Genomic DNA, 115343 nt, shown 5'->3' on the forward strand with positions numbered 1-115343 from the left:
TCGCCATGTGTAGGCCGTTTGAAGTATGGCGGAACGGGAGGATTTAAGAAGAAGGATACGTCATTACATGACACACCCCATTTTTATGGTTGGTGCCAGAGGCTGCGGTAAAACAACCGTCGGGCATCAGCTGGCGCAGGCGTTGGGATATGACTTTGTCGATACCGACCTGTTTATGCAGCAGACCACCAACATGACGGTGGCTGAGGTCGTCGCTCAGGAAGGCTGGCACGGTTTCCGCCAGCGCGAAAGCCTTGCTCTTCAGCAGGTAACGTCTAATCGTTGCATTATTGCGACCGGCGGCGGAATGGTGCTGGCGGAAGCCAACCGGCGGTTTATGCATGATAAAGGCATTGTCATTTATCTCCATGCCGATGCGGAACTGTTGGCCCAGCGTCTGGAAAAAAATCCGGAGGATAGCCAGCGGCCGACGTTGACAGGGCGCCCGATCGCCGAAGAGATGGCCGATGTGTTGGCCGCGCGTGAAGCCCTTTATCGCGGTCTGGCCCACCATGTTATAGACGCCGCCCAGAGACCGGAAGAAATTGTGGCAAGCGTGTTGAAGGCGCTACGCTCATCGGCCGCGTAGCAAGGTCAGCGGGGCGCTGACAAAATAATCCCCTGTCATTGTTACTGAGCGCTAACTTTCAATGAATAGATCGTGACAGCGGCGCGACTCTCCTTTTAAGATGAATTTACTGAATTTTTCGACGATAGGTGCCGCGCTATGCTGAATGTGAATGAGTATTTTGCAGGGAAGGTCAAATCAATCGGTTTTGAAGGTGACAGCATTGGCCGCGCCAGCGTCGGTGTGATGGACGTGGGGGAATACACGTTTGGAACCGGGCAGCCGGAAGAAATGACGGTGATTACCGGGGCGTTGAAAGTATTGCTGCCGGGTTCGCCGGACTGGCAGGTGTTTGTTCCGGGAGAGAGTTTTTTCGTTCCGGGAAAAAGCGAATTCAATTTGCAGGTCGTCGAACCGACATCTTATTTATGTAAGTATTTATAATTAGTCGATTTTCCCATGATAAAGTGGTTTTTCCTGTTAGTGGAAAACCACTTTTTTCTTTCCCGCTAACGCCGCAGTCGACGCGGCAATCACCGGCTGAAGATCTGAACGCGGTGGTCGGGCATTGCCGAATCTGGCGGATTCAGTGACAAGCTCTTGATTGTCCGCCATCAGAACGATGGCGGACAACGACAGAGAAACGGCAGTTAACGCTGGGCTTCTCCGCCCAGCGCTTCAATCAGGTTTGCAATCAGTGCCGCCAGCTCGCTGGTCATCAAAATAAAGTCGGCATCAAAGCGCTGAGCAAAATCGTCCCGATCGATATCGTCATTCTGTTCCCGCAGCGTATCTGAGAATTTCAGCCGTTTTAGCGAGCCATCGTCAGATAAAACCAGTTGAATGCGCTCCTGCCAGTCCAACGCCAATTTGGTGACGAGCTTGCCTGCTTCGATATGTACGGCGATTTCATCGCAGACCAAATCCTGTTTTTTACAGCGAATAACGCCGCCGTCTTCCAGAATGGCTTTTAGCTCGGCTTCATCCTGTAGGGCAAAGCCGGGGGCAGGTTCGCCGGAGCGTACCCACTCGGTCAGCGTCAGTTCGATTGGGTTTTCCATCGTCAGCGGTACCACGGGCAACGATCCCAGCGTCTTTCGCAGCAGTGCCAGCGTGTCTTCCGCTTTTTTGGCGCTGGCGGCATCGACCATAATCAGGCCATTAACGGTATCGACCCACAGCCAAACCTGACTGAAGCGGCTGAAGGCTCGCGGCAACAGGCTATGCAGCACTTCATCCTTCAACGCGTCTTTTTCGGTTTTTTTCAGCTTGCGATGCTGCTCGGCCTCCAGACGTTCGATCTTGGCCTGAAGCGTCTGTTTGATGACGGGAGACGGTAGGATTTTCTCTTCTTTACGCGCACAAATGGCAATTTGCCCGTTAACGACGTGGGTCAGCGCATCGCTATGTGAGCCCATCGGCGGCACCCAACCCGTTTTCATCATATCCTGACTGCCACACGGGGTGAAGGCAAAAGCACTGAGCCGTTTTTCCATTTCATCTGCCGATAACACATTATCTTTGGACAGCGCGCTGTCCCGGCTTAAGCGGTAAATCATTAAATTTTTAAACCACAGCATGGAGTTATCCCTGACTGGGCGCGCAGGTTTGCACGCGAGGTTGCAATGTTGCGCGCATGATAACGAATTCGACGCCGCAATGTGGAATAAAATAGCGAAATTCAGCGCGCTGATCGTCCGGCTTCGTGTTATAACGAATTGGTTTATTTGACTATTTCTGTATTAGAACATTTTCCGGCAAGTCCGGAATTATTTATAACGCGTGGGGGCATCATGAGAATCGGCATCGACCTGGGTGGAACAAAAACAGAAGTCATTGCGCTCGATGATGGGGGAAAAGAGCGCTTTAGACAGCGTATGCCGACGCCAAGGAATGATTACCGGGAAACATTGCGTACGATTAGCTCGCTGGTTGCGCTGGCGGAAAAGGCGACCGGTTGTCGCGGCAGCGTCGGCGTGGGGATCCCGGGCACACTGTCGCCGTTTACCGGCAAGGTAAAAAACGCTAACTCCATCTGGCTAAACGGTCAGCCGCTGGATCGCGATCTCGCCGCATTGCTGAATCGCCCTGTTCGGATAGCTAATGACGCAAACTGTTTTGCCGTTTCGGAAGCGGTTGACGGCGCCGGAGCCGGGAAGCAGACCGTTTTTGCTGTGATCCTTGGAACCGGCTGCGGGGCAGGAATTGCGCTAAACGGGCAGGTTCAAGTGGGCGGCAATGGCATTGCCGGCGAATGGGGACATAACCCGCTGCCCTGGATGGATGAAGATGAACTGAACTATCGGCAGACGGTTCCCTGCTACTGTGGCAAATCGGGGTGTATTGAAACCTTTATCTCCGGCACCGGGTTTGCCGTGGATTATCAGCGTCTGAGCGGGCAGGCACGCAAAGGGGAGGCGATTATCGCTTTAGCGGAGCAGGGCGATCCCATCGCGGAGCGGGCTTTGCAGCGTTATGAACATCGTCTGGCGAAATCGCTGGCGCATGTGATTAATTTGCTCGACCCGGATGTGGTGGTGCTGGGCGGCGGAATGAGTAATGTTTCCCGTCTTTATCAGACCGTGCCGGCAAACATCCCGCGGTGGATTTTCGGCGGCGAGTGCGCAACGCCCGTCCTTCAGGCCATACACGGTGATTCCAGCGGCGTGCGCGGCGCCGCCTGGCTATGGCCGAAGACGGAATAGCGGTTAAACCGCGTAGTGTGGCGCCAGCCGACTGATACCCAGTCCGTTGATCTTCTGCACTTTAATTTGTACCGGAATGCGGTCTTTCATCGCTTCGACGTGGCTGATGACGCCGATGGTTTTGCCGGTGGCGTTCAGGTTATCAAGCGCGTCCAGTGCTATATCCAGCGTTTCGGTATCCAGCGTTCCGAAGCCTTCATCCAGAAACAGGGAATCAATGCTGGTTTTGTTACTGACCAAATCGGACAGCGCCAGCGCCAGCGCCAGACTAACCAGAAAGCTCTCCCCGCCAGAAAGCGTCTTGGTGTCGCGTTCGGCTTCAGCCTGCCAGGTGTCTATCACCAGTAATTCCAGTTTCTCTCCCAGCTTCCGTTTCAACTGGTAGCGTCCGTGCAAGCGAGAAAGCTGTAAATTAGCAAGGTGAACCAGATGGTCCAGCGTGAGTCCCTGCGCAAATGTGCGGAATTTGTGCCCGCTTTGTGAACCAATAAGCCGGTTGAGTTCGCTCCAGTCATCATAAGTTTGCTGGCTTTGGGCGATCTCGGCGAGCAAATCCTGCTGGTTCTGGCGCTGCTGTCGGTCGTCAGCCAACTGGCGTTGTATTTCCCCCTGCTGGCGCAGGTTGGCTTTCAGCGCTTCATCCTGCGCTGTCAACTGCTGCTGTAGCGATTCCCGCGTCACGTCTTCCGTCAGTGAGGCGGGCTGATTGCGTTGATGCGCGAACAGTGCCTGTTCAGCCTGCCGGAGAAGCGCCACCGCTTGCTGTAAGTCTTGGTTCAGTTTTTCTTTCAGTGCCTGTAACGCCAGACGTTCCTGCTCATCGATCAACGCATTGAGGAAAGCCGTTTCATCAGCAAAGTCGCTGTGTTGCAACGCCTGATGAAAGCGCGCTATCGCCTGCTGATGCAGACTCACGCTCTGTTCATACTGTTGCTGCGTGCGTGCTCGTTCTCCCGTCAGGCGGCTCAACGCGGTTTCGCTTTTCTGACGAGCTGACTGGGCCAGCCGGAACGTATCGTCATACTGCTGGCTGGTTTGCTGCCACTGTTCGCGAACGTCTGCGATCCTTTTCTCCCCGAAAAGCGCCCTCCGTTCCTGACGGCTTGCCTCAAGTTGCGCGATGTGTCGATCCCGTTGCTGTTGTTGCGCCTGGCACTGTTGCATCGCTTCGTTCAGGTTGTGATTCAGGTGCTGAAGGTCGCTTTCCAGCGTTGCCAACTGCGGGATTAACCGCGACAGTTCCTGTTCTTTGGCTTTCCAATCTTGCCATTCGCTATCTCGCTGAGCCAGCCAGTCATTCTGTCTATCGGCATCCGGCAGCGTCAGCCCTAACGCGGTGAGCGTCTGCGTCATATCCTGATGGTATTGCGTTAAGCGCTGTTGTATCCCCTGTCGTGACCGTGCCATTTCCGTCAGCGCATTATTGAGCGTGTTTTGCTGCTCGGCATTCAGCAAGATTTTCTGGTCAAGCTCCCGCAGCGATGCCTCTGCAACCGTCAGTGAATCCTTACTTTCCTGCCATTGCTTTTGCTGCTGTTCACGTGCTGATATTTGCTGTCGGATGTCCTGCTCATCTGTTTCACAGCGCGCAAGCCATGACTCGACCTCATCCGCTTGTTCCGGCGAATAGTTAACTTGTAAGTGTTCACTGACATCTCGCCACGATTGCAGACAAGTTTGATACTCACTGTCATGCTGATCGATGTCGCGCTGTAGCTGCGCCGACTGCTGTTGGAACAAGGTCAACTGTGTGGTGATGTTGGCCAGTGCGGTTGCTAACCGGTTGACCTCCTGCCGTTTGGCGAGCAGGCGCTGTTCGGTTTGCGAAGATTGCAACGCCTGATAGCGTTTGACAGCCGGATGTTCGGTCGAACCGCACAGCGGACAAGGGGCGCCAGCCTGTAGTCTTTGTCTTTCGGCTTCCAGCCTGATGATCTGCTCTTCCTGCCGGTACAGCGTTTCCAGATCGGCCAAATGCTGGTTGTGTTGCTCATACTCAGACTGTCGCTGTTTCTGCTCACTTTCCGCTTGCTCAATCTGTGCTCGCACCTCTGTTTGTCTGGTTATGAGCTGATGCTTGCGGACACGTAGACGCTGAAACTGATCGCTGGCAATGGCCAGCTTTTGGCGAGCATTTCGCCGATCGGTCAGTTGATTAAACTGCTGGTGCAGTGTGGAAAGCGGCTGAGTCGCTTCCAGATCTTGTCGCGTTTCTTCAAGCCGTGTGAATTGCCGACGGGTCGCATCGACCTCGACGTTTTGTTCATGCCGTTGTGCTGCCAGCGTTTCGGCCTCGCGCTGTAGCGTTGCCAATTGCTCCGTGTATTGCCTCTGCTTCTGGCTTAGTTGCTGCTGTTCGTCCTGGAGCGGGGTCAGCTGCTGAAACTGCGCGCGCCACAGAGGAAGCTGTTCTCCCCACTGTTGATGCGTCGCGTGCCGCTGACGGTAAGCGTGGATCTGCGCAAGTCGCTGCTCAACCTGTTGTTGCTCCGTCGCTGTCTGCGACTGCCTGCGCGTGTCGGCCTCCAGACGTGCCTGCGTTTTCGCCAGTTCATCTTGCAGTTGGGTTTTCTGCTGCTCCAGCGTAGCAATGCGGTGATCGAGCGGCACCACGCGTTCGTTTATCAACCGTTCCTGTTGCAGGCGCGCCTGTTTGTGTGCGTTGACATCCCGCTCCGCCTTTTCTTCCTGCTGGCGCAGCGTCGCTAACGTCGCTTGCTCGGCCGTCTGTTTCCCGCTCAGTTGTTCAATATACTGAGAGAGCTGGCGAGATTCCTGTTGCTGGCGCTCGCGCTCTTCATACAGTGGTCGAAGCTTTTCTGCCGGTTCGCTGGCGGCTAATCTGTCGAGCTGTGGCCTCGCCTGTTGAATGGCGGACTCCGCATTGGCGTGTCGGGCCTGCGCATGGGTCAACTGTGTTTGTTGCTGCGCCAACTGCTCGAACCAGCGCAGCGTAGTCAGCGCTTGCTCACGTTCGACGTTGCACCGTTGCTCCTGCTGGATTAGCCCGGCAAGCTGTATTTCTATCTGTTGACGCTGCTCGCCGGTTAAAAGTTGAATGCCTGATACGCGCGCTCGCTGCATGTCGAGTACCGCGCTTGCCTGTTTATGATTTTCAAAAACGCGCAGGGAGATCAGACCGTAGATATCCGTACCGGTTAACTCTTCCAATAGCGCCGCACGATCATCGGCTTTCGCGTTGAGGAAAGCGGCAAATTGCCCCTGTGACAACATCATGGAACGCGTAAAGCGGCCAAAATCCAGTCCGGTAATCTGTGCCACTTTTTCTTTCTTGTCGTTAAGCTTTTCGCACAGGATCTTACCGCCCTCAATCAGGGCAAGTTCAGCCTTGGGCGCTTGCAGGTTGCCGTCCGGTGCGTTTCTTGCCCGGCGCTGGCTCCAGAAGGCGCGGTATCCGATACCCTTAACTTCAAATTCTACCTCGGCAAGGCACTCCGCCGTGTTGCGGGTCATCAGGTCATTGCTGCCGGTGGAAAGCGGGCCTAACCGCGGCGTTTCGTGATACAGCGCCAGACAGATCGCATCCAGCAGCGTGGTTTTTCCCGCGCCGGTTGGGCCGGTTATTGCAAATAAGCCGCTACTGGAAAATGGCGCCTGTGTGAAATCGATCTTCCATTCCCCTTTCAGCGCATTGAGGTTTTTTAAGCGCAGGCTGAGAATCTTCATTTGGCTGACTCGCTATTTTCCAGTTCATCAATCACCTGATTAAACAGCGATCGCACGCGCTGTTGGCGGCCGTCTTCCATTTCTGTCTCCATCGCCAGACGACGTTCAAAAACGTCATGGACACTCAATTCATTCAGGGTTTCCTTATCCTGCCGGATTAGCGCCTGCAAGCGCTGTTCGCGCGTGCGCCGCAGTAAAAGGACTTCTACAGGCAGGTTTTCGGTCATCGCCTGAACGCGTTGTTGCAGCTCGTTCAGGTAGTCCTGCGTACTGATTTCGATATCCAGCCAGACCGGTTTGTCGCCCTGATAATGCTGAAAAGCGGTCAACTGTCGCTCAATGTCGCTCAGGGTGCCTTTAATGAGCTGCATCGGTTGGGTTACCGGAACGGGGAGCAGGTCGATTTGTGGCGGCGCTCCCGGCGTAAAACTGACCAGACAAACGGACTTCTCGCTGCCAAGCTCATCAAAACTGAGTGGAATGGGCGAGCCGCTGTAGCGGATATGGTCACTTTTTGTCACTCTCTGCGGGCGGTGGATGTGGCCGAGGGCGATGTAATCCGCGGGAGGAAATGCCTGAGCGGGGAACGCATCCAGCGTGCCGATGTAGATATCGCGCACGGATTCAGACGCCGTTGCGCCTATCGTCGTCAGGTGGCCGGTGGCAATAATCGGTAGCGGCAGACCAAGCTCGTCACGCTTTTTACAGGCCAACTGATAGCATTGCTGGTAGTGCGCGGTAATGGCTTCCTGTAGCGCCAGCTGTTTTTCATCACCGGATTGCCCGGCTTTGCTGGTCAGTACATCGCGCGGGCGCAAATACGGGATAGCGCAGAGCAGGGCGCCGGGCTGTCGCCGGCGGTTTTCCAGCACGATCACCTGTTCGGAGGGGGCGTCGCTGGCGCAGGCGATGACTCGCGTGTTCAGACAGGCCAGCACGTCTCGGGATTCATTTAACATCGCGACGGAATCGTGGTTGCCGCCAAGCACGATGAGCTGGCAACCTGTGTGCTGTAGCGCGACCACGAAGCGATAGTACATTTCCCGCGCATAGCTAGGGGGCGAGCCGTTATCAAAAATATCGCCCGCCACGATAATGGCATCGACCTGATGCTCCTCCACCTGAGCGATCAGCCAGTGTAGAAAAGCCCGATGTTCAGCGGCGCGGCTTTGGGTATAAAAATACTGTCCTAAGTGCCAATCGGCGGTGTGGATGATACGCATCGCGTTCTCTCAATTTTCGTGTTGCTGGCGCTGGCATCGAGTGAGGTTGCCTTGTGTTTCGTCGTCGCCATCGCGCCCGTAATCGCAATGCCGTGATTATATACGTTAAAGAGAGAGTGGCGGCCTTTACTGCGTCAACAAGTTTAGAAAGCCGCTCGAAAAATGGCGTGTATGTGCTGTAATAAAGGGCGCGTGCGGGAGTGCGTGTTTTTCATAAATCTGTCATAAAACTGACGCATAATGCCTATCGCCTGCTAACAGCGACGATGATTAACGACAGGATTAACAATGGCAAAACGCATATTAGTCGTGGAAGATGAAGCGCCAATTCGTGAGATGGTCTGCTTTGTACTGGAGCAAAATGGTTATCAGCCAGTTGAAGCCGAAGATTATGACAGCGCGGTGATTCAGCTGTCAGAGCCGTTCCCGGAACTGGTGTTATTGGACTGGATGCTGCCGGGTGGGTCAGGTCTGCAATTCATCAAACACATGAAACGCGAGGCGCTGACGCGTGATATCCCCGTGATGATGTTGACTGCGCGTGGCGAAGAAGAAGACCGCGTGCGCGGGCTTGAAGTTGGCGCCGATGACTATATTACCAAGCCGTTTTCGCCCAAAGAGCTGGTGGCGCGTATCAAAGCCGTTATGCGTCGTATTTCGCCGATGGCCGTCGAAGAGGTGATTGAAATGCGCGGCCTGAGTCTCGATCCTTCCTCCCACCGTGTAACGACGGAAGAACATGCGCTGGATATGGGGCCGACGGAGTTTAAGTTGTTACATTTCTTTATGACCCATCCTGAACGTGTTTATAGCCGGGAGCAGTTGCTGAATCACGTGTGGGGCACTAATGTTTATGTGGAGGACAGAACCGTCGACGTCCATATTCGACGCCTGCGTAAGGCGCTGGAAACCAGCGGGCACGATAAAATGGTGCAAACAGTGCGGGGAACGGGGTACCGTTTTTCAACGCGTTACTGAGGCGATAGTTTCGGAGAAATATTAACGTGCTAGAACGTTTATCCTGGAAAAGGCTGGCATTGGAGCTGGCTTTTTTTTGTCTTCCCGCCGCGCTGCTGGGGCTGATCTTTGGTCATTTGCCTTGGTTTCTGTTGGCTGCGGTCGTCGTATTACTTTGTTGGAATTTTTATAACCAGTTAAAACTCTCTTACTGGCTGTGGGTTGATCGCAGTATGACGCCCCCTCCCGGACGTTGGAGCTGGGAGCCGCTGTTTTACGGGCTGTATCAGATGCAGTTACGTAACCGCCGTCGCCGCCGTGAGTTGGCGCTCTTAATCAAGCGGTTTCGTAGCGGGGCCGAATCCTTGCCGGATGCCGTAGTGATGACAACGGAGGAAGGAACGATCTTCTGGTGTAATCATTTGGCGCAGCACCTGTTGAATTTTCGCTGGCCGGAAGATAATGGCCAGAATATCCTTAACTTATTGCGCTACCCTGAATTCAGCGATTACATGAAAAATCAGGATTTTAGCCGTCCTCTCACCTTGCAGTTGAATAATGCCCACCATGTTGAATTTCGCGTGATGCCGTATTCCGAAGGGCAATTGCTGATGGTGGCGCGCGATATTACACAAATGCACCAGCTTGAAGGCGCAAGACGTAACTTTTTTGCCAATGTGAGCCACGAGCTGCGTACCCCGCTGACGGTATTACAAGGGTATTTGGAAATGATGCAGGAAGAAACGCTGGATAGCGCATTGCGTGGGAAAGCGTTGAATACCATGCAGGAGCAGACCCGACGCATGGATGGGCTGGTGAAACAACTGCTGACATTGTCACGGATTGAAGGCGCGACGGCGATCGATCTGAACGAGAAAGTGGATATCCCCTTGATGTTACGCGTACTGCAACGTGAAGCACAGGCGCTCAGTCAGGGCCGTCATGAGATCATCTTTCGCGTGAATGAGACCCTTCGTGTATTTGGTAATGAAGAACAACTGCGCAGCGCCGTGTCAAATCTGGTGTATAACGCGATTAACCACACGCCAACGGGAACGCGTATCGAAGTCTGCTGGCAAAAGATCCCTCAGGGGGCTCAGTTTCAGGTCAGCGATAACGGGCCGGGAATTGAGGCAGAGCATTTGCCACGCCTGACCGAGCGTTTTTATCGGGTGGATAAGGCGCGCTCGCGGCAGACGGGCGGCAGTGGTTTAGGGCTGGCTATCGTTAAGCATGCGCTCAACCATCATGAATCACGTCTGGAAATCATCAGCGAGGAGGGACAGGGCTCGCGTTTTGTCTTTACCTTGCCTAACCGGTTGATTGTCCCCTTCTCTCTGGCTGAAAATACGGTGAAACCTTCAGCCTGACGGAAACGCTATTCATGAGAACCGCCACCTATATTGCAGGCGTCTTTTTATTGCTGTTCAGTGCGTTTGGCGCTGCCCAGCCTCGCCAGATGCTGGCGGGCAACCTCTCCAGCGCGGGGTCGGATACGCTGGCGAATCTGATGGCCTTTTGGGCTGCGGATTTCAGCCAGCATTACCCTAATGTGAATTTACAGATTCAGGCGGCGGGATCCTCGTCTGCGCCGACGTCTCTGGCATCCGGCGCGGTGCAGCTTGGCCCGATGAGTAGGGCAATGAAGGCCAGCGAAATTGAGGCATTCGTTCAGCATTATGGCTATCCCCCGCTGGCCGTGCCGGTCGCGATGGACGCGCTGGTGGTGTTGGTTAATCAGGACAACCCGCTGTCCGGGCTGAATGTGTCGCAGTTAGACGCCATCTTTTCGATTACTCAGCGTTGCGGCAGCCCTCGTCCGATAAAACGATGGGGGGAGTTGGGGCTGCGCGGCCACTGGGAAAAACGTGCCTTACTGCGCTATGGACGAAATTCGGCATCCGGAACCTATGGGTTTTTTAAACAAAAAGCGCTCTGCCACGGCGATTTTCTGCCACAGGTCAATGAGCTGCCCGGTTCGGCGTCGGTGGTGCAGGCGGTTGCGGCGTCAACTGACGCTATCGGTTATGCCAGCGTGGGGTTTCGTACCAGCGGTGTGAAGATGGTGCCGTTAGCCGCACAGGGTGTTAACTATATTTATCCCTCGACCGAAAATATTCGCAGCGGCCTGTATCCCTATACGCGCTATCTCTACATCTATGTGAATAAGCCTCCGGGACAACCGCTGGAAGCCCTGACGGCGGCATTCTTAGGCCGGGTGTTGTCTGAGAGCGGGCAAGCGCTGGTGAATAAGGATGGTTATTTACCGCTGCCGGAAGAGACACGCCGGCTCGCGCGTCGGCAGCTTGGTCTGGCGGAATAATCCGCGTTTCCCCACACAAATTTGCAAAATTTTCACGTTACTTGAAATTTATTCATGTAACGTGAAAATTCTTCCATTGCCCTGCTCAGAGTAGCATGACAGGATAGCTCCAATTTGGACGTCCAGATGGCTAGGTGTGCATTTTCGTAACTATCTCTTTGGGCAAATATTTCCTAGCGAAACTATCAGCCAGCCTGTTTACCCCATTGGAGATTGTGCTGGCGAGCTGTCAGGAGTGACATATGGCAAACACATTTCCCCCTTTCCGTGCTGATATCGTCGGCAGTTTCTTGCGCCCAACCGCGATTAAGCAGGCGCGCCTTCAGCATCAGGCAGGCGAGATTGATGATGTGGCACTGCGTAATATTGAAGATCGCGAGATTCTGCGCATAGTAGAAAAACAGCGTGAAGCGGGTTTACGGGTGGTGACGGATGGTGAACTGCGTCGTGCCTGGTGGCATTTCGATTTTTTCGCCGATCTGCACGGGGTAGAGCGCTATGAAGCTGATCAGGGTATCCAGTTTAACGGTGTTCAGACGAAATCCCATTCCATCCGGGTGGTTGATAAAGTCAGCTTCAATCCTCAGCACCCGATGCTTGATCATTTCCGGTATCTGAAAAGTATTTGCGGTGATGCGGTGCCTAAAATGACGATCCCCAGCCCCAGCGTGATGCATTTCCGCGGCGGACGCAAAGCGATTGATGCAACGGTTTATCCTGATCTGGCGAATTATTTCGACGATCTGGCACGAACCTGGCGGGATGCTATTCACGCGTTTTATGATGCGGGGTGCCGCTTTCTGCAACTGGATGATACCGTCTGGGCTTATTTGTGCTCTGATGATCAAAAACGTCAAATTCGCGAGCGTGGTGAGGATCCAGACCAACTGGCGCGGATTTATGCCGATGTTCTGAACAAAGCGCTGGCGGATAAACCCGCCGATCTGGTGGTGGGGTTGCACGTGTGCCGCGGTAACTTCCGTTCGACCTGGATTTCCGAAGGCGGCTATGAACCCGTTGCGGAAATTTTGTTTGGCGAAGTCAACGTTGATGAGTTCTTCCTGGAATACGATACTGAGAGAGCCGGTGGATTTGAACCGCTGCGTTTTGTGAAGCCGGGTCATCAGCAGGTTGTGCTGGGATTGATCACGACGAAAAACGGTGAGCTGGAAGATGCTGACGTCGTACAGGCACGTATCGAAGAAGCCGCCAGATATGTGGATATTAATCAGATTTGCCTGAGCCCGCAGTGCGGCTTTGCGTCAACGGAAGAAGGCAATAGCCTGACGGAAGAGCAGCAGTGGAACAAGTTAAAGCTGGTGGCGGATATCGCTCATCGCGTGTGGTGACGACGCGAAAACGCTGAATTGACAGCATCGGTAATGAGAAGGCCGGATCGTGCGATCCGGCTTTTTTTATGGGTGCGCTTGCCCATTCAGCCAGTGCCGGCTAAGGCGCGCTTATATACGATATGCGTTTTTTATGACCGAAAAGCGCATTTTATCCCTTTTTATTTCAGTCTTTTTGCAATGAAGTATCAATAAATGCACAAATCATGTGTTATGTAAAACATGATAAACCAATTTATATTCTGATTTTTGTCGCCGATTAGGTAATATACTCTGGTTTTTCGATCTCCACTTGTCTTTTTACGCTATAAACGTTTTACTTAGCCCCCAATGTAGCTGTGCGAAAATTAACTCCCATATAAAGCCCGCCATCTTTCGAATCGCCGGGGTGTTGGCGTCATTCTTCTCCCTCTTTGTGAACGATTGCTGGTGGTGATAATGGCACAGTTTTCTTTTTATCGATTTATACAGGCAACACGACATCACTATGAGTCATCGTTTAGCGTCCAAGGACATTGTGGCATTAGGTTTTATGACCTTTGCCTTATTCGTTGGGGCGGGGAATATTATCTTCCCGCCTATGGTGGGTTTGCAGTCGGGAGAGCACGTGTGGACTGCGGCGACCGGTTTTCTATTGACGGCGGTTGGGCTGCCGGTACTGACGGTGATCGCGCTTGCCCGTGTCGGCGGCGGTGTTGATGCGCTAAGCTCGCCGATAGGTAAAAAGGCGGGCGTTGTTCTGGCAACCGTGTGTTATCTGGCCGTTGGGCCGCTGTTTGCGACGCCGCGTACCGCCACCGTCTCGTTTGAAGTCGGTCTTGCGCCTCTGTTTGGCAATGGCGCGTCCCCGCTGCTGATTTACAGCCTGATCTACTTTGCTATTGTCATCGCGATTTCTCTGTACCCAGGCAAGTTGCTGGATACGGTCGGCCATGTATTGGCGCCGCTGAAGATCATTGCGCTGGGGGTGCTGGGCATTGCCGCGGTGATATGGCCAGCCGGTACGCCGATTCCGGCGACAGAAGCGTATGAGCATCTGCCGTTCTCTAATGGTTTTGTAAACGGCTATCTGACGATGGATACGCTGGGCGCGATGGTCTTTGGTATTGTGATCGTTAACGCGGCCCGTTCGCGCGGCGTGGCAAGCCCTGCGCTGCTCACGCGTTATACCGTGTGGGCAGGGCTCATTGCGGGCGTTGGTCTGACATTGGTTTATTTGAGCCTGTTCCAGCTTGGCTCTGTCAGTAGTTCACTGGTGCCGCAGGCGCAAAACGGAGCCGAGATCCTTCATGCCTATGTGCAATATACGTTTGGCAATATGGGAAGCAATTTCCTGGCGTTGCTCATCTTTATTGCGTGTCTGGTAACGGCCGTCGGCCTGACCTGCGCCTGTGCTGAATTCTTTGCTCAGTATTTACCCTTGTCCTACCGGACGCTGGTGTTTGTGCTCGGTGTGTTTTCCATGGTGGTGTCCAATCTTGGGCTGAGCCATCTGATTCAACTTTCTATTCCCGTACTGACGGCAATCTATCCACCCTGTATCGTTCTGGTTTTATTGAGTTTTACACTGCGTTGGTGGAATAATCGTTCGCGCATTGTGGCACCGGTCATGTTAATCAGTCTATTGTTCGGCGTGATAGATGGTATAAAATCATCGGCTTTCGCATCGATGTTGCCAGAATGGAGTCTCCGCCTGCCGCTCAATGAGCAAGGGCTGGCGTGGCTGCCGCCGTCGCTGCTGGTTTTACTGGCGGCAGTGATTTACGACAGATTTTGTGGCGGTCAGGAAGTGACGGTACATCAATAATCGTATGTAATGTCCACTATGCAGGGGCGCTTTGCCCCTGAAAATATGTTGGATGTTGATACCACAGGCCTTGCCTGTGGTTTTTCTTTTGTAAAATTCTCTTTATAAGACAGGGTTGCTTACCAATGGAACAACCATCTTCCAAGCTCAAGCGTGGATTAAGTACGCGGCACATTCGTTTTATTGCCTTGGGTTCGGCGATAGGAACCGGCCTTTTTTATGGTTCCGCCAGCGCAATTCAGATGGCAGGCCCCAGCGTGCTGTTGGCTTATCTGATTGGCGGCGTCGTCGCTTACATTATCATGCGCGCGCTGGGCGAAATGTCTGTACACAATCCGCAATCCAGCTCTTTTTCTCGCTATGCACAGGATTATCTCGGTCCGCTGGCGGGGTATATCACCGGCTGGACCTACTGTTTTGAGATGCTGATTGTTGCCATTGCCGATGTGACCGCGTTCGGTATCTACATGGGCGTTTGGTTCCCGGCGGTGCCGCACTGGGTTTGGGTTTTGAGCGTGGTACTCATTATCGGCGCTATCAACCTCATGAATGTGAAGGCGTTCGGCGAGCTGGAATTCTGGCTCTCCTTTTTTAAAGTTGCCACGATTATCATCATGATCGTCGCCGGGATCGGCATTATCATTTGGGGGATTGGCAACGGCGGTGAACCTACCGGCATTCATAATCTGTGGACCAATGGCGGATTCTTCAGTAACGGGGTGATGGGGATGATCCTATCGCTGCAACTGGTGATGTTTGCGTATGGCGGCGTTGAGATTATCGGGATTACTGCGGGTGAGGCCAAAGATCCGCATAAATCCATTCCCCGCGCCATTAACTCTGTTCCCTGGCGTATTCTGGTGTTTTATGTGGGCACGCTGTTCGTCATTATGTCGATTTACCCGTGGAATCAGGTCGGCACCAATGGGAGCCCGTTTGTACTGACGTTCCAGCATATGGGCATTACCGCTGCGGCGGGTATCCTCAATTTTGTCGTGATTACCGCGTCACTGTCGGCGATTAATAGCGATGTATTTGGCGTAGGCCGTATGCTGCACGGGATGGCGGAGCAGGGGCATGCGCCGAAAATGTTCACCCGCATTTCCCATCGCGGTATTCCGTGGGTAACGGTTGTTGTCATGATGATGGCGCTGCTGGTGGCGGTGTACCTGAACTACATCATGCCCGGCAAGGTTTTCCTGGTGATTGCGTCGCTGGCGACTTTCGCCACGGTGTGGGTATGGATCATGATTCTGTTTTCCCAGATCGCGTTCCGCCGCCGCTTGAGCCGGGATGAAGTGAAGGCGCTGGCGTTCCCGCTGCGCGGTGGTATTGCCACGTCCATATTCGGTATTCTCTTCCTGTTCTTCATTATCGGTTTGATCGGCTACTTCCCGGATACCCGCGTGTCGCTGTATGTCGGCGTCATCTGGATCGCGCTGCTCTTACTGGGCTATGTCTGGAAGAAGAAGCGTCAGAACGCGGTGGCTGCACAGCATTAAACTATCAGAAGGAGCGCTCCCGTCAGAGCGCTCCCATCAGCGCGTTTTTTTGAGCTGATATTACGCTTTCGGAGCAGTCATTTGCTGCGCCATTATCCGCATATCGTGGCCGGTCGGCGTTTGATGAACGCGGAGATCGAACTCCGGTAAAATCGCAAAGATATGGTCAAAGATATCAGACTGAATGCTTTCGTAATCGACCCAGGCGGTGGTGTTGGTAAAGGCGTAAATCTCCAGTGGTACGCCTTCAGACGTTGGTGAAAGCTGTCTCACCATCAGCGTCATCCCTTTATGAATGCCCGGATGCGCGCGCAGATAAACCTGAAGATAAGCGCGGAACGTCCCTAAATTCGTCAGACGTCTGCCGTTAAGCGGCGAGGTCAGGTCGGAATTGGATTGCGCATTGTGTTGCTCCAGTTCGCTCTGTTTGTTCTGAATGTAAGACGACAGCAAGGTGCTGCGCAGCAAGCGCGCCTGCTCGTCTTCCGTCATGAAATGTACGCTGGTGGTATCGATATTGATACTGCGCTTGATCCGCCTGCCGCCGGATTCCGACATCGAACGCCAGTTTTTGAAAGAGTCGGAAACCAGCGAGTAGGTCGGGATGGTGGTGACGGTGTTATCCCAGTTTTTCACTTTGACCGTCGTCAGCCCGATATCGATAACGGCGCCGTCAGCGCCGTATTTCGGCATTTCCAGCCAGTCTCCCAGCGTCAGCATATCGTTGGCGGAGAGCTGGATACCGGCGACCAGCCCCATGATCGGATCCTTGAATACCAACATCAGTACGGCGGCCATGGCACCTAAGCCACTGATGAGAATCAGCGGCGATTTACCGATGAGTAATGAGACCACCATGATACTGATGACGACAGTGGCGATCAGTTTCAGGCTCTGGAAGATACCGCGTAGCGGCAGCTGCGCGGCGACTTTGGTTCGGGCGGAGACGTTGAGGAGAACGTCGAGTAGCGAGAACAGGGACAGCAGCGCAAAAATCATGATCCACACCTGGGAGCAGATAATCAGCGCTTCACGGGTTTCACTCTGTGCGGGAAGCCACACAAAGACCTGAATATTGAGGATCACCCCTTGTAGCAAGAAGGCCAGACGGTTAAACAAGTTGTGCTGCGTCAGCGCCTGTTTCCACCCGTGCCCCTCGGTTTTACCGGGTTTATTGAGTGAACGCAGCACCATTCTTTTCAGCACAACCTGATGCAAAATCAGGTGAATGACGGCAGAAATGAGCAATATCAGCCCGAGAACAATCAGTAACGCAATGATGCCAGCGTGTTGTATCTGTGCCTGTTCCAGCCAGCGCGCGAGATTTTGTTGCATGCGTTCTCCTTTAGTTCAATGAATCTGTCGTGCATGAACACGATGTATTAAGGCTAAGGATTTAGCGGCCCCAGTCAACCTTTTGTATTGGCTGGGATCTCGACGGGAAGGACGAGGCAGGGAAGGCGATGTGCGAAAATCGCGGGCAAAGAAAAAGCCAGTTACCGGGGTAACTGGCCTGGTCATTATCCTGCTGTCAGGCAGAATAGGGATTACAGCTTATCCGCGTTTTCAGACAGGTATTTAGCCACGCCGTCTGGTGACGCGCCCATCCCGGACTTTCCTTTTTCCCACTGTGCCGGGCACACTTCGCCGTGCTCTTCGTGGAATTGCAGGGCATCAACGGTACGCAGCATTTCATCAATGTTACGGCCCAGCGGCAGATCGTTAACGACCTGATGGCGAACGATACCGTTTTTGTCGATCAGGAAAGAACCACGCAGCGCAACACCGGCTTCTGGGTGTTCGATGCCGTAGGCTTTTTGAATTTCACGCTTAACGTCCGCAACCATCGCGTATTGCACTTCCCCGATACCGCCTTTATCGACCGGGGTTTTACGCCATGCGTTGTGAACAAATTCGGAGTCGAAAGAAACCCCAACCACTTCTACGCCACGTTTCTGGAATTCGGCATAGCGGTGATCGAAGGCAATCAACTCAGAAGGACAAACAAAGGTGAAGTCCATCGGCCAGAAGAAGATCACGGCGGCTTTGCCATTAATGTGCTTCTTAAGGTTGAAATTTTCGACGATTTCGCCACTGCCTAAAACGGCAGCTGCGGTGAAGTCTGGAGCTTGACGAGTTACCAGGACCATAATTACTCCTGTAGATAACGGTTAATGGTTGGAGGATATAAAAAACAGCAATTAGTATAGGGATTCTGCCCGCACGAATACAGGCAAAGAGACCAATCAGTGAGATAGTTTCTACCTATTGATGTAATCGCTGTTTCCTTTCAGGGATTTACGCTGACGCTTCTGATATCAAGCGTGAAATACCAGACAAACGTGGCGATCTCAGAGCTGATGAGCTTTCGCTAACTGCATCATGCGCGGATAAAATTGCCAGAAGAGCGTTTCGAATTGGTGATAATGCTGCTCGATATCCTGAAAAGAGCCGGCCAGCGCGACCAGTTTCGGACGACGTACCGACATTCTCCGCAGCACATCGGCGATAAACGGCAGTTCCGCATAGCGGGTCAGCCAGCGTTCTGGCCACAGATAGCGATTGAGATGCTGAAAGCCATCGGGCGTGAGTGCCAGATACGGCTCAATTTGTGATTGCGCGCCGTCAATAAACGTCTGTAACGGCGTATCCGGCACCAGATGCTGCCAGTGGCGCGCGAGATAATGATCCCACAGAACATCCAGCGTGATCGGCGCAACGCGGCGATGGGCTTCGCTGAAATACTGACGCGCCTGTTTGACTTCCGGCAGGCTGTCGGTGAGCACATCGACGCGGCGATGCAGGCGTATGCCTGCGACGATCTCGTTGGGGTAACCGTTCTGCGGGTTACCGCGCACAAAGTCCGCCATCAGGTTGCCTAACAGGGAACTGTCGGCCAGCGCGGCGAGATGGAGGTGAGCAAGAAAATTCATCGCGATAGTATATACCTTTCATCACCGCCTGCGCACATCCCATTGTTCGCAAGGGACGATTGCGCGCAGGGAATGACGTTGCGAGGAGAGTGTCGCGTTGGTACGTGCTTATTTCTTGCAGCCATGCGCTTGCGGCTCTAGACTAGGCCGCCCATTTTCCATGTATTAACAGCTAAGTGAATTGCCATGCGCGTTGCCGATTTTTCATTTGAACTCCCTGACTCATTGATTGCCCACTATCCACAGACGGAACGCAGCGGATGCCGCCTGCTGACGCTGGAGGGGTCGACGGGGAACCTGACGCACGGTGTATTTACTGATTTACTGGAGAAACTGAACCCGGGCGACCTGCTGGTGTTCAACAATACGCGCGTCATTCCGGCGCGTTTGTTTGGCCGTAAGGCAAGCGGCGGCAAGCTGGAAGTACTGGTTGAGCGCGTATTGGATGAACATCGGGTGCTGGCGCATGTTCGAGCGTCAAAAGCGCCGAAGCCCGGAACGGAACTGCTGCTGGGGGATGACGAAAGCGTCAAAGCCACGATGGCGGCTCGCCACGATGCGCTGTTTGAACTGCATTTCGACGATTCCCGCGATGTCCTGTCGATCCTGAATGATATCGGCCACATGCCGTTGCCGCCGTATATCGACAGGCCTGATGAAGATGCCGATCGCGAACTTTATCAGACCGTGTACAGTCGACGTCCGGGGGCCGTGGCCGCGCCGACGGCAGGGCTGCACTTTGATGAACCGATGCTGGCCGCGCTGCGCGAGAAAGGCATTGAAATGGCATTTGTCACGCTGCATGTCGGGGCGGGAACATTCCAGCCTGTGCGTGTGGAAACCATTGAAGACCATATCATGCATGCCGAATACGCCGAAGTACCGCAGGATGTCGTCGACTCCGTGCTCGCGTGCAAAGCGCGGGGAAACCGCGTAATAGCCGTTGGCACGACCTCGGTACGCTCACTGGAAAGTGCCGCGCAAGCCAGTCAGGACGCGTTGATTGCGCCCTTTTTTGGCGATACCCGAATTTTTATCTATCCTGGCTACCACTACCGTATTATTGATGCGCTGGTGACGAATTTCCATTTGCCGGAATCCACCTTAATCATGTTGGTATCGGCCTTTGCCGGCTATCGGAACACCATGTCCGCCTACCGTGAGGCGGTGGCGCAACAATACCGTTTTTTCAGCTACGGCGATGCCATGTTTATTACGCGCAACCCGGCAGCCGAACAGGAAAACGTGGGATAAACCCGCTTTTCATACAAATAGGGACGCCACAGACCAGGCTCTGTCAGGCGTAAATATGATGACCATCAGACTGTTTTCTGGTGTTGGAGGCTAAGTGAAGTACGAATTACACACAACGGACGGTCGTGCGCGACGCGGCAGATTGATTTTTGAACGCGGCGTGGTGGAAACACCGGCTTTTATGCCCGTAGGGACCTATGGCACGGTGAAAGGGATGACGCCGGAAGAAGTGAAAGAGACCGGCGCGCAGATCCTGCTCGGCAACACGTTCCATTTGTGGCTGCGCCCCGGTCAGGAAATTATGAAGTTGCACGGCGATCTGCACGATTTCATGCAATGGCATGGTCCGATTCTGACGGACTCCGGTGGTTTTCAGGTGTTCAGTCTTGGCGATATCCGCAAAATTACCGAACAAGGCGTACATTTCCGTAACCCGATCAACGGAGACGCGATTTTCCTTAGCCCGGAAAAATCAATGGAGATTCAGTACGATCTCGGTTCCGATATCGTCATGATCTTCGATGAGTGTACGCCGTATCCTGCCGATTGGGATTATGCCAAACGTTCGATGGAGATGTCGCTGCGCTGGGCGAAACGCAGCCGTCAGCGTTTTGATGAGCTGAATAATAAGAATGCGCTGTTCGGGATTATTCAAGGCGGCGTTTACGAAGATTTACGTGATGTATCCGTAAAAGGTCTGGTAGATATTGGCTTTGATGGGTACGCTGTGGGCGGTTTGGCCGTGGGTGAACCGAAAGAGGATATGCATCGCATTCTGGAGCATGTCTGTCCGCAGATCCCGGAAGATAAACCGCGTTATCTGATGGGCGTTGGTAAACCGGAAGATCTGGTGGAAGGCGTGCGCCGCGGGATCGACATGTTTGACTGTGTGATGCCGACGCGCAACGCCCGTAACGGACATCTGTTTGTCACTGACGGCGTGGTGAAAATCCGTAACGCGAAGTATAAAGATGACGTCAGCCCGCTGGATGAACATTGTGATTGCTACACGTGTCGCAATTATAGCCGGGCCTACTTGCATCACCTTGACCGTTGTAACGAAATACTCGGCGCGCGACTCAATACCATCCATAACTTGCGTTATTATCAGCGTTTAATGGCGGGTTTACGTCAGGCCATTGAAGAGGGTAAATTAGAGCGCTTTGTGGTGGACTTTTACCAGCGGTTAGGTAAACCCATTCCGCCGCTTGCTGAAGAAAACGTTGCCGCAGGCAACTGACACTACGCGCTGTTATGAATTGCATTTTGCTGTGAAGCGTTTTTACGATTGTAAGGTTGATAACTTATCTTTTTGATAGCTTATCTTTTGACAAAAAAGAGGATATTTAAATGAGTCTTTTCATCTCCGATGCCGTGGCTGCGACCGGTGCTCCGGCTCAGGGAAGCCCGTACTCTCTGGTTATTATGCTGGCCGTTTTTGGTCTGATTTTCTACTTTATGATCCTGCGTCCTCAGCAAAAACGCGCGAAGGAGCACAAAAAGCTCATGGACTCCATCAGCAAAGGTGATGAAGTGTTAACGACCGGTGGTCTGGTCGGGCGCGTGACGAAAGTGTCTGAAACGGGCTATATTGCCATCGCGTTGAATGAGACCAATGAAGTGGTCATCAAACGTGATTTCGTGGCTGCCGTGCTGCCGAAAGGCACGATTAAGGCCCTGTAATTTCCGATTTTCCCGAAGGGAACTGCCGTGTTAAACCGTTATCCTTTGTGGAAGTACCTGATGCTGGCCGTGGTGTTGATCATCGGCCTGCTCTATGCGCTTCCTAACCTTTATGGTGAGGATCCGGCGGTACAAGTTACTGGCGCGCGGGGAACCGCCGCCAGCGAAACGACGCTGATCCAAGTCCAGAATGTCTTAAAAGAACAGAATATCACCAGTAAGTCGATTGCATTGGAAAACGGTGCGATTTTGGCTCGCTTCTCTAACCCCGATGTACAGCTGCGCGCGCGCGAAGCGCTCGTTAATGCGCTGGGCGAAAAATTTGTCGTTGCACTCAATCTGGCTCCGGCAACGCCAACCTGGCTACGCGTGTTGGGCGCTGAGCCGATGAAGCTGGGGCTTGACCTGCGTGGCGGCGTTCACTTCCTGATGGAGGTGGATATGGATACCGCGCTGGGGAAACTGCAAGAGCAAACGATGGACTCGCTGCGCAGCGATCTGCGTGAAAAGAACATCCCTTATGCCGCCGTACGTAAGATTGATAATTACGGCGTTGAAATCCGCTTTCGTGACGGCCAAACCCGTGATAGCGGCCTCAGCTACCTGACCTCTCGCCATCGCGATCTGGTTCTCAGCGGCAGCGGCAGCAACCTGCTGCGTGCGGTCATGTCGGATGAACGCCTGCGTGAAGCGCGTGAATACGCGGTACAGCAGAACATCAATATCCTGCGTAACCGTGTGAACCAACTGGGGGTAGCAGAGCCGCTGGTACAACGTCAGGGCGCAGACCGTATTGTTGTTGAGCTGCCGGGTATTCAGGATACCGCGCGCGCGAAAGAAATTCTTGGCGCGACCGCCACTTTGGAATTCCGTTTGGTTAATAGTGACGCCGATGTGACCGCCGCAGCAAACGGTCGTGTGCCGGGCGATTCCGAAGTGAAGAATATGCGTGACGGCTCGCCGGTGGTGCTGTTTAAGCGTGTGATTCTGACGGGCGACCACATTACCGATTCAACATCAAGTACGGATGAGTACAATCAGCCGCAGGTGAATATTTCACTGGACGGCGCGGGTGGCAATACCATGTCCAACTTTACCAAGGACAGTATTGGCAAACTGATGGCGACGCTGTTTGTCGAGTATAAAGACAGCGGCAAGAAAGACGCCAATGGTCGTGCGCTGCTGGAGAAACACGAAGAAGTCATTAACGTGGCGACGATCCAATCGCGTCTGGGCAATAGCTTCCGCATTACGGGGATCAATAACCCGAATGAGGCGCGTCAGCTCTCTCTGCTGCTGCGTGCAGGGGCATTGATTGCGCCGATTCAGATTGTGGAAGAGCGCACCATTGGGCCAACGCTGGGGATGCAGAATATCACCCAGGGGCTGGAAGCCTGTTTGTGGGGGCTTGTGGCTTCTATCGTCTTTATGGTGGTGTACTACCGTAAGTTTGGCATGATTGCGACCACCGCGCTGGTTGCGAACCTGGTGTTGATCGTTGGCATCATGTCGCTGCTGCCGGGAGCCACGCTGACCATGCCGGGGATTGCCGGTATCGTGTTGACGCTGGCGGTCGCGGTGGATGCCAACGTATTGATTAATGAGCGTATAAAAGAAGAGCTGAAGAATGGACGTTCAGTCCAGCAGGCGATTCACGAAGGGTATAAGGGCGCGTTTTCCAGTATTGTGGATGCGAACCTGACGACGCTCATTACCGCCGTTATTCTTTATGCGGTGGGAACCGGTTCGATTAAAGGCTTTGCTATCACGACGGCAATTGGGGTTGCGACCTCCATGTTCACGGCGATAGTCGGTACTCGTGCCATCGTTAACCTGCTTTACGGCGGCAAACGCATTAACAAGCTGTCTATCTGAGGAGTGCGTTGTGGCACAGGATTATACCGTTGAACAACTGAACTACGGACGCCGTGTTTATGATTTCATGCGTTGGGATAACGTCGCCTTTCTGATTTCAGGAACGCTGCTTATTCTTTCTCTGATAGTGATAGGCGCGCGCGGTTTTAACTGGGGATTGGATTTCACCGGCGGTACGGTGATCGAAATCAATCTCGAAAAACCCGCCGATCTGGATCAGATCCGGGACTCTCTGGAAAAGGCGGGGTTCCACGATCCGTTGATCCAGAATTTTGGCAGCAGCCGTGATGTGATGGTGCGTATGCCGCCGAGCGTCGGGACTTCCGGTCAGGCGTTGGGGAACCGAGTGCTGGAGGTTATCAACGAGGGGACGCAACAACACGCGACGGTGAAACGTATCGAGTTTGTTGGCCCCAGCGTCGGGAGCGATCTGGCACAGGCAGGCGGTATGGCGCTACTGAGTGCGCTGATCTGTATTTTGATCTACGTGGGGTTCCGCTTTGAGTGGCGCCTGGCATTGGGGGCAGTGATCGCATTGGCGCATGACGTCATCATCACGATGGGGGTGCTGTCGCTGTTTCGGATTGAAATCGATTTGACCATTGTCGCTTCTCTGATGTCGGTTATTGGTTACTCGCTGAACGACAGTATCGTGGTGTCTGACCGTATTCGTGAAAACTTCCGTAAGATCCGTCGCGGGACGCCTTATGAGATCATGAATATCTCGCTGACGCAGACGCTGAGCCGCACCATTATGACTTCTGCAACGACTCTGGTTGTCGTGCTGATGCTCTACATCTTTGGCGGCGCAATGCTTGAAGGCTTCTCACTGGCGATGCTGATTGGTGTGTCTATCGGTACGGTGTCTTCCATTTATGTTGCTTCTGCTCTGGCGTTGAAACTGGGGATGAAGCGTGAACACCTGCTGATTCAGAAAGTGGAAAAAGAGGGAGCGGATCAACCGTCTATCCTGCCTTAATCCGCCTTATTGATATGAAAAACCCCGTTTTACGGGGTTTGAGTTTGCTGACAAAGTCCGATATGCGGTGATAATGGATGGATCGTAAAGACGCTGCAAGTACGTCCCTGTAAGCTCGAACCGCGCAGATATGAATCTCATCCCTGAGATTCACCCTTTCAGGGCCGTAGCTTGCGACGTTCAAAAGCGTTCCTGACGCTTTTGTCCCTGGCGCGGACGCTTTACTCTTCCATTCCATTCTCACCGTTCGATAAAAAGTGATGGGTTTGTCAACGGTTTGAAACCCCGTTTTACGGGGTTTTTTGCATTCCGGCTTTTGATCGAGCAGGAACTATGGGGATTCGATAGCGGCAACGGGCGGCGGCGTTTGTATTTCCTGAACCTGATACAGACGCACAAAACCCAGATCTTCTGGCGATAAATTACTCAGGCGTAACTCAATGACGGCCTCGGCTTTGGGCAGAAGTGACGGCGAAACGACAAAGGACTGCGTTTGCGTATCGCCGGCTAACGGTTTCCCGCTTACGGGATCGAGTCGTCCCCAATCTAGCCGGGCGCTAAAGGCCGGGAGTCCTTTCTCATCCAGCGTGCGAATGTGCAGCAATGCACTGGTGCCATTTGCTTCCGTCTCTATATTGCGTAATGACGCACTCAGTCTGCCGATACGGCTTTCCAGCTCGGCGCTGGTTTGTGCGGCAGGCAGCAGATAAACGCCGGATGTAGACTGGGCATTAAGCGCATTTTGTTGTTCCAACGCCGTCGCCTGAACGGTCAGCGTTTGTAATTGCTGATTTAACTGACCTATCTGATTCTGCAATTTTGGCATCTGGCGTTGTTCGGCGCACCCTGCAAGCAAAAGCAGCGCTGGCAGGAAGGTGAGTACGCGATAGCGGGCTTTCATCTCTATGGTTCCCCTTTCACTGTCTTATCCATTGATCCGTTTCTCCCTGTTGCTGAGTTTAGCCTCGATTATGCGCAAGTCATAGTTGAGACAGCTTTTTTCATCCGCTTAATGAAAGAGATGCGAAACTCTTCGCAATGTGGATCAGGAGTTTTGGTTAGTCCATTAATTCAGGGTAAACTGTCTTTACGTTATGGATTACCGATCAGGACGCATCATGCATTGCCCGTTTTGTTCCGCTGTTGATACCAAAGTCATTGATTCCCGTCTGGTGGGCGAAGGCTCACAGGTGCGCCGCCGTCGGCAGTGTCTGGTTTGTCATGAACGTTTCACCACATTTGAAGTGGCTGAACTGGTGATGCCGCGCGTCATCAAAAGTAATGAAGTACGCGAGCCTTTTAATGAAGATAAGTTGCGTAGCGGCATGTTGAAGGCGCTGGAAAAAAGGCCGGTCAGTTCTGATGATGTAGAAATGGCGATTACCCAGATTAAATCCGATCTGCGAGCGACCGGGGAACGTGAAGTCACGACCAAAATGGTCGGGAATCTGGTGATGGAAGCCCTGAGAAAACTGGATAAAGTCGCCTATATCCGGTTTGCCTCGGTGTATCGCAGTTTTGAGGATATCCGCGAATTCGGCGAAGAAATTGCGCGTTTGCAGGATTAAACCGTGGCGAACCGGCAGAGAGAAATAGGGGCAAAATGAGCGTTTTTGAGAACGGCGATAATCAGAGCAACGGTCAATCGCCGCAGGATGAATTCTACATGGCGCGAGCGCTGGAACTGGCGCGGCGTGGTCACTTTACGACGGCCCCCAATCCGAATGTCGGTTGTGTGATCGTGCGGGATGCGGAAATTGTGGGGGAAGGCTATCATTTCCGCGCTGGCGAACCGCATGCGGAAGTTCATGCATTGAGAATGGCGGGCGAGCGGGCGCGCGGCGCAACGGCCTACGTCACGTTGGAACCATGCAGCCATCAGGGGCGAACCCCTCCGTGCGCTGATGCTCTGATTGCTGCTGGTGTTTCCCGTGTGGTGGCCGCGATGCAGGATCCTAATCCGCAGGTCGCTGGTCGTGGCTTGCATCGTTTACAGCAAGCCGGCATAGCGGTTAGCCATGGTCTGATGATGGCTGAGGCCGAGAAAGTGAACCGGGGCTTTCTGAAACGTATGCGGACGGGGTTCCCCTTTGTTCAGCTTAAAATGGCGGCATCGTTGGATGGGCGGACGGCGATGGCATCGGGAGAAAGCCAGTGGATTACCTCGTCACAGGCGCGACAGGATGTGCAGCGTTTTCGTGCGCAGAGTGCGGCGATCCTCAGTAGCAGCGCGACGGTGTTAGCTGACGACCCCTCGCTCACGGTGCGCTGGTCTGAACTGGATACCGATACGCAACAGCGCTATGCAGAGGTGGATGTCAGGCAGCCCGTGCGGGTGATCGTGGATAGCCAGCAACGAGTGACGCCACAGCATCGGGTTGTCCATCAACCAGGAGAGACCTGGCTGGCGCGCGTGCAGGCGGATGAGCAAGCATGGCCCCAGGGGGTCGAACAATTGATGCTGCCACGGCATCGTGCAGGGGTTGATTTGGTTGCGCTGATGATGGTGTTGGGGAAGCGACAGATTAACTCCGTCTGGGTTGAAGCGGGGGCAAGTTTAGCGGGAGCGCTGCTGAATGCGGGCGTGGTTGATGAGCTTATCGTTTATCTTGCGCCTAAGTTGCTGGGGGAAAATGCCCGCCCCTTGTGTTTCCTGCCCGGTTTGAATCAGCTGTCTCAGGCGCCGGAATTTGACATCGCAGACGTTTGTCAGGTAGGCCCGGATTTGCGCCTGCGTCTTAGCCCCAAATACTGATGTTCAGGTAAATACGTGGCGCTGGTCCGACAAAACCGGATATGCGCCAACAAAAATTATGATAGAATCCGCCCCCCTGCGGGCGATAAAAACCGGATAAAAAGACCAGATAGAAGGAAAGCTATGAACGTTATCGAAGGTGTTGTTGCGACTCCTGATGCTCGTGTGGCGATTGCGATTGCGCGTTTTAACCATTTTATTAACGACAGCCTGCTGGAAGGTGCGGTGGATGCATTGAAACGCATCGGGCAGGTGAAAGACGAAAACATCACCGTTGTCTGGGTGCCGGGGGCTTACGAGCTGCCGTTGACCGTTCGTGCGCTGACGAAAAGTACGCAAGATGGCGGGTACGATGCCGTGATTGCTCTGGGAACGGTTATCCGTGGTGGAACGGCGCATTTTGAATTTGTGGCCGGAGAATGCAGCTCTGGGCTGTCCTCTGTTGCGATGAGCAGCGAAATTCCTGTGGCTTTCGGCGTGTTGACGACGGAAAGCATTGAACAGGCAATTGAGCGTGCCGGCACAAAAGCGGGGAATAAAGGCGCAGAAGCCGCCCTAACCGCGCTAGAAATGATTAATGTATTGAAAGCGATTAAGTAAGCCTGATTAAGTAAGGGGAATTCTGTGAAACCTGCTGCTCGTCGCCGCGCTCGTGAATGTGCGGTTCAAGCGCTTTATTCTTGGCAGTTATCTAAAAATGATATTGCCGATGTTGAACTACAATTCCTGAGCGAGCAGGATGTTAAAGATGTCGACATTACCTATTTCCGTGAATTGCTGGCGGGCGTTGCCACTCAGGCTGAAAAGCTGGACCAATTGATGGCGCCGTTCTTGTCCCGTCAGCTTGAGGAACTGGGACAGGTTGAAAGAGCGATTCTGCGTTTGGCGATGTTTGAACTAAGCAAGCGTGAAGACGTTCCTTACAAAGTGGCGATAAACGAAGCTATCGAACTGGCGAAAGTCTTTGGCGCGGAAGATAGCCATAAGTTTGTGAATGGCGTGCTGGATAAAGCCGCTCCTAGCGTGCGAAAAGGCAAGAAGTAAATGAATTGAATCAGGGCCGGTTATCCGGCCCTGATCGCTTTTAATGATAGTCTGGCTGGAAAGGTTATGGTTGAGGGTGAGTTTGACCTTATTGCCCGCTATTTTAATCGGGTTCGAAGTTCGCGTCGCGATGTTGAATTAGGCATTGGGGACGACTGTGCGTTACTGACGGTTGCGGATAAACAGGTGCTGGCAGTCAGTGCCGATACGCTGGTCTCTGGCGTGCATTTTTTGCCGGATATCGATCCTGCGGATTTAGGCTACAAATCTCTGGCGGTCAATCTAAGCGATCTGGCCGCGATGGGGGCCGATCCAGCCTGGCTCTCTCTGGCTATGACCTTGCCGGACAACAATAGCCAGTGGTTGTCCGCGTACAGCGACAGCTTGTTTGAATTACTCGATTACTATGGAATGCAGCTGGTGGGGGGGGATACCACGCGTGGTCCGCTGAGCCTGACGCTGACTATCCACGGGTTGGTGCCTGCTGGCCGGGCGCTGACTCGCCGCGGCGCCAGAATCGGCGACTGGGTGTACGTTACCGGATCATTGGGCGATAGCGCCGCCGGTTTGGCGATCCTCCAGAACCGGCTACATCCAGATGATGACGTCGTTCGTCAGGCATTGATTAAGCGCCACCTTCGTCCACAGCCCAGAATTTTGCAGGGGCAGGCGCTGCGCGATCTGGCCAGCTCTGCCATTGATCTTTCCGACGGTCTCATCTCTGACCTGCAACACATACTCAACGCCAGCGAGTGTGGGGCGCGCATTAATCTGGATGCGATTCCTCAATCTCAATGGCTGCGGGACTGCACGGACAAAGAACAGGCGCTGCGCTGGGCGCTCTCCGGCGGCGAAGATTACGAACTGTGCTTTACCGTGCCGGAAATTAACCGTGGCGCGCTGGATCTTGCCTTGGGGCATCTCGGCGCAGATTATACCTGTATCGGGCAGATTGGCCCCGCTTCTGAAGGCCTGCGTTTTTTCCGGGATGATAAAGCCACTGAACTCAACTGGAAGGGATATGACCATTTTAGCGGGCAAAACTGATTCCGCGAACACGTCGAAAGGCTCAGAAGTGGCAAAGCGTCGCCTGCGGTTGCGTAATCCCTGGCATTTGCTGGCGAGCGGGTTTGGTAGCGGTCTGTCGCCCTGGATGCCGGGCACGGTAGGATCGCTGGCGGCGATCCCTCTGTGGTATCTCATGTCGTTCCTGCCGCTCGAACTGTATTCTCTGTTAGTAATGTTGAGTATCTGCATCGGCGTTTATCTGTGTCATCAGACAGCAAAAGATATGGGTGTTCACGATCACGGCAGTATCGTCTGGGACGAATTTGTCGGTATGTGGATTACCCTGATGGCGATCCCGGTGGATGACTGGCAATGGGTGGCTGCGGGATTTGTCGTCTTTCGCTGTCTGGATATCTGGAAGCCTTGGCCGATTCGCTGGTTCGATCGCAACGTGCATGGAGGCATGGGCATCATGATCGATGATATCGTCGCGGGGGTGATTTCGGCGGGGATTATCTATTTTATCGGCCATCACTGGCCGATGTTCTGACTTTCAGTATGTGTAGCCGGGCATCGCACCGGCTATCGCTACGCGTTTATTCCATCCACTCTACGATCCTGCGCTCAATACCTGCGGCATCCAGCCCCAGATCGGCGCGAATTTCCTCCTGCGAGCCTTGCGGAATGAAGATGTCCGGGAGTCCGAGGTTCAATACCGAAACGGCGAAGCGTTTCGCGAGCAGGAATTCATTTACACCGCTGCCTGCACCTCCCATGATGGCGTTTTCTTCCAGCGTCACCAGCGTGTCATGGGACTGAGCCAACTCTTCCAGCAGTGTTTCGTCCAGCGGTTTTACAAAACGCATATCGACGAGCGTCGCGTTCAACTTTTCTGCCGTAATTTTCGCTTCCGCCAGTAGCGTACCGAAGTTCAGAATGGCGATTTTCTCGCCCTGACGACAGACCACGCCTTTACCTATAGGGAGTTCTTCGAGCGCGCCCAGCTCTGTTCCTGTGCCAGCGCCGCGCGGATAACGTACCGCAGCCGGGCCTTTCTGATAGTGATATCCGGTGTGCAGCATCAGGCGGCACTCATTCTCATCGCTGGGCGTCATGATCACCATGTTTGGGATGCAGCGCAAAAAAGAGAGATCGAACGCGCCCTGGTGAGTTTGCCCGTCTGCGCCGACGATACCGCCCCGGTCAATCGCGAACAGAACCGGTAAATTCTGAATCGCCACGTCGTGAATAACCTGATCATAGGCGCGTTGCAGAAACGTGGAATAAATAGCCACGACGGGATGATAACCACCGACAGCCAGACCGGCGGCAAACGTTACCGCGTGCTGTTCGGCAATCGCTACGTCGAAATATTGCTGTGGATAGTCGCGAGAGAACTGCACCATGCCGGAACCTTCACGCATCGCGGGCGTAATGGCCATCAGTTTGCTGTCTTTAGCAGCGGTTTCCTGAAGCCATTGCCCGAAGATCCTGGAGTAAGTCGGCAATGCGCCGTCTTTACTTTTCGGCAGCGTGCCGCTGGCCGGATCGAATTTTGGTACGGCGTGCCAACTGATCGGATCCTGCTCGGCTGGCGCGTAGCCTTTGCCTTTTTTCGTCATGATATGCAGGAGCTGTGGGCCTTTCAGGTTACGCATGTTTTTCAGCGTATGGACCAACGCCTGAACGTCATGACCGTCAACCGGGCCGATATAGTTGAAACCCAGTTCTTCAAAGAGCGTCCCCGGCACGACCATGCCTTTAAGGTGTTCTTCGGTGCGTTTTACCAATTCTTTGATTGGAGGCAGACCGGATAATACTTTTTTACCGCCTTCACGCAGGCTGGCGTAAAGTTTGCCGGACAAGAGCTGTGCTAAATGGTTATTCAATGCCCCGACGTTTTCCGAAATCGACATTTCATTGTCGTTCAGCACAACCAGAAAATCGGATTTGATGTCGCCCGCGTGGTTCATCGCTTCAAAAGCCATACCTGCGGTAATCGCACCGTCGCCGATGACGCAAACGGTACGGCGGCCTTTACCTTCCCGTTCGGCGGCAACGGCCATACCCAGACTGGCGCTGATAGACGTGGATGAATGCCCGACGCTTAACACGTCGTATTCACTCTCATCTCGCCATGGAAATGGATGCAAACCGCCTTTTTGACGGATCGTGGAAATACGATCGCGACGGCCCGTCAGGATCTTGTGCGGGTAGGCCTGATGACCGACGTCCCAGACCAGATGATCGAAAGGCGTGTTATAGACGTAATGCAGTGCGACTGTCAGCTCAACCGTCCCTAATCCTGAGGCAAAATGGCCGCTTGAACGGCTGACGCTGTCCAACAGATATTGGCGTAATTCATCGCACAGCTTCGGCAGGCTCTCTTTCGGCAGCAGTCGAAGCTCATCCGGTGTTTCCACTAACGCTAGTGTCGGGTACTTTACGGTATCAAAACTCATTAGAGACTCATTAAATAATTACTTATCGCGTTCAACGATGAAATTCGCCAGCGCTTGTAGTGGAGCAATATTCAGAGAGATCGAACTGGATGCGGCGAGATCGTCCAGCGAAGCCAGTGATTCCTGATAGAGTTCCTGTGCTTTTTGTCGTGCATTGTTAAGCCCCAGTAAACCAGGGTAAGTGCTTTTGCCGAGTTGCTGGTCTGCACCCTGACGCTTGCCTGTTGTCGCGCTATCGCCGACAACATCTAAAATATCGTCTTGAACCTGAAAAGCGAGACCAATGGCGTTAGCGTAGCGATCCAGATAAGGCAACGCGGCACGCCCCGGTTCTCCGGCCGCCAGTGCGCCGAGCCGAACGGCGGCGCGGATCAACGCGCCGGTTTTATGGCGGTGGATTTTCTCTAATGTCGTTAAATCCACCTGATGGCCTTCCGCCTCCAGATCGAAAGCCTGACCGCCGCACATTCCCGCTACGCCGCTGGCCTGAGCCAGCTCAGAGAGCATCGCCAGCCGATCGCGCTCGGCTACCTGAGGCATCGGGGCGTCGGCTAAAATGGAAAATGCCAGTGTTTGCAGCGCATCGCCCGCCAGAATGGCATTCGCTTCGCCAAATTTAATATGACAAGTTGGTTGCCCGCGGCGCAAATCGTCGTCGTCCATGGCAGGCAGATCGTCATGAATCAGCGAGTAGGCATGAATACATTCTACCGCGGCTGCGGGGGCATCCAGACTGTCCAGCGGCATGCCAAACAGTTCTCCGGTAGTATAAACCAGAAACGGACGCAGGCGTTTGCCTCCTAAGAGTGAGCCATACTCCATCGCATTGACCAGTGGACTACTCTGAAAGGGGAGGCTGGCGATAAAATCGCCCAGTACACGGTTGGTGCGTTGGTAATGCGCATTCAATTGCGCGCTGAAATCTGTCATAGCGCGTCGTTGTCCGGCGTGAACGGTGACAGCGGGGCATCGGGATCGTCGCTGAGCAGGATTTGTACACGCTGTTCGGCCTGTTGCAATTTTTGCTGCCCCTGACGGGCGAGCTGAATGCCGTGCTCAAACTCATTTAGCGCATCGTCCAGCGGCAGTTCGCCTGATTCAAGGCGGGTAACGATTTTTTCCAGTTCGTTCAGCGAGCTCTCAAAGCTGACTGGCTGCTCGGTCTTCTTGGGCATAGTGGTTTCAGAATCCTGATTTTATACGCTGTTGGCTTAAGGCGGCAAAGCGCGGTGTTGCGTTCGGGCATCCGATGATGGTGCGACAATTATACGGTTAAAGCGCACAGTATAGCCTCATATAATGATATACTCCGCGCCCTGGATGCTATTGGTAAAATCATCACTGTCCGCGCTGGTTTTACCGATAACGTGATTTTAGCGCTCAGGGTAAATTTATTTACGCCTTTCTGACCAAGTAACGACAGCCACCATGAAGTTTATCATTAAATTGTTCCCGGAAATCACCATCAAGAGCCAATCTGTGCGGTTGCGCTTTATTAAGATTCTGACCGGTAACATTCGCAACGTACTCAAACACTATGATGAAACGCTGGCGGTTGTCCGTCATTGGGATCATATCGAAGTTCGAGCCAAAGACGAAAGTCAGCGTGGTGCGATTCGTGATGCACTGACGAGAATTCCCGGTATCCACCATATTCTGGACGTTGAAGATCGCCCGTATACCGATATGCACGACATTTTCGAGCAGACACTGGCGCTGTATCGCGAACAGCTGGAAGGCAAAACCTTTTGCGTGCGGGTAAAACGCCGCGGTAAGCATGAATTCAGCTCGCAGGATGTTGAGCGTTATGTCGGCGGCGGTTTGAACCAGCATATTGAGAGCGCGCGCGTGAATCTCACCACGCCGCAGATGACGGTGCATCTGGAAATCGAGCAGGATCGGTTGCTGTTGATTAAAGCGCGCGTTGAGGGCATCGGCGGTTACCCGATTGGTTCGCAGGAAGATGTGTTATCACTGATTTCAGGTGGGTTCGATTCTGGCGTATCCAGCTATATGCTGATGCGTCGCGGGTGTCGCGTGCATTACTGTTTCTTTAATCTGGGCGGCGCGGCGCATGAGATTGGCGTGAAGCAGGTCGCACACTATCTTTGGAACCGTTTCGGCAGCTCGCACCGGGTGCGTTTTGTCGCTATTGATTTCGAGCCGGTGGTGGGTGAAATCCTGGAAAAAATCGATGATGGTCAGATGGGGGTTGTGCTAAAGCGTATGATGGTGCGTGCGGCCTCCAAAGTCGCTGAGCGTTATGGTGTTCAGGCATTGGTGACCGGCGAAGCGTTAGGGCAGGTGTCCAGCCAGACCCTGACTAACCTGCGCCTGATCGATAATGCGTCCGATACGCTCATTTTGCGTCCGCTGATTTCTCATGATAAAGAGCATATCATCAGGCAGGCGCGTGAGATTGGTACGGAAGATTTCGCCAAGACGATGCCGGAGTACTGTGGGGTGATCTCCAAAAGCCCTACCGTGAAGGCGGTGAAAGCAAAGATTGAAGCTGAAGAAGCGCATTTTGATTTCGCTATTCTGGATCGCGTGGTGAGCGAAGCCCGTAATATCGACATCCGTGAGATTGCAGAACAGACGAAGCAAGAGGTGGTTGAAGTCGAGACGGTAGTGGCGTTTGCGCCCACCGATGTGCTGCTGGATATTCGTGCGCCAGATGAGCAAGAAGATAAGCCGCTTAAGCTGGAACAGGTGGAAATTAAAGCCTTACCGTTCTACAAGTTGGGTACGCAGTTTGGCGATCTGGATCAGAGCAAAACCTACCTGCTTTACTGTGAACGCGGTGTGATGAGCCGTTTACAGGCGCTCTATCTGCGCGAACAGGGATTCAGCAATGTGAAGGTATATCGGCCTTAACAACTAAAGGCGCGTATGCGCCTTTTTCCGCAAGGTTAGTCACGATAGTTATAAATGCCCGGCGGCAGGATAAGCTGGGCTGCGACTTCGGCCGCTTTTTCTTTACCCATCAGTAATTCAATAATCTTTAACGCAAAATCCATGCTGGTTCCGGGACCTTGCGTGGTTAACAGATTCACGCGTGGGTCGTAGACGACGCGTTTCTCCATCCATTTCTCTGGCGCAATGCTCTCTTTGAAAGTTGGATACCCTGTCATGTTTCCTACCGGAAAAAGTTGATGATATTCAAGCACCAGTGCCGGTGTCGCGCACATCGCGGCGACAATTTTCCCTTCCTGATGCGCTTGCCGGATGCACTCCACCAGTATCGGGCTATCGCGGAAACATTCCGCCCCTTGTCGTCCTCCGGGCAACACCAGCACATCAAAAGGTCGATCGGCGACGGTGGCCAACGGCGCATCGGCCAGAAGCCTGACGCCGCGTGAGCAGACGATTTCGAGGTTGCCGTCGCTGGCGACACTGGCGAGCGTCACCTTAATCCCGGCCCGGACGAGCAGGTCGATGGTGGTGACGGCTTCGGTCTCTTCACTACCAGGGGCCAGACACACCAGTGCCAATGCGGTCATAATCCTTTTCCTTTTGCTTAATATAGTCAAACAGACGGGCATTTTCCGGCAGCGTCAGGCCATGGAGGCGCGCACGGCGCAGTAAATACCCGGTAATGTAGTCGATTTCGGTATGGCGCTGAGCGATGACATCCTGCAACATGGATGAGGTGTTGGCGGCCGTATTCTGAATAATCTGGTTAACGTAGCTCAGCAGGCTGTCCCGTGACGTATGGAAGCCTTCCCGTTCCATGACTTCAGCCACTTCCCGACAAAGTCGCATAATCTTCTCCGGGTACAGGGCAAGCTCGCCGTTTGTGCAGCGATATTTCACCGTGAGTGGATTGATGATGCAGTTAGCGGCCAGTTTCAGCCAACAGACCGCGCTGATATTGGTATGCCAGGCAACGTCAGGCAAGGCCTGATGTAACCCCTCGGCCAGATGGCTTTGGCTGTCATCTCCGTTAAACGTGCCGATATGCGTTGTGCCAGCGGCCACATGCACGACATTCATGGCGTCACGCCGCGCGGCATGTGTGGTAATACCATGAATCAGCGGCTGTTTCAGCGTCGGCAGTTCTTCCCGTATTCCCATTCCGTTATGTAACAACAAAATTGCGCAGTGAGGATTCAACTGTGGCAGCAGCGTGGTAACGGCATTGGAAACCTGCCAGGCTTTTAGTGTGACCAGCAGCAATTCACTCTGGGCAAGGTGGTCAGGATCGTTTGTCGTCAGGTTGAGATGACAGTGTTGGCCGTCCAGCATGGTGACATTAACCGAACAATACGGTTGGGGAATGCGTAGCCATCCCTGTACATCATGCCCTTGCTGATGTAACGCCGCGAGCCATAGTTGACCCAGTGCGCCACAGCCAAGAACGGTGATCTTCATGTGCGTCTCCCTTGTTGATGCCTGTCTTGTTGTCCCCGTGCAGAGGCTGTTATCCATGGCGCGATCTTGCGTGTTGGGGTCGCACGGTGGAAACGTTGGCATCGTGTCTGGTAACTTGCTTATCGCACGAGAGTGGTTATCATGCTCGCCAGACAAATTGTCAGGAGAGGGAATTATGCCATCTTTCGATATTGTTTCGGAAATTGATATGCAGGAAGTCCGTAATGCGGTGGATAACGCCACGCGTGAACTGAGCACCCGCTGGGATTTTCGCAATGTACCGGCCAGCTTTGAACTGAATGAGAAATCGCAAAGTGTTAAAGTCACCAGCGAGTCTGATTTTCAGGTGCAGCAATTGATTGATATCCTGCGTGAAAAGCTGCTCAAGCGCGGGATTGAAGGCGGTGCGTTAGAGGTCCCGGAAGAAATAGAACACAGCGGTAAGACGTATAGCGTAGAGGCGAAACTAAAGCAGGGAATTGAAACCTCGCTAGCGAAGAAAATCGTCAAACTGATTAAAGACAGTAAACTGAAAGTGCAAGCGCAGATTCAGGGCGAACAGGTTCGCGTCACCGGGAAATCACGCGATGATTTACAAGGCGTGATGGCGCTGATCCGGGGCGGCAATCTGGGACAACCGTTCCAGTTTACTAACTTCCGTGATTGATTGGCGCGCGCCTCCGATTAACGCTCAGGCCAGCGAATACTGGCCTGAGGTCGCTGGCGCAGGCCGTGACTCCCGTTTTCATTCGATAAATCGGTTGTTATTGCCCTGAGACCCGTGGCACCGGTTGTTAGGCCAATCCCGCCAACTGTTCTACCTGCTGTCGGTTCGTTTTCTTGTTATCGATCTTTACATAAGCGCTGTATTCATCTGGCACGATCACGACGTCTACGACGCCCGGTTGGGTACGTATTTTATGTTCCAGATCAGTATCGCGTAGTGCAAAATCAGACAGTGCGATCCTCAGGCTACTGAGATAAGGCGGTTCCTGCATCGTAAGGCTGATTAATAGCCAAACGGCGGCAATGGCCGCACCGGCCATAAACACGACAGCGGCGCCGTAAAGCTCAAATAATCCCCCGCCGAGGCTCCCGCCAATCGCCACGCCGATAAATTGCGTCGTGGAGTAAACGCCCATGGCGGTACCTTTGTATCCCGCCGGCGATTCTTTGCTAATCAGCGACGGTAACAGCGCTTCCATCACGTTGAAAGCTAAAAAGAAAAACTGTACGCCGAGGATAATCTGCCAGAGATGACCGCCTGCTGACCACAAGATCACCTCTGCGGCAATCAATACCGTGATGCAGCCGATGAAGACCCGTTTCATCCGCCGTTTCACTTCAGCATAAATAATGAAGGGAACGACGCCGGCAAAGGAGATCAACATGGTGACCAGATAGACTTTCCAATGCTCCTGCGGCGCTAATCCGGCGGATTCCATGACACGGGGCAGGGCGACGAAGCTCGACATCAGTAAGATATGCAGGCACATGATACCGATATTCAGCTTCAGCAGGCGGCTATTGCCGAGCACTTTGCGAAAACTGCCGCGCACCATCGCGGATTCCCGGTTCAGGATATGCACCGGAGCGGCGGGGATCAGGAACAGCGTGATCGCAATACCGGTGAGGGACAAAACGGTAATGCCCCAGAAGAGCGCCTGTAATCCGAAAGCATGGGTAACGATAGGGCCAATGACCATGGCGATAGCGAAAGTGATGCCGAAACTAACGCCAATAAATGCCATCGCCTTGGTGCGATTTTGCTCGCGGGTCAGGTCGGAAAGCAGCGCCATGACGGCGGCGGATATGGCGCCGGCCCCCTGCAATGCCCGGCCGAGAATAATGCCCCAGATGGTATCGCTCAATGCCGCGATAATGCTACCGAGCGCAAAAATCAGCAATCCTCCAACGATGAGCGGTTTCCTGCCAACGCGATCGGAAATTAGTCCGAAGGGAATTTGAAAGATTGCCTGCATCAGGCCGTAAATGCCGATCGCGATACCGATCAGCGTTTCACTTGCGCCTTGTAAGGCCATGCCATAGGTCGTCAGAACGGGCAGCACCATAAACATGCCAAGCATACGCAGTGAAAAAACGGTCCCCAGCCCCCATGTGGCGCGTAACTCGCCCGGGGTCATTTTGTTATCGTTCATTCGTACCTCTGAAAATAAATTGACGCTATTTTAGAGCGTTCTTTTGCAGTCCGTAAACGACAGGTTTGTTACGTTGTGGCGCAGGGGGAGGAAAGGATAAAAAAAACAGGTGGACAAGCCACCTGTTTTCGCAAAGGGCAGTGCTTGCGATCAACGCACGTAAGTCAGCAGGACGTCGTGCGCAGGCGCGATGGAATCAACGGACATCATGACGCTTAGCGAGGTAATCGCGACGATGGAGAATACAAACAGTTTTCTCGCCCATATACGGTCATCAATCGCATTTTTATAACCTGACAGCGCCATTCCCAGCCACCACACGCTTACCGCGGCGGCGACGACCAGATACTTGTAGCCCGCATAACCGCCGAGAGAGAGCATCAGCGTCGCTACCGCAAAGGCTATGATATATAGCGTGATGTGGTTTTTCGCAACGGAGATCCCCTTCACGACAGGCAATACCGGAATGTTGGCCGCCTGGTAGTCTTTGAAACGGAAAATGGCAATCGCATAAGAGTGAGGCATCTGCCACAGGCTAAAAATCAGCAGCAGAATCAACGCGCCGGCGTCGAACTGGTTGCTGACGGCGCAGTAGCCGATAACCGGTGGCGCCGCGCCGGACAGGCTGCCAATCAGCGTGCCATAAACAGAATGGCGCTTCATGTACAGACTATACACACCGACATAGACGACGAAGCCCATCACCGCCAGCCACATGGCCAGCGGGTTAGCCGCGATGTACAGCAGAGCAAAGCCCGCAATACCTAGTAGCGATGCGTAAACCAGCGTTACCTTCACCGAAATCAGTCCCTTTACCAGAACCCGATTTTTCGTTCTCTCCATTTTCTTGTCGATGTCGCGGTCAATGACATTGTTAAATACGCAGCCAGAGGCAACGACCAACGACACACCCATGAGGGTGGCGAGAAACAAGGGATAATCGATGCTGCCTTGGGCAGCAAGGAGAAATCCACCGATAACAGAAATTAGATTACCGAAAATAATTCCTGGTTTCGTCACTTGCAGGTATTGCTTAATCATCTTTTACAGCTCAGTTACTGGATCATCATGTTGTGGTGCGCGCTCATCATAATCCAGATGGAGCCCACGACGACAATGGCGATAATCAGGATGGCAAACACAAGAGCCACCACGTTCCAGCGCTCTTCCGAGGACGTATTCAGATGCAGGAAATACACCAGATGCACCAAAATTTGCACCACAGCACATCCCACCACCGTGAAAAGAATGGCGTTATGTGAGGCGGAACCGTCCATGACCATACCGAAAGGAATGACCGTCAGAATGACAGACAGGACAAAACCAATCACATATGACTTAACGCTACCGTGGCTGGCGCCTGCATGATCGGTTGTTGAATGACTCATTACATCGCCCCCAGCAGATAAACAACGGTGAAGACACAAATCCAGACGACATCGAGGAAGTGCCAGAACAGGCTCAGGCACATCAGACGCGTTTTGTTGACCGCCGTCAGGCCGCGGGATGACACCTGAATCATCATGATAACCAGCCAGATCAGACCGCCCGTTACGTGGATTCCGTGGGTGCCGACCAGAGCAAAGAAGGCGGAGAGGAACGCACTGCGATCCGGGCCGTAGCCTTCCACTATCAGGTGATGGAATTCATAGATTTCCATCACGATGAACACCAGACCGAGCAGGAACGTCAGTGCAAGCCAGGCGTTCACCTGAGACTTATTGCCCTTGTTCATGGCGATCATCGCCATACCGTAAGTAATACTACTGAACAGTAACGCGAAGGTTTCAACCAGCACGAAGGACAAATCGAAGATGTCCTTCCCGCTTGGACCGCCAGCGGTACCGTTAACCAGTACCGCAAAGGTTGCGAACAGCGAGCCGAAAATGATGAGGTCGCTCATCAGGTAGACCCAGAAGCCGAATACCTTGGTGGCTCCTGCGTCGTGGTGCCCATGCTCGGCATGGGCAATATTGTGGTTAGTCAGAGTTTCAGTTGACATGTTTCACGCCTGCCTTACTGAGTTGATCAAAATTCTGATTCTCAATTTGCTCAATTTCCTTAACCGGTACGTAGTAATCCACGTCCTGATTAAAGCTGTGCACAATCCAGGTCACAATCATGCCGGCGAAACCGATGATTGCCATCCACCAGATGTGCCAGATCATGGCAAAACCAAACACCAAACTGAATGCGGAGATAACCACACCGGCGCCGGTATTTTTCGGCATGTGGATCTCTTCGTAGCTGGCAGGGCGCTTGTAAGCTTCGCCTTTCTCTTTTGCTTCCCAGAAGGCGTCACGTTCGTTGACGTGCGGCACGGTGGCAAAATTGTAGAACGGCGCAGGGGAAGACGTAGACCACTCCAGCGTACGCGCATCCCACGGGTCACCTGTCAGATCGCGATTCTGATGGCGGTCACGGATACTGACGTAGAACTGGACCACCTGACACAGAACACCAATACCGATCAGTACCGCACCGATAGAGGCCACAACCAATAGCGGGTGGAATTCCGGGTTGATCTGCTGGCTCAGGCGACGCGTCATCCCCATGAAGCCCAGTACGTAGAGCGGCATGAAGGCAACGAAGAAGCCGATGATCCAGAACCAGAATGCGCGTTTACCCCAGGTTTCGTTCAGCGTGAAGCCAAAGGCTTTCGGGAACCAATAGGTAATCCCCGCGAAACAACCGAATACCACGCCGCCGATAATCACGTTATGGAAGTGGGCAATCAGGAACAGGCTGTTGTGCAGAACAAAGTTGGCGCCCGGCACGGCCAGCAGCACCCCGGTCATCCCCCCGATACTAAAGGTGATGATGAAACCGGTCGTCCACAGCATGGCGGAGTGAGACTGGATTCGGCCCTGATACATGGTAAACAGCCAGTTGAAAATTTTAACCCCGGTCGGGATTGAAATAATCATGGTGGCGATACCAAAGAAGGCGTTGACGTTCGCGCCGGACCCCATGGTAAAGAAGTGGTGCAGCCATACGATGAACGACAGAACCGTAATCGCAATGGTCGCCCACACCAACGAGGTGTAACCAAACAGGCGTTTTTTACAGAAGGTCGCAACCACTTCGGAATAAATACCGAATACCGGCAGCACCAAAATGTAAACCTCAGGATGACCCCATGCCCAGATCAGGTTGATGTACATCATCATGTTGCCGCCCATATCGTTGGTAAAGAAATGGGTACCGAGGTAACGGTCGAGCGTCAGCAACGCAATGGTCACGGTCAGGATCGGGAATGCGGCAATAATCAGGACGTTGGTGCACAGCGCGGTCCAGGTAAAAACCGGCATTTTCATCAGCGTCATGCCAGGAGCACGCATCTTCAGAATGGTCGCGAAGAAGTTAACCCCCGTCAGCGTGGTGCCCAGACCGGATATCTGTAAGCTCCATATCCAGTAATCGACCCCGACGCCGGGACTGTACTCCTTACCGGAAAGCGGCGGATAGGCAACCCATCCGGTCTGTGCGAATTCACCGACCCCAAGGGAGATGTTAATCAGAATGACGCCGACCACGAACAACCAGAAACTGAGGGAGTTCAGGAAAGGGAAGGCAACGTCACGCGCGCCGATCTGTAACGGAACGGCAAGGTTCATCAACCCAACGACAAACGGTGTCGCCACAAAAAAGATCATGATCACGCCGTGCGCGGTGAAAATCTGATCGTAGTGGTGAGCGTTGAGGAACCCTTCATGCCCGGCAGAGGCGAGCACCTGTTGGCCACGCATCATGATGGCATCGGCAAAACCGCGTAGCATCATCACCAGACCGACGATGATGTACATGATACCGATTTTCTTGTGGTCGACGGAGGTGAACCACTCGGCCCACAGCCATTTCCATTTACCGAAATAGGTTATTGCCGCCAGCAGTGCCAGGCCGCCAACGATGATCCCCGCCACGGTGACCATAATGATGGGTTCGTGGTACGGAACCGCATCAAGTGTAAGTTTTCCGAACATCGTATTATCCCTCGGCTCCTTTGTGCGAACTGTGCTCGCCCATGTTCATACCCTCACCGTGCTGCATGTTTTCATCGTGCTTCATGCCTTCACCATGATGTTGCATGTTCATGTCGTTGCCTATGAATTTGCGAATAATGTTATTAAACAAATCCGGCTGGACACTGGAGAAGTATTCGACAGGGTGGAATTCACTCGGTTTAGCCAGCGCATTGAATTCATCCGTGGTGTTGAGTGTCTTGGAAGACGCACGGACTTTGGCAACCCATTGGTCAAATTCCTGCTGAGTTGGCGTGGCGATCGCGGTGAACTTCATGCCCGAGAAGCCTTTACCACTGTAACCGCCGGAAATACCGTCATATTTACCCGGTTCATTAGCGATCAGGTGGAGCTTCGTCTGCATTCCGGCCATGGCATAAATTTGTCCGCCAAGACGAGGAATGAAGAAGGAGTTCATCACGGAGTCGGATGTGATCTTGAACGCTACTGGCACATTCGCCGGAAACGCGAGTTCGTTAACGGTGGCAATACCCAGATCCGGATAGACAAACAGCCATTTCCAGTCAAGCGAAACCACTTCGACATTGATAGGTTTGACGTCTGACTCCAACGGCTTGTAAGGATCAAGCGAATGGGTCGTCTTCCAGGTAATCGTGCCAAGAATGACGATAATGATGATTGGTACAGTCCAGACTACCGCTTCTATCTTATTGGAATGTGACCAATTCGGGGTATATTTTGCCTTTTCGTTTGAAGCTCGAAACTTCCAGGCAAAAGCTATCGTCATAATGATGACGGGCAGCACAACGATCAACATCAGCCCGATGGCTGTCAGTATTAGCGATCGTTGCTCTAACCCGACGTCTCCTTTGGGGTTCATCAGCGCCATATCGCAACCACTCAGCAAAGCCGTGGCTGCAAATAAAGACAGCATCCCAAAAATTTTATTGTATTTCCTGAGTCTCATGTAGCGACCTCAATAACAAGGGCTCTATTGTCATTTCACGCGAGCGGGCATTTTACGGGAAGGTTACTGCACTGTAAACATGATTAAGGTTATGTCAGCCTGTTGTTGCTGTTTTTTGCCCTTAATGTCACAAAGGTAGAGAGGGTGAAAAAATAATTTTTAAAAACAGCAAATTAAACGCATACCTCCATAAGAGTATGGATGGATAATAAGAAATTACAACTCATCACGGCGCTTATTTTCGATTGATTTCGCTTTTCTATCGATCGGGCGTTTTTTATGACAAATGAAATTAGTTTGTAAAAAACTTTCCCGTACAGAAATAAACTTTTTTTAGGAAAGAAAAGTGTGAGAAAAATAATTAAATAAAGGAAGAAAACAATAGATTCAGGCCACGCCCACTGCGCTGGCCTGAACTCTCGTCAGGAGCCGGATAGCCGGGAAATACGCCTGAGTGAAAGATAGTCCAACAGGCTACCAAGGACAAGCCCTGACAGCGCGAGCGCACAGCCTGCGGCAAGCAGGTATTCGGCCAATTGCGGTAGTGCGGACCACCCCAACGTATTGGTGATGAGCAAGAGAAGCCATATCCCCAGTAGCGCCGTCCCCAGGCCCAGCAGATGCAGCGCTTTCCGGTAATGGTGGGGAAAATTCGTACGCGGCTGGAATGCGTCTGTTCGCTGAGTGAACTCCAGCGTTTCACGGCAAATCAACAGGATCGCCAGACCCGGCAAAGCGGCCACAATAGAAAACAGGTAAAACCACGCCCAACCGTAGGACTCGACAAACCAACCCGCAATGGGGCCGACGTAAACCCGACCGACGGCGGAAAGGGCGGAAAGCAGGGCGAATTGTGTCGCCGAGAAGGATTTATTACACAGCGTCATCAGCAGTGCGACAAACGCTGCGGTCCCCATGCCGCCGCACAGATTTTCCAGAAAAACGGCGCTGGCCATCGTGACCATATTTTTAGCCGTTATCGCCAGCAGCCAGTAACCTGCGTTGGACACGGCCTGAAGAATACCAAACAGTATCAACGCCTTGAACAAGGAGAGACGCTGCATCAGTAGCCCGCCGTAAATCGCGCCGACGATAGTGGCGAAGAGCCCCAGCGTTTTATTAACCATCCCCACATCGCCCGCGTTAAAGCCAACGCCGCGAATGAGGAATGTCGTCGTCAGGCTGATCGCAAAGGCATCACCGAGTTTATATAAAACGATGAGCAAAAGAATCAGCCAGGCGTTGTTGCGTGAGAAAAAATCGCGCAGAGGAGCGGCAATCGCCTGCTCCATGCTGCGAGGTGCGGGTTGACTATTCAACGGTTCAGGCGCCAGCAGCGTCGCGCAGACGCCGATCAGCATAAGCCCCGCCATTAGCCAGTAGGTGGCTTGCCAGCCGAGGTAGCGGTCCGCAATCCATAACGCCAGCCCGCCCGAAACCAACATGGCCAGACGGTAACCTAATACGGAGGTCGCCGCCCCCGTGCCGCGCTCTTCGGGAGGAAGCAGGTCCGTCTTATAGGCGTCAAAGACGATATCCTGAGAGGCAGAGCAAAAAGCGACCAGCACCGCCAGCGCGGCCAGCCACCAGAGATCGCGCGCCGGATTCATAAACCCCATACCGATGATGGCGGCAATGAGCAGGAGTTGGCTGAGCACCAGCCAGCCGCGGCGACGCCCCAGAAAAGGCGGGGTATAGCGATCCATCAGCGGGGACCACAGAAACTTGAATACGTAAGCCTGCCCCACCAGAGAGAAAAAGCCGATGGTTTTCAGATCGACATTCTCGACGGTCATCCAGGCTTGCAGCGTGCCGGATGTCAATGCCAGCGGTAAACCGGAAGCAAAGCCTAATAGCAGCAGAAAAAGTGAATTACGCTGGCTAAATAAAGTTATAACGCGACTAAGCATAGGAAGTCCTTTCCCTTGTTCCATGATGTATCAGGAACAAGGGAAGCGGCGTGCGGAAATTAACGGGCGTTTTCTTTGATGAAGCTGCTTACGCTGGTGTCTTGCGCCATGTCGTTGATGACATCACCCAGCACCGTATTAACGGCATCGGTAATTTTTTCGTTGCTGGCGGTAAATGCGCCTTGAACGTTATAGGTTGAGCGGTAGTTTTTCACCTGCTTGTTTCCGTTCGCGGCCTGAGAAATGATGGAGATGTCCGCTTTCGTCGTGATGTTGTAACGCAGGTTGCCTTCGGAGACATCGGCATAGAGGTGGTTAACCACGATTTGCAAGGCTACCGGGCCACCGGTCCCAATCATATAACCCCGGGCGGCCATTTGTTTTTCCAGCGCTTCTTGCAGCAGGAAGCGCAGGTCGCGGGAAGGCGTCAGGGTGATCAGTTGACCATCACGATTCACTTTCGCCAGCGCTTGATCGGCACGCTGATCTGCGCCGTTGATGCTGATTGTCACGCCCATCAGGCTCGGATCCTGTGAAGGCAGGCTGATTTTCGGAGTGATGTTGAGCGTATTGCTTTTTGCCGCACAGCCCGCAAGCAAGATCGCGGTCAGAAAAGGGAAAAATAATTTTTTTAACATTCGTATGTTCTCAATAATGATTGGTGTAGTGAGCCGATAAATATTGTTGGTATCATATCATCGCCACGGGCAGGAAAAAGAGCGGATAGCGGGTAAATTGTCCTGAAATTTATCTTTCTTATCGTGATGACCAGGAAAATACGTCTACCATGTTAACAGCGTTGACGATATATCAACCGTTTGAGAACGCGTTCTTTTCGTCGTGCCGTTTCTACGCATAACACATTGAAAAGCGTTAAGGTTATAATGGTTAAGACGCCGATGAATGACCGGAAAGGGCGTGAATATCAACTTTGCCTCAGGCCGAAAGGGTAGCCGTATGATGCGTGAAACGATCGAAGAAAAATTGCGTGTGGGGTTTGAACCCGTTCATTTAGAGGTGAGTGACGAAAGCTATCGTCACAATGTGCCCGCGGGCGCGGAAAGCCATTTTAAAGTCGTAATGGTCAGCGATAAATTCGACGGCGAGCGCGTGATTGGGCGTCATCGCGCGGTCTATGCAGTGCTGGCTGAGGAACTGGCGGGGTCGGTGCATGCGCTGGCGCTGCACACCTACACGACCAAAGAGTGGCGGAGTTTACAAAATGCCGTTCCCTCTTCTCCCCCGTGCGGCGGCGGTGGCATCCTGTCTTGATTCATCGCGAGAGCCGGTTGCTGACATCCCGGACGCCTGACTGACAAAAGTGTGAATAGGCTGCTGTAATAGTCTCGCTGCCGTTCTCGACTCATCCTGTCTATATCGCTATAATGCCGCGTCTATTTTTCCGGAATGTATTCGGGACGCTTCTGACTACAGGGGAACAGGGAGTGGCAATTTCCCGGTTCTGCGAGATTGATTCAAGCTGTGCGCCTTGGTGACAGTTGTCTGAATGAGCCTTGCTGTCGTGAGAATAGTTTTGGGGTTGACCGAGCACTGTGATTTTTTGAGGTAACAAGATGCAAGTTTCAGTTGAAACCACCCAAGGCCTGGGACGTCGCGTAACGATCACCGTTGCTGCGGACGTCATTGAGAATGCGGTGAAGAGCGAGCTGGTCAACGCGGCCAAAAAAGTACGTATCGACGGTTTCCGTAAAGGCAAAGTGCCGATGAATATTGTTGCTCAGCGTTATGGTGCCTCCGTGCGTCAGGACGTATTGGGTGACCTGATGCAGCGCAATTTTGTTGACGCGATCATCAAAGAAAAAATTAATCCGGTGGGTGCGCCGAACTATATCCCTGGTGAGTATGCCGTTGGTGGGGATTTCACTTACTCTGTTGAGTTTGAAGTCTACCCGGAAGTTGAACTGAAGGGGCTGGACGCCATCGAAGTGGAAAAGCCGATTGTCGAAGTCACCGATGCCGACGTAGATACCATGCTGGAAACGCTGCGTAAGCAGCAGGCGACTTGGAAAGAAACCGATCGCGCTGCGGCAGCGGAAGATCGTGTGACCATCGATTTTACCGGCTCTATCGACGGTGAAGTTTTTGAAGGCGGCAAAGCGTCCGACTTCGTTCTGGCAATGGGTCAGAACCGCATGATCCCCGGTTTTGAAGACGGTGTCGTCGGGCACAAAGCGGGCGAAGAATTCACTATCGACGTGAACTTCCCGGACGATTACCACGCTGAAAACCTGAAAGGGAAAGCGGCTCAGTTCGCGATCGTCCTGAAGAAGGTGGAAGAGCGTGAACTGCCTGAACTGACCGAAGAGTTCATCAAACGTTTCGGCGTCGCTGACGGTTCTCAGGAAGGTCTGCGTGCCGAAGTACGTAAAAACATGGAGCGTGAGTTGAAAGGCGCGGTGCGCAACCGTGTGAAAACGCAGGTTCTGGACGGGTTGGTTAATGCCAATGAGATTGATGTTCCTGCTGCGCTGATCGAGGGCGAAATTGATGTTCTTCGTCGTCAGGCGGCACAGCGTTTTGGCGGTAATGAGAAGCAAGCGCTGGAATTACCTCGCGAGCTGTTCGAAGAACAAGCCAAACGTCGCGTCGTTGTCGGTCTGTTACTGGGTGAAGTCATCAGCAGCAACGAACTGAAAGCAGACGAAGATCGCGTTAAGACGCTGATTGAAGAGATGGCTTCCGCTTACGAAGATCCGCAGGAAGTGATCGAGTTCTACAGCAAAAATAAAGAGCTGATGAACAATATGCGCAACGTTGCGCTGGAAGAGCAAGCGGTTGAAACCGTGCTTTCCAAAGCGAAAGTTGTTGAGAAGGCAGTCAGCTTCAACGAGCTGATGAATCAAACAACGGCGGCGTAACTTTTTTAAAGGTTGCTTTCGCGTAGCGTTACGCTTTCCTGTCAAAGCCCGTGCCTTATGGCACGGGCTTTTTGCTGATGATTTGGCGGAAATCTGAGCCCGTGCGGGAAAGCGATTCGGTCGCCTTTGGCGTTGAATGTGCGAGGACTGGCAATCAAGAGGCCAAACGTGCTCCGTAAATTGCATTATTATTATGTCAGGCAACGCGTTAAATCGCTGGCTTAGGGGCCGGACATGCGGCGCAATAAAAGAATTGGTTCTTTAATAGGGAACAATTGATGGTGTAAGCTTGATATACAGTGTGCGTGCCCCAATTCATTGAAGTGTAAGAGCTGGCTTGGCAGGTAAGGATGTTCGGCCATCGGGTGGGGTGTTCAACATGGGCGGGGCCCATAGTCATCCTTCCCTATCTTTAGTAGAATTGGACAATGCAATAAAAGTGCCGGACGCATTTTATCTAGGAGACGTGAATGTCATACAGTGACGAACAAGAAAGACAAGCATCTCAAATGGCGTTAGTGCCGATGGTGGTTGAACAGACCTCGCGCGGCGAGCGTTCTTACGATATCTATTCCCGTCTGCTAAAAGAACGGATAATCTTCCTGACCGGTCAGGTGGAAGATCACATGGCGAATCTGGTTGTGGCACAGATGCTGTTTCTGGAAGCGGAAAATCCGGAAAAAGATATTTATCTGTACATCAACTCGCCGGGGGGCGTCATCACTGCCGGCATGTCTATTTATGACACCATGCAGTTTATCAAGCCGGATGTCAGTACCATTTGTATGGGGCAAGCTTGCTCAATGGGGGCGTTCCTGTTGACGGCGGGCGCTAAAGGCAAACGCATATGTCTGCCTAACTCGCGCGTTATGATTCACCAGCCGCTGGGTGGATTCCAGGGGCAGGCGACAGATATTGAAATCCACGCCAAAGAAATACTGAAAGTAAAAGCCAAAATGAATGAGCTGATGGCCAAACACACGGGACAGCCTCTTGAAGTGATAGAGAGGGACACCGAGCGCGATCGTTTCCTCTCTGCCAATGAGGCAGTAGACTACGGTCTGGTAGACTCCGTATTCACGAACCGTGGGTAATGCTCCGCCATCTTAGTGGTCTGGCGTGGCGAACAGTGTTCGACCGATAGTCTGTTGTGCGAGGTTGTATTGCACGTATTGGCTATAAATATTGGCGTACTCTGTAGCGGTATCGCTGTGGTTGGCCTGCGGGCAAAAGACGAAGAAGAGGTTTGACTCATGACAGATAAGCGCAAAGACGGTTCAGGAAAGTTACTGTACTGTTCTTTTTGCGGCAAAAGCCAGCATGAAGTGCGTAAGCTGATTGCCGGGCCGTCAGTGTATATCTGCGATGAATGTGTTGATTTATGTAACGACATTATTCGCGAAGAAATTAAGGAAGTAGCGCCCCACCGTGAGCGCAGTGCGCTGCCGACGCCGCATGAAATTCGCCGTCACCTTGACGATTACGTCATTGGTCAGGAGCAGGCCAAGAAAGTGTTGGCTGTCGCAGTGTATAACCATTACAAGCGTTTGCGTAATGGTGACAGCAGCAACGGGATAGAACTGGGTAAAAGTAACATTCTGCTGATTGGCCCGACAGGGAGCGGTAAAACCCTGCTGGCTGAAACGTTGGCGCGTTTTCTGGATGTTCCGTTCACGATGGCGGATGCCACCACGTTGACTGAAGCCGGTTATGTCGGTGAAGACGTTGAGAACATCATCCAGAAGCTGTTGCAAAAATGCGATTACGATGTGCAAAAAGCACAGCGCGGGATTGTTTACATTGATGAAATCGATAAGATTTCCCGTAAGTCAGACAATCCTTCTATCACCCGTGACGTCTCCGGCGAAGGGGTACAGCAGGCGCTGTTGAAGCTTATTGAAGGCACCATCGCCGCCGTTCCGCCTCAAGGCGGGCGTAAACATCCTCAGCAGGAGTTCTTGCAGGTCGACACCTCCAAGATCCTCTTTATTTGCGGGGGCGCGTTTGCCGGTTTGGATAAAGTGATTGAGCAGCGGACCGATACGGGCCGCGGCATTGGCTTTAACGCGACGGTCAAAGGCTCTTCAGATAAAGCGACGGAAGGGGAATTGTTAAGTCATGTTGAGCCGGAAGATTTGATTAAATTTGGTTTGATCCCTGAATTTATTGGCCGTTTGCCGGTGGTTGCGACACTGAAAGAGCTGAGCGAAGACGCGCTGATTCAGATTTTACGTGAGCCGAAAAACGCGCTGACCAAACAGTATCAGGCGCTGTTCAATTTGGAAGGCGTCGAATTGGAATTCCGTGATGAGGCGCTGACGGCGATCGCTAAAAAAGCGATGGCGCGCAAGACCGGCGCGCGCGGGCTGCGTTCCATCGTGGAAGCCGCCCTGCTGGAAACAATGTACGACCTGCCTTCGCTGGAAAGCGTGGATAAAGTCGTCATTGATGAATCCGTTATTGCAGGCCAGTCTGAGCCGCTATTGATTTACGGCAAGCACGAGGCGCAACAGGCTTCCGGTGAATAATTAACCAACTGAAATCTGTATTGAAAGATGAAAATGGGGGATCTTATCCCCCATTTGCTTTTACGCGTATTCTGGTCGTTGAATGTGAGACATTTATCCCCATATACTCAAATATGTATTTGGTGAAACCCGTGAAGACTGCGTTTCACGAGATTCCCTTAACCTGGCGGAAACGAAACTAAGAGAGAGCTCTATGAACCCTGAGCGTTCCGAACGCATAGAAATCCCCGTATTGCCGTTGCGCGATGTGGTGGTTTATCCGCACATGGTCATTCCGTTGTTTGTTGGTCGGGAGAAATCGATTCGGTGCCTTGAAGCCGCAATGGATCATGATAAGAAGATCATGCTGGTGGCACAGAAAGAAGCCTCAACGGATGAGCCAAGTATTAACGATCTTTTCTCGGTAGGGACGGTCGCCTCTATTCTGCAAATGCTCAAGCTGCCAGACGGCACGGTGAAAGTGCTCGTCGAAGGGCTTCAGCGCGCGCGTATCACTACGCTCTCTGACAGCGGCGAACATTTCGCGGCGCAGGCCGAATACCTTGATTCGCCGGCGATTGATGAACGTGAGCAGGAAGTCCTCATGCGCACGGCGATCAATCAGTTTGAGGGATATATCAAACTGAATAAAAAAATCCCGCCGGAAGTCCTGACGTCTCTGAACAGTATTGATGATGCCGCGCGTCTGGCGGACACCATCGCCGCGCACATGCCGCTGAAACTGGCCGATAAGCAGTCTGCGCTCGAAATGTCCGATATTACGGAGCGTTTGGAGTACCTGATGGCGATGATGGAATCCGAAATCGATCTGTTGCAGGTTGAGAAACGGATCCGCGGTCGCGTTAAGAAACAAATGGAAAAAAGCCAGCGTGAGTACTATCTGAATGAGCAAATGAAAGCCATTCAGAAAGAGTTGGGCGAGATGGATGACGCGCCGGACGAACACGAAGCGCTAAAACGCAAGATTGAAGCGGCGAAAATGCCGAAAGATGCACGTGAAAAAGCCGAAGCTGAACTACAGAAGCTGAAAATGATGTCGCCGATGTCGGCGGAAGCGACGGTGGTGCGCAGCTATATCGACTGGATGGTACAGGTACCGTGGAATGCGCGCAGCAAAGTGAAGAAAGACTTGCTGAAAGCGCAGGAAATGCTGGATACCGACCATTACGGTCTGGAGCGCGTAAAAGAGCGCATCCTGGAGTATCTCGCTGTCCAGAGTCGCGTCAGCAAGATTAAAGGACCGATTCTGTGTCTGGTGGGGCCGCCCGGCGTGGGTAAAACCTCGCTTGGCCAGTCTATCGCCAAAGCGACCGGACGTCAGTATGTCCGTATGGCGCTGGGTGGCGTGCGTGACGAAGCGGAAATCCGCGGGCACCGCCGTACTTATATCGGTTCAATGCCGGGCAAGCTAATCCAGAAAATGGCGAAAGTGGGCGTGAAGAACCCGTTGTTCCTGCTGGATGAGATCGACAAAATGTCTTCCGACATGCGTGGCGACCCGGCATCGGCCCTGTTGGAAGTGCTCGATCCCGAGCAGAACGTCGCGTTTAACGATCACTATCTGGAAGTCGACTACGACCTGTCCGATGTGATGTTCGTTGCCACGTCCAACTCGATGAATATTCCGGCTCCGTTACTTGACCGTATGGAAGTTATTCGTCTTTCCGGCTACACCGAAGATGAAAAACTGAATATCGCCAGGCAGCATCTGCTGCCAAAACAGATTGAACGCAATGCGCTGAAAAATGGCGAACTGTCGGTAGAAGACAGCGCAATTATCGGCATAATCCGTTACTACACGCGGGAAGCCGGCGTGCGTAGCCTGGAGCGAGAAATCTCCAAATTGTGTCGCAAGGCGGTGAAAACGTTGTTGATGGATAAATCCATTAAACATATCAAGGTCTCGGGCGATAACCTTAAGGATTTCCTCGGGGTGCAGCGTTTTGACTATGGTCGTGCAGATGATGAAAATCGTGTAGGGCAGGTGACCGGTCTGGCGTGGACGGAAGTCGGCGGCGATTTGTTAACGATTGAGACCGCTTGTGTGCCGGGTAAAGGGAAACTGACCTATACTGGTTCTTTAGGTGAAGTGATGCAGGAGTCGATTCAGGCAGCACTCACCGTCGTTCGCGCCAGAGCGGAAAAACTGGGTATTAATGCCGATTTTTATGAGAAGCGTGATATCCATGTCCACGTTCCTGAAGGGGCAACGCCGAAAGATGGGCCAAGTGCGGGTATTGCTATGTGTACTGCGCTGGTTTCTTGTCTGACCGGAAATCCGGTTCGTGCCGATGTGGCGATGACAGGGGAAATTACCCTGCGTGGTCTGGTGCTGCCGATCGGCGGGTTGAAAGAGAAACTGTTGGCTGCACACCGTGGCGGTATCAAAACGGTATTGATTCCAGATGACAATAAGCGCGATCTGGAGGAAATTCCGCAGAATGTCATTGCCGATCTGGAAATCCATCCGGTGAAGAGTATTGAGGAAGTATTAGCGTTAGCGTTGCAGAATGCGCCTTATGGCATACAGGTGGTATCGCCTACTAAAGTTAAAGCCAGGGCAAAATAGTGACCTATCGCAAAAACCCTTGAGAAAAACGGGGCTGGTGAGTGAAATCATGCTTGCCAGCTTTTTTTTGTACCGCTAAGTTAGAGCACTGTTAGTTCTAGCCGTAACTTGCTAAGGTCCGACAGGATTGATATAAAGCTAAAGTATCGCGTTTGGGGATATGACAGCGCGATAAGAAAATTCCAGAGGGGATGAGAGAGTGAACAAGTCACAATTGATCGACAAAATTGCCGCAGATGCTGATATTTCCAAAGCGGCAGCAGGGCGTGTGTTGGATGCAATTATTAGTTCCGTTACTGAATCCCTGAAAGAAGGGGATGATGTTGCTTTAGTTGGCTTTGGTACTTTCTCAGTGCGTGAACGTGCTGCGCGTACCGGTCGCAACCCGCAAACTGGTAAGGAAATCAGTATTCCAGCGGCGAAAGTACCAGGGTTCCGAGCTGGTAAGACGCTGAAAGACGCCGTTAACTGATTATTACGTCACAGGTTTGGGGGATGGCTATTTCTGGCTGCCAAACATTACCTGACGCGAAGATATTGGTAAGGTAAGATACGAGGCGCATCATTTTTATGATGTGCCTTTTATTTATGGGCTATACATATCCGCACCCGGCAGGACGCTGCAAAGGTGGCGTTAAAACAGCATGCTGTTTTCTCTAACATCGCGTTGCTGGTCGTTTGGCGGCGGACATTAAGCTTAATGCGCCCTAGCCTTGTATTGGGCTATAGCAATCGCAAGGATGCATGGCCCCGGCCAGCGCAGGGAGTGTTATCCATTCTACAGCGGAGTGTTGTCACATTATGATGGACAATTTACGTACGGCCGCAAATAACGTCGTGCTCAAAATTATTCTTGCTTTGATCATTTTATCATTCGTTTTAACCGGCGTTGGTGATTATCTTATTGGTGGTTCAGGCGATTACGCGGCAAAGGTGAACGGGCAGGAAATTACCCGGGCACAGCTTGAGCAGGCGGTACAGAACGAGCGCAACCGTCAACAGGAAGCGTTGGGAGAAAACTTCTCTATATTGGCGGGCAATGATGGCTACATGCAGCAGTTGCGTAAACAGGCGCTTTCTCAACTCATTGATGAAACCCTGCTGGATCAGTATGCCGACAAGCTGGGGCTGAACATCAGTGATGAGCAGATTAAACAGGCGATCTTTGAGGTTCCCGCATTTCAGACCAACAATCGTTTTGACAATGAAAAGTATCTGGATCAGGTTCGTCGTCTTGGCGTAACGCCGGACATGTATGCGCAGATGCTGCGCAAGCAGCTGACGTCGCAACAGCTGATTCGTGGGTTTGGCAATACGGCGTTCCTGTTGCCGCAGGAGATCGACAATCTGGTGAAACTGGCGGCGCAAGATCGTGTTGTTCGCCTGGCAACGCTGGATATTGCGGGAAAAGCGAAGGCTCAGACGGTTGCTGACGATGAAGTCCAGAGCTATTACGAGCAGAACAAAGGACGCTTTATCGCACCGGAAGAATTCAAAGTCAGCTATATCATGCTGGATGCCGCGAGCATTATGGATAGCGTGAAAGTCGATGATGCCGCTATCAGCGATTTCTATGAACAGAATAAGAACGATTATTCTCAGCCTGAGCGTAAGAAATTCAGCGTGATTCAGGTGAAGGACGAATCCGATGCGAAATCTGTTCTGGAGGCTTTGAAGCAAGGTGGTGATTTTGCGACGCTGGCAAAAGATAAATCCACGGACGTCATCTCACGTCGCAACGGCGGCGATCTGGGATGGATGGACGAAAACAGCATGATTGATGAGTTAAAGCAGGTGAAACTGACCGAGAAAGGCCAGATTTCCGATGCGATTAAATCATCCGTTGGCTATCTGATTGTGCGTTTGGATGATGTTCAGCCGCAGCAGGTCAAACCGCTGAGCGAGGTGCGCGCCGACATCGCCGAAAAGGTGAAGCACGAAAAAGCGCAGGATGAGTTCTATGCTTTGCAACAGAAGGTGAGCGAAGCGGCCAGCAACGATAACGAGTCCCTAGCCTCGGCAGAAGAAGCGGCTGGCGCGAAAGCGACACAAACAGATTGGTTCACGCGCGAGCAGGTTCCGGCAGCCCTGAACTTCCAACCGGTCACGCAGGCGATCTTCAATGGTGCGTTGCTGGGAGAGAACGGCTCGGCGGGTAACAACTCTGATGTGATTAACGTCGATGGCGACCGAGCTTTTGTGCTGCGTATCGCCGACCATAAGGCTGAAAGTACGCGTCCGTTGGATCAGGTGCGTAATGAGATAGTGGACTTGCTGAAACGTCAGAAGGCAGAACAGCAGGTTCGCGCTGACGCAGAGAAGATCCTGGCTGAGTTGAAACAGGGCAAGGACGATGCGTTGAAGGCGGCTGGATTGAGCTTTGCGCCGGCAAAAACGATCTCTTCTATTTCTCAAGGCGATGCAACGACTGAGGCCATTTTTGCCATGCCGCATCCAGAGAAAGATAAACCGTCTTACGCAATGACTCAGGATCAGGCGGGTAATGTTGTGCTGGTTGCCCTGGATAGCGTTACGCCACATCCGCTGAATGAGCAGCAAAAAGAGCAGTTTGCCAACCAGATTCAACAGAGCTCTCTGGGGTCAATGTTTGACTCTCTGTTGGCCAGCTTGCGTAATGAAGCGAAAATCAAGCTGGGTAATGCCGCACAGGAACAGCAATAAGCCTCGCAGAAATTTGCAAATTATTGCAACAATCAAAGGCCGCTTTCGCGGCCTTTTCCACATTTAAATTCTGCTGTTTGCGACTCGCACCGGCATGCGGCAAGGTAGCGGTGCTGTCACATACATGGAGGAAACAGCATGAAGAAATCGGGAATAAAAGTACTGTGCTTGATGATTGGCATGAGTTTGTCTGGATTACCGCTACTGACTCAGGCGGCAGCGAAAGCTGAAAGTACGGTAACGACGCTGAAGCCTGCATCGTCCGAGCAGAAAGTGGATAACGCAACGCTTCCTGACGGTGATGAGGATGAAGTGAGTATTAATACGGCAAGTGCGAACGAGCTGGCTAACGTTATGAATGGCGTCGGTCTTAAAAAAGCGGAAGCGATAGTCAACTACCGCGAGCAAAATGGTCCTTTTACCCAGCTCGATCAATTAATCGAGGTTCCTGGCATTGGGGCGGCATTGGTTGAACGTAATCTCTCTCGTCTAAAACTGTGATATTGGTCGCAGCCCGGCTGAGTTTTTCATCTGGGCTGTAGACCTCTGCTAGGCTACTTGTCAGGTCGTATCCGTTGTTGGTGTTGTCACTGGAGAAAGCGTGCTATGCAGACTTACATTACCGTTCGTGGCTATCATATTGATGTTTATCAGCATGTTAATAATGCTCGCTATCTGGAGTTTCTGGAGGAGGCGCGCTGGCAGTGGCTGGAGAGGTTGTCAGTTTTGGACTGGATGACGAGCCGCAACGTGGCTTTCGTGGTAGTCAACATCAATATCAATTATCGTAAGCCCGCCGTTCTCGGCGATGTACTGTGTATCGATAGTGACTTATTGCAACTGAATAATAAAAGTGGCGTGATCCGTCAGAAAGTGATGCGACGGTCTGATGGCGATGAGGTAGTTGATGCCACGCTAACGTTTGTCTGCATCGACCGGGAGACGCAAAAAGCGCTGCCGCTGGAAGGGGAACTGCTGGAACACTTGAATGAGTGTCGGCATAAGCAGGCAACATCAGGTTAGCGCTGTGCCGGACGGCTCTATGCTTTCTTGTCGTAACCTGATGTTGTGATGCGGAGAATGTTAGCTTAAACCCGTTTTTTGCTTGAGGGACGTCATCACGGTGTTGGCATCGTTTTGGTACTGGGCGAGCCCGTTGGCCCGTAAATGGCAAGCGGCACAGTGCCCGCATCCATCACCCTTTATGCCGTTATAACAGGTCAGCGTGTGATACCGGACGGTATCAAGTTGTTGGTAGTAGTCCGCCAGCGCCCAGGTTTCGGCTTTATTAAGCCACATCAGCGGCGTTTCAAAGCGGATATCGCGGGCGATTCCCAATACCACAGCCTGATTCAGCGCTTTGACAAACTCATCGCGGCAATCTGGATAACCGGAAAAATCGGTTTCACATACGCCGGTAATGACGGCCTCCGCGCCAACCTGATAGGCGTAGATCGCTGCCAACGTCAGGAACAGGATATTTCTTCCCGGAACAAAGGTGTTAGGAATGCCTTGTGCATCGGCGTCATAATCAGGAACCGGGATGTTATCGCGTGTCAGGCTACTGGTGGCGAGTTCATTCAACAAGCCGACATCCAATACTTTATGTGCCGTTGCCCCTAGTTTTTGGCTGAGTTCACGGGCGATATCAATTTCTGCGCGATGGCGCTGCCCATAGTCGAAGGTTATACAGTGGACATGGTCATAATGTTGCAGCGCCTGAATCAGGCAGGTTGTGGAGTCTTGCCCACCGCTAAAAACGACAACAGCATCCTTCATTCTTCATTCACCTTAATACCGAGCGAGCCGCAATACAGTGTATGCAGTGCGGCGTAAAAGCCTTATGTTACCTCAAAGAGGGTTGGTATTCAGCGCCATGCGCGCATACCGGCTTTCATGCTTTATGTCCGCTGGCCTCTGAGGCATTCGCAGGGATCTCCGCGTGATGCAGCATAGTTAAATAAGGGGTAATGTCGCCGATATTTTTTTCTACCCAACTGGGATTGTAGTAGGTATCCAGATAGCGTTCACCGCTGTCACATAACAGCGTAACCAGTGCGCCTTGCTCTTTGCGTTTCACCATCGCTTTGGCCAGTTGCAACATGCCCCAGACGTTGGTGCCGGTGGAGGCTCCCGCTTTGCGGCCTAACACGTTTTCCAGCCAGTACAGCGTCGCGATGCTGGCCGCATCCGGTACTTTGATCATGCTGTCGATGACGTCTGGAATAAAGGAGGGTTCGGCGCGTGGGCGGCCAATACCTTCAATTTTACTGCCGCATGAACCAGTAATAGAAAGATCCCGCTGTTGGTAATAGTCGTAGAAAACAGAGTCTTCTGGATCGACCACCACCAGCTGCGTGTCTAAGCCCTGATAGCGTATGTAGCGCCCCAGCGTCGCGGAAGTGCCGCCAGTACCGGCGCTCATGACGATGTAGTTTGGTACGGAATAAGGCTCGCGTGACATCTGGCGATATATGCTGTCGGCAATGTTGTTATTGCCACGCCAGTCTGTGGCACGTTCAGCATAGGTGAACTGATCCATATAATGGCCGTTCAGCTTGTGTGCCAGTTGTTCCGATTCCGTGTAGATCTGTCCCGCTTGCTCGACAAAATGGCAGCGTCCGCCATAAAAAGTGATTTGCTCAATTTTTCTTTTGGCGGTGCAGAAAGGCATAACGGCGATAAACGGCAGGCCAAGCAGACGCGCAAAATAAGCCTCGGATACGGCGGTACTGCCGGATGAGGCCTCAATAATCGGTGTGCCTTCTTTGATCCAGCCGTTACACAGTCCGTAGAGGAACAGCGATCGCGCCAGACGATGCTTCAGGCTGCCGCTGGGATGCGTGCTTTCATCTTTGAGATAAAAATAGATACCGGGGTAATCCGGCAGAGTCAGACGGATAAGATGCGTATCAGCCGAACGTTGAAAATCCGCTTCGATGGCGCTGATGGCATTTTTAACCCAGACATTGGTCATGATAAAAACTCGGTCAGACAGTGATTTATATAGATAGATTACCGGGTTTTCTGGATAAAAAGATTACCTTTTGATCTGCCAGTGCCAAATTTTGAAGAGTAATTTCCTTTTATTATGCGATTTTGGAGAAAAATCTCCTCCCTAAGCCGGAGGGTTACCCTAAAATAAGGGTGACGCCAGAGAGGAGCGAAGCAAAGGCAATACAGAGGATTACTATGCCGATAGCGCCAATCACGAAAGGAAATACGATCGCGGCAAGGCCGAGCGCTGCTGCACTGATACAGGTTCGTCCTGGTTCCCGGCGTGCAAAACCGAAAATAGCGAGAATAAGGGCGAGGCAGCCTAAGGCAGATGTCGCGGTAGTAACATGTTGCTGTGTATTAAATGTGGTTTCAGGGATGGGCACGGGAGCGGGTTTACCCATGAATCTATCAACCGTAGTATCCCGAATAGAAACGATCTCAGCAGCAATTCGTTCTTCTAAAGGGATATCGGGGGTTGATGAGCCACCCCAGAAGTTGGATATAGAGACAAACAGAGCGAGTGCTCCCAGCATCATTCCAGTCATACTAAACTTACAGCGTCTTTTGGTGTTTTCCATCTGTTTGCCACTCCTGATTGGCCTGGGAAAGCATCGCTATCGTCATGAATAGTCTTTGGGTTGGTGCCCACGGAGAGAATATTGCTTTTCTCTCGTAATGGGGGAGAATAGAGAAAAAAATTCTATGGATTAACCATGCTGGATAAAATCGATCGTACGTTACTGAGTATGCTACAGCAGGACTGCACGCTGTCGTTACAGACGCTGGCGGACGCGGTTAATTTGACGTCAACCCCTTGCTGGAAGCGGCTGAAACGGCTGGAAGAAGAGGGGATCATCCGGGCCCGGGTGGCGCTGTTGGATAACGAACGTTTGGGATTAGGGCTCACAGCGTTTGTTCTCTTGAAAACACAGCAGCACAATAGTGACTGGTATCAGACATTCACGCGCGTGGTGTCTGACATGCCGGAGGTGCTGGCCTTCTACCGCATGGCGGGCGAGTATGATTACCTGATGCAGGTTCAGGTCGCCGATATGAAAAGCTATGATGACTTCTATAAACGTCTGGTTAATGGTATTCCCGGGCTGGTCGATGTAACATCCAGCTTTGCTATGGAACGAATCAAACATACCACGGCACTGCCTATATCCCTGTGATTCATCATCCATTTATCTTCTGTATAATGACTTTTCTAAGTCAGGTCATAGCCCGTCAGGCTATTGGAATAAAAACTGCGTGAGACTGTTTGCTCAACTGAGTTGGTATTTTCGCCGTGAATGGCGGCGCTATCTGGGCGCGGTCATGCTGCTGATCGCGATTGCCATTCTGCAATTACTTCCCCCGAAACTGGTCGGTGTTGTCGTCGATGGCGTAACGCAAAACGGCATGCCGATGGCCGAAATCATGAAGTGGATCGGTATCATGCTGATGACCGCTGTCATGGTGTACCTGCTGCGTTACGTGTGGCGCCTATTTTTGTTTGGCGCCTCCTACCAATTGGCGGTGGAACTCCGCGAGGATTTTTATCGCCAACTGAGCCGTCAGCATCCGGCCTTTTACCAGCGTCACCGCACGGGCGATCTGATGGCGCGCGCGACCAATGATGTCGATCGTGTGGTCTTTGCGGCCGGAGAAGGCGTGCTGACGCTGGTTGACTCGATGGTCATGGGGTGTGCGGTGCTGGTCGTGATGTGTACCCAGATGAGTTGGGCGCTGACCCTGCTGGCGCTGCTGCCGATGCCCGTCATGGCGCTTTTCATCAAGCGTTACGGCACCAAACTTCATAACCGCTTTAAATCTGCTCAGGCAGCATTTTCGTCGCTCAACGATCAAACGCAGGAAAGCCTGACCAGCATCCGGATGATTAAAGCCTTTGGATTAGAGGATTATCAATCTGCGCGTTTTGCTCAGGTAGCGGCGGATGCCGGGGCTAAAAATATGCTTGTCGCTCGCGTGGATGCACGTTTCGACCCTACCATCTACATTGCAGTGGGGTTGTCTAATTTGTTGGCCGTCGGCGGCGGGAGCTGGATGGTAATTAATGGCTTGCTGACGTTAGGAGAGCTGACCAGCTTTATTATGTATCTGGGGCTGATGATATGGCCGATGCTGGCGCTGGCCTGGATGTTTAATATCGTTGAGCGCGGCAGCGCGGCGTATGCTCGCATTCGTCAACTGCTGGAGGAAGCGCCCGTAGTGGAAGACGGCGATGTCTCTTTGCCCGCAGGGCGTGGGGTATTGGACGTTAATCTCTCTGCGTTCCGCTATCCGGAAAGTTCTCGCGATGCGTTACAGACTATTCGCTTAACGTTGGCGCCGGGCGATATGCTGGGCTTGTGCGGGCCGACAGGGTCGGGCAAAAGTACGCTACTGGCGTTGATTTTGCGTCATTTTGACAGCAAACCGGGTGAGATCTGCTATCACGATCTGCCACTGAACGCGATTCGACTGGATGAGCTGCGTGGTCGCTTTGCCGTTGTGGGACAGATGCCCTTTTTATTTTCGGATACGGTAGCGCGAAACATTGCGCTGGGCCGCCCCGATGCCACGCAGCAACAGATTGAACAAGCGGCGTGGCTTGCCTGCGTCCATGACGATATTCTGCGATTGCCTCAGGGGTACCAGACTGAGGTCGGCGAGCGCGGCGTGATGTTGTCAGGGGGACAAAAACAGCGGATCGCGATTGCGCGGGCATTGTTGCTGGACGCCGAAATTCTGGTGCTGGACGATGCGCTGTCTGCGGTTGATGGGCGAACGGAATATCAGATTTTGCAGAACTTGAATACCTGGGGCGAGAAGCGGACGCTGATCATCAGCGCACATCGTCTGTCGGCCTTAACCGATGCGAATGAGATTGTGGTGCTGCGGCAGGGGAGCGTGGTACAGCGCGGTACACATCATACGTTGGTGACACAGCCAGGTTGGTATAGAGATATGTTCCGCTATCAACAGTTGGAAGCGGCATTGGATGACACGCCGCAGTCAGAAGGAACCCAAGATGAGTAACGCTCAACGGCTTTGGCCCACGCTGAAGCGTCTGCTGGCCTATGGTTCCCCATGGCGAAAACCGTTGATGCTGGGGGTTCTCATGCTGTGGATTGCTGCAGCCGCTGAGGTAACGGGCCCTGTGTTGGTGAGTTATTTTATCGATCATCTGGTGGCCAACGGTGAATTCCCTTTGGCGATAGCGGCTGGTCTGGCGATGGCATATGTCCTGTTGCAGATTCTGGCGGCGTCTCTGCACTATTTCCAGACGCTGTTGTTTAATCGGGTTGCGGTCGGTGTGGTTCAGCAGCTACGCATTGATGTTATGGACGCGGCCTTACGTCAGCCGCTGAGTGCGATTGATACACAGCCGGTTGGGCAACTGATTTCACGCGTCACGAACGACACTGAGGTCGTAAAAGATCTCTACGTGATGGTGGTATCGACGGTGCTACGCAGTGCGGCGCTGATTGGCGCGATGCTGGTGGCGATGTTTAGTCTGGATTGGCGGATGGCGCTGGTCGCACTGACGATTTTCCCCGCGGTGCTGACGGTAATGGCGCTCTACCAGCGATTCAGTACGCCGATCGTGCGCAGGGTTCGTGGCTATCTGGCGGACATCAATGACGGCTTCAATGAAGTGATTAATGGCATGGGCGTCATCCAGCAGTTTTGTCAGCAGGCTCGCTTTGGCAAAAAGCTGGGAGCGGCCAGCCATGCGCATTATGAAGCGCGCATGCAGGCGCTACGTCTGGACGGTTTCCTGTTGCGACCGCTACTCAGTCTGTTTGCCACAATGGTGCTGTGCGGTTTGCTGCTGCAATTCAGTTTTAGCTCGATAGGGTCGGTTGGCGTTGGGGTTTTGTACGCGTTTATTAACTACCTTGGTCGTTTGAATGAGCCGCTGATTGAACTCACGACCCAGCAATCGATGTTGCAGCAGGCGGTTGTCGCCGGCGAACGTATCTTTGAACTGATGGATGGTGCAAAGCAGCGCTACGGCAATGATGAGCGGCCGCTGGAGACGGGGCGTGTAGAGATTGATGATGTTTCTTTCTCTTATGGTGCAGAAAAGCGCGTGCTAAAGCATATTTCCTTGATGATCCCAGAAAAGGGATTTGTCGCGCTGGTGGGGCATACGGGGAGCGGCAAGAGCACGCTTGCCAGTTTGCTGATGGGATATTACCCGCCGGATGAGGGCGAAATTCGTCTTGATGGTCGACCGCTGTCAACGCTCTCCCATGCGGTTTTGCGCCAACATGTGGCAATGGTGCAGCAGGATCCTGTGGTCTTGGCGGATTCGATGTTCGTGAATGTGACGCTGGGGCGCAATATCAGCGAAGAGGCCGTCTGGCGAGCGCTGGAGATGGTGCAACTTGCCGAACTGGTGCGTGCTTTTCCGCAGGGGCTGCATACGCATGTCGGTGAGCAGGGAAATACTCTGTCAACCGGACAAAAACAGCTGTTAGCGATTGCCCGCGTTTTGGTGCAAACGCCAAAGATCCTGATTCTTGACGAAGCGACGGCGAACATTGACTCCGGTACGGAGCAGACGGTGCAAAAAGCGCTGCGGATAATCCGGGAGCAGACAACCTTGATTGTGATCGCTCACCGGCTGTCCACCATTGTCGAGGCCGATACGATTATGGTGCTCCACCATGGTCAGAGCGTTGAGCGGGGAACGCATGAGCAACTGTTGCAACAGCAGGGGCGCTATTATCAAATGTATCAGCTGCAACTGGCGGGAGACGGTCTCTCTCCTCCTCACGCTGAATCTTCTTCTGTGTAACATTCTCGCCAATCCTGTCAGTGCATGCACCGGATTGTATGGTGCAGACTGACAGTTTGCTCGCGGCGTCGCACTATCAATAAGCATCACGATACCTTTTTAGCGTACTTTGCACTAAATTTACCGCTGGTTGCACTATTTTGGTGCGGCCATGGCCGCGGGGTAGCTATATTTCTTTTCCTTCCCGACGTTTTCCCCCTCATTACGCCCGCTGGTTGTGTTCTTTCCGTGATTTATCCCCGCTGAGTTATTTATGGCACAGGCTTTGCTTTATTCATGCTGTGAACATACTTCGTCGAGTGCGGGATCCGAATCAACGTAAACAGGGTTTGCACGCAATGTTAGGGGAAAGAACAATGAAACTGGTTACTGTGGTGATAAAGCCGTTCAAGCTGGAAGATGTCCGTGAGGCGTTATCGTCTATCGGCATTCAGGGACTTACCGTCACGGAAGTGAAGGGGTTTGGGCGTCAGAAGGGGCATGCCGAACTGTATCGTGGCGCGGAATACAGCGTTAACTTTCTGCCAAAAGTTAAAATTGATATCGCGATTGCTGATGACCAACTGGATGAAGTGATCGATGTTATCAGTAAAGCCGCCTATACCGGGAAAATCGGTGATGGCAAAATTTTTGTTGCCGAGCTGCAAAGGGTCATCCGCATTCGGACGGGTGAAACTGACGAAGCCGCGCTTTAACAACGCCTAGCATAGATTCATTAATTGGGATGGATAAAATGAAAAAACTAATCTCCTCATTAGGCCTCGGTGTGGCGGCGTTACTCCCCTCTTGGGCGATGGCCGCGGCTCCCACGATTGATAAGGCGGATAACGCTTTTATTATGATTTGTACCGCGCTGGTACTCTTTATGACGATACCGGGTATTGCACTGTTTTACGGCGGTTTAATCCGCTCGAAGAACGTACTGTCGATGATGACGCAGGTGAGCGTTTCGTTTGCGCTGGTCTGTATCCTGTGGGTGGTTTATGGCTACAGTCTGGCGTTCAGTGAAGGAAACGCGTTCTTTGGCAGTTTCAGTACGTTTATGCTGAAAGGCATCGGCGTTGAGTCCGTCAGCGGCACCTTTTACCAATTTACGCACGTAGCTTATCAGGCCTCCTTCGCCTGCATCACCGTGGCGTTAATTGTTGGGGCGATAGCGGAGCGTATCCGCTTCTCTGCGGTACTGATTTTTGTTGCGCTATGGCTGACGTTTTCCTACCTGCCGATGACGCACATGGTATGGGGTGGGGGGTATCTGGCTGCGGATGGCGCCCTGGACTTCGCCGGCGGGACGGTCGTGCACATCAACGCTGCGGTTGCCGGGTTGGTTGGCGCTTACCTGCTGGGGAAACGTGCCGGTTTTGGCAAAGAGGCTTTCAAACCGCACAGCCTGCCGATGGTGTTCATCGGTACGGCAATCCTTTATATCGGCTGGTTTGGTTTTAATGCGGGCTCAGCGGGTGCAGCGAACGGGATTGCCGCGTTAGCGTTCATCAACACGATTGTCGCCACCGCAGCAGCGATTCTGGCGTGGGTTGGTGGCGAGTGGATGGTGCGCGGTAAACCTTCTCTATTGGGCGCTTGTTCTGGTTGTATCGCAGGTCTGGTGGCGATTACGCCAGCCGCGGGTACGGTTGGCGTCGGGGGCGCGCTCATCATCGGTCTGGCGGGTGGCGTTGCGGGCTTGTGGGGCGTGACGGTACTAAAAAGATGGCTGCGTGTGGACGATCCCTGTGATGTGTTTGGTGTGCACGGCGTGTGTGGGATTGTCGGCTGCATCCTGACCGGCGTATTCTCTTCGGCATCGCTGGGCGGTACGGGGTATGCCGACGGTGTGACGATGGCGCATCAGGTTTGGGTTCAACTGTTCAGCGTAATCGTGTGTCTGGTGTGGTCCGGCGTGGTGGCGTTTGTCGCCTTTAAAATAGCGGACATGGTTGTTGGCCTGCGTGTACCGGAAGATCAAGAGCGCGAAGGGCTGGACATCAACAGCCATGGAGAGAGCGCTTACAATCAGTAAGTCACAGGCTCAGACAAAACTGGCAAGGCGTGGGAGTATCCCGCGCCTTTTTACTTAGCGACAATCAACGTTATAGTGGATGGCGACGTATTACACCTTCCTGCACGCTGGAGGCGACCAGAACGCCTTCCTGAGTATAAAATTGTCCACGCACGAAGCCGCGCGCCCCGGATGCGGAAGTGCTCTCCACGGTATATAACAGCCAGTTATCCAGTCGGAAATCACGGTGAAACCACATGGAGTGGTCAATCGTAGCTACCTGCATACCCGGCTCCAGAAAACCAACGCCATGAGGCTGCAAAGCGGTAAGTAAAAAATTACAGTCAGAGGTATAGCCAAGCAAATACTGATGGATGCGCTTATCCTCCGGCAAAGTGCCGTTGGCCCGACACCAAACGTGTCGCACGGGTTCATCCACTTCACCCTTGAGTGGGTTATGGAATTTGACCGGACGCATTTCAATCGGGCTGGCCTGAATGAATTTATCGCGGAAGCGAGGGGGTAAAAGATGGCGCATACTTTGCGCAATCTCCTGTTCGGACTTCAACGCATCTGGCTGGGTCACCTGCGGCATCACATTCTGATGCTCAAATCCCTCTTCATGGCTTTGGAATGACGCAGTCATATAGAAAATAGGGCGGCCATTCTGGATTGCGCTGACGCGGCGAGCGCTGAAACTGTTGCCATCGCGTAGGTTCTCAACGTCATAGATGATGGGCTTTTGACTATCGCCGGGCAACAGAAAATAGCTATGGAAAGAGTGAATGAAACGCTCCGCCGGGACGGTCTGCTTGGCCGCCGACATCGCCTGACCGACGACCTGTCCGCCAAAAACCTGGCGTAATCCTAAATCATCGCTTTGTCCGCGAAATAGCCCTTCTTCGAGTTTCTCAAGATGGAGGAGGTCGAGCAGGTGTTGTAATGGTTGACTCATAGTATCGGCCTCAGTGAATGCTGGAGTTTATCTTTTGGTATTTTTTCACAAAATTACGGCTTATGGCTTTTTGACTAAAATTAACGTCAGGTTTCAGGAAAATATCCGAGTTTTGAACCATCATTATGGTGATAGGTGAATTTTGCTATTTGTAAAGGCCGGTTTTCGAGGCCGGTAGTCGGACAATATAAAGGAGACTGACCGAATGAAAGTATGGCATATCTTAGGTGGTATCACATTATCGATGACGCTGGCAGCCTGTGCGCAGAAGGGGGATTATGGCGTTTCTCCTCAAACGGGGGCGCCTGTCACGAGTTCTTCCACGCAGCGTCCTGTTATCGCGTTACCTGCGGTCACGGGGACGGTGAATATTCGTCAGCGCATTGCGTTGCCGCCTAACGCTGTTTTGACCGTTACGGTGTCAGATGCATCGCTGGCAGGTTCGCAGTCAAAGGTGATTGTTCAGCGCGTGACGCGCCTGGAAGGAAAGCAGGCACCTTTCCGGTTTGAACTACCGTATCAACCCTCTGATGTTCAGCCTAACGCTCGTATCTTGCTGAGTGCGGCGATTTCCATTGATAACCGCGTTGTGATGGTGACGGAGAACGTTCAGCCTGTGATTAACAACGGGGTGAAAAATGCCGATCTGGTTCTGGTGCCCGTTGCTTCCGTGCCTTTACCGACGCCAAATCAGGATGCGACAACATCCGGTCTGGAAAATCAGCCTGCTCAGGCTCAGCCTGCGGCCACATCGCAGCCTGGCTGGTAACGCTTTCTGGCAGTACGCTTAGTTCTTAGCGTACTGCCAGCGATATTTGGCAAGATCAACTCTGCCCTGACGATTAAACCTAATCCCTTCCGCCTGTAATGCCGTCTTCTGACGCACATAGTCGCCACCTACCAGCGATATTTCCCCTTTACGATTAATTACCCGGTGCCACGGAAGCTTGCTGTCTTTTGGCAGGCGTTTCAGTACGCCGCCTACCTGCCGTGCGGCTCTGGGCGAACCGGCAAGCAGCGCGATGTCGCCGTAGGTCGTAATTTTGCCATAGGGAATTGCCGCAACGATGTGAAATACGCGCTGGCGGAAATGATCGTTTTCTTCTGACATCAGCGGAGTTTCCTGCTGTTGGTAAATTGACGCAACGTAATCGTGACATAGTGGGTAAGAAAACAACGGTTAGCCTGCGCTGGCTTGCAATTGCCTACCTCATCGCGGATAATGCCATCCGCTTTGTGACAACGCGGAGATTTTCTCGCAAATCGTCATGAGGCAGTCAATGGAGGCCCTGTTGGTTCTCTCGCAACACTAACCTGTGGATTCGGTCAGGTCCGGAAGGAAGCAGCCGCAGCAGGAGACGTGTGTGCCGGGATGTAGCTGGCAGGGCCTCCACCATTTAAAGCTTCACACCATTTTTATCCCTCATTTTGTCTGCCTTATCCTGCCTGGCGCTCGCTTTCGACCATAAAATCTAAACGGCTACCCTCCAGGCTGCGAACAGCATTTTTCACTTTCCGTTAGCGATGTATTTTATCTGACGAGCGGTTATCACCTTAATTATTGTCTCTCCCTTTTTATCACGCGCTGGACCATTTTCATTATTACCTGACTTTATCAGAACGATTGTTATAAACGATAAATTGCGGCGAAATAAACATGGAAGATGAAATAGAACCTGTTTTACTTTAATGTTATAAATACAATTTGTTACAACTTTTACTTAATGAATACAGTAAAAATAGAATAAAAACAAAGGCCGATAAATTAAATATATTATCGGCGCAGTGTATTTAATGTCAGTTTTTGTCTGTATACCGCTTGACGTTAGCGGACATATTTCCATACAGCCGTGGGGACTTTGTCGTAGAGCTTGTTCATGGTCAGCTCTGCCAAACGATGGTCTGCTGCGGAATAGAACATCTCCAGTTCATCATTAGAGAGTTCATACTTGTTTTTTTCAATAACACGTTCAAGAGTGTCAATGGTCGTGCATTTACGTAAACGCATCAAATAGTCGATTTTTTTCATAATGGCCTATACGAACAGTACCTGGTGGTTAAAAATATTAAGATAAATTATTGCTTAAGATTTAGCAGGCGTACAGACGTTCTCTCTTGAGAACATTCCGAATAATTTTGCTTTGGATTTCTGCCAGCGCCGGAGTTCAGCATCATTAATACCGTAGTTGCTAAACAAAACGTAAGTATCATCCAAATACTTTTCAACCCGCTGAGAAAGCTCACTTTCGTTAGGATACTTTATTTTAAATGTCAGAATAAACGTAGCTATATGCTCAATAAGTTCATTTAATTGGAGATTGATCGCAGATGTTGGGTCATTGACCCACCCATGACTGCTATCGCCTAACGTCGCTATGCCTTCGTCGCACAGATTTTCACATAAGAATCTGAGTTGGGCAATATCATAATTTTTTGGCGTGTACTCATCCATATCAATCCCTCCGTTAAGCCGTAATTCAGTGTTACTGTGGTTAACATCTGGTAAACAGGTAGACTGATGGTGCTTGCAAGATAAAGAGGTCAGCGTTGCTTCATAATTCATGCTGCTACAGAGCGAGTGTCGCGCTCTTGAACAATGAATGAGACAGTGAAAGTGTTGTTCCTCCTGGCTGACTGGAATAACGTTAGCGAAAACGCCAACACATCGTGATGCCACTTTACCCTACGTCGGTTACGATGATAACCGCGTTATATATAACTATAGCAAAGGCGTTCATAAAATTCGCGGATAAATAGATAAGGTTTTCACCGCTATTTATTTTTATTAAACCATAGGTTTTGCCTTGTCACAATGAGTATTAAATAACCCACAGGGCAGGTTATTTAATTATTAATTTCTAAAATAGAGAGATAACAGGAGGATGGGTGGGATGTTATCAAAGAATGGGGCCGAAGTGGTCTACATTATCTTATTGTTTTCGCTGTTTTTTATGTGAGACATCCCATACAGTCTTGTCAAGCGTGTGACCAGCCTGTATGGGAAGCAATAGGAAAAATTATCCTTTTTTCTTTTTTTTTCTGCCTTGCACGGCCTTAAAGCGTGGGTTGGATTTACAGATAACGTAAATTCGTCCGCGACGGCGCACGACAACGCAGTCTTTATGCCGGTTTTTGGCTGAACGCAGCGAGCTAAGTACCTGCATTGACTCACCCCTTCCGATGACTTAAAAAAGAACCAAAACGCTGTTGGAAGCGCGCCGTGCTACCTTCTTTGGCATATTCTTTTTGTTTCCCGGTGTAATAGGGATGCGATGCCGAAGAAACATCAATGGTGACGTAAGGGTAGCGTGAACCCTCTAATTCGATGGTCCTGTCGGTTTTAATGGTTGACCCAACCCTGTAATAAACATCCGCGCTGGTATCATGAAACACCACAGTGCGATAGTCAGGGTGAATACCTGATTTCATTGTTGCCTCACTTGTTATGTTATAACATAACCTTAATTCTGCGCTTTTTTGTGGTCAGGATCAACCACTATGTTGTTATGACTATTTCTCTCCCGCTTCACGCAGTGTATGGCATGGCGCTATCGGGCCGTCAGGCTGTCAGCAGGTCCGTGGCGCTCAGCCTCATAAAGGGATGGAAGAGGGCGTGGGAAATAAAAAAGGCCGCGAGGCGGCCTTTTAATCGGAGATATAGGGATGTTCAGTTTAGTGAGAGGCTGTTTCGTCGGTTTTCTTGCTGAAACGACGGCGGACAACCACAAAGAACACGGGAACAAAGAAGATCGCCAATACGGTTGCAGTGATCATCCCACCCATTACGCCGGTACCAACTGCGTTCTGCGCGCCGGAACCCGCACCGCTACTGATGACCAACGGCATGACGCCAAGGATGAAGGCAAGTGATGTCATCAGGATGGGGCGTAAGCGCATACGAGCCGCATCCAGAGTCGCTTCAATCAGGCCTTTCCCTTCTTTATCCATCAGATCTTTGGCAAATTCGACGATCAATATGGCGTTCTTCGCGGATAGTCCTATGGTCGTCAACAAGCCCACCTTAAAGTAGACATCGTTTTCAAGACCGGTCAGATTTGCGGCAATCAACGCACCGATGATACCCAACGGAACAACCAGCATAACGGAGAACGGTATGGACCAGCTTTCATAAAGCGCCGCCAGACACAGGAATACGACAATCAAGGAAATCGCGTAGATTGCGGGTGCCTGATTGCCTGATAACCGTTCCTGATAGGACATACCGGTCCACTCGTAGCCAATACCCTGTGGCAGTTTCGCGACGAACTCTTCCATCAGCGCCATGGCTTCACCGGTACTCTTACCTTGTGTCGCTTCGCCCTGTATTTGCATGGATGGCTGGCCATTATAACGTTCCAGACGCGGTGAACCATATTCCCAGTGGCTCTGCGTAAATGCGGAAAACGGTACCATTTGTCCGTTGTTGCCACGGATATACCAGTTTTTGATGTCATCCGGCAGCATACGGAAAGGCGCATCGGCCTGGACATAGACTTTTTTCACGCGACCGCGATCGATAAAGTCATTCACGTAAGAGCCGCCCAACGTTGTCGCCAGCGTTGAGTTGATGTCTGACAGTGACACGCCAAGCGCCTGGGCTTTCTCCTGATCGATATCAAGACGGAACTGCGGCGTATCTTCCATCCCGTTAGGACGCACTTGTACTAACGTATCAGGACGTTGTGCGGCCATGCCCAGCAGTTGGTTTCGAGCTTCTGTCAGTTTTTCATGGCCCAGGTTCGCCTGGTCAATCAGCTGGAAGTCGAAACCAGTGGCCGTACCCAGTTCGATAATCGCAGGTACGTTGGCCGCGATAACGATGGCTTCTTTAAACTGGCTGAACACGGCGTTTGCTCGGCCTGCAATCGCGGCGACCTTATTCTCTGCGCCGCTGCGCTCACTCCAGTCATTCATACTGGCGAACGCCAGACCAACGTTCTGGCCGCGACCAGAGAAACCGAAGCCCGTTACGGTAAAGACGGATTTGACGTTGTCTTTCTCGTTTTCGAGATAGTATTGCGTCAGTCTGTCCATGATTTTCTGGGTGTTTTCCTGCGTCGCACCGGAAGGCAACTGGACGATGTTCAGGAGCACCCCCTGATCCTCTTCCGGCAGGAACGACGTTGGCAAACGTAAGAACAGGAATGCCAGTCCCACAACAATCAACAGATAGATGACCAGATAACGGCCTGTGCTGTGCAAAATATTTGCGACGCTGCCGGTATAGTGATGCGTGCTTTTCTCAAAGAGATTGTTGAACCAGCCGAAGAAACCGGTTTTCTCGCCGTGATCGCCTTTCTCGACCGGTTTTAACAGCGTGGCGCAGAGCGCCGGCGTCAGAATGAGCGCAACCAGCACCGACAGCACCATCGCAGAAACAATCGTGATGGAGAACTGACGATAGATTGCGCCAGTAGAACCGCCGGTAAATGCCATGGGAACGAATACCGCAGACAGCACCAGCGCAATACCGACCAGTGCTCCCTGAATCTGTTCCATCGAGCGTTTTGTCGCTTCTTTAGGTGGCAGTCCTTCTTCCACCATGACGCGTTCAACGTTTTCAACGACGACGATGGCATCATCCACCAGAAGCCCGATGGCAAGTACCATCGCAAACATCGTCAGCGTGTTGATGGAATAGCCAAATGCAGAGAGGATGGCAAACGTTCCTAACAAGACGACCGGCACCGCAATCGTTGGGATCAACGTGGCGCGGAAGTTCTGCAAGAACAGATACATAACCAGGAAGACCAGTACGATGGCTTCCACCAGTGTTTTCACCACTTCGTTGATCGAGATCTTAACGAAGGGGGTCGTATCGTACGGGTAAACGACTTTCAGACCGGCAGGGAAGAATTCTTCCGCTTTATTCAGAGCATCCTTGACTGCGGTTGCCGTATCCAGCGCGTTTGCACCCGTCGCCAGCTTTATGCCGATACCGGAAGCGGGTTGGCCATTGAAGCGCGCGATGGTGTCATAGCTTTCCGCACCTAACTCAACGCGCGCAACGTCTTTAAGGCGAACCTGAGAGCCATCCGGATTAACTTTCAACAGTATTTTAGAAAACTCTTCTGCTGAATTCAGTCGGGTCTGCGCAATGATCGACGCATTCAATTGCTGACCGGGAACGGGGGGCGTTCCTCCTAGTTGGCCTGCCGCAATCTGGTTGTTTTGTACTTTGATCGCAGAAGTGACATCAACCGCCGTCAGTTGATAGTTGTTCAGTTTGTGCGGATCCAACCAGATGCGCATGGCGTACTGGGCGCCAAAAAGCTGTGCATCGCCGACACCAGACGTACGGCTGAGCGGATCTTTTACGTTGGCCGCCACGTAGTCCGCGATATCTTGCTGCGACATTTTGCCGTCTTCACTGATGAAGCCGACAACCATCAGAAAGCTGCTGCTTGATTTTTGAACGTTAACCCCTTGCTGCTGTACCTCTTGCGGCAGCAGCGGCATGGCCAGTTGCAGCTTGTTCTGCACCTGAACCTGTGCAATGTCCGCATCCGTACCTGCTTCGAAGGTCAGCGTAATCTGAGCCGCGCCTGAGGAGTCGCTGCTTGATGACATATACATCAGGTTATCGATGCCGTTCATATTCTGTTCGATAACCTGCGTCACTGAATCTTGCAGCGTCGACGCATCGGCTCCCGGGTAACTTGCCGTTACTTCAATCGCGGGGGGAGCGATTGTCGGATACTGGGCAACGGGCAATTTAACAATTGCCAGCAGCCCCGTCAGCATCACGATGATGGCGAGTACCCATGCGAAAATGGGGCGATCTATAAAAAACTTAGCCATGAATTATACCGGCTCCTGTTAGCACATCTTAAGATTTCGCGGGTTCTGCTGGCGCTTGTTGCGCCTGCTCATTTTGTTGAGCGACTTCTTTAGCTTTTACCGGCACGCCTGGTCTGATTTTTTGCAGGCCAGTGACAATAACGCGATCGCCCTCTTTCAAGCCTTCGGTCACCAACCATTTATCACCGATTGCTTTGCTGGTTTTAAGCATGCGGGGTTCAACTTTATCGCCTTCTCCAACAACCATCGCCGTGGCGTTACCACGCGGATCGCGGGTGACGCCTTGCTGGGGCACCAACAAGGCCGCGGGGTTTACGCCGGAATCGAGGCGAGCCCGAACAAACATACCGGGGAGGAGGGTATGCTGTGGGTTGGGGAAAATCGCCCGCAGTGTGATGGAGCCTGTCGTTTCATCAACGGTAACATCAGAGAATTCCAACGTACCCGCTTCGGCATATTCAGTACCGTCTTCTAACACAAGACGGACATTGGCTTTACCTTCGCTTTGCTTCAGAGTGCCGTTTTCCAGTTCTTTTTTCAGTTGCAGGAAATCGTTGCTGGATTGCGTAACGTCAACGTAAATCGGATCGAGCTGCTGCACAGTCGTTAATGCGGTGGTTTGTCCGGTGGCGACCAGCGCGCCTTCCGTGACGGTCGATTTGCCTACGCGACCGGAGATCGGCGCACTGACTTTGGTGTAAGCGAGATTGATTTGCGCGGTGTCAACCGCTGCTTTTGCTGCTTGAACGCTTGCATCAGCCTGACGGGATGTGGCAACCGCTTGATCGTAATCCTGTTTGCTGACGTAGTTGGTGCCTAATAGCGGTTTATAGCGGTTAACCGTTAAACGGGCGATTTCAGCCTGTGCCTGCGCCTGCGCAAGTGTGCCTTTGGCGCTATTGTAGTTGGCCTGATAGGTCGCCGGATCGATTTGATAGAGTGAAGCGCCAGCCTGAACGTCGGAGCCTTCAACGAAGTTCCGTTTCAGGATAATCCCCCCAACCTGTGGACGAACTTCGGCAATACGATAAGCGTTTGTGCGGCCCGGAAGCTCAGTGGTGACATTCAATGCTTCCGTTTTCATCGTCACAATACCAACTTCAGGCATCTGTTGCTGTGCGCCGTCCTGCTGATTGTTACTGCTATCACATCCTGCGAGCATTAGGCCGCCAGAAAGCATCAGAACTGCCGCCAGAGGCGTTAGCCCTCTGTTTTTGTTCATAGATAAACCTCAAGTGTCCGATTTGAAATTGGCCAATGGATCACAAGCTTAAAAACCCATTGCTGCTATAGTTTTATGTTCATGCTATGTTACATACATTCTTGAATGTATGTAAATCGCACATTTATTTAAATACATCCCTATGGCACGAAAAACCAAACTGCAGGCTCAGGAAACACGACAACAGATACTGGACACTGCGTTGAGAGTGTTCTCTGAGCATGGCGTGTCTGCGACTTCATTGTCTGATATTGCGGCTGCTGCTGGCGTAAGTCGGGGTGCTATTTACTGGCATTTCAAAAATAAAGCTGAAATATTCGATGAAATCTGGGCGCTGGCAGAGTCAAAACTCAGTGAATTTGAAATAGAGTATCAGACAAAATTCCCTAATAATCCACTCCGCGTTATGCGTGAACTATTGATTTATATGCTGCGTTTAACGGTCAACGACGCCCAGTGGCGCTCCATGATGGAAATTGTTTTCCACAAATGCGAGTTTGTGGGGGAAATGTTACAATCTTACAATGCGCGCAAGGAGCTTTACCTTTCCTGTTATGTCGATATTGAAGAAAACCTGATTAAGTGTATTCGCATGGGGATGCTGCCGATGGATATTCATCCCCGGCGTGCGGCGATTTCGCTGCGTGCCTATTTTTCCGGCGTGATGGAGAACTGGCTATTTATGCCGGAAAGTTTCGATCTTGATCGGGATGCGCCGTCGCTGACAGATGCCTTTATCGATATGTTGCGCTTTAGCCCGGCCTTACGTAAACCGGTTGAATAGGCGGTAGGGCCGACCCCATTCCCACGCACGCTAGCCTTCTGATGCGCCTATTCGCCGGTGTCCGGCGTTTGATTATTCCCTTTTTCCTGTAAGCGTTTTTTTTCTAAATCATTACGCACAATCTCAAGCGCGGCCAGCGCGATAGGCGTCTCGATCTGGTTTTCTTCCAGCAACATAATTAAATCGACGGCGAGTTTTACTTCGGGGGGCGCATTTTCAAGTGACATCATTCGTTCCTTTTGGGCGGGTAAGGCGGTGGCGCTATAGCCCTTGTTCCCGGCGTTCAATCTGACGCTCCAGACGTGATAGAGACTGACGGCAGCGTGATAACCGTCCTTCCAGCGCGGCCAGCTCTTTTTGCAGCCGCTGTCGCTCGCTTAAGTGCGTCTGTGTGATGAGAAGGCTTTCTCTGTCCTGAATCATGGAAAGCAAACGGCGCTCGTAATCCTGATGTTCCGCCAGCTTGTGGTACACATCTTCTGGTGGCGGGGTAAATTGTGACTCCTGCCTGCGCAGTGACTGCGTTGCCAGCTCTCGCTGTAAAGCGGCGATCTGGCTGACGAGTTTTTCCGCCAGAAACGCCACGCGCTCGGTTCGCTGTTCCGCGACCAACTGTTTTATCGCGAGCAGGTTGCGCTCAACCTCGGCGTGGTAGTCGCGTAGCCGGGTGCCGTAACTGCTGAAAAGCTGGCGATCAAATCGCAATTGCGGTACGGGGTTATCCGCCAACGGTTCGATTTCTTTCGTCAGCGTGCTAATTTGTTGGTCAAGCGCCAGCAGTAATTTATGCGTGTTCACTCTTTTCCCTTACGATGAGGCGGATGATTCAGCGTGCCTGCACGGCGAGAGGTGTACAAGCCTACGTTTATGTCGCACGAGAACATCTTAACGAATCCGCCGGTAAAGGTGGTGATAAAGTGTGGTAGCGGTTGTGGTAAACAGAATGTAAAGGTGAATATGTATCGCGTGTTGCTGATTATCCTGGGGTGGACTGCGGTTGTGTTGGCAACGCTGGGCGTCGTGTTGCCTTTACTGCCGACAACGCCTTTCTTGTTGCTGGCCGCCTGGTGTTTCGCCCGCTCGTCTCCACGTTTTCACGACTGGTTGCTCTACCGTTCCTGGTTTGGCAGCTATCTGCGCCACTGGCAGCAGCACCGTGCGTTGCCGCCGGGTGCAAAATGGAAAGCGGTCGCCGTCATTTTGCTGACGTTTGCGCTGTCGCTCTGGCTGGTAAAGCTGAATTGGGTCAGGATCCTGCTGCTGGTGATTTTGGTTATTTTGCTCACCTTTATGCTTCGTTTACCCGTGATTGATCCAGAACAACAAACGCACGACGGGGATCCGAAAAGATAGCGCGAAAGATAGCGCCTTTTGACGCGACGAAAGCGGCGGCCTTCGGTGACGGGCAGGGATAGCCCGTCACAAAAAATGTTCGGGAAACATTTTTGACGCTGCGAAAGCGGCGGCCTTCGGTGACGGGCAGGGATAGCCCGTCACAAAAAGAGGCTCGCGGAGCGAGGGTGGTTGCATTTGTCTGTCACTTTGACTAGATTTGGGCGTTTTCGTGCGCGGGCCGCCGTTTTCCTTCATGTTATCGTGCGCTTTCATCATGAGATGGTGAAAAGTACGGTGGTGGCCGGCATTTGTATGTTCAGAACGTTTTATCAGGCACAACTATGATGACCGCAACAGCACAGCAGGTAGAATTAATTAAAAACAGTATCAAAAGCATTCGTGACTATCCGAAACCGGGGATACTGTTCCGTGACGTAACCAGCCTGCTGGAAGATCCCGTGGCCTATGCGGCCAGCATTGAGATGCTGGCAAACCGTTATCGCAACGCGGGAGTCACTAAAGTTGTCGGTACGGAAGCTCGTGGTTTTCTGTTTGGCGCGCCGGTGGCGCTGGCGCTGGGCGTCGGCTTTGTCCCCGTGCGTAAACCAGGTAAACTGCCGCGTCCCACTATCAGTGAAAGCTACGAGCTGGAATATGGTTCCGATACGCTGGAAATCCATGCTGATGCGATAGCCGCGGGTGATAATGTGCTGGTGATTGACGATCTGTTGGCGACGGGCGGTACGATCGAGGCCACGGTAAAATTGATTCGTCGTTTGGGCGGCGTTGTCAGCGATGCCGCTTTTATCATTAACCTGTTCGATATCGGCGGCGAGCAACGCCTGACTGAGATGGGCGTTACCTGCTATAGCCTGGTTGACTTCCCCGGACATTAATCATAACAGTCTCGCCGATAGCGGCGTGGCTGTGTTAGCATGATTGCCTCAATAACTCGACTGTTGCGGTATTGATGAGCTATCAGGTTCTTGCCCGTAAGTGGCGCCCCCAAACCTTTACCAACGTTGTCGGTCAGGAGCATGTCCTGACTGCGTTGGCTAACGGCCTTTCTTTAGGCAGAATCCATCACGCTTATTTGTTTTCCGGCACCCGTGGCGTCGGGAAGACGACCATTGCTCGTTTGCTGGCAAAGGGGCTGAATTGTGAACAGGGCGTGACGGCCACACCCTGCGGTCAGTGTGCCAACTGCCGTGAGATTGAGCAGGGCCGTTTTGTCGATCTAATTGAAATTGACGCCGCTTCTCGAACGAAAGTCGAAGATACGCGCGACCTGTTGGACAACGTGCAGTACGCCCCCGCGCGTGGCCGCTTCAAGGTGTACCTGATCGATGAAGTGCACATGTTGTCTCGCCACAGCTTCAACGCGTTGCTGAAAACGCTGGAAGAGCCGCCTCCGCACGTGAAATTCCTGCTGGCGACGACCGATCCGCAGAAATTGCCGGTGACGATTCTGTCACGTTGTTTGCAATTTCATCTCAAAGCGCTGGATGTCGAACAGATTCGTATGCATCTGGAACAGGTGTTGCAGGCGGAAGGCATCGATAGCGAACCTCGTGCGCTACAGCTGTTGGCGCGTGCGGCGGATGGGAGTCTGCGTGATGCGTTGAGCCTGACCGATCAGGCCATTGCGATGGGGCAAGGGCAGGTCAGTACCGCCTCAGTTAGCCAGATGTTAGGCACGCTGGATGATGAACAGCCGCTGGCGATCCTCGAAGCGTTGGCAAAGGGCGACGGCGCACAGATTATGTCGCTGCTCGATCAGGCGGCGGCGCGCGGTGTGGATTGGGAATCGCTGCTGGTAGAAACCCAGACGTTGCTGCATCGCATTGCCATGATTCAACTGCTGCCCGCGGCATTGGGCGACGATTATGCTGCGGTCGAAGGTCGCATGCGGGATTTGGCGCGCGTACTGCCTCCGACAGATGTACAACTTTACTATCAGATAATGCTCATTGGCCGTAAAGAGTTGCCTTTTGCGCCGGATCGTCGGATGGGCGTCGAAATGACGTTGCTCAGAGCGCTGGCGTTTCATCCCCGTCAGGTCATTGCCGAGCCTGTTGCACCAGCTAGTACCGCGCCGATGCAGATTGAGCGTCCCGCTGCTGTGCAGCAAACGGCGTCACCACAGTCTGTCAGCACGAGATCCCCTCTCGCCAGAGAACGGCATGAAAGCTCGTTGACGCCGCCCTACGCGCCGGAATCGCCGGTCGATGTATCCCCGCCGCCGCTTGGGGAGCCGCCAGCCGCCGACTTTTCCGGAGATCATGACGTCGTGAGTGAGTTGCCTGACGCGACCTCCCAACTGTTGCAGGCGCGAAGCCAACTGCTGAGAAAACAGGGGAGTACGCCACCAAAAAAGGCTGAACCGGCAGCGTCTGACAACACGCGGCCGGCAACCTCAGCGCTGGAGCGATTGGCTTCAGTGACTGAGCGCAGCATGCAGCGGCAAAGCGAGAAAACCGCCTCCAAGCCTAAAAAGCCGGAGGCCTATCGCTGGCGAGCGCAAAATAAGGCCGAAGAGGTAAAAGTCGATGTGGCGACGCCGAAAGCGCTGCGTTCGGCATTAGAACATGAGAAAACGCCAGAGCTGGCGGCGCGGCTGGCGGAAGAAGCGCTGGCGCGGGATGAATGGGCCGCGGAAATTCATCGTCTGACATTGCCAAAGCTGGTACAACAGCTGGCGCTCAATGCGTTTAAAGAGAGTGACGGCGCAGGTAAAGTCCACCTGCATTTGCGTTCGTCCCAGCGGCACCTGAATTCGCCTGCGGCGCAGAAAACGCTGGCGGATGCGCTGACGGCATACTACGGGCAGCCCGTAGAGCTCAGGATTACTGAAGATGACGACCCGGCGGTACGAACGCCGCTGGAGTGGCGTCAGGCAATATATGAAGAGAAACTGGCGCAGGCGCGCCAGTCGATTTTGGCAGATACGACAATTCAAACGCTGCGGCGTTTCTTTGATGCGGAACTGGACGAAGAAAGTATCCGCCCTGTTTAACCGCTGCAAGTGCGCAGCCCGACGTGATAGAGAGAAAACTATGTTTGGTAAAGGTGGAATTGGCAACCTGATGAAGCAAGCCCAGCAGATGCAGGAAAAGATGCAGCAGATGCAGGAAGAGATTGCGAACCTGGAAGTCACGGGGGAATCAGGCGCAGGGCTGGTTAAAATTACGATCAATGGCGCACATAACTGCCGTCGTGTCGAGATCGACCCCAGCCTGATGGAGGACGACAAAGAGATGCTGGAAGATCTTATCGCTGCCGCATTCAACGATGCTGCGCGCCGCATCGCGGAGACGCAGAAAGAAAAAATGGCCTCGGTTTCCAGCGGCATGCAATTGCCGCCGGGCTTTAAGATGCCGTTCTGATGCAGACGAGTCCGCTTCTTGAATCCCTGATGGAAGCATTACGCTGCCTGCCGGGCGTTGGGCCTAAGTCAGCGCAGCGTATGGCGTTTCATCTGCTGCAACGTAACCGCAGCGGCGGCATGCGTCTGGCGCAGGCTCTGACGCGGGCGATGTCTGAAATCGGTCACTGTGCCGATTGTCGGACGTTTACCGAGCAGGATGTTTGCACGATTTGCTCGAATCCACGTCGCCAGCAAAATGGCCAGATTTGCGTTGTGGAAAGTCCGGCGGACATTCATGCTATTGAACAGACGGGGCAGTTCGCTGGCCGTTACTTCGTACTGATGGGGCACCTTTCGCCGCTTGATGGTATTGGCCCGGATGATATTGGTCTGGGACGGTTGGAGGAGCGCCTGCAAACGGAGCCGATCGGCGAAGTGATTCTGGCGACTAATCCGACGGTGGAAGGAGATGCCACGGCGAACTATATCGCCGAACTGTGCGCGCAACATGGCGTCATGGCCAGCCGCATTGCGCATGGCGTGCCTGTCGGTGGTGAATTGGAAATGGTGGACGGCACAACGCTTTCCCATTCGCTTGCCGGTCGTCAGCCTTTCAGGTTTTAGTCCGTATAGCCGCCGTTCGGCGGCTACTGATACGCTCGTTCTTGTACAACATCAGGCGTGAGGGCTGAGGGCAATGTGGTTTGCGCCTGGAACCTACCCGCTTTGCGACCGTCAATCCTCTGTTTTTCCGTGACAGACAGGGCGTTAGCGTTCTGTGATCCTTTTCTCCTTTCGCTATTTTCCCGGTGGACAACGGTATGTTCCAAACGTATATTCAATTTGAATTATAAATCAATGTTGCATATATATGCAGAATTGATAGTACCCGGCGAAAAGCGAACGTAAATACGGGATCGGGTGTGTCGTCAACGTCGTTGACTCATACAGCGTGCGCCGTCGTGACGGGCCCATAGTCGTGGGATAGCGAAGTGATCCATGCACAAGCCAACAGTGTGCCGTTGGCGGCAGGAAAGCACGTTATGCCATTAACGCTACTTCTCCTATAAAGGCGAAAGAATATGGACTACCCGAAGCTGGCTCAAACGATACTGAAAGAAATTGGCGGCAGTGACAATATTGACAGTGTGATGCATTGCGCGACCCGGTTGCGTTTTCAACTAAAAGATAAATCACGGACGTCGAAAGAACGTCTTGAAGCGATAGACGGTATTTTGACCGTCATTTACAGTGGCGGTCAGGTACAGCTTGTCGCCGGCGAAGATGTCAACAAGGTTTATTTAGAATTACAAAAAAGAATCGTTTCCCCAACCACGACAGAAAGTCGCGCGGTGAGCAAAGGCAATTTATTTGAACAGTTCGTCAGTGTGATTTCCGGCGTTTTCCTTCCCGTGCTTGGCGTCATTGCGGCATCAGGGATATTAAAAGGGTTTCTGACGGCGGCGCTGATTGCCGGGGTAATGAATAAGGATGATGGAACCTATCAGATCCTTTTTATTGCGTCTGATGCGATGTTCTATTTTATGCCGATTATTTTAGGCTTTTCAGCGGGGAAAACGTTTAATACCAATCCCTATATTACTGCGACCATTGGTGCGGCGCTGGTTTATCCCATGCTCATCCAGCTTCATCAGGCGGAAACGCCATTAAGCTTTTTGCATATTCCCGTCATGCTGATGAATTATGTTCAGTCCGTGATCCCCATTATTATTGCCGCCTGGTTTACTGCCCGTCTGGATCATGTTCTGCAAAAAATCATTCCCGTCAGTCTTCAGCTTATTTTTATTCCTTTATCCCTGTTGGTTATTGCGGTGCCGGCGACGCTTCTCGCGATTGGGCCTGTTTCTATTTACGCCAGTAAATTGCTGGCCGACGGGTCGTTAGCGCTCTACCACTTAAGCCCGGTTGTCGCAGGGTTCTTGCTGGCGGGTGTTTGGCAGATTGCGGTTATTTTTGGACTGCATTGGGCCTTTATTCCTATTTTTATTAACAACATTGCGGTATATGGTTTCGATCCTATCAACGCATTGCTGTATTGTACGGTCTTTGCGCAGACCGGTGCCGCGCTTGCGGTTGCGATAAAAACACGTCAGACCAAGCTTAAAACGGTTGCCTATACGGCCTCGTTGTCGGGTTTCCTGGGAATTACCGAGCCAGCCATCTATGGGGTGAATTTACCGTCGAGAAAACCGTTTATTATGGCCTCTATCGGCTCGGCGGCCGGTGGCGCCATTGCCGGATTCTTCAGCGCCAAAATGTTTGGCGGGTTTGCATCGGGCGGGGTGTTTGGTATTCCGATGTTTATTAGCGCGGAAGGCATGGATTGGGGCTTCTATGGGTTCTGTCTTTCGCTTTTTGTTGCCTTTTTAGTCTCGGCTTTACTTACGATTACCTTTGGCTATAAAAATGATTCGGTTTCCATTCTCGATGAGAATGGCCCTGCGTCTTGAGGAGAAGGATAAATGTTAAGTATCCATGAGAACGGGAAGTCATTCCTTCAGGACGGTCAACCATTCTTTTATTTGGCTGATACAGTATGGAGCGCCTTCACGAATATTGCAGAAGACGATTGGGAATATTATCTCGATTATCGCAGGCAGCAGGGCTTTACCGTATTACAGATAAATATCCTGCCTCAGTGGGACAGGAGTAAAGGGCAGGCGCATCTTCACCCCTATTTACCCACCGAGAGCGGCTATGATTTTTCCTCGTGTAATACCGCTTATTTTCAACATGCCGAACGGATGGTGAAGTTAGCGACGGAAAAGGGATTTGTTGTTTCTCTGGTCCTATTGTGGTGTTCATACATTCCGGGAACCTGGGCGGATCAGTTGCGCAGAACGGCGCTCATACCGAAGGATGAGGTGGAGGCCTATGTGACCACAGTCGACCGCTATTTCTCAAAATATCATCCTATTTATATGGTGAGCGGCGATACCGATTTCGAATCTGATAGTATTGTTGATTACTATGAAATTGCCTTAAACAAGATTAAGACGCTGGCGCCGCAAAGCCTGACGACGCTGCATATTCGTGGGCGTCTGGATGTCATTCCTTCAAGGCTGGAAGCGAATCCGCATCTTGATTTCTGGTGTTACCAGTCAGGACATAATGCGCAATTCCAGGCAACGGCCTATACCCTGGCTCAGTGTTTTTCCGCAAAAATGCCGCGCAAACCCGTTATCAATTCAGAACCCTGTTATGAAATGATCAGCTACAGCCGCCAGCAATATGGGCGCTTTACTCGCTTTGATGTGCGTCGGGCTGCGTGGCAGAGCATTTTATCCGGCGCGGGGGCCGGCGTGAGCTATGGCGCGCATGGTATCTGGAACTGGCATGAAAAAAATCTTAGCTACGGCGTCGCACTGGGGGAGGGGTTTTTATCTCCCTATGTATGGCGAGATGCCCTCCATTTCCCTGGCGCGTGGGATTACGCCTTTATTAAGCGTTTTATCGTCCAACATGGGTTATTTGATCTCTCGCCATTCGAGGGGCTGATTGCCGCATCGCCTGAAATCAGAGCGGCGCGCCAGAAAAATACCTTGCTGATCTATGTTCCTTTTAATATCGAATTGTCGCTGACGTCGGACATGAATATCGCGTGCGTCAGTGTGATTGAGTTGGAAAGCCAGCGTACCTTATCGCTTGATTTTACCTTGTCGGATAATCGGTTGTCTTTACCGATGCATACCTTTCAGGGCGACTGTCTCTATGTGATCTCGGGTAGCTGATCGCACGTTTTTATTTACGGTACGAGGGGGGATTCTCTCGTACCGCATTGACTTTCCTGTCTCCGCTAGACTCCAAACCGCAGGGACGTAAGTTAGCGTCTTTCATCGGCGTCTCTCTTTCTGGGGGGCGGAATGCCTGCTGAAATATCACATTCGCTCTTGAAATTATCCTGGTCTATCCCCATTTCATGCTCATCGTCATCAGCCTGAATAACATTAGGATTGAGGTAAATAGCAATGAGTATGAAAGGCCAAGAAACTCGCGGGTTCCAGTCTGAAGTCAAGCAACTGCTGCATTTGATGATCCATTCGCTCTATTCCAACAAAGAAATTTTTCTGCGTGAATTGATCTCCAACGCCTCCGACGCGGCAGATAAACTGCGTTTCCGTGCGCTCTCGGCGCCTGAATTGTATGCTGGAGATGGTGAGCTGCGCGTTCGGGTATCGACGGATAAAGAAAAACGCACGCTGACGATTTCTGATAACGGCATCGGTATGAGTCGCGATGAGGTTATCGATAATCTGGGGACGATTGCGAAATCCGGCACCAAGGCTTTTCTGGAGTCCATGGGATCCGATCAGGTAAAAGATAGCCAGCTGATTGGTCAATTCGGCGTGGGTTTCTACTCTGCTTTCATCGTGGCGGATAAAGTCACCGTGCGTACCCGTGCGGCCGGTGCGAGTGCCGAACAGGGCGTGTTCTGGGAATCTGCCGGGGAAGGGGATTATACCGTTGCCGACATCACCAAAGACGATCGTGGAACCGAGATCACCCTGCACCTGCGTGAAGGCGAAGACGAGTTTTTAGATGACTGGCGCGTGCGTTCGATCATCAGTAAATATTCCGACCACATCGCGCTGCCGGTAGAGATTGAATCCCGCAAGGAAAGTGAAGAGGAAGGCGGCGAAACCACCGTCAGTTGGGAGAAAATCAACAAAGCTCAGGCGCTGTGGACGCGCAGTAAATCTGAAGTCAGCGATGAAGAATATCGTGAATTCTATAAGCATATCGCCCACGATTTTACCGATCCGCTGAGCTGGAGCCACAACCGCGTGGAAGGGAAGCAGGAGTACACCAGTCTGCTCTATATTCCTGCGCGCGCGCCGTGGGATATGTGGAACCGCGACCATAAACACGGCCTGAAACTGTATGTCCAGCGTGTTTTCATCATGGACGACGCCGAACAGTTCATGCCGAACTATCTGCGCTTTGTGCGCGGTCTGATTGATTCCAACGATCTACCGCTGAATGTCTCCCGTGAAATTTTGCAAGACAGCCGCATCACGCAGAATTTGCGTAACGCACTGACCAAGCGCGTGCTGCAAATGCTGGATAAACTGGCGAAAGACGATGCGGAAAAATACCAGACGTTCTGGCAACAGTTTGGTCTGGTGCTGAAAGAAGGCCCGGCGGAAGACGGCAGCAATCGAGAAGCAATCGCGAAATTACTGCGTTTTGCCACAACGCAATCCGACAGCTCGGCGCAGACGGTTTCGTTGGAAGATTATGTCAGTCGGATGGTCGAAGGTCAGGACAAGATTTACTACATCACCGCAGATAGCTATGCCGCGGCGAAAAGCAGTCCGCATCTGGAATTGTTCCGCAAGAAAGGGATCGAAGTCTTGCTGTTGTCCGACCGTATTGACGAATGGATGATGAGCTACCTGACTGAGTTCGATGGCAAGTCTTTCCAGTCTGTCAGCAAAGCGGACGATGCGTTGGATAAGCTGGCGGACGAAGAGAACGAAGCGCAAAAAGAGGCGGAAAAAGCGCTGGAGCCGTTTATCGAGCGTGTGAAAACGCTGCTGGGCGAGCGAGTGAAAGAGGTCCGCTTTACGCACCGTCTGACGGATACACCGGCAATTGTCGTAACTGACGCGAATGAGATGAGCACACAGATGGCCAAACTGTTTGCCGCTGCGGGTCAGGAGGCACCGGAAGTGAAGTACATTTTCGAGCTGAACCCGGAACATACGCTGGTGAAACGCGCCGCAGAGGTGGCTGACGATGCGCAGTTTGGCGAGTGGGTCGAGCTGCTGCTGGATCAGGCCTTGCTGGCCGAGCGTGGTACGCTTGAAGATCCGAACCTGTTTATCCGCCGTATGAATCAGTTGCTGAGCGCCTGATATCTCCCGGACCCCGGTAGCCGCCGGGGTCTCCTTTCGCTTTTGGTTTATCTTTCTGCTGACGAAAATGTCTTCGTCTACACTGAAATACAGCGCCGGGCAGGGTGGGCTACACGCGGGTATTCCACATGTCTGATTTTTTCATCGTTATGCGCGTTGCTGAAGCGAGCCCGTTCCTTGAGGATAACCGTCTGGAATGGTATGGTTTAGCGTTTTTTCAAATTTATTTTATAAATACTACATAGCAAGGGGATTTACGCGATGCGTATTATTCTGCTGGGCGCTCCGGGCGCAGGCAAAGGTACTCAGGCTCAATTCATCATGGAAAAATACGGTATTCCGCAAATTTCCACGGGTGACATGCTGCGTGCAGCGGTAAAAGCCGGTACTGAATTGGGTAAGCAGGCTAAAGAAATCATGGATGCGGGTAAACTCGTCACTGATGAACTGGTCATTGCGCTGGTTAAAGAGCGCATCGCCCAGGACGATTGCCGTAACGGTTTCTTGCTGGATGGCTTCCCACGCACCATCCCGCAAGCTGATGCTATGAAAGAAGCTGGCATCAACGTAGATTATGTTATCGAATTTGCGGTTCCTGACGAGCTGATTATCGATCGTATTGTTGGTCGCCGCGTGCATGCCGCTTCTGGCCGCGTTTATCATGTGAAATTCAATCCGCCTAAAGTGGAAGGCAAAGACGATGTGACCGGCGAGGATCTGACCATCCGTAAGGACGATCAGGAAGAGACCGTGCGTAAACGTCTGGTTGAGTACCATCAGCAAACTGCGCCGCTGGTTTCTTACTATCAGAAAGAAGCGGACGCTGGCAACACGCGCTATTTCAAAGTGGAAGGCACGCGTAAGGTCGATGAAGTTCGCGCAGAGCTGGAAACCATCCTGGGCTGATGAGCTTCAGCGCGCAATGCGCTGTCACCAGAATGCCGGACGTGAGTCTGGCATTTTTTTCATTCTTACTCATGTCACTCCCTCGCTTTCCTCTATTAATAGTATCGGTATTATCCTTATTATCTGCCCGTATTCGCTTGGCTTTTTCGCTACAATGTATCCGTCATATCTCAAGCAGCATAATCGTTGGCTGGTTAAGTTTGCTCCCGGCGATTTTATCCTGCGGTTGCCGTTTGTCTGCAACGCGATGATTCCGATATAGACGATGAAATATTACGCACTGGCAGGCGAAATGCCTGTTTATCCATAAAAGGAAGACGGCGATGAAACAAGAGAAATATGGGGTGTTGATGGTGAACTTAGGGACGCCTGATGCCCCGACGCCGCAGGCGGTGAAGCGTTACCTGGCTGAGTTCCTGAGTGACCGCCGCGTGGTCGATACGACGCGCCTGTTATGGTGGCCGCTGTTGCGCGGCATCATTCTGCCAACGCGCTCGCCGCGTGTGGCAAAGCTTTATCAATCCGTCTGGATGGACGGCGGTTCGCCGCTGCTGGTGATCAGCCGTCGACAGCAGCAGGCGCTGGCCGCGCGAATGCCGGATACTCCGGTGGAGTTGGGGATGAGCTACGGCTCACCCAGCCTGCGCTCGGCGCTGGATAAGTTGCTGGCGCAGGGAGTGACGCAACTGGTCGTGTTGCCTATGTATCCGCAATACTCCTGTTCAACCACGGCAGCCGTGTGGGATGGACTGGCGACACAGCTGCGTGAAACCCGGCAACTGCCCGGCGTTCACTTCATCCGTGATTATGCACAACATCCTGCTTATATTTCGGCGCTGAAGCATCGCGTTGAGCAGTCTTTCGCCGAGCATGGCGAGCCGGACAAACTGGTCATTTCCTACCACGGTATTCCTGTGCGCTATGCCAACGAAGGAGATGATTATCCGCAGCGCTGTCGGGCGACGACGGAGGCATTGATTGCCGCGCTGGGGCTGCCGCAAGAGAAAGTGATGATGACCTTTCAATCGCGTTTTGGTCGTGAGCCCTGGCTGACGCCGTATACGGATGAAACGATGCAGAAGTTAGCGGGACGAGGTATTAAGCATATTCAGATTATGTGTCCCGGCTTTGCTGCCGACTGTCTGGAGACCTTGGAGGAAATTCAGGAGCAAAACCGGGAAATCTTTCTGCATGCAGGCGGAGAGGCATTCCACTACATTCCTGCCCTGAATGACGATCCGCTGCATATCGATTTGTTGGAACAACTGGTTAACAACGCCAGCTAGGCCGGTTTGGCGCCGCATTGCGTGGGTAATATCCTTCAGGATACCGCTTAGTAAATAAAAATGGCGGGCAATATTTTGCCCGCCATTTTTGCTTTCAGTCTCTGTGTGCTCAGATGGGGCACTCTTGAGGTTGCGCGGTGATTTCATCCAACTTGAGCAGCATGATCATACTGTTGGCGATTTCTCGCTCGCCCATGACCACCTGATCGGCGCCGTGTTCGGTAATATAGCTGACTTCATCGTCATAATGCGCACGGGCGATGATTTCCAAATCCGCACGCTTCTCACGCGCCGCCGCGACGATTTCCCCTGCTTCATAGCCATTTGGTATCGTCAGTAACAGCCAGCGTGCGCAGTCCAGACGGGCAACATCCATAATTTCCGGTTTGGCGGCGTTGCCTAATACCGCCTTGATTCCCTGTTCACGCAGCGCATCGACCCGTGCACGCGAACTCTCGATGACCACGACAGGAATACCGGCCTGATGCAGTTTGGCGCCAATCAGGCTGCCGACGCGACCGTAGCCGACCAGCAGCGCGTGGTTGCACATATCGACCGGAATCTGTTTCTCTTCTTCGATCGCCTCTTCCACAATCTGCTCTTCGATGGTTTCATTCTTCGCAAGGTAACGTTCAAGCATTGTAAACAGCAATGGGTTCAGCATGATGGAGAGGATTGCGCCTGCCAGCACTAAACTTCTTCCTTCTTCAGACAACAGCCCCAGAGCGATGCCGAGCCCGGCCAGAATAAAGGCAAATTCCCCGATCTGCGCCAGACTGGCGGAAATGGTTAACGCCGTTCGTTTTGAGTGGCCAAAGAGGCGGACCAGCAGGAAAGCGGCGGCTGACTTACCGAAGACAATGATCGCCAGCGTGACAAGCACGGAAATCGGACTGTTCAACAGAATCATCGGGTCGAACAGCATGCCGACGGAAACAAAGAACAGCACGGCGAACGCATCGCGTAGCGGCAAGGTATCGTGTGCGGCACGCTGGCTGAGCTCCGACTCGTTCAACACCACGCCGGCGAAGAAAGCGCCGAGAGCAAAGGAGACATCGAACAGCTTCACGGCGCCAAAGGCGATCCCCAATGCCATCGCCAACACGGCCAGTGTGAACAGCTCCCGTGAGCCGGTGCTGGCGCTTTTCGCCAATACCCACGGCACCAGACGGCGGCCAATCACAATCATCAGGGTGATGAAGGCAACAACTTTACCGATCGTCCAGGCGAGATCAACGAACAGTTTGCTGGTATCGGTATGTTCCGCGCCGAGCATATCCCCGAAGGCGGGCAGCAGGACCAACGTCAGTACCATGGCCAGATCTTCTACGATCAGCCAGCCAATAGCGATTTGACCGCGCTGGCTGTCAATTAGCTGGCGTTCTTCCAGCGCCCGCAACAGTACCACGGTACTCGCGGTGGACAAACAAAGACCAAAAACCAGACCGGTTGCCAGGCTCCAGCCCAGCGCTGCGGATAGCCCCATTCCAAGCAGCGTTGCCACGGCAATCTGGGCAATGGCTCCCGGAATGGCGATAGACTTTACCGCCATGAGGTCTTTTAATGAGAAGTGCAGACCGACGCCAAACATCAGCAGAATGACGCCAATCTCAGCCAGCTCTGAGGCCAGCGACATATCGGCGACAAAGCCCGGTGTAAAAGGGCCGACAAGCACGCCTGCGGCAAGATAACCGACAAGAGGGGATATTCTTAGGCGATTTGCCAGAATGCCGAGAAGGAAGGCTAAAACCAGTCCTCCGGCGATAGTAGAAATTAGCGGTGTTGTAGCATGCATCCCGACTCCTTTTGCCATAGGTGAAACGTCATTGAGCGGATTTACCCTTCTTACTTTGAAGCTACAGCTTGGTTAGCGGCGCTCACTTACCCTTATCGCTCTCATCATTCACCGGAAAGCTTCTTGGGATCCGTTCGTTTGCTGTCTGGCTGCAACGCCAATTATTCTGGGTATACACAAATTCTATTGTATATAGAGAAATGTTGCTTGGTTAAAAATGGTATTTTGTGAAAAATATCAGTTTCTCCAACTAAAGATAGTGTAACACAGATTTAATGATGGTTTCTCTCGATAAGCATTGATAAACATGCTTAATTATTCTGATAATGCGACTTTATCTCCAGTGGCGACTTGCCGGCTCCCCTTGTGACTGGCGAAAAGATCCTCTCCACGGGTGAGCATCCTCAGAAAACAAGGGATAAATGGTCCAAAACCGGGTTATTGAGATGAAGCATCCATATTAACAATAATTCGTGACGGCACGACGACAATATCGTGGCATGGCGTCATGACTGTCGCCGGACATCATCTGATTTTTTCAGCAACCGCGCACGACCGGCTGAAAGCGTGAATGTCTTTCGCGTATTGTTCATCCTGCTGTGATAATTTGTGGAGCGGGTGTCTCAATGGTTCCACGGCGTCTTTAAAATAAAACGGAGATTATCATGCGCTTTTCAGTAAAAGCTCTGGGATGTGCGATGGCGGTATCGCTGGCGATAACACCATTTATGTCAATGGCTTGGGAAAAAGATAAAACGTACTCCATCACGATTTTGCATACCAATGACCATCATGGCCATTTCTGGCATAACGATCACGGCGAATATGGGTTGGCGGCGCAAAAAACGCTGGTCGATCAGATTCGTCAGGAAGTGGCCAGTAAAGGGGGGAGCGTGTTGTTGCTTTCCGGCGGTGATATCAATACTGGCGTGCCCGAATCCGATTTACAGGATGCAGAGCCGGATTTCCGCGGTATGAACATGGTGGGCTATGATGCCATGGCGCTCGGCAATCATGAATTCGATAATCCGCTGTCCGTCCTGCGTCAGCAGGAGAAATGGGCGAAATTCCCGCTATTGTCGGCCAATATCTATCAAAAAAGTACCCAACAGCGTCTATTCAAACCTTATGCGTTGTTTGACAGGCAAGGTGTAAAAATCGCGGTTATCGGGCTGACAACGGATGATACGGCCAAATTAGGCAATCCTGAATTTTTTACCGATATCGAATTCCGCAATCCCGCGAAGGAAGCAGAGCAGGTTGTTGAACAATTGCGTAAGAGCGAACAGCCGGATGTGATTATCGCAGCGACGCATATGGGGCACTATGACGATGGCAATCACGGCTCGAATGCGCCGGGCGATGTAGAAATGGCGCGCAGCCTGCCTGCTGGATATCTCGATATGATTGTTGGGGGGCACTCACAGGATCCCGTCTGTATGGCGCAGGAAAATAAAAAACAGGTGGATTATGTGCCGGGCGCGCCTTGTGCTCCCGATCGGCAGAACGGGACGTGGATTGTTCAGGCGCATGAGTGGGGAAAATATGTGGGACGTGCGGATTTCACGTTCCGTTACGGCGAACTGAAGCTTGAGAATTATCAGCTCATTCCGGTCAACCTGAAGAAAAAAATTGAGAAAGACGGCAAAACCGAGCGTGTTTTCTATACGCATGAAATTACGCAGGATCCTGCTGTGATGAGCATGTTGACGCCGTTCCAGGAAAAAGGGCAGGCGCAATTAGGCGTCAAGATCGGCAGTGTGAAAGGCAAGCTGGAGGGCGATCGCAGTCAGGTGCGTTTCCGTCAAACCAATCTCGCGCGGGTATTGCTGTCGGCGCAGCTTGAGCGTGCCGGGGCCGACTTTGCCGTGATGAGCGGTGGTGGCGTGCGTGATTCCATTGAATCGGGCGATATCACCTATAAAGATGTACTTAAGGTGCAACCGTTCGCTAATACGCTGGTTTACGTGGATATGTCAGGCCGCGATGTCGAGAAGTTTTTGACCGTTGCCGCGAATAAAAAGGTGGATTCCGGCGCCTATGCGCAATTCCTCAACGTCAGTCTGACGGTGGACGAGCAGGGCGTGCGGGACGTGAAAATCAAAGGCGAACCGTTACAAGCCGATAAAGTTTACCGTATGGCGACGCTAAACTTTAATGCGATGGGCGGCGATGGCTACCCGCGCCTTGATACTCTGCCGGGCTATGTGAACACCGGTTTTGTAGATGCTGAAGTATTGAAACAGTACATCGAGAAGCATTCGCCGCTGGATGCGGCAGCCTATGAACCGAAAGGCGAGATCGTTTATAAGTAACAAATCAGTGATGGCGGTTTTTAGCGATGTTCTTACCACTCGCCATCTTCCTCTGGCCGCGAATTTCGCGGCCTTTTATTTTTGATGCGCCCGATATCTCTCCCACCACTCATTGCGTCATTCTAACCGCTTAGCCCGCTATTCTACCGCCTACGCAAATACCCGCCCCACGCGCGCACGCGATGGCGTATCGTGCCGCCATAATCTTTTTATCAGCAAGACGTGATGACCATGCCATCGCATCTTGCGTTACCCGCGTTCACCTTTCTACCGCTAAAAAATCAAATAACGATGATTTTAAATTGAAGGATGTCTTATGAAGAGCAGTACCATTCTTAAACACATCCCCTGGATGATTCTTGGGATCATAGGGGCAGCCTGCCTCGGCGTGGTTGCACTACGCCGCGGTGAGCATATCAGTGCATTATGGATTATTGTCGCTTCTGTCGCCGTCTACCTCGTGGCTTACCGCTACTACAGTCTGTATATTGCGCAAAAAGTCATGCGGCTGGATCCGACCAGAGCGACCCCGGCCGTTGTGAACAATGACGGTCTTAACTATGTGCCGACGAACCGCAACGTGCTGTTCGGGCACCATTTTGCCGCGATCGCCGGGGCGGGCCCGCTGGTTGGGCCGGTGCTGGCTGCGCAGGTCGGCTACTTGCCGGGCACCTTATGGCTGCTGGCCGGCGTGGTGTTGGCGGGGGCGGTACAGGACTTCATGGTACTGTTTATCTCTACCCGTCGTAACGGCGCGTCGTTGGGCGAAATCGTCAAGAAAGAGCTGGGGCCTGTACCGGGCACGATTGCGCTGTTCGGCTGTTTCCTCATTATGATTATCATTCTGGCCGTGCTGGCGCTGATTGTGGTCAAAGCGCTGGCGGAAAGCCCGTGGGGCGTGTTTACCGTGTGCTCGACGGTGCCGATCGCGCTGTTTATGGGGATTTACATGCGCTTTATCCGTCCGGGTAAAGTGGGTGAAGTCTCGGTAATCGGTATCGTTCTGCTGGTGCTGGCGATTTGGTTCGGGGGCGTGGTTGCCCACGACCCGTACTGGGGCCCGGCGCTGACCTTCAAAGACACGACGATCACCTATACCCTGATCGGTTATGCCTTTGTCTCCGCACTGCTGCCGGTGTGGCTGATCCTGGCTCCGCGTGACTATCTGGCGACCTTCCTGAAGATCGGCGTGATCGTCGGTCTGGCGATTGGCATCGTGATCCTGAATCCGGATCTGAAAATGCCGGCGGTAACGCAGTTTGTGGATGGCACCGGTCCGGTCTGGAAAGGTACGTTGTTCCCATTCCTGTTCATTACTATCGCTTGTGGCGCCGTGTCGGGTTTCCATGCGCTGATCGCGTCGGGTACGACGCCGAAATTACTGGCTAACGAAAACGATGCGCGCTTCATCGGTTATGGCGCGATGCTGATGGAGTCCTTCGTCGCGGTGATGGCGCTGGTTGCGGCATCTATCATTGAACCGGGTCTGTACTTCGCGATGAATACCCCGCCGGCCGCGCTGGGGATTACGATGCCGGATCTGCACCGACTGGGCACCACGGATGCGCCGATGATTCTGTCACAGTTGCAGGACGTTTCTGCACACGCGGCGGCAACCGTTAGCGCCTGGGGTTTTGTGATTTCTCCCGAGCAGATTCTGCAAACGGCGAAAGACATCGGTGAACCTTCCGTTCTGAACCGTGCAGGCGGCGCGCCTACGCTGGCGGTGGGTATCGCACACGTGTTCCACCAGATCATTCCTAGCGCCGACATGGGCTTCTGGTATCACTTCGGTATTCTGTTTGAAGCGTTGTTCATTCTGACGGCGTTGGATGCGGGTACGCGTGCTGGTCGTTTCATGTTGCAGGATCTGTTGGGTAACTTCATTCCATTCCTGAAAAAAACCGACTCGCTGGTTGCGGGTATCATTGGTACGGCGGGCTGCGTCGGTCTATGGGGTTATCTGTTGTATCAGGGTGTCGTCGATCCGTTGGGCGGCGTGAAGAGCCTGTGGCCGCTGTTCGGTATCTCCAACCAGATGCTGGCGGCTGTGGCATTGGTGCTGGGTACGGTGATCCTGATTAAGATGAAGCGTGCACAGTACATTTGGGTCACGCTGGTTCCGGCGATTTGGCTGCTGATCTGTACGACCTGGGCGCTGGGGCTGAAACTGTTCAGTGATAACCCGCAGTTGGAAGGTTTCTTCTACATGGCGAACATGTTCAAGGGCAAGATTGTGGAAGGTGGTGCCGATCTGAGTGCGCAGCAGATTGCGAACATGAATCATATCGTGACGAACAACTATACCAACGCGGGACTGAGTATCCTGTTCCTGATTGTGGTCTATAGCATCATCGCTTACGGTATCAAAGAGGCGCTGGCTGCACGTAAAGTGCCAGAACGCACCGATCAGGAAACGCCTTACGTGCCGGTTCCTGAAGGCGGCGTGAAAGTTTCTTCCGGCCACTAAGTTCTACACCCCGTCAGATTTTGCGAGACGGCTAACAAGGCCGAACGAGAAAGATGACGGGGACAGATACCCTGTATAATGTATAACGTTATACGGGGTATTTTTTATATCGCTGCTATCGCTGGCGATGGTCTGGAGGTAATGATGTTCGGCAATCTGGGAAAAGCAGGAAAATATTTGGGCCAGGCGGCGCGCATGCTGGTCGGTATGCCAGACTATGATACCTATGTTCAGCATATGCAGACGAATCATCCGGATAAACCGGTGATGACGTATGAGGAATTCTTCCGCGAACGCCAGCAGGCGCGTTACGGCGGGGATGGCAAAGGCGGGATGCGTTGCTGTTAGACTTGGGAATCTGTTATGACTCAATCTTTATCTGTTGCGGCTAAACCCGTGTATGTCACTATTCTGACCGGCTTTCTTGGCGCGGGGAAAACCACGTTATTACGGCATATTCTCAATGCCGACCACGGTTATAAAATTGCCGTGATTGAAAACGAATTTGGCGAAGTGCCGATTGATCATACCTTGATCGGCGAACGTGCCAGCCAGATCACGACCTTAAGCAACGGTTGCATCTGCTGTTCGCAGTCCAATGAGCTGGCTGATGCGCTGCTCGATTTGCTGGACGGTGTGGATAACGGGACGCTGGATTTTGACCACGTAGTGATTGAATGCACCGGTATGGCCGATCCGGGGCCGGTGGCGCAGACGTTCTTCTCTCATGACGTTATCTGTGAACGCTTTGTTTTAGACGGTATTATCACGTTAGTGGATGCCGTTCACGCGCAGCAGCAGCTCGATCAGTTTACCATCGCTCAATCGCAGATTGGCTATGCCGATCGGATCTTGCTAAGTAAAACCGATGTGGCCGGTGAGGATGAAGCGTTGGTGCAGCGTCTTCAGCGTATCAATGCGCGTGCGCCGATTTACCCTGTCGTCCACGGCGATATCGATCTGGACGTGCTGTTTAATATCAATGGTTTTATTCTCAACGACGAACTGGCCGTCAAAACGCCGGTGTTCCGTTTTATTGCCCCTGAGCAGAATAATGTGCACTCGATCGTTGTGTCTCTCGATAACGGCGTTGAGCTTCAGGCTGTTTCTGACGTGATGGAAAACCTGTTGCTGCAATTTTCCGATAATCTGCTGCGTTATAAAGGCATTCTGGCGATTCACGGTGATGAGCGCCGCCTCCTGTTTCAAGGCGTTCAGCGCCTATACAGCGCCGATTGGGACAGAGAATGGCAGCCTGATGAAGAAAGAAAGAGCGTGCTGGTGTTTATCGGGGTGGACTTACCTGAACAGGAGATCCGTGACGCTTTTGCCCGCCTGACGGCATAGTCCTGTTCCTCTCGTCTGTGCTGGCCGTTCGGCCAGCACGATCGTGGTTGTCTCGCCCCTTGCGATTCCTTAACTTGCTTGTGTTACGCGGCAGGTAACATTGTGCGATTGCACGAAAAAATCCCTACCATATGGTAATTATTACAGACACATCTAAAACGTGATCGTCTCTCGCTTTTTAATGGAATATCGGTGTTATTTTGTTGAAATGATATTTCATTTTATTGGGGTGACTATGCGTAGTGGTCTTACTTTGTCGTTAATGGCTTCCTGCATTACAGTGGGGATTCACGTTGGTACGGTGCAAGCGGCTAGTTCAGTGAAATTTCCCGATAAAATTTGTGACGTAACGCAATACGGGGCTGAAGGGCACCGCCTACAGATCGCGCTCAATACCCAGGCTTTTCAGAAAGCGATTGATGATTGCGCTGCGGCTGGCGGTGGGACGGTGCAGGTTCCCCGTGGTAACTATCTGGTCGATCCGCTGTTCCTGAAAAGTAACATCCGGCTAAATCTGGCCAAAGAGGCGACCATCGTCGCGTCGACCGAAGAGGCCGCGTATCGCGCAACGGAAAAAAACCGTTATGCGGAAGCGGAAAATGGCTGGCTTCCTTTTATCAGCATTGCCGATGCGCAGAACGTCGCCATAACGGGAGAAGGCACCATTGATGGGCAGGGCGCTGTCTGGTGGGAACGCTGGCGTGCGAATATCCGTGCCACCGGCAAAAAAGGGGGGACAGACCGCCCGCGTCTGATTTATATCAAAAACGCCAGTAACGTGTTGGTTGACGGTGTAACGTTGACCCACTCTCCCAGCTTCCACGTCGTTATGCGCTACTCACAGGATGTGGATGTGAACGGTACCCGAATACTGTCGCCGTGGCATGCGCCGAATACGGATGCCATCGATCCGATCGACAGCCAGAATATTCGCATCACCAATAACTATATCGACTGTAATGACGACCATATCGCGATAAAAGCCGAAAAACCGGACAGCCGTTTCCCGAACGGCGTGGTGGATAACATCTATATTGCCAACAATATCCTGAAGCAAGGGCGCGGTATTTCCATCGGTAGTGAAACGTCCGGCGGCGTGAATAACGTGCTGGTTGAAAATAACCGGTTTGAAGGCTCGATGTACGGTATCCGAATCAAGACCTCGCGCGGTAAAGGCGGTGAGGTGAAAAATATCATTTATCGCAATACTAAAATGGTGGATGTCGAAATCCCGCTGGTTTTTGCCGGCTACTATAAAGCCGCGCCGATTGTGCAGGCGGAGGTCGACAAGATGCTGGCCGAAGGCGGCTTTACGATGGGCGAACAGATTTATCCGCCGGATAGCGATCCTGCGCAGCCGTTTGATAAGTATAAGACGCCGCATTTTAGCAATGTGACGATTGAAAACCTGGAATCGACCGGTAAAACCAAGGCGGCAGCGTACATTATCGGCGTGCCGGAAGCGCCGCTCAGTGGTTTCCACTTTGATAACGTGCGCATTGATGCGGAGAAAGGGATCCGCGTCAGGCATGCGGAACTGCAAACCAGCGGACTGACGGTTAATGTGAAACAAGGCCCGGTTATGCAGTTGGATAAGGGCGCTAAAGTCGATCGGTAACCGATGATGAAGCGGTAGCAGGGGACACACCGGCCGTGGCGTCCTCTGCTATCTGCTTCGTTTCATGATATCGCCGGGCAGGTTAACTCGCGTAATCGCGGGAACTAGTCATGCTTGGCGATATCGGCAAAGGTAGCGCGCAGCAGGCGGGCAAGATCCTCCGCAGCCAGTTCGATGTCCAACCCGCGTTTTCCGCCGGAAATAAAAATAGTCGCGAACTCGCGCGCCGGTTCATCAATCACGGTCGGCAGCAGTTTCTTCTGTCCCAGCGGGCTGATCCCCCCCACCAGATAGCCCGTCACGCGCTGAGCGATGGTTGGGTCGGCCATATCGGCTTTCTTGGCGGACAGCGCCCGTGCCACTTTTTTCAGATCCAGCATCCCGGCGACCGGCGTGACGGCCACCGCGAGATTTTTTGCGTCGCCATTCAGCGAAACCAGCAGCGTTTTATAAACCTGTGCTTTATTCAGCCCCAGCTTTCTGGCCGCTTCCTCACCAAAATTCGTTTCGTCACTGTCGTGGTGATAGCTGTGTAGCGTGAAAGGGACGTTATTCTTTTCGAGCAGTTTGACTGCGGGTGTCATGATTTTACTGTCCTTAGCCCGGTGTGAGGGCCATCTTGCGGACGCCGTTGTGCGTCGGGTTATTCTTCATTCGCCGTCTGAACGCTTGTTTTTTAACAGCGAAGGTAAATTTTCATCGCCGTACAGATGCAGGGCCCCCACGGCGACAATGTAGTTGCCGGGAGGCAGCGCCTGAAGCTGTTGTTGCCAGCGGCGGTTACGCTGGCTCATCAGCAGATCGGTCATTTCATTGCCAAACGTTGCGGGGATATCCGGTTTATACTTGCCGGGTTTGCTATCCAGCCACCAGCTCACCATGGTTTGCAATAGCCGCGCGTTGGTGCGCCAGTGCTTAATCGTGTCTTCCAGTAACGGCAGGCCGCCCTGCGGCAACTGCCGTAATAGGTCCACCTGCGTTTGCTGTCCTTCCAGTTCGATGATGTGAATGCCGTGAGATTTTGCCGCGTTAATCAACTGATAATCAATGCCGTAATCGGGACGTAGCCCCAGCAGTTGCGCCTGTCTTGCCTGCAACGTCAGCGCGGCTTGCCATGCCGGAAGCGTATCGATATTTTCCATCGGGAAAGCGAGCGAATGGCAGATGATCTGCAATTGCCGATAGTGTTCCGGGCTCAGACGCTGCGCGAGCGGTCGCTCGGCGTCGCTGTTGCCAAAGGGCGAGTGGGCGTCGGAAATATCGGCCTCGACGATAAGGGCCGTCGCGCGGCTGAGCTGTTGCAGCAAAGTATCGGGCAACGGCGACATTTGCTGGCTGCCCATATGAATGCTGCCCACCAGATGAAACTGGCGTGCGTTGGCAAGCTCAACGTCCATCGCGGGGTAGGCGTAAGCCAGTGGTGGGATAAAGCCAAGAAACGTCGCGATTCTACGCAGCAGTTGCCCCATGGTGTTGTCTCCTGATGTGAGACCGCTATGCTAAACGCTAGAGACAGAACAAGACAAGGCATACTGAGGGAGTGATGACGTGATGGCGTTGTCAGAAGCGAATGTGAAAGAAAGCGAGCGTCATCGTTGTTATGGCGATGACGCTCTGAGTTTATTCACCTTTAGGTTTAAAACGCAATAGGCGGTTGGCGTTGCCGACGACGGTGATGGAAGAGAGCGCCATGGCCGCACCGGCGACGACCGGGCTGAGAAGCGTGCCGGTGAGTGGATAGAGTACACCCGCCGCAATCGGGATCCCCAGCGAGTTATAGATAAACGCCCCCAGCAGGTTCTGCTTCATATTGCGCAACGTGGCATTGGAGAGCGCCAGCGCATCGGCGACGCCGTGCAGGCTGTGACGCATCAGGGTGATGGCGGCGGTTTCAATGGCGATATCGCTGCCGCCCCCCATCGCGATGCCGACATCGGCCTGCGCCAGCGCAGGGGCGTCGTTGATGCCGTCGCCAATCATCGCGACGCGTTTGCCTTGGGCCTGCAATGCCTTGATCGCGTCGGCCTTACCGTCGGGTAGCACGCCGGCAATCACGCGATCGATACCGGCGTCTTTTGCGATGCTTGCCGCCGTGACCGGGTTGTCCCCCGTGAGCATGATAAGCTCATAACCCTGCTGCCGTAGGCGCCGTAAGGCACTGACGCTATCCGCGCGCAGCGGATCGTGAATGGCGAACAGCGCAACGAGCTTGCCATCAGCAGCCAGCAAAACGGGGGTGACGCCGCGCTCTGCCTGCTCATTGAGCAGCGCTTCGCCTGCCGTGATATCGACCTGATGCTGCCTGAGCAGCGCCGGGTTCCCCAATAGCAGCTCCGCGTCATCGATGTTGCCGCTCACACCCAGACCGCGCAGGGTGCGGAACTGAGCGACGGGCGCTAACGTGGCGTTACCCGCACGTTCAAGAATGGCCTTCGCCAGCGGATGACTGGCGCCCTGTTCCAGCGCAGCCGCCCAGCGCAGCGCTTGCGTTTCCGTGACGTCGCCGAAGGGGTGGATCGCCACCACGTGCGGTTGTCCTTCGGTGAGCGTGCCGGTTTTATCGAATACCAGCGCGTCAAGCTGGCTCGCCTGCTGTAGCGCATCGGCATCCCGTACCAATACGCCAAATTCCGCCGCGCGTCCGACGCCGGAAATAATCGACATCGGCGTAGCCAGCCCGAGCGCGCAGGGGCAGGCGATGATCAGCACGGTGGTGACGACAATCAGCGTATAAACGATCTGCGGCTGTGGCCCGATAAAGAACCAGATGGCGCCGCTGAGAAGCGCGATAGCCACGACGGCGGGGACGAACACGGCAGAAATGCGATCCGCCAGCTGTCCGATAGCGGGTTTACTGCTTTGTGCCTGCCTGACCAGCCGGATGATGCGCGACAGCGTGGTTTGATTGCCGATGGCGTCTGCGCGAAAGTGCGCGCTGCCGTCGGAAACGAGTGTGCCGGCGTGAATGCGATCGCCGGACTTTTTGGCATGTGGAATCGGCTCTCCGGTCAACATGGCTTCATCCACCCACAGCTCTCCTTGCAGGATCTCGCCGTCGACAGGAATGCGATCGCCGGTTGTCAGGCGCAATGTCATACCCGACTGTACCTCGGACAGCGGGATCGATTTTTCGCCTTCCGGCGTAACGACGCGGGCGGAAAGGGGCGTCAGATCCAACAGCCGTTCCAGCGCTTGCGAAGAGCGCTGGCGGGCGCGCTGCTCCAGCGCATGGCCAAGGTTGATTAAGCCGATGATCATGGCGCTGGCTTCGTAATAAAGATGGCGCGCCGTCGGCGGAAAAAGATCCGGCCACAGGTTAACGGTGATGGAGTAAAGCCAGGCGGCGCCGGTTCCCAACGCTACCAGCGTATCCATCGTCGCGGTACCGTTTTTCAGGCTGCGCCAGGCATTGCGGTAAAAGTGGCTGCCAGCGAAGATCATCACTGCCAGCGTCAGCATGCCGATGACAAGCCACGGCGTTCGGCTCTCTGGCGTCAGGCTCATGCTGCCGCCCATCACGCCCCAGAGCATCAGCGGGACACCCAGCAGTAAGCCCAGCGCGGCCTGCCACTGAAAGCGGCGCACTGCCTGCTGAGATACCTGCTGTTGGCGCGCACGACGTGTTTCCTCGTCCTGAATCATTTCCGCGCCATAGCCTGCCTGCTCAACGGCGGCAATCAGCGCTTCCGGCGCGGCATGACCACTGACTAACGCACTGCGTTCGGCCAGATTCACGCGCGCCTGCGTGACGCCACTGACGTTTTGCAGCGCCGTTTGTACGCGGGTTACGCAGCTGGCGCAGCTCATTCCTTGTAGAAGAAGTTGTATATCGTCGCTATCGCCGCTGGCGGCGTCTATAGCCATTGCCGGAAGGGGGGAGTTGGCCGCTGGCGACGCTTCCGGCATCGCTGTTACCTGTGCCAGCGGCTCATTTTTTGGGACGGTATTCTCGGGCAGGCTGGCGTGATAGCCCGCTTCTTCAATGGCGGTCATCAGCGTGGCGGCATCGACGTCGCCGTAAATGATCGCCTGCTCTTGGGTGATATCCGTCGCCACGACGCCAGGAATGGTTTCCAGCGCTTTACGTGTGGCCGCGACACAATGGCCGCAGCTGAGCCCGGAAAGCTGAAGCGTGATGTCCGGCGTGCGGGCAAGCTGTGCCTGATAACCGGCCTCTTCGATACTGTCGATCAGCACCTGCGGGTCGACATCTGCGCGGACTTTTGCATAATGCTGCGTGACATCCGCCTGTTCGACTGCGGGATGCGCATCGAGCGTTTTTTTAACGCGTTGAACACAGTGTCCGCAGGTCAGTCCCTGCAATGACAACACAATCGTTCTTGACATAATAATTTTCTCCTGTGATCACAGTCGGAGGGGAAAGGCATTGACCGGCTATTTGATTTCCATTAGTTATTAAGCACAATAAACCTTCCAGTAAGAGTAAGGTCAAGGAGGGCGTCATGAATATCAGCGATGTTGCGAAAAAAACCGGTTTGAGCAGTAAAACGATTCGCTTCTATGAAGAGAAAGAGCTCCTGACCGCGCCGCTACGTTCCGAGAATGGTTATCGCAGTTATGATCATCATCATGTTGAAGAGCTGACGCTGCTGCGTCAGGCGCGTCAGGTCGGCTTTAATCTTGATGAGTGCCGGGAGCTGGTTGCGTTATTTAACGATCCGCGGCGGCGCAGTGCTGATGTTAAAGCGCGAACGTTACAGAAAGTGCAGGAAATCGAGGCGCACATCGAAGAACTGAAAACGATGCGTGAACGCCTGCTGGCGCTGGCAGAACAGTGTCCGGGAGACGGTAGCGCGGACTGCCCGATCATCAATAATCTGGCGGGCTGCTGCCATAAAGGGGGCACGGAGTCCCCCAAATAGTGCGTGCTGCTAGCGTTCAACCGAGCGCACATGCAGCGTGATGCCATCAACGGCAACCACTTCAACCGGCGTGCCGGCGGCAAGCGCCTGTTCTGACTTCACGCGCCAGCTGCTGTCGCCGATGTTTACCCGGCCAAAACCGTTGGTTACGGGTTCGGTGAGCGTGGCACGCAGGCCGATCAATTGCTGTCCGCGTTGGTTAAGCGTGGATTGCGGTCGGGATAGTGTGCGTTTACGCAGCCAATACCACCAGAGCAGCGCGGTAATGATTGTCAGGATGGCGAAGATCGTTCCCTGCCACGGCCAGCCGATTGGCGCCACCCATGTCAGCAGCCCGACCAGCACCGCCGAGAGGCCGCTCCACAGTAAGTAGCCACTGGCGCCCAGCATTTCGGCCGCGAGGAGCACGCCGCCGAGCGACAGCCAGAACCAGTGCGCATTCTCTATCACCAGTTCTATTCCCATTATTTACCCCGATTGTCTTTGCTATCTTTCACCAGTTCGGCAATGCCGCCGATGGCGCCCATTAAATTGCTGGCTTCCAGCGGCATCATGACCACTTTGCTGTTGTTGGCTGAGCCAATCTGTTGCAGGGCATCGGTATATTTCTGAGCGATAAAGTAATTCACCGCCTGAATATCGCCTGCCGCAATGGCTTCGGACACCATTTTGGTGGCCTCGGCTTCGGCCAGCGCCGCACGTTCGCGCGCTTCGGCCTCCAGAAACGCGGACTGACGCAAACCTTCCGCCTTCAGGATCTGCGACTGCTTTTCCCCTTCCGCTTTCAGGATCGCCGCCTGACGCACCCCTTCGGCCTCCAGAATATCGGCGCGTTTATTACGTTCCGCTTTCATCTGCGCATTCATCGCGGCAATCAGCTCTGAAGGTGGGCGAACGTCGCGGATTTCAATACGGGTGATTTTAATGCCCCACGGGTTAGTGGCCTCGTCAACGATGTGCAACAGACGCGTATTGATGCTATCGCGCTGAGACAGCATTTCATCCAGTTCCATCGAGCCCAGTACGGTGCGGATATTGGTCATGGTCAGGTTGACGATGGCCTGTTCCAGATTGCTGACTTCATAGGCGGCGCTCGCCGGATCGATAACCTGAATAAAACACACGGCGTCGATAGTGACGTTGGCGTTATCTTTCGAAATGATTTCCTGCGAGGGAATATCCAGCACTTGCTCCATCATATTAATTTTCCGGCCGACGCGATCCATAAAGGGGACGACCAGATTAAGCCCCGGCATCAGCGTTTTGGTATAGCGACCAAACCGTTCCACGGTCCATTGGTATCCCTGAGGGACGATTTTGATGCCTGACCAGACGATGATGAGCGCAACAAAGATCAAAACAGGAATGGCTGTGAGCATGCTAAAACCTCCAGGTTGTTTTATATCAGGCAACGATGATTCAACGGATAGTGTAACCCACTTGCGTCTGAAGCGTTCAGGAAATACGCCCGTCTGCAGCCGCGAGAGGCAGTGACGGGACGGGAAAAGAAGGATAGTTAAATATCGAGTTCGATATCGCCCTGCGGCATGCAGCAGCAGGGCAGGATTTCATCCTGCTGGATGCAGGCCAGCGGCGTTTGGCGATACGCTACGCTGCCTTTTACCAGACGTAAGCGACAGGAGCCGCAATAACCCGAACGGCACTGGTATTCAATGCTGATCCGATTGGATTCCAACACATCCAGCAGCGATGGCGCGTTGTCTGAGCAGGCGAACTGCGCACCGGACGTGCGCAGCGTAATCGTTGGATCGCTCATCGCTTACAGCTGGAAGTCGCTCAGATCGTCGTCGCTGATTTCCGAGTCGATCTGGCCGACCAGATAGGAACTGACTTCCACTTCCTGAGGAGCCACCTGCACGTTATCGGATACCAGCCAGGCGTTGATCCACGGAATAGGGTTGGTGCGCGTCTGGAACGGCAGCGGCAGCCCAACCGCCTGCATACGGATGTTAGTGATGTACTCGACGTACTGGCACAGAATATCTTTGTTCAGGCCAATCATTGAACCGTCGCGGAACAGGTATTCCGCCCACTCTTTTTCCTGCTGAGCGGCGAGCACGAACAGGTCATAACATTCCTGCTGACACTCCTCGGCAATCTGCGCCATTTCGGGATCGTCATGGCCGGAACGCATCAGGTTCAGCATGTGCTGCGTGCCGGTGAGGTGCAGCGCTTCATCACGGGCAATCAGCTTGATGATCTTGGCGTTGCCTTCCATCAACTCACGTTCCGCGAACGCGAACGAGCAGGCGAAGCTGACGTAGAAACGAATCGCTTCCAGCGCGTTCACGCTCATCAGGCACAGATACAGCTTCTTCTTTAACTCATGCAGATTCACGGTGACGGTTTTACCGTTGACCTGATGTGTCCCTTCCCCCAGCAGATGGTAATAGCTGGTGAGTTCAATCAGCGAGTCGTAATAGCCGGAAATGTCTTTGGCGCGCTTGAGGATCTCTTCGTTGGTCACGATATCATCAAACACCAGTGACGGATCGTTGACGATATTACGAATGATGTGGGTGTAGGAGCGCGAGTGAATGGTTTCCGAGAATGCCCAGGTTTCCACCCAGGTTTCCAGCTCCGGGATGGAGATCAGCGGCAGCAGCGCCACGTTAGGGCTACGTCCCTGAATGGAATCCAGCAGCGTCTGGTATTTCAGGTTGCTGATGAAAATGTGCTTTTCATGATCGGGCAGCGCCTGATAATCGATGCGGTCGCGGGACACATCGACTTCTTCCGGGCGCCAGAAAAAAGACAGCTGTTTTTCGATCAGCTTTTCGAAAATTTCATATTTTTGCTGATCGAAACGGGCAACGTTAACCGACTGACCGAAAAACATGGGTTCCAGTAGCTGGTCGTTTTTATTCTGTGAAAACGTGGTATAGGCCATGAGTCTCTCCAAAAAATGCCGGGAGCATTTTTTTATGCCGAATACGGCAAGCCCCGTAGGGTGCGGGCAGGAACGCCCGCTATAAAAGGGTGAAAGGCTGCACCGCAGCCTTTACGGTATTGGCTTAAATCTTACACGCGCCGCCTTCGCAGCCGTCATCCTGCGGCTCTGCCAGCAGGTCGTCCTGCGCGTCTTCTGCGCCGTCGCGGGTGTTTTGGTAATACAGCGTTTTCACGCCGAACTTGTAAGCCGTGACCAGATCTTTCAGCAGTTGTTTCATCGGGACTTTGCCTGACGGGAAACGCGCCGGATCGTAGTTGGTGTTGGACGAAATTGCCTGATCGACAAATTTCTGCATCAGACCAACCAGTTGCAGGTAGCCGTCATTGCCCGGCATATCCCACAGCAGCTCGTAAGCGTCTTTCAGCGTTTCATATTCCGGGACAACCTGGCGCAGAATACCGTCTTTGGACGCCTTAACGCTGATGTGGCCGCGCGGCGGCTCAATGCCGTTGGTCGCGTTGGAAATTTGCGACGAGGTTTCAGACGGCATCAGCGCAGACAGCGTGGAGTTACGCAGTCCGTATTCTTTGATGTCTTTACGCAGCGTTTCCCAGTCAAAGTGCAGCGGTTCGTTGCAAATCGCATCCAGATCGCGCTTATAGGTATCGATAGGCAGAATACCCTGCGAATAGGTCGTTTCGTGGAACCACGGGCAGGCGCCTTGCTCGCGCGCCAGCACGTTGGAGGCTTTCAACAGGTAGTATTGAATGGCTTCAAACGTTCTGTGCGTCAGGTTATTGGCGCTGCCGTCGGAGTAACGCACACCGTTTTTCGCCAGATAGTAAGCGAAGTTGATCACGCCAATGCCCAGCGTGCGGCGTCCCATCGCCCCGCGCTCTGCCGCCGGAATCGGATAATCCTGGTAGTCCAGCAGGGCATCCAGCGCGCGCACGGCCAGCGTAGCCAGCTCTTCCAGATCGTCCAGACTGTCGATCGCGCCGAGATTGAAGGCCGATAGCGTACAGAGCGCGATTTCACCGTTTTCGTCGTTAACATCGTTAAGCGGTTTGGTCGGCAATGCGATTTCCAGACACAAATTGGACTGGCGAACCGGCGCAACATGCGCATCGAACGGGCTATGTGTGTTGCAGTGGTCGACATTCTGGATATAGATGCGGCCCGTCGAGGCGCGCTCCTGCATCATCAGAGAGAACAATTCAACCGCTTTAAGGCGCTGTTTGCGGATGCTGTCGTCCTGTTCGTACTGCACATATAAACGCTCGAACTCATCCTGATCGGCAAAGAAGGCGTCGTACAGCCCCGGCACGTCCGACGGGCTGAACAGCGTGATATCTTCACCCTTCACCAGACGCTGATACATCAGCTTGTTTAGCTGGACACCGTAGTCGAGATGACGAACGCGGTTGCCCTCTACGCCACGGTTGTTTTTCAGCACCAGCAGGCTTTCCACTTCCAGATGCCACAGCGGGTAGAATAGCGTGGCCGCACCGCCGCGCACGCCGCCCTGAGAGCAGGATTTCACCGCGGTCTGGAAATGTTTATAGAAAGGAATACAGCCGGTGTGGAACGCTTCGCCGCCGCGGATCGGGCTGCCGAGTGCGCGGATGCGGCCCGCGTTGATGCCGATACCGGCACGTTGGGAAACGTATTTCACGATTGCGCTGGACGTGGCGTTGATGGAATCCAGACTGTCGCCGCATTCGATCAGTACGCAGGAGCTGAACTGCCGCGTCGGCGTGCGCACGCCCGCCATAATTGGCGTCGGCAGGGAAATTTTGAAAGTGGAAATCGCGTCGTAGAAGCGTTTTACGTAATCCAAACGGGTTTCACGCGGGTAGCCGGAGAACAGGCAGGCCGCGACCAGTATGTACAGGAACTGGGCGCTTTCGTAGATATCACCGGTCACGCGGTTCTGTACCAGATATTTTCCTTCCAGCTGTTTAACCGCCGCATAGGAGAAATTCATGTCGCGCCAGTGATCGATGAACGCATCCATCTGAGCGAATTCTTCCGGGCTATAGTCTTCCAGCAGGTGTTTGTCATATTTGCCCAGTTCCACCATTTTGCTGACGTGATCCAGCAGGGTGGGCGGTTCGAATTGTCCGTAGGCTTTTTTACGCAGGTGAAAGATAGCCAGACGCGCGGCCAGATACTGATAATCCGGGCTTTCGCGCGAGATCAAGTCGGCTGCGGCTTTGATGATGGTCTCATGAATGTCAGCGGTCTTGATGCCATCATAAAATTGAATGTGGGAGCGAAGTTCCACCTGGGAGACGGAAACATTGTGTAAACCTTCTGCGGCCCAGGCAATGACGCGGTGGATCTTGTCCAAATTGATTTTTTCTTTACTGCCATCGCGTTTGGTAACGAGCAAGCTCTGGTTCATGTTGGGATTACCTGTTATGAAAATAAAAATATCCCCTAATTATTCACAGAGAAATGCCTGTGATTAACTCTGTGGATAAATACTAGATATAGCGTTTTTTCGGTGAATGGCTACTACATGGTGAGTATTTTAGTCTGGATTCGTTTTAGAACAAGGCTTGATTTTGGCGTGAATTTCAGGTTGTTGAACCGTTAATTGTCTGGAGTCCCGATTCTGTAGGGCCACGCGGATGTCAATATTCCGTGAAAAAAAAGATGCTGCCATGATTTTATTGGCTTAGCGGGCGAACTAAAAAAATCGCCCGGTGAGAAATCGGGCGGCTTTAAGAGTATTCCGAATTAACGTTATTTGTCGTGTCGGGTGTGCAGGATGTAGTTCACGTCTACGTTCGGGCCAAGCTTGAAGCGGTCTGTCAGCGGGTTATAGTGCAACCCGGTGATATGTCTTTCACGCAGTTTCGTGTCGTCAATCCAGCGCATCAGTTCCGCCGGACGAATGAACTTCTTAATGTCGTGCGTGCCGCGCGGCACCATTTTCAACAGATATTCCGCGCCGACAATCGCCATCATCCACGCTTTCGCGTTGCGGTTGATGGTGGAGAAAAAGACGTGTCCGCCGGGTTTGACCAATTGCGCGCAGGCCTGCACCACGGATTGCGGGTCGGGCACGTGCTCCAGCATTTCCATACAGGTGACGACATCATAGCGACCTGCGTGTGCCGCGGCATGCGCTTCTACCGTTTCCTGTACGTAATCGACGGCGATGCCGCTCTCCAGTGCGTGCAGCCGCGCGACCTGGAGCGGCTCGGCCCCCATATCCAGCCCGGTGACTTTCGCCCCTTCGCGGGCCATGCTCTCGGCTAAAATACCGCCGCCGCAACCGACATCCAGCACGTTCTTGCCGAACAGACCTTCCGCCCGCCGGGAAATGTAGCCCAGGCGCAGGGGATTGATACGATGCAGCGGCTTGAATTCGCCTTCCAGATCCCACCAGCGTGAGGCGATGGCCTCAAATTTGGCGATCTCCTGATGGTCAACGTTCGGCGTTTGATTTTCTATATTATTCATATGCAATTACTGCCTTTCGTCATTTTCTACTGCCGCGAGTATACTCCCTTCGTGCCGTCACGTGCAGCGGTGTCGTTTTCTCCCCTCATGACAAAAACCTGGCCGGAAACGGCACTCCGCCGCGCGGAAGGGAGTTTCCCCCGAAACGGCGGTTTATGATATAATTTTTCACCTTTTGAATTGTTCACCTTTCTGAACGGTTCACTTTTCTGAATACGGGTAGATGCCTAAATAGAGGGATAGCGGCTCCATGAGCGACCTTGCCAGAGAAATCACACCGGTCAACATTGAAGAAGAGCTGAAAAGCTCGTATCTGGATTATGCGATGTCCGTTATTGTCGGGCGCGCATTACCGGATGTTCGTGATGGACTTAAACCGGTACACCGCCGCGTACTGTATGCGATGAGCGTACTGGGTAACGACTGGAACAAACCGTATAAAAAATCCGCCCGTGTCGTCGGGGATGTCATCGGTAAATACCACCCACACGGCGACTCCGCCGTTTATGAAACCATCGTGCGTATGGCGCAGCCTTTCTCGCTGCGCTATATGCTGGTTGATGGTCAGGGCAACTTTGGTTCGATTGACGGCGACTCCGCGGCGGCCATGCGTTATACCGAAATTCGCATGGCGAAAATTGCCCATGAACTGCTGGCCGATCTGGAAAAAGAGACGGTCGATTTTGTGCCGAACTATGACGGCACCGAGCAGATCCCTGACGTGATGCCGACGCGTATTCCCAACCTGTTGGTGAACGGTTCTTCCGGTATCGCCGTCGGGATGGCGACGAACATTCCGCCGCATAATCTGACGGAAGTCGTGAACGGCTGTCTGGCGTATATCGACGATGAAAACATCAGCCTTGAAGGGTTGATGGAGCACATCAAGGGCCCGGACTTCCCGACGGCCGCGATCATCAATGGTCGACGCGGCATTGAAGAAGCATACCGTACCGGACGCGGTAAAATTTACGTCCGCGCCCGCGCCGAAGTCGAGGCCGACGCCAAGACCGGGCGTGAAACCATCATCGTGCATGAAATTCCCTATCAGGTGAACAAAGCGCGCCTGATCGAGAAAATTGCCGAACTGGTTAAAGATAAGCGTATCGAAGGCATTAGCGCGCTGCGTGACGAATCCGATAAAGACGGGATGCGTATCGTCATTGAGATTAAGCGTGATGCCGTGGGCGAAGTGGTGCTGAATAATCTGTATTCCCAGACGCAGCTCCAGACGTCATTCGGCATTAACATGGTCGCGCTGCATCAGGGTCAACCGCGCATAATGCCGCTCAAGGATATTCTGGTTGCGTTTGTGCGCCACCGTCGCGAAGTGGTGACGCGCCGCACTATCTTTGAACTGCGCAAAGCCCGCGATCGCGCCCACATTCTGGAAGGTCTGGCGATTGCGCTGGCGAACATCGATCCGATTATCGAGCTGATTCGCCGCGCGCCGTCACCGGCGGAAGCGAAAGCCGCGCTGATCGCCCAGGCTTGGGATCTGGGCAGCGTTGCGGCCATGCTGGAACGTGCGGGCGATGATGCCGCGCGTCCAGAGTGGTTGGAGCCGGAATTCGGCATCCGCGACGGGCGTTACTATCTGACCGAGCAGCAGGCGCAGGCCATTCTGGATCTGCGTTTGCAAAAGCTGACCGGTCTGGAACATGAAAAGCTGCTGGATGAATATAAAAATCTGCTGGCGGAGATCGCCGAGCTGCTTTATATCCTCAACAGCCCTGAGCGCCTGATGGAAGTGATTCGTGAAGAGTTGGAAGCGATCAAAACGCAGTATAACGACGAGCGCCGCACGGAAATCACCGCGAACACTGCCGACATCAACATTGAAGATCTGATCAGTCAGGAAGACGTCGTCGTTACGCTGTCTCATCAGGGCTACGTGAAGTACCAGCCGCTGAGCGATTATGAAGCTCAGCGCCGTGGGGGCAAAGGTAAATCTGCCGCACGTATCAAAGAAGAAGACTTTATCGATCGTTTGTTGGTGGCGAACACCCACGACACGATCCTGTGCTTCTCCAGCCGTGGGCGTTTGTACTGGATGAAGGTGTATCAACTGCCGGAGGCCAGCCGCGGTGCGCGCGGTCGTCCTATCGTCAACCTGTTGCCGCTTGAAGCCGATGAGCGCATCACGGCGATTCTGCCGGTACGGGAATACGAAGAGGGCCGCCACATCTTTATGGCGACGGCCAGCGGAACTGTGAAGAAAACGGCGTTGACCGAGTTCAGCCGTCCGCGTAGCGCCGGGATTATCGCCGTGAACCTGAATGACGGGGATGAGCTGATTGGCGTCGACCTGACCGATGGCAGCGATGAAGTGATGCTGTTCTCAGCGGAGGGCAAGGTGGTTCGCTTCTCCGAAGAGGCCGTACGTTCCATGGGCCGAACGGCAACCGGCGTTCGCGGCATCAACCTCCAGGGCGAAGATCGTGTGGTATCGCTGATCATTCCACGCGGCGAAGGCGACATCCTGACCGTGACGCAAAACGGTTATGGTAAACGTACCGCGGTGAGTGAGTACCCAACCAAGTCGCGTGCGACGAAGGGTGTCATCTCCATCAAAGTCAGCGAACGTAACGGTAAAGTCGTCGGTGCGGTTCAGGTGGATACCGCCGATCAGATCATGATGATCACCGATGCGGGAACGCTGGTGCGCACGCGCGTGTCTGAGGTCAGCATTGTTGGCCGTAATACACAGGGCGTGACGCTGATCCGCACGGCGGAAGATGAAAAAGTCGTCGGGCTGCAACGCGTCGCCGAGCCGGTAGAAGATGAAGAGCTGGACGGCGTGGTCAGTGTTGAAGGCGAAATTGTCGAAGATGACGCCATTGACGATATCGATGGCGATGATGATATCGCTGAAGATGATGCCTAAGCCAGCTTGCTAGTTTGGCATTATTGTTGTTATTCAAGCCAGCGCGATGCGCTGGCTTTTTTTATCGACTCTCGGTAGTGTATCGCTAACCGGGTTTGCCCATTATCCAACGGTATCCACTTGAAATATCTCGCCTCATTCCATACCACATTAAAAGTCTCCCGCTATTTGTTTCGGGTTCTGGCCATCATGCTATGGGTGTTAGGGGCGCTGATCTCCGTTTTCTATATCAACAAGGTGCTGAACGAAAAAGAGTCGGAGCTGCGTAAGGAATATAATCTCAGCTTTGATCAGTCTCAGGGCCATATCCGGCACGCCGCGGATATTGTACGTGAACTTCAGTATCTGGCGATGAATCGCCTGATGAATGCGAAGGTCAAAACCGAGCCGCCGGCGGAAGAGGGCCCTGGCGCTTCCGTGTATTCGCTCGCCCCCGGCGCAACCTGTGCCATACAGAGCGGTGAGCATAGCGCGTTACAGGCATTGAGCCACTTTTTCCGCGACTGGCAGGAAGATTTTTCTGCCGCATACGATCTTAACCGGGTCTTTTTTGTTGGCGGTGATCGGCAGTGTATGGTTGATTTTGGGATCCGTAATCAGTCTCTCGACCGCGATAACTTACTCAAAAATGTGCAGGAGCGGTTTCAGGAGCAAAAGAACCGTGCCCAAGCCGGGCGTAATGAAACGCTGTATTGGATCACGCCGGCAGTGCTCCCGGATGTGGGTTATTTATACGCGCTGACGCCGATTTATGTCGATAACAAGCTGGAAGTCATCATGGGAATTGAACAGACAATTCGTCTGGATGACTTTATTACCCTCGGCAAATTTCCAATCAATGCCAGACTGCTGGATCAATATAATCGGATCGTTTTACAGTTTCCTGATGGCAAAGGGCACGCCCCCTCTTCGATAGAGATCTACCCCTCCGAGCCTAATTATTTTGGCTACGTGAATGGCTATCACGAGCTTATTCTGAAAAAGCCGCTGCCGCCGACGTCATTCAGTATGGTGTACTCATTGCCCTTGCAGGTGCTGATGTCCCATATTCGCGCCTTAATGATTAACATCGTCATTCTGAATATGCTGTCGGCCATTTTGTTGTTTGTACTGTCGATGGTGTTTGAGCGCAAGATGCTGCTTCCGGCGGAGGTGAATGCGTTCCAACTGGAGGAGAACGAGCAGTTTAACCGCAAAATTGTCGCTTCGGCGCCGGTAGGTATTTGTATTCTGCGCATTAATGACGGCACCAATATCCTTAGCAATGAGCTGGCGCACAACTACCTGAATCTGCTCACCCATGAGGATCGGCTGAGAATTACCCGTATCATCTGCGAGCAGCAGTCCAAGTTTGTCGATGTCATGACCAGCCGCAATCATCACCTGCAAATCAGCTTTGTTCATTCGCGCTATCGTAATGAAAACGTGGCGATTTGTGTGCTGCTGGACGTCAGCGCGCGCGTCAAAATGGAAGAATCATTGCAGGAAATGGCCAATGCCGCTGAGCAGGCAAGCCAGTCTAAATCGATGTTCCTGGCCACCGTCAGCCATGAGTTGCGCACGCCGCTGTACGGGATTATTGGTAATCTGGATTTACTGCAAACCAAGTCATTGCCGAAGGATGCCAACCGTCTGGTAGCTGCGATGAATAATTCCTCCTCGCTGTTGCTGAAGATCATCAGCGATATTCTCGATTTTTCCAAAATTGAGTCTGAACAGTTAAAAATAGAGCCTTGCGAGTTCGCGCCGCATGAGGTGATCAGTCATATCACCAGCAACTATCTGCCGCTCGTGGTGAAGAAACGCCTGACGCTGTACTGCTTTATCGATCCTAATGCCCCTGTCAGTCTGTTTGGCGACCCTGTGCGTTTGCAGCAGGTGTTGTCCAATCTGTTAAGCAACGCGATCAAATTTACCGACACGGGCTGCATCATTTTCGAAGTCGGCTGCCGTGACGGCTACCTTGAGTTTGTGGTACGTGATACCGGCGTGGGCATTCAACCGCGCGAAGCGGTGAAGCTGTTTGATCCGTTTTTTCAGGCGGGAAGCGGTGTCCAGCGCCATTTTCAGGGAACCGGGTTGGGGTTGGCCATCTGTGAAAAGCTGGTCAATTTGATGGACGGGGACATTACCATCGAGTCAGAACCCGGTCTGGGTAGCCTGTTTGGCATCAGGATCCCGTTGTATAAAGCCCGTTACGCCCCATCGGCCATCAACGCCTGTTTGCAGGGGAAAATGTGCTGGCTGCGAGTGCGTAATGCCCGGCTGGAAACGTATCTGTTGACGCTGTTGCAAGAGCAAGGGCTACAGGTAGCCCGTTATCAGCATCAGGACGTGTCTGCCGATGACGTGATCATCAACGATTATATGCCGACGGAGGACATGGCCGTCCGGGCGCAAATCGTGATGAGCGGCGCCCATACGGGAGCCCCGCAGGAAATCCGTGAGGGACTCTGGGTACAGAGTACCTCTATGCCCCAACATTTGCCCGACTTGCTGGAAAGAGTCTATCGTTCAGAAAGCGAAGGCAGAACCCGCGCCGAGATTTCACCGCCGCTGACCCGCTATGATCGGGATGAGAATGGCGACATGATGATTCTGGTGGTTGATGATCACCCGATAAACCGGCGGTTGCTGGCCGATCAGCTAGGTTCTCTGGGCTATCAGGCCATGACGGCAAATGATGGTTTAGACGCGCTGGGGGTCTTGAGTAAAAATGCGGTCGACATTGTATTAACGGATGTCAACATGCCGAATATGGACGGCTATCTGTTTACCCAACGCATACGTGAACAAGGGTTACGTTTCCCGGTCATCGGCGTTACCGCGAATGCGCTGGCGGAAGAAAGAGAACGCTGTCTGCAAGCGGGCATGGATAACTGTTTATCGAAACCGGTGACGCTGGATACGTTGCAGCAAACACTGTCGTATTACAGTCGCATCGTGCGTCAGGCGAGGAAATCAGAAGAATAACCCGCGCCAGCGGTCGCTGACGCGGGGAAGGGCTGGGCGGTTTATTCCCCGTGCGTGGTGCTGCCGTTAACGGAAGACAGGTAGTTCAGCAGGGCGATATCGTTATCAACCCCCAGTTTAGTCATTGCGGATTTTTTCTGGCTGCTGATGGTCTTAATGCTGCGGTTCAGTTTCTT

The 115343-nt window shown here is 52.9% G+C and carries 100 protein-coding genes and 1 other RNA gene (1 of these 101 cut by a window edge); 57 read left to right on the plus strand and 44 right to left on the minus strand.

What is annotated here, in order from left to right; translation table 11 throughout:
* The first annotated feature begins 67 nt into the window (after positions 1-67).
* Together aroL and ppnP are read left to right on the plus strand one after the other, a co-directional pair.
* The gene (aroL, locus tag EDC54_RS01000) at positions 68-589 is read left to right on the plus strand and encodes a shikimate kinase AroL (RefSeq protein WP_132452372.1); all 522 of its coding nucleotides are present in this window, start codon (positions 68-70) and stop codon (positions 587-589) included.
* A 138-nt stretch (positions 590-727) separates the two neighbouring features.
* Positions 728-1012 (plus strand): pyrimidine/purine nucleoside phosphorylase, encoded by a 285-nt coding sequence (gene ppnP, locus EDC54_RS01005; RefSeq protein WP_132452374.1) that lies wholly within the window; start codon positions 728-730, stop codon positions 1010-1012.
* A 206-nt stretch (positions 1013-1218) separates the two neighbouring features.
* Here ppnP and rdgC read toward each other — a convergent pair whose 3' ends face one another.
* On the minus strand, positions 1219-2148 hold the full coding sequence (gene rdgC / locus EDC54_RS01010) for a recombination-associated protein RdgC (protein ID WP_132452376.1): 930 nt from the start codon (positions 2146-2148) through the stop codon (positions 1219-1221).
* 213 nt (positions 2149-2361) lie between these two features.
* Between rdgC and mak the strand changes: the two genes are divergently transcribed.
* Positions 2362-3273: a fructokinase gene (gene mak / locus EDC54_RS01015; RefSeq protein WP_132452378.1), complete on the plus strand. Its 912-nt coding sequence runs from the start codon at positions 2362-2364 to the stop codon at positions 3271-3273.
* 3 nt (positions 3274-3276) lie between these two features.
* Here the strand turns inward: mak and EDC54_RS01020 are convergent, their stop codons facing one another.
* Positions 3277-6960 carry an SbcC/MukB-like Walker B domain-containing protein gene (locus tag EDC54_RS01020; RefSeq protein ID WP_132452380.1) on the minus strand — a complete coding sequence of 1228 codons (3684 nt, stop codon included), beginning with the start codon at positions 6958-6960 and terminating at the stop codon, positions 3277-3279.
* A complete protein-coding gene (sbcD, locus tag EDC54_RS01025; RefSeq protein ID WP_132452382.1) occupies positions 6957-8183 on the minus strand; it encodes an exonuclease subunit SbcD in 1227 nt (408 codons plus the stop codon). The genes EDC54_RS01020 and sbcD overlap by 4 nt, the downstream gene beginning before the upstream one ends.
* 288 nt (positions 8184-8471) lie before the next feature.
* On the opposite strand from sbcD, the gene phoB reads away from it, so the two are divergent.
* The 6 genes from phoB to proY all read left to right on the plus strand — a co-directional run bounded on the left by phoB (position 8472) and on the right by proY (position 16121).
* Positions 8472-9161 carry a phosphate response regulator transcription factor PhoB gene (phoB, locus tag EDC54_RS01030; protein WP_132452384.1) on the plus strand — a complete coding sequence of 230 codons (690 nt, stop codon included), beginning with the start codon at positions 8472-8474 and terminating at the stop codon, positions 9159-9161.
* Positions 9162-9187: 26 nt separating this feature from the next.
* On the plus strand, positions 9188-10510 hold the full coding sequence (phoR, locus tag EDC54_RS01035) for a phosphate regulon sensor histidine kinase PhoR (RefSeq protein ID WP_132452386.1): 1323 nt from the start codon (positions 9188-9190) through the stop codon (positions 10508-10510).
* A 14-nt stretch (positions 10511-10524) separates the two neighbouring features.
* Positions 10525-11463 carry a PstS family phosphate ABC transporter substrate-binding protein gene (locus EDC54_RS01040; protein WP_132452388.1) on the plus strand — a complete coding sequence of 313 codons (939 nt, stop codon included), beginning with the start codon at positions 10525-10527 and terminating at the stop codon, positions 11461-11463.
* Between the two features lie 242 nt (positions 11464-11705).
* The gene (locus tag EDC54_RS01045) at positions 11706-12812 is read left to right on the plus strand and encodes a cobalamin-independent methionine synthase II family protein (RefSeq protein WP_132452390.1); all 1107 of its coding nucleotides are present in this window, start codon (positions 11706-11708) and stop codon (positions 12810-12812) included.
* Between the two features lie 487 nt (positions 12813-13299).
* Positions 13300-14619, plus strand: a complete 1320-nt coding sequence (gene brnQ / locus EDC54_RS01050) for a branched-chain amino acid transport system II carrier protein (RefSeq protein WP_132452392.1) — start codon at positions 13300-13302, stop codon at positions 14617-14619.
* A 125-nt stretch (positions 14620-14744) separates the two neighbouring features.
* Positions 14745-16121 (plus strand): proline-specific permease ProY, encoded by a 1377-nt coding sequence (proY, locus tag EDC54_RS01055; RefSeq protein WP_132452394.1) that lies wholly within the window; start codon positions 14745-14747, stop codon positions 16119-16121.
* A gap of 60 nt (positions 16122-16181) precedes the next feature.
* Here the strand turns inward: proY and EDC54_RS01060 are convergent, their stop codons facing one another.
* The 3 genes from EDC54_RS01060 to EDC54_RS01070 form a co-directional block, all read right to left on the minus strand.
* Positions 16182-17456: a mechanosensitive ion channel family protein gene (locus EDC54_RS01060; protein WP_132452396.1), complete on the minus strand. Its 1275-nt coding sequence runs from the start codon at positions 17454-17456 to the stop codon at positions 16182-16184.
* 212 nt (positions 17457-17668) lie between these two features.
* Entirely contained in the window at positions 17669-18271 is a 603-nt protein-coding gene (locus EDC54_RS01065; protein ID WP_132452398.1) for a peroxiredoxin C, read from the minus strand.
* Positions 18272-18472: 201 nt separating this feature from the next.
* A complete protein-coding gene (locus tag EDC54_RS01070; RefSeq protein WP_132452400.1) occupies positions 18473-19054 on the minus strand; it encodes an acyl carrier protein phosphodiesterase in 582 nt (193 codons plus the stop codon).
* 186 nt (positions 19055-19240) lie between these two features.
* Here EDC54_RS01070 and queA point away from each other — a divergent pair, with 186 nt between their 5' ends.
* From queA to secF, 5 genes are all read left to right on the plus strand, one after another.
* The gene (gene queA, locus EDC54_RS01075) at positions 19241-20308 is read left to right on the plus strand and encodes a tRNA preQ1(34) S-adenosylmethionine ribosyltransferase-isomerase QueA (protein ID WP_132452402.1); all 1068 of its coding nucleotides are present in this window, start codon (positions 19241-19243) and stop codon (positions 20306-20308) included.
* A gap of 94 nt (positions 20309-20402) precedes the next feature.
* The gene (gene tgt / locus EDC54_RS01080; RefSeq protein WP_132452404.1) at positions 20403-21548 is read left to right on the plus strand and encodes a tRNA guanosine(34) transglycosylase Tgt; all 1146 of its coding nucleotides are present in this window, start codon (positions 20403-20405) and stop codon (positions 21546-21548) included.
* 110 nt (positions 21549-21658) lie between these two features.
* The gene (yajC, locus tag EDC54_RS01085; RefSeq protein WP_012773703.1) at positions 21659-21991 is read left to right on the plus strand and encodes a preprotein translocase subunit YajC; all 333 of its coding nucleotides are present in this window, start codon (positions 21659-21661) and stop codon (positions 21989-21991) included.
* 27 nt (positions 21992-22018) lie between these two features.
* Positions 22019-23866 (plus strand): protein translocase subunit SecD, encoded by a 1848-nt coding sequence (gene secD / locus EDC54_RS01090; RefSeq protein ID WP_132452406.1) that lies wholly within the window; start codon positions 22019-22021, stop codon positions 23864-23866.
* A 10-nt stretch (positions 23867-23876) separates the two neighbouring features.
* Entirely contained in the window at positions 23877-24845 is a 969-nt protein-coding gene (gene secF, locus EDC54_RS01095) for a protein translocase subunit SecF (RefSeq protein ID WP_132452408.1), read from the plus strand.
* A gap of 331 nt (positions 24846-25176) precedes the next feature.
* Here secF and EDC54_RS01100 read toward each other — a convergent pair whose 3' ends face one another.
* On the minus strand, positions 25177-25746 hold the full coding sequence (locus EDC54_RS01100) for a SadB/YajI family lipoprotein (RefSeq protein ID WP_132452410.1): 570 nt from the start codon (positions 25744-25746) through the stop codon (positions 25177-25179).
* 217 nt (positions 25747-25963) lie between these two features.
* Between EDC54_RS01100 and nrdR the strand changes: the two genes are divergently transcribed.
* From nrdR to pgpA, 6 genes are all read left to right on the plus strand, one after another.
* Positions 25964-26413, plus strand: coding sequence for a transcriptional regulator NrdR (nrdR, locus tag EDC54_RS01105; protein ID WP_132452412.1), 450 nt, complete (start codon positions 25964-25966; stop codon positions 26411-26413).
* Between the two features lie 35 nt (positions 26414-26448).
* Positions 26449-27600, plus strand: a complete 1152-nt coding sequence (gene ribD, locus EDC54_RS01110; protein WP_132452414.1) for a bifunctional diaminohydroxyphosphoribosylaminopyrimidine deaminase/5-amino-6-(5-phosphoribosylamino)uracil reductase RibD — start codon at positions 26449-26451, stop codon at positions 27598-27600.
* Between the two features lie 123 nt (positions 27601-27723).
* Positions 27724-28200, plus strand: coding sequence for a 6,7-dimethyl-8-ribityllumazine synthase (gene ribH, locus EDC54_RS01115; RefSeq protein WP_132452416.1), 477 nt, complete (start codon positions 27724-27726; stop codon positions 28198-28200).
* A 24-nt stretch (positions 28201-28224) separates the two neighbouring features.
* Positions 28225-28644, plus strand: coding sequence for a transcription antitermination factor NusB (gene nusB / locus EDC54_RS01120; protein WP_132452418.1), 420 nt, complete (start codon positions 28225-28227; stop codon positions 28642-28644).
* A 66-nt stretch (positions 28645-28710) separates the two neighbouring features.
* A complete protein-coding gene (gene thiL / locus EDC54_RS01125; protein ID WP_132452420.1) occupies positions 28711-29691 on the plus strand; it encodes a thiamine-phosphate kinase in 981 nt (326 codons plus the stop codon).
* On the plus strand, positions 29666-30202 hold the full coding sequence (pgpA, locus tag EDC54_RS01130; protein WP_132452422.1) for a phosphatidylglycerophosphatase A: 537 nt from the start codon (positions 29666-29668) through the stop codon (positions 30200-30202). Before thiL ends, pgpA begins: the two co-directional genes overlap by 26 nt.
* A 46-nt stretch (positions 30203-30248) precedes the next feature.
* Here the strand turns inward: pgpA and dxs are convergent, their stop codons facing one another.
* Genes dxs through xseB form a run of 3 tightly spaced genes read right to left on the minus strand, consistent with a single transcriptional unit; the run spans position 30249 to position 33289 of the window.
* Positions 30249-32114 carry a 1-deoxy-D-xylulose-5-phosphate synthase gene (dxs, locus tag EDC54_RS01135; RefSeq protein ID WP_132452424.1) on the minus strand — a complete coding sequence of 622 codons (1866 nt, stop codon included), beginning with the start codon at positions 32112-32114 and terminating at the stop codon, positions 30249-30251.
* An 18-nt stretch (positions 32115-32132) separates the two neighbouring features.
* Entirely contained in the window at positions 32133-33044 is a 912-nt protein-coding gene (gene ispA / locus EDC54_RS01140; RefSeq protein WP_132452426.1) for a (2E,6E)-farnesyl diphosphate synthase, read from the minus strand.
* The gene (gene xseB / locus EDC54_RS01145; protein ID WP_012773714.1) at positions 33041-33289 is read right to left on the minus strand and encodes an exodeoxyribonuclease VII small subunit; all 249 of its coding nucleotides are present in this window, start codon (positions 33287-33289) and stop codon (positions 33041-33043) included. The genes ispA and xseB overlap by 4 nt, the downstream gene beginning before the upstream one ends.
* Before the next feature lie 253 nt (positions 33290-33542).
* On the opposite strand from xseB, the gene thiI reads away from it, so the two are divergent.
* A complete protein-coding gene (gene thiI, locus EDC54_RS01150; RefSeq protein ID WP_132452428.1) occupies positions 33543-34991 on the plus strand; it encodes a tRNA uracil 4-sulfurtransferase ThiI in 1449 nt (482 codons plus the stop codon).
* Positions 34992-35026: 35 nt separating this feature from the next.
* On the opposite strand, the gene yajL is transcribed toward thiI, so the two are convergent.
* Together yajL and panE are read right to left on the minus strand one after the other, a co-directional pair.
* Positions 35027-35617: a protein deglycase YajL gene (yajL, locus tag EDC54_RS01155; RefSeq protein WP_132452430.1), complete on the minus strand. Its 591-nt coding sequence runs from the start codon at positions 35615-35617 to the stop codon at positions 35027-35029.
* On the minus strand, positions 35580-36488 hold the full coding sequence (gene panE / locus EDC54_RS01160; RefSeq protein WP_132452432.1) for a 2-dehydropantoate 2-reductase: 909 nt from the start codon (positions 36486-36488) through the stop codon (positions 35580-35582). The genes yajL and panE overlap by 38 nt, the downstream gene beginning before the upstream one ends.
* Positions 36489-36663: 175 nt before the next feature.
* Between panE and EDC54_RS01165 the strand changes: the two genes are divergently transcribed.
* A complete protein-coding gene (locus EDC54_RS01165) occupies positions 36664-37155 on the plus strand; it encodes a YajQ family cyclic di-GMP-binding protein (protein WP_132452434.1) in 492 nt (163 codons plus the stop codon).
* Between the two features lie 127 nt (positions 37156-37282).
* Here EDC54_RS01165 and EDC54_RS01170 read toward each other — a convergent pair whose 3' ends face one another.
* The 8 genes from EDC54_RS01170 to EDC54_RS01205 form a co-directional block, all read right to left on the minus strand.
* Positions 37283-38647 (minus strand): MFS transporter, encoded by a 1365-nt coding sequence (locus tag EDC54_RS01170; protein ID WP_132452436.1) that lies wholly within the window; start codon positions 38645-38647, stop codon positions 37283-37285.
* A gap of 150 nt (positions 38648-38797) precedes the next feature.
* Positions 38798-39688: a heme o synthase gene (gene cyoE / locus EDC54_RS01175; protein ID WP_132452438.1), complete on the minus strand. Its 891-nt coding sequence runs from the start codon at positions 39686-39688 to the stop codon at positions 38798-38800.
* Between the two features lie 14 nt (positions 39689-39702).
* Positions 39703-40035, minus strand: a complete 333-nt coding sequence (locus EDC54_RS01180; RefSeq protein WP_132452440.1) for a cytochrome o ubiquinol oxidase subunit IV — start codon at positions 40033-40035, stop codon at positions 39703-39705.
* Positions 40035-40649 carry a cytochrome o ubiquinol oxidase subunit III gene (locus EDC54_RS01185; protein ID WP_132452442.1) on the minus strand — a complete coding sequence of 205 codons (615 nt, stop codon included), beginning with the start codon at positions 40647-40649 and terminating at the stop codon, positions 40035-40037. The genes EDC54_RS01180 and EDC54_RS01185 overlap by 1 nt, the downstream gene beginning before the upstream one ends.
* Positions 40639-42630 (minus strand): cytochrome o ubiquinol oxidase subunit I, encoded by a 1992-nt coding sequence (gene cyoB, locus EDC54_RS01190; RefSeq protein ID WP_132452444.1) that lies wholly within the window; start codon positions 42628-42630, stop codon positions 40639-40641. Before cyoB ends, EDC54_RS01185 begins: the two co-directional genes overlap by 11 nt.
* A gap of 4 nt (positions 42631-42634) precedes the next feature.
* Entirely contained in the window at positions 42635-43597 is a 963-nt protein-coding gene (gene cyoA / locus EDC54_RS01195) for a cytochrome o ubiquinol oxidase subunit II (protein WP_132452446.1), read from the minus strand.
* Positions 43598-44019: 422 nt separating this feature from the next.
* Positions 44020-45507, minus strand: a complete 1488-nt coding sequence (ampG, locus tag EDC54_RS01200; RefSeq protein ID WP_132452448.1) for a muropeptide MFS transporter AmpG — start codon at positions 45505-45507, stop codon at positions 44020-44022.
* A gap of 59 nt (positions 45508-45566) precedes the next feature.
* Positions 45567-46145: a lipoprotein gene (locus tag EDC54_RS01205; protein WP_132452450.1), complete on the minus strand. Its 579-nt coding sequence runs from the start codon at positions 46143-46145 to the stop codon at positions 45567-45569.
* Positions 46146-46464: 319 nt separating this feature from the next.
* Here EDC54_RS01205 and bolA point away from each other — a divergent pair, with 319 nt between their 5' ends.
* The 9 genes from bolA (at position 46465) to EDC54_RS01250 (ending at position 57188) form a co-directional block, all read left to right on the plus strand.
* The gene (gene bolA / locus EDC54_RS01210) at positions 46465-46779 is read left to right on the plus strand and encodes a transcriptional regulator BolA (RefSeq protein ID WP_132452452.1); all 315 of its coding nucleotides are present in this window, start codon (positions 46465-46467) and stop codon (positions 46777-46779) included.
* Positions 46780-47081: 302 nt separating this feature from the next.
* Complete coding sequence (gene tig / locus EDC54_RS01215) at positions 47082-48386, plus strand: trigger factor (protein ID WP_132452454.1); 1305 nt, start codon at positions 47082-47084, stop codon at positions 48384-48386.
* 470 nt (positions 48387-48856) lie between these two features.
* Positions 48857-49480 (plus strand): ATP-dependent Clp endopeptidase proteolytic subunit ClpP, encoded by a 624-nt coding sequence (gene clpP / locus EDC54_RS01220; RefSeq protein WP_132452456.1) that lies wholly within the window; start codon positions 48857-48859, stop codon positions 49478-49480.
* Positions 49481-49639: 159 nt separating this feature from the next.
* Positions 49640-50914, plus strand: a complete 1275-nt coding sequence (gene clpX, locus EDC54_RS01225) for an ATP-dependent protease ATP-binding subunit ClpX (protein ID WP_132452458.1) — start codon at positions 49640-49642, stop codon at positions 50912-50914.
* A 193-nt stretch (positions 50915-51107) separates the two neighbouring features.
* Positions 51108-53483 (plus strand): endopeptidase La, encoded by a 2376-nt coding sequence (gene lon / locus EDC54_RS01230; protein WP_132452460.1) that lies wholly within the window; start codon positions 51108-51110, stop codon positions 53481-53483.
* Positions 53484-53682: 199 nt separating this feature from the next.
* Entirely contained in the window at positions 53683-53955 is a 273-nt protein-coding gene (hupB, locus tag EDC54_RS01235) for a nucleoid-associated protein HU-beta (RefSeq protein ID WP_132452462.1), read from the plus strand.
* A gap of 329 nt (positions 53956-54284) precedes the next feature.
* On the plus strand, positions 54285-56165 hold the full coding sequence (gene ppiD / locus EDC54_RS01240) for a peptidylprolyl isomerase (protein WP_132452464.1): 1881 nt from the start codon (positions 54285-54287) through the stop codon (positions 56163-56165).
* Between the two features lie 138 nt (positions 56166-56303).
* Positions 56304-56666 carry a ComEA family DNA-binding protein gene (locus tag EDC54_RS01245; RefSeq protein WP_132452466.1) on the plus strand — a complete coding sequence of 121 codons (363 nt, stop codon included), beginning with the start codon at positions 56304-56306 and terminating at the stop codon, positions 56664-56666.
* 105 nt (positions 56667-56771) lie between these two features.
* Positions 56772-57188, plus strand: a complete 417-nt coding sequence (locus EDC54_RS01250) for an acyl-CoA thioesterase (protein WP_132452468.1) — start codon at positions 56772-56774, stop codon at positions 57186-57188.
* A 60-nt stretch (positions 57189-57248) separates the two neighbouring features.
* Here EDC54_RS01250 and queC read toward each other — a convergent pair whose 3' ends face one another.
* The 3 genes from queC to EDC54_RS01265 form a co-directional block, all read right to left on the minus strand.
* Positions 57249-57944 (minus strand): 7-cyano-7-deazaguanine synthase QueC, encoded by a 696-nt coding sequence (gene queC / locus EDC54_RS01255; protein WP_132452470.1) that lies wholly within the window; start codon positions 57942-57944, stop codon positions 57249-57251.
* A 115-nt stretch (positions 57945-58059) separates the two neighbouring features.
* Positions 58060-59142 carry a PLP-dependent cysteine synthase family protein gene (locus EDC54_RS01260; RefSeq protein WP_132452472.1) on the minus strand — a complete coding sequence of 361 codons (1083 nt, stop codon included), beginning with the start codon at positions 59140-59142 and terminating at the stop codon, positions 58060-58062.
* Between the two features lie 154 nt (positions 59143-59296).
* Entirely contained in the window at positions 59297-59743 is a 447-nt protein-coding gene (locus EDC54_RS01265; protein WP_132452474.1) for a hypothetical protein, read from the minus strand.
* Between the two features lie 135 nt (positions 59744-59878).
* On the opposite strand from EDC54_RS01265, the gene EDC54_RS01270 reads away from it, so the two are divergent.
* The 5 genes from EDC54_RS01270 (at position 59879) to amtB (ending at position 65977) form a co-directional block, all read left to right on the plus strand.
* A complete protein-coding gene (locus EDC54_RS01270) occupies positions 59879-60340 on the plus strand; it encodes an Lrp/AsnC family transcriptional regulator (protein ID WP_132452476.1) in 462 nt (153 codons plus the stop codon).
* A 79-nt stretch (positions 60341-60419) separates the two neighbouring features.
* Positions 60420-62189 (plus strand): SmdA family multidrug ABC transporter permease/ATP-binding protein, encoded by a 1770-nt coding sequence (locus tag EDC54_RS01275; RefSeq protein WP_132452478.1) that lies wholly within the window; start codon positions 60420-60422, stop codon positions 62187-62189.
* Positions 62182-63957, plus strand: coding sequence for a SmdB family multidrug efflux ABC transporter permease/ATP-binding protein (locus EDC54_RS01280; protein ID WP_132452480.1), 1776 nt, complete (start codon positions 62182-62184; stop codon positions 63955-63957). The genes EDC54_RS01275 and EDC54_RS01280 overlap by 8 nt, the downstream gene beginning before the upstream one ends.
* A 356-nt stretch (positions 63958-64313) precedes the next feature.
* Positions 64314-64652 carry a P-II family nitrogen regulator gene (gene glnK, locus EDC54_RS01285; RefSeq protein WP_009114005.1) on the plus strand — a complete coding sequence of 113 codons (339 nt, stop codon included), beginning with the start codon at positions 64314-64316 and terminating at the stop codon, positions 64650-64652.
* Positions 64653-64690: 38 nt separating this feature from the next.
* Entirely contained in the window at positions 64691-65977 is a 1287-nt protein-coding gene (gene amtB / locus EDC54_RS01290) for an ammonium transporter AmtB (RefSeq protein ID WP_132452482.1), read from the plus strand.
* Positions 65978-66047: 70 nt separating this feature from the next.
* Here amtB and tesB read toward each other — a convergent pair whose 3' ends face one another.
* Positions 66048-66911, minus strand: coding sequence for an acyl-CoA thioesterase II (tesB, locus tag EDC54_RS01295; RefSeq protein ID WP_132452484.1), 864 nt, complete (start codon positions 66909-66911; stop codon positions 66048-66050).
* A gap of 205 nt (positions 66912-67116) precedes the next feature.
* Here tesB and EDC54_RS01300 point away from each other — a divergent pair, with 205 nt between their 5' ends.
* The gene (locus EDC54_RS01300) at positions 67117-67680 is read left to right on the plus strand and encodes a YbaY family lipoprotein (protein ID WP_132452486.1); all 564 of its coding nucleotides are present in this window, start codon (positions 67117-67119) and stop codon (positions 67678-67680) included.
* Between the two features lie 18 nt (positions 67681-67698).
* Here the strand turns inward: EDC54_RS01300 and EDC54_RS01305 are convergent, their stop codons facing one another.
* Positions 67699-68022: an MGMT family protein gene (locus EDC54_RS01305; RefSeq protein ID WP_132452488.1), complete on the minus strand. Its 324-nt coding sequence runs from the start codon at positions 68020-68022 to the stop codon at positions 67699-67701.
* Between the two features lie 179 nt (positions 68023-68201).
* Between EDC54_RS01305 and ffs the strand changes: the two genes are divergently transcribed.
* Positions 68202-68298, plus strand: an RNA gene (gene ffs, locus EDC54_RS01310) — signal recognition particle sRNA small type.
* Positions 68299-68736: 438 nt separating this feature from the next.
* On the opposite strand, the gene EDC54_RS01315 is transcribed toward ffs, so the two are convergent.
* The 6 genes from EDC54_RS01315 to EDC54_RS01340 form a co-directional block, all read right to left on the minus strand.
* A complete protein-coding gene (locus EDC54_RS01315; protein ID WP_009114000.1) occupies positions 68737-68940 on the minus strand; it encodes an HHA domain-containing protein in 204 nt (67 codons plus the stop codon).
* Positions 68941-68994: 54 nt separating this feature from the next.
* Positions 68995-69363: an Hha toxicity modulator TomB gene (gene tomB / locus EDC54_RS01320; protein WP_132452490.1), complete on the minus strand. Its 369-nt coding sequence runs from the start codon at positions 69361-69363 to the stop codon at positions 68995-68997.
* Between the two features lie 565 nt (positions 69364-69928).
* Positions 69929-70075 carry a type B 50S ribosomal protein L36 gene (gene ykgO / locus EDC54_RS01325; RefSeq protein WP_132452492.1) on the minus strand — a complete coding sequence of 49 codons (147 nt, stop codon included), beginning with the start codon at positions 70073-70075 and terminating at the stop codon, positions 69929-69931.
* A gap of 4 nt (positions 70076-70079) precedes the next feature.
* A complete protein-coding gene (locus tag EDC54_RS01330; protein WP_132452494.1) occupies positions 70080-70340 on the minus strand; it encodes a type B 50S ribosomal protein L31 in 261 nt (86 codons plus the stop codon).
* A gap of 243 nt (positions 70341-70583) precedes the next feature.
* Complete coding sequence (locus EDC54_RS01335) at positions 70584-73712, minus strand: efflux RND transporter permease subunit (protein WP_132452496.1); 3129 nt, start codon at positions 73710-73712, stop codon at positions 70584-70586.
* A gap of 28 nt (positions 73713-73740) precedes the next feature.
* A complete protein-coding gene (locus tag EDC54_RS01340; RefSeq protein WP_132452498.1) occupies positions 73741-74934 on the minus strand; it encodes an efflux RND transporter periplasmic adaptor subunit in 1194 nt (397 codons plus the stop codon).
* 142 nt (positions 74935-75076) lie between these two features.
* Here EDC54_RS01340 and acrR point away from each other — a divergent pair, with 142 nt between their 5' ends.
* Positions 75077-75718, plus strand: coding sequence for a multidrug efflux transporter transcriptional repressor AcrR (gene acrR / locus EDC54_RS01345; RefSeq protein ID WP_132452500.1), 642 nt, complete (start codon positions 75077-75079; stop codon positions 75716-75718).
* A gap of 47 nt (positions 75719-75765) precedes the next feature.
* Here the strand turns inward: acrR and rsmS are convergent, their stop codons facing one another.
* Both rsmS and priC read right to left on the minus strand, forming a co-directional pair.
* Positions 75766-75945, minus strand: coding sequence for a pleiotropic regulatory protein RsmS (gene rsmS / locus EDC54_RS01350; RefSeq protein WP_132453592.1), 180 nt, complete (start codon positions 75943-75945; stop codon positions 75766-75768).
* 34 nt (positions 75946-75979) lie between these two features.
* Positions 75980-76516 carry a primosomal replication protein PriC gene (priC, locus tag EDC54_RS01355; RefSeq protein WP_132452502.1) on the minus strand — a complete coding sequence of 179 codons (537 nt, stop codon included), beginning with the start codon at positions 76514-76516 and terminating at the stop codon, positions 75980-75982.
* 159 nt (positions 76517-76675) lie between these two features.
* Here priC and EDC54_RS01360 point away from each other — a divergent pair, with 159 nt between their 5' ends.
* The 10 genes from EDC54_RS01360 (at position 76676) to hemH (ending at position 88491) form a co-directional block, all read left to right on the plus strand.
* Positions 76676-77071 carry a DUF454 family protein gene (locus tag EDC54_RS01360; protein WP_132453594.1) on the plus strand — a complete coding sequence of 132 codons (396 nt, stop codon included), beginning with the start codon at positions 76676-76678 and terminating at the stop codon, positions 77069-77071.
* A 326-nt stretch (positions 77072-77397) separates the two neighbouring features.
* Entirely contained in the window at positions 77398-77949 is a 552-nt protein-coding gene (gene apt, locus EDC54_RS01365; protein WP_132453596.1) for an adenine phosphoribosyltransferase, read from the plus strand.
* A 74-nt stretch (positions 77950-78023) separates the two neighbouring features.
* Positions 78024-80069, plus strand: a complete 2046-nt coding sequence (dnaX, locus tag EDC54_RS01370; RefSeq protein WP_132452504.1) for a DNA polymerase III subunit gamma/tau — start codon at positions 78024-78026, stop codon at positions 80067-80069.
* A gap of 40 nt (positions 80070-80109) precedes the next feature.
* The gene (locus tag EDC54_RS01375) at positions 80110-80439 is read left to right on the plus strand and encodes a YbaB/EbfC family nucleoid-associated protein (protein ID WP_132452506.1); all 330 of its coding nucleotides are present in this window, start codon (positions 80110-80112) and stop codon (positions 80437-80439) included.
* Positions 80439-81044 carry a recombination mediator RecR gene (gene recR / locus EDC54_RS01380; RefSeq protein ID WP_132452508.1) on the plus strand — a complete coding sequence of 202 codons (606 nt, stop codon included), beginning with the start codon at positions 80439-80441 and terminating at the stop codon, positions 81042-81044. The genes EDC54_RS01375 and recR overlap by 1 nt, the downstream gene beginning before the upstream one ends.
* 458 nt (positions 81045-81502) lie before the next feature.
* Entirely contained in the window at positions 81503-82891 is a 1389-nt protein-coding gene (locus tag EDC54_RS01385; RefSeq protein ID WP_132452510.1) for a PTS transporter subunit EIIC, read from the plus strand.
* A gap of 12 nt (positions 82892-82903) precedes the next feature.
* On the plus strand, positions 82904-84172 hold the full coding sequence (locus tag EDC54_RS01390; RefSeq protein ID WP_132452512.1) for an apiosidase-like domain-containing protein: 1269 nt from the start codon (positions 82904-82906) through the stop codon (positions 84170-84172).
* Between the two features lie 243 nt (positions 84173-84415).
* Positions 84416-86299 carry a molecular chaperone HtpG gene (gene htpG / locus EDC54_RS01395; RefSeq protein WP_165904263.1) on the plus strand — a complete coding sequence of 628 codons (1884 nt, stop codon included), beginning with the start codon at positions 84416-84418 and terminating at the stop codon, positions 86297-86299.
* A gap of 261 nt (positions 86300-86560) precedes the next feature.
* A complete protein-coding gene (gene adk / locus EDC54_RS01400; RefSeq protein ID WP_132452516.1) occupies positions 86561-87205 on the plus strand; it encodes an adenylate kinase in 645 nt (214 codons plus the stop codon).
* A gap of 323 nt (positions 87206-87528) precedes the next feature.
* Positions 87529-88491: a ferrochelatase gene (gene hemH, locus EDC54_RS01405; protein WP_132452518.1), complete on the plus strand. Its 963-nt coding sequence runs from the start codon at positions 87529-87531 to the stop codon at positions 88489-88491.
* A 109-nt stretch (positions 88492-88600) separates the two neighbouring features.
* On the opposite strand, the gene ybaL is transcribed toward hemH, so the two are convergent.
* A complete protein-coding gene (ybaL, locus tag EDC54_RS01410) occupies positions 88601-90286 on the minus strand; it encodes a YbaL family putative K(+) efflux transporter (protein ID WP_132452520.1) in 1686 nt (561 codons plus the stop codon).
* A 665-nt stretch (positions 90287-90951) separates the two neighbouring features.
* On the opposite strand from ybaL, the gene ushA reads away from it, so the two are divergent.
* From ushA to EDC54_RS01435, 5 genes are all read left to right on the plus strand, one after another.
* The gene (ushA, locus tag EDC54_RS01415; RefSeq protein WP_132452522.1) at positions 90952-92601 is read left to right on the plus strand and encodes a bifunctional UDP-sugar hydrolase/5'-nucleotidase UshA; all 1650 of its coding nucleotides are present in this window, start codon (positions 90952-90954) and stop codon (positions 92599-92601) included.
* Between the two features lie 316 nt (positions 92602-92917).
* Positions 92918-95071, plus strand: a complete 2154-nt coding sequence (locus EDC54_RS01420) for a carbon starvation CstA family protein (protein WP_132452524.1) — start codon at positions 92918-92920, stop codon at positions 95069-95071.
* A gap of 144 nt (positions 95072-95215) precedes the next feature.
* Positions 95216-95419 carry a YbdD/YjiX family protein gene (locus EDC54_RS01425; RefSeq protein ID WP_039353071.1) on the plus strand — a complete coding sequence of 68 codons (204 nt, stop codon included), beginning with the start codon at positions 95216-95218 and terminating at the stop codon, positions 95417-95419.
* Between the two features lie 15 nt (positions 95420-95434).
* Positions 95435-96418 carry a GTPase gene (yjiA, locus tag EDC54_RS01430; RefSeq protein ID WP_132452526.1) on the plus strand — a complete coding sequence of 328 codons (984 nt, stop codon included), beginning with the start codon at positions 95435-95437 and terminating at the stop codon, positions 96416-96418.
* A gap of 235 nt (positions 96419-96653) precedes the next feature.
* Complete coding sequence (locus tag EDC54_RS01435) at positions 96654-98036, plus strand: glycoside hydrolase family 28 protein (protein WP_132452528.1); 1383 nt, start codon at positions 96654-96656, stop codon at positions 98034-98036.
* A gap of 104 nt (positions 98037-98140) precedes the next feature.
* Here the strand turns inward: EDC54_RS01435 and ybaK are convergent, their stop codons facing one another.
* The 3 genes from ybaK to copA all read right to left on the minus strand — a co-directional run bounded on the left by ybaK (position 98141) and on the right by copA (position 102383).
* A complete protein-coding gene (gene ybaK / locus EDC54_RS01440; RefSeq protein ID WP_132452530.1) occupies positions 98141-98620 on the minus strand; it encodes a Cys-tRNA(Pro)/Cys-tRNA(Cys) deacylase YbaK in 480 nt (159 codons plus the stop codon).
* Between the two features lie 66 nt (positions 98621-98686).
* A complete protein-coding gene (locus EDC54_RS01445) occupies positions 98687-99505 on the minus strand; it encodes a TraB/GumN family protein (protein ID WP_132452532.1) in 819 nt (272 codons plus the stop codon).
* 151 nt (positions 99506-99656) lie between these two features.
* Positions 99657-102383 (minus strand): copper-exporting P-type ATPase CopA, encoded by a 2727-nt coding sequence (gene copA, locus EDC54_RS01450; RefSeq protein WP_132452534.1) that lies wholly within the window; start codon positions 102381-102383, stop codon positions 99657-99659.
* Positions 102384-102499: 116 nt separating this feature from the next.
* Here copA and cueR point away from each other — a divergent pair, with 116 nt between their 5' ends.
* A complete protein-coding gene (gene cueR / locus EDC54_RS01455) occupies positions 102500-102919 on the plus strand; it encodes a Cu(I)-responsive transcriptional regulator (protein ID WP_132452536.1) in 420 nt (139 codons plus the stop codon).
* A gap of 9 nt (positions 102920-102928) precedes the next feature.
* Here cueR and EDC54_RS01460 read toward each other — a convergent pair whose 3' ends face one another.
* The 6 genes from EDC54_RS01460 to ubiG form a co-directional block, all read right to left on the minus strand.
* Entirely contained in the window at positions 102929-103384 is a 456-nt protein-coding gene (locus tag EDC54_RS01460; RefSeq protein WP_132452538.1) for an NfeD family protein, read from the minus strand.
* Positions 103384-104298, minus strand: coding sequence for an SPFH domain-containing protein (locus EDC54_RS01465; protein WP_132452540.1), 915 nt, complete (start codon positions 104296-104298; stop codon positions 103384-103386). Before EDC54_RS01465 ends, EDC54_RS01460 begins: the two co-directional genes overlap by 1 nt.
* A 137-nt stretch (positions 104299-104435) precedes the next feature.
* A complete protein-coding gene (gene yfaE, locus EDC54_RS01470; RefSeq protein ID WP_132452542.1) occupies positions 104436-104696 on the minus strand; it encodes a class I ribonucleotide reductase maintenance protein YfaE in 261 nt (86 codons plus the stop codon).
* A gap of 3 nt (positions 104697-104699) precedes the next feature.
* On the minus strand, positions 104700-105830 hold the full coding sequence (nrdB, locus tag EDC54_RS01475; protein ID WP_132452544.1) for a class Ia ribonucleoside-diphosphate reductase subunit beta: 1131 nt from the start codon (positions 105828-105830) through the stop codon (positions 104700-104702).
* Positions 105831-105954: 124 nt separating this feature from the next.
* On the minus strand, positions 105955-108240 hold the full coding sequence (nrdA, locus tag EDC54_RS01480) for a class 1a ribonucleoside-diphosphate reductase subunit alpha (protein ID WP_132452546.1): 2286 nt from the start codon (positions 108238-108240) through the stop codon (positions 105955-105957).
* 344 nt (positions 108241-108584) lie between these two features.
* A complete protein-coding gene (ubiG, locus tag EDC54_RS01485) occupies positions 108585-109307 on the minus strand; it encodes a bifunctional 2-polyprenyl-6-hydroxyphenol methylase/3-demethylubiquinol 3-O-methyltransferase UbiG (protein WP_132452548.1) in 723 nt (240 codons plus the stop codon).
* A 250-nt stretch (positions 109308-109557) separates the two neighbouring features.
* Here ubiG and gyrA point away from each other — a divergent pair, with 250 nt between their 5' ends.
* Positions 109558-112194: a DNA topoisomerase (ATP-hydrolyzing) subunit A gene (gyrA, locus tag EDC54_RS01490; RefSeq protein WP_132452550.1), complete on the plus strand. Its 2637-nt coding sequence runs from the start codon at positions 109558-109560 to the stop codon at positions 112192-112194.
* Positions 112195-112314: 120 nt separating this feature from the next.
* On the plus strand, positions 112315-115167 hold the full coding sequence (gene rcsC, locus EDC54_RS01495) for a two-component system sensor histidine kinase RcsC (protein ID WP_132452552.1): 2853 nt from the start codon (positions 112315-112317) through the stop codon (positions 115165-115167).
* 41 nt (positions 115168-115208) lie between these two features.
* Here rcsC and rcsB read toward each other — a convergent pair whose 3' ends face one another.
* A protein-coding gene (gene rcsB / locus EDC54_RS01500) for a response regulator transcription factor RcsB (RefSeq protein WP_132452554.1) crosses the window boundary here: on the minus strand, positions 115209-115343 show its end. 516 nt of this gene lie beyond the right edge of the window; 135 of the gene's 651 nt are visible here — the last part of the coding sequence; its start codon lies off the right edge, out of view; it ends in the stop codon at positions 115209-115211.

Origin of the sequence: Samsonia erythrinae (assembly GCF_004342665.1) — a bacterium.
Lineage (GTDB): Bacteria > Pseudomonadota > Gammaproteobacteria > Enterobacterales > Enterobacteriaceae > Samsonia > Samsonia erythrinae.

Excerpts from the sequence above, each read along its gene's own strand:
- aroL (WP_132452372.1), top strand. The coding sequence starts at position 68 with ATGACACACCCCATTTTTATGGTTGGTGCCAGAGGCTGCGGTAAAACA.
- ppnP (WP_132452374.1), top strand. The coding sequence starts at position 728 with ATGCTGAATGTGAATGAGTATTTTGCAGGGAAGGTCAAATCAATCGGT.
- rdgC (WP_132452376.1), bottom strand. The coding sequence starts at position 2,148 with ATGCTGTGGTTTAAAAATTTAATGATTTACCGCTTAAGCCGGGACAGC.
- mak (WP_132452378.1), top strand. The coding sequence starts at position 2,362 with ATGAGAATCGGCATCGACCTGGGTGGAACAAAAACAGAAGTCATTGCG.
- EDC54_RS01020 (WP_132452380.1), bottom strand. The coding sequence starts at position 6,960 with ATGAAGATTCTCAGCCTGCGCTTAAAAAACCTCAATGCGCTGAAAGGG.
- sbcD (WP_132452382.1), bottom strand. The coding sequence starts at position 8,183 with ATGCGTATCATCCACACCGCCGATTGGCACTTAGGACAGTATTTTTAT.
- phoB (WP_132452384.1), top strand. The coding sequence starts at position 8,472 with ATGGCAAAACGCATATTAGTCGTGGAAGATGAAGCGCCAATTCGTGAG.
- EDC54_RS01040 (WP_132452388.1), top strand. The coding sequence starts at position 10,525 with ATGAGAACCGCCACCTATATTGCAGGCGTCTTTTTATTGCTGTTCAGT.
- EDC54_RS01045 (WP_132452390.1), top strand. The coding sequence starts at position 11,706 with ATGGCAAACACATTTCCCCCTTTCCGTGCTGATATCGTCGGCAGTTTC.
- brnQ (WP_132452392.1), top strand. The coding sequence starts at position 13,300 with ATGAGTCATCGTTTAGCGTCCAAGGACATTGTGGCATTAGGTTTTATG.
- proY (WP_132452394.1), top strand. The coding sequence starts at position 14,745 with ATGGAACAACCATCTTCCAAGCTCAAGCGTGGATTAAGTACGCGGCAC.
- EDC54_RS01060 (WP_132452396.1), bottom strand. The coding sequence starts at position 17,456 with ATGCAACAAAATCTCGCGCGCTGGCTGGAACAGGCACAGATACAACAC.
- EDC54_RS01065 (WP_132452398.1), bottom strand. The coding sequence starts at position 18,271 with ATGGTCCTGGTAACTCGTCAAGCTCCAGACTTCACCGCAGCTGCCGTT.
- EDC54_RS01070 (WP_132452400.1), bottom strand. The coding sequence starts at position 19,054 with ATGAATTTTCTTGCTCACCTCCATCTCGCCGCGCTGGCCGACAGTTCC.
- queA (WP_132452402.1), top strand. The coding sequence starts at position 19,241 with ATGCGCGTTGCCGATTTTTCATTTGAACTCCCTGACTCATTGATTGCC.
- yajC (WP_012773703.1), top strand. The coding sequence starts at position 21,659 with ATGAGTCTTTTCATCTCCGATGCCGTGGCTGCGACCGGTGCTCCGGCT.
- EDC54_RS01100 (WP_132452410.1), bottom strand. The coding sequence starts at position 25,746 with ATGAAAGCCCGCTATCGCGTACTCACCTTCCTGCCAGCGCTGCTTTTG.
- nrdR (WP_132452412.1), top strand. The coding sequence starts at position 25,964 with ATGCATTGCCCGTTTTGTTCCGCTGTTGATACCAAAGTCATTGATTCC.
- ribD (WP_132452414.1), top strand. The coding sequence starts at position 26,449 with ATGAGCGTTTTTGAGAACGGCGATAATCAGAGCAACGGTCAATCGCCG.
- ribH (WP_132452416.1), top strand. The coding sequence starts at position 27,724 with ATGAACGTTATCGAAGGTGTTGTTGCGACTCCTGATGCTCGTGTGGCG.
- thiL (WP_132452420.1), top strand. The coding sequence starts at position 28,711 with ATGGTTGAGGGTGAGTTTGACCTTATTGCCCGCTATTTTAATCGGGTT.
- pgpA (WP_132452422.1), top strand. The coding sequence starts at position 29,666 with ATGACCATTTTAGCGGGCAAAACTGATTCCGCGAACACGTCGAAAGGC.
- dxs (WP_132452424.1), bottom strand. The coding sequence starts at position 32,114 with ATGAGTTTTGATACCGTAAAGTACCCGACACTAGCGTTAGTGGAAACA.
- ispA (WP_132452426.1), bottom strand. The coding sequence starts at position 33,044 with ATGACAGATTTCAGCGCGCAATTGAATGCGCATTACCAACGCACCAAC.
- xseB (WP_012773714.1), bottom strand. The coding sequence starts at position 33,289 with ATGCCCAAGAAGACCGAGCAGCCAGTCAGCTTTGAGAGCTCGCTGAAC.
- thiI (WP_132452428.1), top strand. The coding sequence starts at position 33,543 with ATGAAGTTTATCATTAAATTGTTCCCGGAAATCACCATCAAGAGCCAA.
- yajL (WP_132452430.1), bottom strand. The coding sequence starts at position 35,617 with ATGACCGCATTGGCACTGGTGTGTCTGGCCCCTGGTAGTGAAGAGACC.
- panE (WP_132452432.1), bottom strand. The coding sequence starts at position 36,488 with ATGAAGATCACCGTTCTTGGCTGTGGCGCACTGGGTCAACTATGGCTC.
- EDC54_RS01165 (WP_132452434.1), top strand. The coding sequence starts at position 36,664 with ATGCCATCTTTCGATATTGTTTCGGAAATTGATATGCAGGAAGTCCGT.
- EDC54_RS01170 (WP_132452436.1), bottom strand. The coding sequence starts at position 38,647 with ATGAACGATAACAAAATGACCCCGGGCGAGTTACGCGCCACATGGGGG.
- cyoE (WP_132452438.1), bottom strand. The coding sequence starts at position 39,688 with ATGATTAAGCAATACCTGCAAGTGACGAAACCAGGAATTATTTTCGGT.
- EDC54_RS01180 (WP_132452440.1), bottom strand. The coding sequence starts at position 40,035 with ATGAGTCATTCAACAACCGATCATGCAGGCGCCAGCCACGGTAGCGTT.
- EDC54_RS01185 (WP_132452442.1), bottom strand. The coding sequence starts at position 40,649 with ATGTCAACTGAAACTCTGACTAACCACAATATTGCCCATGCCGAGCAT.
- cyoB (WP_132452444.1), bottom strand. The coding sequence starts at position 42,630 with ATGTTCGGAAAACTTACACTTGATGCGGTTCCGTACCACGAACCCATC.
- cyoA (WP_132452446.1), bottom strand. The coding sequence starts at position 43,597 with ATGAGACTCAGGAAATACAATAAAATTTTTGGGATGCTGTCTTTATTT.
- ampG (WP_132452448.1), bottom strand. The coding sequence starts at position 45,507 with ATGCTTAGTCGCGTTATAACTTTATTTAGCCAGCGTAATTCACTTTTT.
- EDC54_RS01205 (WP_132452450.1), bottom strand. The coding sequence starts at position 46,145 with ATGTTAAAAAAATTATTTTTCCCTTTTCTGACCGCGATCTTGCTTGCG.
- bolA (WP_132452452.1), top strand. The coding sequence starts at position 46,465 with ATGATGCGTGAAACGATCGAAGAAAAATTGCGTGTGGGGTTTGAACCC.
- tig (WP_132452454.1), top strand. The coding sequence starts at position 47,082 with ATGCAAGTTTCAGTTGAAACCACCCAAGGCCTGGGACGTCGCGTAACG.
- clpP (WP_132452456.1), top strand. The coding sequence starts at position 48,857 with ATGTCATACAGTGACGAACAAGAAAGACAAGCATCTCAAATGGCGTTA.
- clpX (WP_132452458.1), top strand. The coding sequence starts at position 49,640 with ATGACAGATAAGCGCAAAGACGGTTCAGGAAAGTTACTGTACTGTTCT.
- lon (WP_132452460.1), top strand. The coding sequence starts at position 51,108 with ATGAACCCTGAGCGTTCCGAACGCATAGAAATCCCCGTATTGCCGTTG.
- ppiD (WP_132452464.1), top strand. The coding sequence starts at position 54,285 with ATGATGGACAATTTACGTACGGCCGCAAATAACGTCGTGCTCAAAATT.
- EDC54_RS01245 (WP_132452466.1), top strand. The coding sequence starts at position 56,304 with ATGAAGAAATCGGGAATAAAAGTACTGTGCTTGATGATTGGCATGAGT.
- EDC54_RS01250 (WP_132452468.1), top strand. The coding sequence starts at position 56,772 with ATGCAGACTTACATTACCGTTCGTGGCTATCATATTGATGTTTATCAG.
- queC (WP_132452470.1), bottom strand. The coding sequence starts at position 57,944 with ATGAAGGATGCTGTTGTCGTTTTTAGCGGTGGGCAAGACTCCACAACC.
- EDC54_RS01260 (WP_132452472.1), bottom strand. The coding sequence starts at position 59,142 with ATGACCAATGTCTGGGTTAAAAATGCCATCAGCGCCATCGAAGCGGAT.
- EDC54_RS01265 (WP_132452474.1), bottom strand. The coding sequence starts at position 59,743 with ATGGAAAACACCAAAAGACGCTGTAAGTTTAGTATGACTGGAATGATG.
- EDC54_RS01270 (WP_132452476.1), top strand. The coding sequence starts at position 59,879 with ATGCTGGATAAAATCGATCGTACGTTACTGAGTATGCTACAGCAGGAC.
- EDC54_RS01280 (WP_132452480.1), top strand. The coding sequence starts at position 62,182 with ATGAGTAACGCTCAACGGCTTTGGCCCACGCTGAAGCGTCTGCTGGCC.
- glnK (WP_009114005.1), top strand. The coding sequence starts at position 64,314 with ATGAAACTGGTTACTGTGGTGATAAAGCCGTTCAAGCTGGAAGATGTC.
- amtB (WP_132452482.1), top strand. The coding sequence starts at position 64,691 with ATGAAAAAACTAATCTCCTCATTAGGCCTCGGTGTGGCGGCGTTACTC.
- tesB (WP_132452484.1), bottom strand. The coding sequence starts at position 66,911 with ATGAGTCAACCATTACAACACCTGCTCGACCTCCTCCATCTTGAGAAA.
- EDC54_RS01300 (WP_132452486.1), top strand. The coding sequence starts at position 67,117 with ATGAAAGTATGGCATATCTTAGGTGGTATCACATTATCGATGACGCTG.
- EDC54_RS01305 (WP_132452488.1), bottom strand. The coding sequence starts at position 68,022 with ATGTCAGAAGAAAACGATCATTTCCGCCAGCGCGTATTTCACATCGTT.
- EDC54_RS01315 (WP_009114000.1), bottom strand. The coding sequence starts at position 68,940 with ATGAAAAAAATCGACTATTTGATGCGTTTACGTAAATGCACGACCATT.
- tomB (WP_132452490.1), bottom strand. The coding sequence starts at position 69,363 with ATGGATGAGTACACGCCAAAAAATTATGATATTGCCCAACTCAGATTC.
- ykgO (WP_132452492.1), bottom strand. The coding sequence starts at position 70,075 with ATGCAGGTACTTAGCTCGCTGCGTTCAGCCAAAAACCGGCATAAAGAC.
- EDC54_RS01330 (WP_132452494.1), bottom strand. The coding sequence starts at position 70,340 with ATGAAATCAGGTATTCACCCTGACTATCGCACTGTGGTGTTTCATGAT.
- EDC54_RS01335 (WP_132452496.1), bottom strand. The coding sequence starts at position 73,712 with ATGGCTAAGTTTTTTATAGATCGCCCCATTTTCGCATGGGTACTCGCC.
- EDC54_RS01340 (WP_132452498.1), bottom strand. The coding sequence starts at position 74,934 with ATGAACAAAAACAGAGGGCTAACGCCTCTGGCGGCAGTTCTGATGCTT.
- acrR (WP_132452500.1), top strand. The coding sequence starts at position 75,077 with ATGGCACGAAAAACCAAACTGCAGGCTCAGGAAACACGACAACAGATA.
- rsmS (WP_132453592.1), bottom strand. The coding sequence starts at position 75,945 with ATGTCACTTGAAAATGCGCCCCCCGAAGTAAAACTCGCCGTCGATTTA.
- EDC54_RS01360 (WP_132453594.1), top strand. The coding sequence starts at position 76,676 with ATGTATCGCGTGTTGCTGATTATCCTGGGGTGGACTGCGGTTGTGTTG.
- apt (WP_132453596.1), top strand. The coding sequence starts at position 77,398 with ATGACCGCAACAGCACAGCAGGTAGAATTAATTAAAAACAGTATCAAA.
- dnaX (WP_132452504.1), top strand. The coding sequence starts at position 78,024 with ATGAGCTATCAGGTTCTTGCCCGTAAGTGGCGCCCCCAAACCTTTACC.
- EDC54_RS01375 (WP_132452506.1), top strand. The coding sequence starts at position 80,110 with ATGTTTGGTAAAGGTGGAATTGGCAACCTGATGAAGCAAGCCCAGCAG.
- recR (WP_132452508.1), top strand. The coding sequence starts at position 80,439 with ATGCAGACGAGTCCGCTTCTTGAATCCCTGATGGAAGCATTACGCTGC.
- EDC54_RS01385 (WP_132452510.1), top strand. The coding sequence starts at position 81,503 with ATGGACTACCCGAAGCTGGCTCAAACGATACTGAAAGAAATTGGCGGC.
- EDC54_RS01390 (WP_132452512.1), top strand. The coding sequence starts at position 82,904 with ATGTTAAGTATCCATGAGAACGGGAAGTCATTCCTTCAGGACGGTCAA.
- htpG (WP_165904263.1), top strand. The coding sequence starts at position 84,416 with ATGAAAGGCCAAGAAACTCGCGGGTTCCAGTCTGAAGTCAAGCAACTG.
- adk (WP_132452516.1), top strand. The coding sequence starts at position 86,561 with ATGCGTATTATTCTGCTGGGCGCTCCGGGCGCAGGCAAAGGTACTCAG.
- hemH (WP_132452518.1), top strand. The coding sequence starts at position 87,529 with ATGAAACAAGAGAAATATGGGGTGTTGATGGTGAACTTAGGGACGCCT.
- ybaL (WP_132452520.1), bottom strand. The coding sequence starts at position 90,286 with ATGCATGCTACAACACCGCTAATTTCTACTATCGCCGGAGGACTGGTT.
- ushA (WP_132452522.1), top strand. The coding sequence starts at position 90,952 with ATGCGCTTTTCAGTAAAAGCTCTGGGATGTGCGATGGCGGTATCGCTG.
- EDC54_RS01420 (WP_132452524.1), top strand. The coding sequence starts at position 92,918 with ATGAAGAGCAGTACCATTCTTAAACACATCCCCTGGATGATTCTTGGG.
- EDC54_RS01425 (WP_039353071.1), top strand. The coding sequence starts at position 95,216 with ATGTTCGGCAATCTGGGAAAAGCAGGAAAATATTTGGGCCAGGCGGCG.
- yjiA (WP_132452526.1), top strand. The coding sequence starts at position 95,435 with ATGACTCAATCTTTATCTGTTGCGGCTAAACCCGTGTATGTCACTATT.
- EDC54_RS01435 (WP_132452528.1), top strand. The coding sequence starts at position 96,654 with ATGCGTAGTGGTCTTACTTTGTCGTTAATGGCTTCCTGCATTACAGTG.
- ybaK (WP_132452530.1), bottom strand. The coding sequence starts at position 98,620 with ATGACACCCGCAGTCAAACTGCTCGAAAAGAATAACGTCCCTTTCACG.
- EDC54_RS01445 (WP_132452532.1), bottom strand. The coding sequence starts at position 99,505 with ATGGGGCAACTGCTGCGTAGAATCGCGACGTTTCTTGGCTTTATCCCA.
- copA (WP_132452534.1), bottom strand. The coding sequence starts at position 102,383 with ATGTCAAGAACGATTGTGTTGTCATTGCAGGGACTGACCTGCGGACAC.
- cueR (WP_132452536.1), top strand. The coding sequence starts at position 102,500 with ATGAATATCAGCGATGTTGCGAAAAAAACCGGTTTGAGCAGTAAAACG.
- EDC54_RS01460 (WP_132452538.1), bottom strand. The coding sequence starts at position 103,384 with ATGGGAATAGAACTGGTGATAGAGAATGCGCACTGGTTCTGGCTGTCG.
- EDC54_RS01465 (WP_132452540.1), bottom strand. The coding sequence starts at position 104,298 with ATGCTCACAGCCATTCCTGTTTTGATCTTTGTTGCGCTCATCATCGTC.
- yfaE (WP_132452542.1), bottom strand. The coding sequence starts at position 104,696 with ATGAGCGATCCAACGATTACGCTGCGCACGTCCGGTGCGCAGTTCGCC.
- nrdB (WP_132452544.1), bottom strand. The coding sequence starts at position 105,830 with ATGGCCTATACCACGTTTTCACAGAATAAAAACGACCAGCTACTGGAA.
- nrdA (WP_132452546.1), bottom strand. The coding sequence starts at position 108,240 with ATGAACCAGAGCTTGCTCGTTACCAAACGCGATGGCAGTAAAGAAAAA.
- ubiG (WP_132452548.1), bottom strand. The coding sequence starts at position 109,307 with ATGAATAATATAGAAAATCAAACGCCGAACGTTGACCATCAGGAGATC.
- gyrA (WP_132452550.1), top strand. The coding sequence starts at position 109,558 with ATGAGCGACCTTGCCAGAGAAATCACACCGGTCAACATTGAAGAAGAG.